This window comes from Kitasatospora sp. NPDC089509, assembly GCF_044749365.1.
In the GTDB taxonomy this organism is placed as follows: domain Bacteria; phylum Actinomycetota; class Actinomycetes; order Streptomycetales; family Streptomycetaceae; genus Kitasatospora.
Map to the genome: position 1 here is coordinate 153,542 of NZ_JBIVHS010000011.1, position 85,978 is coordinate 239,519.

73 protein-coding genes and 7 pseudogenes (1 of these 80 only partly in view) are annotated in these 85,978 nt (G+C 70.2%); 35 read left to right on the top strand and 45 right to left on the bottom strand.

Features of this window, described 5'->3' with window-relative positions:
• Together ACIP4P_RS23735 and ACIP4P_RS23740 are read left to right on the top strand one after the other, a co-directional pair.
• Positions 1-127, top strand: partial view of a hypothetical protein gene (locus tag ACIP4P_RS23735; RefSeq protein ID WP_400921401.1) — the final stretch only. It extends 131 nt beyond the left edge of the window; only the last 127 of its 258 coding nucleotides appear in the window; its start codon lies off the left edge, out of view; the stop codon is at positions 125-127.
• Positions 128-470: 343 nt separating this feature from the next.
• On the top strand, positions 471-1,382 hold the full coding sequence (locus tag ACIP4P_RS23740; RefSeq protein WP_400921403.1) for an aminoglycoside phosphotransferase family protein: 912 nt from the start codon (positions 471-473) through the stop codon (positions 1,380-1,382).
• A gap of 329 nt (positions 1,383-1,711) precedes the next feature.
• Here ACIP4P_RS23740 and ACIP4P_RS23745 read toward each other — a convergent pair whose 3' ends face one another.
• Both ACIP4P_RS23745 and ACIP4P_RS23750 read right to left on the bottom strand, forming a co-directional pair.
• A complete protein-coding gene (locus tag ACIP4P_RS23745; RefSeq protein ID WP_400921405.1) occupies positions 1,712-2,272 on the bottom strand; it encodes a uridine kinase in 561 nt (186 codons plus the stop codon).
• 205 nt (positions 2,273-2,477) lie between these two features.
• Entirely contained in the window at positions 2,478-3,287 is an 810-nt protein-coding gene (locus tag ACIP4P_RS23750) for a LysR family transcriptional regulator (RefSeq protein ID WP_400921408.1), read from the bottom strand.
• Between the two features lie 69 nt (positions 3,288-3,356).
• On the opposite strand from ACIP4P_RS23750, the gene ACIP4P_RS23755 reads away from it, so the two are divergent.
• Positions 3,357-4,259 (top strand): NAD(P)H-binding protein, encoded by a 903-nt coding sequence (locus tag ACIP4P_RS23755; protein WP_400921410.1) that lies wholly within the window; start codon positions 3,357-3,359, stop codon positions 4,257-4,259.
• Complete coding sequence (locus tag ACIP4P_RS23760) at positions 4,256-4,945, top strand: SDR family oxidoreductase (protein WP_400921412.1); 690 nt, start codon at positions 4,256-4,258, stop codon at positions 4,943-4,945. The genes ACIP4P_RS23755 and ACIP4P_RS23760 overlap by 4 nt, the downstream gene beginning before the upstream one ends.
• Before the next feature lie 555 nt (positions 4,946-5,500).
• Here the strand turns inward: ACIP4P_RS23760 and ACIP4P_RS23765 are convergent.
• The 3 genes from ACIP4P_RS23765 to ACIP4P_RS23775 all read right to left on the bottom strand — a co-directional run bounded on the left by ACIP4P_RS23765 (position 5,501) and on the right by ACIP4P_RS23775 (position 7,239).
• Positions 5,501-5,812 carry a hypothetical protein gene (locus ACIP4P_RS23765; protein WP_400921556.1) on the bottom strand — a complete coding sequence of 104 codons (312 nt, stop codon included), beginning with the start codon at positions 5,810-5,812 and terminating at the stop codon, positions 5,501-5,503.
• A 726-nt stretch (positions 5,813-6,538) separates the two neighbouring features.
• A complete protein-coding gene (locus ACIP4P_RS23770; RefSeq protein ID WP_400921414.1) occupies positions 6,539-7,069 on the bottom strand; it encodes an SMI1/KNR4 family protein in 531 nt (176 codons plus the stop codon).
• Between the two features lie 44 nt (positions 7,070-7,113).
• Entirely contained in the window at positions 7,114-7,239 is a 126-nt protein-coding gene (locus ACIP4P_RS23775; protein WP_400921416.1) for a hypothetical protein, read from the bottom strand.
• Between the two features lie 210 nt (positions 7,240-7,449).
• Here ACIP4P_RS23775 and ACIP4P_RS23780 point away from each other — a divergent pair, with 210 nt between their 5' ends.
• The 5 genes from ACIP4P_RS23780 (at position 7,450) to ACIP4P_RS23800 (ending at position 10,603) form a co-directional block, all read left to right on the top strand.
• Positions 7,450-7,824 (top strand): CPCC family cysteine-rich protein, encoded by a 375-nt coding sequence (locus ACIP4P_RS23780; RefSeq protein ID WP_400921418.1) that lies wholly within the window; start codon positions 7,450-7,452, stop codon positions 7,822-7,824.
• A 585-nt stretch (positions 7,825-8,409) separates the two neighbouring features.
• The gene (locus tag ACIP4P_RS23785; protein ID WP_400921420.1) at positions 8,410-8,559 is read left to right on the top strand and encodes a hypothetical protein; all 150 of its coding nucleotides are present in this window, start codon (positions 8,410-8,412) and stop codon (positions 8,557-8,559) included.
• A 75-nt stretch (positions 8,560-8,634) separates the two neighbouring features.
• On the top strand, positions 8,635-9,333 hold the full coding sequence (locus ACIP4P_RS23790) for a hypothetical protein (protein ID WP_400921558.1): 699 nt from the start codon (positions 8,635-8,637) through the stop codon (positions 9,331-9,333).
• A 623-nt stretch (positions 9,334-9,956) separates the two neighbouring features.
• Positions 9,957-10,289: a hypothetical protein gene (locus ACIP4P_RS23795; RefSeq protein WP_400921422.1), complete on the top strand. Its 333-nt coding sequence runs from the start codon at positions 9,957-9,959 to the stop codon at positions 10,287-10,289.
• Positions 10,286-10,603, top strand: a complete 318-nt coding sequence (locus tag ACIP4P_RS23800; protein WP_400921425.1) for a CPCC family cysteine-rich protein — start codon at positions 10,286-10,288, stop codon at positions 10,601-10,603. Before ACIP4P_RS23795 ends, ACIP4P_RS23800 begins: the two co-directional genes overlap by 4 nt.
• 84 nt (positions 10,604-10,687) lie before the next feature.
• Here the strand turns inward: ACIP4P_RS23800 and ACIP4P_RS23805 are convergent, their stop codons facing one another.
• The 4 genes from ACIP4P_RS23805 to ACIP4P_RS23820 form a co-directional block, all read right to left on the bottom strand.
• Entirely contained in the window at positions 10,688-11,050 is a 363-nt protein-coding gene (locus tag ACIP4P_RS23805; RefSeq protein WP_400921427.1) for a peptidoglycan-binding protein, read from the bottom strand.
• A gap of 868 nt (positions 11,051-11,918) precedes the next feature.
• Positions 11,919-13,916, bottom strand: a complete 1,998-nt coding sequence (locus ACIP4P_RS23810) for an IPT/TIG domain-containing protein (protein ID WP_400921429.1) — start codon at positions 13,914-13,916, stop codon at positions 11,919-11,921.
• Positions 13,917-14,041: 125 nt separating this feature from the next.
• Positions 14,042-14,431 carry a hypothetical protein gene (locus tag ACIP4P_RS23815; RefSeq protein WP_400921431.1) on the bottom strand — a complete coding sequence of 130 codons (390 nt, stop codon included), beginning with the start codon at positions 14,429-14,431 and terminating at the stop codon, positions 14,042-14,044.
• A gap of 165 nt (positions 14,432-14,596) precedes the next feature.
• A complete protein-coding gene (locus ACIP4P_RS23820) occupies positions 14,597-15,130 on the bottom strand; it encodes a hypothetical protein (protein WP_400921434.1) in 534 nt (177 codons plus the stop codon).
• Between the two features lie 658 nt (positions 15,131-15,788).
• On the opposite strand from ACIP4P_RS23820, the gene ACIP4P_RS23825 reads away from it, so the two are divergent.
• The gene (locus ACIP4P_RS23825; RefSeq protein WP_400921436.1) at positions 15,789-16,127 is read left to right on the top strand and encodes a hypothetical protein; all 339 of its coding nucleotides are present in this window, start codon (positions 15,789-15,791) and stop codon (positions 16,125-16,127) included.
• Between the two features lie 459 nt (positions 16,128-16,586).
• Here ACIP4P_RS23825 and ACIP4P_RS23830 read toward each other — a convergent pair whose 3' ends face one another.
• Entirely contained in the window at positions 16,587-17,102 is a 516-nt protein-coding gene (locus ACIP4P_RS23830; RefSeq protein WP_400921438.1) for a MarR family winged helix-turn-helix transcriptional regulator, read from the bottom strand.
• A gap of 58 nt (positions 17,103-17,160) precedes the next feature.
• Between ACIP4P_RS23830 and ACIP4P_RS23835 the strand changes: the two genes are divergently transcribed.
• A complete protein-coding gene (locus ACIP4P_RS23835; protein WP_400921440.1) occupies positions 17,161-18,105 on the top strand; it encodes an amidohydrolase family protein in 945 nt (314 codons plus the stop codon).
• 166 nt (positions 18,106-18,271) lie between these two features.
• On the opposite strand, the gene ACIP4P_RS23840 is transcribed toward ACIP4P_RS23835, so the two are convergent.
• The 3 genes and pseudogenes from ACIP4P_RS23840 to ACIP4P_RS23850 form a co-directional block, all read right to left on the bottom strand.
• Positions 18,272-19,498 carry a sensor histidine kinase gene (locus ACIP4P_RS23840; RefSeq protein WP_400921442.1) on the bottom strand — a complete coding sequence of 409 codons (1,227 nt, stop codon included), beginning with the start codon at positions 19,496-19,498 and terminating at the stop codon, positions 18,272-18,274.
• Positions 19,495-20,175 carry a response regulator gene (locus tag ACIP4P_RS23845; protein WP_400921444.1) on the bottom strand — a complete coding sequence of 227 codons (681 nt, stop codon included), beginning with the start codon at positions 20,173-20,175 and terminating at the stop codon, positions 19,495-19,497. The genes ACIP4P_RS23840 and ACIP4P_RS23845 overlap by 4 nt, the downstream gene beginning before the upstream one ends.
• Before the next feature lie 220 nt (positions 20,176-20,395).
• Positions 20,396-20,713 (bottom strand): annotated as a pseudogene (locus ACIP4P_RS23850) (substrate-binding domain-containing protein); the annotation flags it as partial.
• Between the two features lie 398 nt (positions 20,714-21,111).
• Between ACIP4P_RS23850 and ACIP4P_RS23855 the strand changes: the two are divergent.
• Both ACIP4P_RS23855 and ACIP4P_RS23860 read left to right on the top strand, forming a co-directional pair.
• Positions 21,112-21,975 (top strand): hypothetical protein, encoded by an 864-nt coding sequence (locus ACIP4P_RS23855; RefSeq protein ID WP_400921446.1) that lies wholly within the window; start codon positions 21,112-21,114, stop codon positions 21,973-21,975.
• Between the two features lie 344 nt (positions 21,976-22,319).
• The gene (locus ACIP4P_RS23860; RefSeq protein WP_400921448.1) at positions 22,320-22,610 is read left to right on the top strand and encodes a hypothetical protein; all 291 of its coding nucleotides are present in this window, start codon (positions 22,320-22,322) and stop codon (positions 22,608-22,610) included.
• 285 nt (positions 22,611-22,895) lie between these two features.
• Here the strand turns inward: ACIP4P_RS23860 and ACIP4P_RS23865 are convergent, their stop codons facing one another.
• On the bottom strand, positions 22,896-23,624 hold the full coding sequence (locus ACIP4P_RS23865) for an MBL fold metallo-hydrolase (protein WP_400921450.1): 729 nt from the start codon (positions 23,622-23,624) through the stop codon (positions 22,896-22,898).
• A 306-nt stretch (positions 23,625-23,930) separates the two neighbouring features.
• Positions 23,931-25,173, bottom strand: a pseudogene (gene fabV, locus ACIP4P_RS23870) (enoyl-[acyl-carrier-protein] reductase FabV).
• A gap of 540 nt (positions 25,174-25,713) precedes the next feature.
• Here fabV and ACIP4P_RS23875 point away from each other — a divergent pair.
• The 3 genes from ACIP4P_RS23875 (at position 25,714) to ACIP4P_RS23885 (ending at position 27,490) form a co-directional block, all read left to right on the top strand.
• Positions 25,714-25,902, top strand: a complete 189-nt coding sequence (locus ACIP4P_RS23875) for a hypothetical protein (RefSeq protein WP_400921452.1) — start codon at positions 25,714-25,716, stop codon at positions 25,900-25,902.
• Positions 25,903-26,051: 149 nt separating this feature from the next.
• Positions 26,052-26,933 carry a Bax inhibitor-1/YccA family protein gene (locus tag ACIP4P_RS23880; RefSeq protein ID WP_400921455.1) on the top strand — a complete coding sequence of 294 codons (882 nt, stop codon included), beginning with the start codon at positions 26,052-26,054 and terminating at the stop codon, positions 26,931-26,933.
• A gap of 218 nt (positions 26,934-27,151) precedes the next feature.
• Positions 27,152-27,490, top strand: a complete 339-nt coding sequence (locus ACIP4P_RS23885; RefSeq protein WP_400921458.1) for an esterase/lipase family protein — start codon at positions 27,152-27,154, stop codon at positions 27,488-27,490.
• Positions 27,491-27,516: 26 nt separating this feature from the next.
• On the opposite strand, the gene ACIP4P_RS23890 is transcribed toward ACIP4P_RS23885, so the two are convergent.
• Complete coding sequence (locus tag ACIP4P_RS23890; protein WP_400921460.1) at positions 27,517-28,761, bottom strand: RNA-guided endonuclease InsQ/TnpB family protein; 1,245 nt, start codon at positions 28,759-28,761, stop codon at positions 27,517-27,519.
• 17 nt (positions 28,762-28,778) lie between these two features.
• Here ACIP4P_RS23890 and ACIP4P_RS23895 point away from each other — a divergent pair, with 17 nt between their 5' ends.
• Positions 28,779-29,183, top strand: coding sequence for an alpha/beta fold hydrolase (locus ACIP4P_RS23895; protein ID WP_400921462.1), 405 nt, complete (start codon positions 28,779-28,781; stop codon positions 29,181-29,183).
• Positions 29,184-29,289: 106 nt separating this feature from the next.
• Here the strand turns inward: ACIP4P_RS23895 and ACIP4P_RS23900 are convergent, their stop codons facing one another.
• The 4 genes and pseudogenes from ACIP4P_RS23900 to ACIP4P_RS23915 form a co-directional block, all read right to left on the bottom strand.
• Positions 29,290-30,732, bottom strand: a complete 1,443-nt coding sequence (locus ACIP4P_RS23900; protein ID WP_400921464.1) for an aldehyde dehydrogenase — start codon at positions 30,730-30,732, stop codon at positions 29,290-29,292.
• A 349-nt stretch (positions 30,733-31,081) separates the two neighbouring features.
• A pseudogene (locus ACIP4P_RS23905) lies at positions 31,082-31,773 on the bottom strand (response regulator).
• A gap of 468 nt (positions 31,774-32,241) precedes the next feature.
• Positions 32,242-32,400 (bottom strand): annotated as a pseudogene (locus ACIP4P_RS23910) (ABC transporter permease); the annotation flags it as partial.
• A 589-nt stretch (positions 32,401-32,989) separates the two neighbouring features.
• Positions 32,990-33,395 (bottom strand): annotated as a pseudogene (locus tag ACIP4P_RS23915) (transposase); the annotation flags it as partial.
• A gap of 660 nt (positions 33,396-34,055) precedes the next feature.
• Between ACIP4P_RS23915 and ACIP4P_RS23920 the strand changes: the two are divergent.
• Positions 34,056-34,754: a LuxR C-terminal-related transcriptional regulator gene (locus tag ACIP4P_RS23920; protein WP_400921466.1), complete on the top strand. Its 699-nt coding sequence runs from the start codon at positions 34,056-34,058 to the stop codon at positions 34,752-34,754.
• Between the two features lie 378 nt (positions 34,755-35,132).
• On the opposite strand, the pseudogene ACIP4P_RS23925 reads toward ACIP4P_RS23920, so the two are convergent.
• Positions 35,133-35,216: pseudogene (locus ACIP4P_RS23925) on the bottom strand (IS5/IS1182 family transposase); the annotation flags it as partial.
• A gap of 393 nt (positions 35,217-35,609) precedes the next feature.
• On the opposite strand from ACIP4P_RS23925, the gene ACIP4P_RS23930 reads away from it, so the two are divergent.
• Complete coding sequence (locus tag ACIP4P_RS23930; RefSeq protein ID WP_400921468.1) at positions 35,610-36,311, top strand: LuxR C-terminal-related transcriptional regulator; 702 nt, start codon at positions 35,610-35,612, stop codon at positions 36,309-36,311.
• A 485-nt stretch (positions 36,312-36,796) separates the two neighbouring features.
• Here the strand turns inward: ACIP4P_RS23930 and ACIP4P_RS23935 are convergent, their stop codons facing one another.
• From ACIP4P_RS23935 to ACIP4P_RS23950, 4 genes are all read right to left on the bottom strand, one after another.
• Positions 36,797-38,005 (bottom strand): ABC transporter permease, encoded by a 1,209-nt coding sequence (locus ACIP4P_RS23935; protein WP_400921470.1) that lies wholly within the window; start codon positions 38,003-38,005, stop codon positions 36,797-36,799.
• A 44-nt stretch (positions 38,006-38,049) separates the two neighbouring features.
• Complete coding sequence (locus ACIP4P_RS23940; protein ID WP_400921472.1) at positions 38,050-39,372, bottom strand: ABC transporter permease; 1,323 nt, start codon at positions 39,370-39,372, stop codon at positions 38,050-38,052.
• A gap of 60 nt (positions 39,373-39,432) precedes the next feature.
• Positions 39,433-40,206, bottom strand: a complete 774-nt coding sequence (locus tag ACIP4P_RS23945; RefSeq protein WP_400921474.1) for an ABC transporter ATP-binding protein — start codon at positions 40,204-40,206, stop codon at positions 39,433-39,435.
• A gap of 72 nt (positions 40,207-40,278) precedes the next feature.
• Positions 40,279-40,686 carry a transglycosylase SLT domain-containing protein gene (locus ACIP4P_RS23950; RefSeq protein ID WP_400921476.1) on the bottom strand — a complete coding sequence of 136 codons (408 nt, stop codon included), beginning with the start codon at positions 40,684-40,686 and terminating at the stop codon, positions 40,279-40,281.
• A gap of 516 nt (positions 40,687-41,202) precedes the next feature.
• On the opposite strand from ACIP4P_RS23950, the gene ACIP4P_RS23955 reads away from it, so the two are divergent.
• The 3 genes from ACIP4P_RS23955 (at position 41,203) to ACIP4P_RS23965 (ending at position 44,055) form a co-directional block, all read left to right on the top strand.
• Positions 41,203-42,009, top strand: coding sequence for a D-alanyl-D-alanine carboxypeptidase family protein (locus tag ACIP4P_RS23955; RefSeq protein ID WP_400921478.1), 807 nt, complete (start codon positions 41,203-41,205; stop codon positions 42,007-42,009).
• Between the two features lie 604 nt (positions 42,010-42,613).
• Complete coding sequence (locus ACIP4P_RS23960) at positions 42,614-43,591, top strand: LysR family transcriptional regulator (RefSeq protein ID WP_400921480.1); 978 nt, start codon at positions 42,614-42,616, stop codon at positions 43,589-43,591.
• Positions 43,592-43,773: 182 nt separating this feature from the next.
• Positions 43,774-44,055: a transposase gene (locus tag ACIP4P_RS23965; protein ID WP_400921484.1), complete on the top strand. Its 282-nt coding sequence runs from the start codon at positions 43,774-43,776 to the stop codon at positions 44,053-44,055.
• A 170-nt stretch (positions 44,056-44,225) separates the two neighbouring features.
• Here ACIP4P_RS23965 and ACIP4P_RS23970 read toward each other — a convergent pair whose 3' ends face one another.
• From ACIP4P_RS23970 to ACIP4P_RS23980, 3 genes are all read right to left on the bottom strand, one after another.
• Positions 44,226-44,840, bottom strand: a complete 615-nt coding sequence (locus ACIP4P_RS23970) for an ATP-binding protein (RefSeq protein ID WP_400921486.1) — start codon at positions 44,838-44,840, stop codon at positions 44,226-44,228.
• Between the two features lie 651 nt (positions 44,841-45,491).
• Complete coding sequence (locus ACIP4P_RS23975) at positions 45,492-46,664, bottom strand: alpha/beta hydrolase (protein WP_400921489.1); 1,173 nt, start codon at positions 46,662-46,664, stop codon at positions 45,492-45,494.
• A gap of 206 nt (positions 46,665-46,870) precedes the next feature.
• Positions 46,871-47,929 (bottom strand): alpha/beta hydrolase, encoded by a 1,059-nt coding sequence (locus ACIP4P_RS23980; RefSeq protein ID WP_400921491.1) that lies wholly within the window; start codon positions 47,927-47,929, stop codon positions 46,871-46,873.
• A gap of 2,375 nt (positions 47,930-50,304) precedes the next feature.
• Here ACIP4P_RS23980 and ACIP4P_RS23985 point away from each other — a divergent pair.
• Positions 50,305-50,547 (top strand): GNAT family N-acetyltransferase, encoded by a 243-nt coding sequence (locus tag ACIP4P_RS23985; RefSeq protein ID WP_400921560.1) that lies wholly within the window; start codon positions 50,305-50,307, stop codon positions 50,545-50,547.
• Here ACIP4P_RS23985 and ACIP4P_RS23990 read toward each other — a convergent pair.
• Complete coding sequence (locus tag ACIP4P_RS23990) at positions 50,510-50,659, bottom strand: hypothetical protein (RefSeq protein ID WP_400921493.1); 150 nt, start codon at positions 50,657-50,659, stop codon at positions 50,510-50,512. The genes ACIP4P_RS23985 and ACIP4P_RS23990 overlap by 38 nt on opposite strands.
• A gap of 375 nt (positions 50,660-51,034) precedes the next feature.
• On the opposite strand from ACIP4P_RS23990, the gene ACIP4P_RS23995 reads away from it, so the two are divergent.
• Positions 51,035-51,532, top strand: a complete 498-nt coding sequence (locus tag ACIP4P_RS23995) for an ATP-binding protein (RefSeq protein WP_400921495.1) — start codon at positions 51,035-51,037, stop codon at positions 51,530-51,532.
• Positions 51,533-51,609: 77 nt separating this feature from the next.
• Here ACIP4P_RS23995 and ACIP4P_RS24000 read toward each other — a convergent pair whose 3' ends face one another.
• The 3 genes from ACIP4P_RS24000 to ACIP4P_RS24010 are packed head-to-tail and all read right to left on the bottom strand — an operon-like array spanning position 51,610 to position 54,276.
• A complete protein-coding gene (locus ACIP4P_RS24000; protein WP_400921497.1) occupies positions 51,610-52,131 on the bottom strand; it encodes a LysR substrate-binding domain-containing protein in 522 nt (173 codons plus the stop codon).
• Between the two features lie 42 nt (positions 52,132-52,173).
• Positions 52,174-53,100: a D-alanyl-D-alanine carboxypeptidase family protein gene (locus tag ACIP4P_RS24005; RefSeq protein ID WP_400921499.1), complete on the bottom strand. Its 927-nt coding sequence runs from the start codon at positions 53,098-53,100 to the stop codon at positions 52,174-52,176.
• A 57-nt stretch (positions 53,101-53,157) separates the two neighbouring features.
• A complete protein-coding gene (locus ACIP4P_RS24010) occupies positions 53,158-54,276 on the bottom strand; it encodes a glycoside hydrolase family 3 N-terminal domain-containing protein (RefSeq protein WP_400921500.1) in 1,119 nt (372 codons plus the stop codon).
• A 468-nt stretch (positions 54,277-54,744) separates the two neighbouring features.
• Here ACIP4P_RS24010 and ACIP4P_RS24015 point away from each other — a divergent pair, with 468 nt between their 5' ends.
• Positions 54,745-55,269, top strand: coding sequence for a lytic transglycosylase domain-containing protein (locus ACIP4P_RS24015; RefSeq protein ID WP_400921502.1), 525 nt, complete (start codon positions 54,745-54,747; stop codon positions 55,267-55,269).
• 452 nt (positions 55,270-55,721) lie between these two features.
• Here ACIP4P_RS24015 and ACIP4P_RS24020 read toward each other — a convergent pair whose 3' ends face one another.
• Positions 55,722-58,502 carry a SpoIIE family protein phosphatase gene (locus ACIP4P_RS24020; protein ID WP_400921505.1) on the bottom strand — a complete coding sequence of 927 codons (2,781 nt, stop codon included), beginning with the start codon at positions 58,500-58,502 and terminating at the stop codon, positions 55,722-55,724.
• A 195-nt stretch (positions 58,503-58,697) separates the two neighbouring features.
• Here ACIP4P_RS24020 and ACIP4P_RS24025 point away from each other — a divergent pair, with 195 nt between their 5' ends.
• From ACIP4P_RS24025 to ACIP4P_RS24035, 3 genes are all read left to right on the top strand, one after another.
• Complete coding sequence (locus tag ACIP4P_RS24025) at positions 58,698-59,225, top strand: transposase (protein ID WP_400921507.1); 528 nt, start codon at positions 58,698-58,700, stop codon at positions 59,223-59,225.
• 1,020 nt (positions 59,226-60,245) lie between these two features.
• Positions 60,246-60,569, top strand: a complete 324-nt coding sequence (locus tag ACIP4P_RS24030; protein WP_400921509.1) for a hypothetical protein — start codon at positions 60,246-60,248, stop codon at positions 60,567-60,569.
• Between the two features lie 555 nt (positions 60,570-61,124).
• A complete protein-coding gene (locus ACIP4P_RS24035; protein WP_400921562.1) occupies positions 61,125-61,613 on the top strand; it encodes a TetR/AcrR family transcriptional regulator in 489 nt (162 codons plus the stop codon).
• Positions 61,614-61,666: 53 nt separating this feature from the next.
• Here ACIP4P_RS24035 and ACIP4P_RS24040 read toward each other — a convergent pair whose 3' ends face one another.
• Both ACIP4P_RS24040 and ACIP4P_RS24045 read right to left on the bottom strand, forming a co-directional pair.
• Complete coding sequence (locus tag ACIP4P_RS24040) at positions 61,667-62,497, bottom strand: alpha/beta hydrolase (RefSeq protein ID WP_400921511.1); 831 nt, start codon at positions 62,495-62,497, stop codon at positions 61,667-61,669.
• A 198-nt stretch (positions 62,498-62,695) separates the two neighbouring features.
• Complete coding sequence (locus ACIP4P_RS24045; protein ID WP_400921513.1) at positions 62,696-64,309, bottom strand: tannase/feruloyl esterase family alpha/beta hydrolase; 1,614 nt, start codon at positions 64,307-64,309, stop codon at positions 62,696-62,698.
• Between the two features lie 460 nt (positions 64,310-64,769).
• Between ACIP4P_RS24045 and ACIP4P_RS24050 the strand changes: the two genes are divergently transcribed.
• A complete protein-coding gene (locus tag ACIP4P_RS24050; protein WP_400921515.1) occupies positions 64,770-67,529 on the top strand; it encodes an AAA family ATPase in 2,760 nt (919 codons plus the stop codon).
• A gap of 63 nt (positions 67,530-67,592) precedes the next feature.
• Here the strand turns inward: ACIP4P_RS24050 and ACIP4P_RS24055 are convergent, their stop codons facing one another.
• Together ACIP4P_RS24055 and ACIP4P_RS24060 are read right to left on the bottom strand one after the other, a co-directional pair.
• Positions 67,593-70,307 (bottom strand): ATP-binding protein, encoded by a 2,715-nt coding sequence (locus ACIP4P_RS24055; RefSeq protein ID WP_400921517.1) that lies wholly within the window; start codon positions 70,305-70,307, stop codon positions 67,593-67,595.
• Between the two features lie 163 nt (positions 70,308-70,470).
• Positions 70,471-71,390: pseudogene (locus ACIP4P_RS24060) on the bottom strand (NAD(P)-dependent oxidoreductase).
• 84 nt (positions 71,391-71,474) lie between these two features.
• Between ACIP4P_RS24060 and ACIP4P_RS24065 the strand changes: the two are divergent.
• Together ACIP4P_RS24065 and ACIP4P_RS24070 are read left to right on the top strand one after the other, a co-directional pair.
• On the top strand, positions 71,475-71,876 hold the full coding sequence (locus ACIP4P_RS24065) for a winged helix-turn-helix transcriptional regulator (RefSeq protein WP_400921519.1): 402 nt from the start codon (positions 71,475-71,477) through the stop codon (positions 71,874-71,876).
• A gap of 40 nt (positions 71,877-71,916) precedes the next feature.
• Positions 71,917-72,204, top strand: a complete 288-nt coding sequence (locus tag ACIP4P_RS24070; RefSeq protein WP_400921521.1) for a hypothetical protein — start codon at positions 71,917-71,919, stop codon at positions 72,202-72,204.
• A gap of 177 nt (positions 72,205-72,381) precedes the next feature.
• Here the strand turns inward: ACIP4P_RS24070 and ACIP4P_RS24075 are convergent, their stop codons facing one another.
• Together ACIP4P_RS24075 and ACIP4P_RS24080 are read right to left on the bottom strand one after the other, a co-directional pair.
• Entirely contained in the window at positions 72,382-73,881 is a 1,500-nt protein-coding gene (locus ACIP4P_RS24075) for an Ig-like domain-containing protein (RefSeq protein ID WP_400921523.1), read from the bottom strand.
• A 260-nt stretch (positions 73,882-74,141) separates the two neighbouring features.
• Positions 74,142-74,897 (bottom strand): AIM24 family protein, encoded by a 756-nt coding sequence (locus ACIP4P_RS24080; RefSeq protein WP_400921525.1) that lies wholly within the window; start codon positions 74,895-74,897, stop codon positions 74,142-74,144.
• 204 nt (positions 74,898-75,101) lie between these two features.
• On the opposite strand from ACIP4P_RS24080, the gene ACIP4P_RS24085 reads away from it, so the two are divergent.
• A complete protein-coding gene (locus ACIP4P_RS24085) occupies positions 75,102-76,031 on the top strand; it encodes a helix-turn-helix transcriptional regulator (protein ID WP_400921527.1) in 930 nt (309 codons plus the stop codon).
• A gap of 43 nt (positions 76,032-76,074) precedes the next feature.
• Here ACIP4P_RS24085 and ACIP4P_RS24090 read toward each other — a convergent pair whose 3' ends face one another.
• The 3 genes from ACIP4P_RS24090 to ACIP4P_RS24100 form a co-directional block, all read right to left on the bottom strand.
• The gene (locus ACIP4P_RS24090; RefSeq protein WP_400921529.1) at positions 76,075-76,794 is read right to left on the bottom strand and encodes an SDR family oxidoreductase; all 720 of its coding nucleotides are present in this window, start codon (positions 76,792-76,794) and stop codon (positions 76,075-76,077) included.
• Between the two features lie 255 nt (positions 76,795-77,049).
• A complete protein-coding gene (locus tag ACIP4P_RS24095; RefSeq protein ID WP_400921531.1) occupies positions 77,050-77,793 on the bottom strand; it encodes a response regulator in 744 nt (247 codons plus the stop codon).
• Positions 77,790-78,959 (bottom strand): histidine kinase, encoded by a 1,170-nt coding sequence (locus tag ACIP4P_RS24100; protein WP_400921533.1) that lies wholly within the window; start codon positions 78,957-78,959, stop codon positions 77,790-77,792. Before ACIP4P_RS24100 ends, ACIP4P_RS24095 begins: the two co-directional genes overlap by 4 nt.
• A gap of 174 nt (positions 78,960-79,133) precedes the next feature.
• On the opposite strand from ACIP4P_RS24100, the gene ACIP4P_RS24105 reads away from it, so the two are divergent.
• A complete protein-coding gene (locus tag ACIP4P_RS24105; protein ID WP_400921535.1) occupies positions 79,134-80,324 on the top strand; it encodes an alpha/beta hydrolase family protein in 1,191 nt (396 codons plus the stop codon).
• A 404-nt stretch (positions 80,325-80,728) separates the two neighbouring features.
• Here the strand turns inward: ACIP4P_RS24105 and ACIP4P_RS24110 are convergent, their stop codons facing one another.
• Positions 80,729-81,550: an SDR family oxidoreductase gene (locus ACIP4P_RS24110; protein WP_400921537.1), complete on the bottom strand. Its 822-nt coding sequence runs from the start codon at positions 81,548-81,550 to the stop codon at positions 80,729-80,731.
• A 116-nt stretch (positions 81,551-81,666) separates the two neighbouring features.
• On the opposite strand from ACIP4P_RS24110, the gene ACIP4P_RS24115 reads away from it, so the two are divergent.
• Positions 81,667-82,686, top strand: coding sequence for an AraC family transcriptional regulator (locus ACIP4P_RS24115; protein WP_400921539.1), 1,020 nt, complete (start codon positions 81,667-81,669; stop codon positions 82,684-82,686).
• Positions 82,687-82,790: 104 nt separating this feature from the next.
• On the opposite strand, the gene ACIP4P_RS24120 is transcribed toward ACIP4P_RS24115, so the two are convergent.
• On the bottom strand, positions 82,791-83,186 hold the full coding sequence (locus ACIP4P_RS24120; RefSeq protein ID WP_400921541.1) for a DUF2267 domain-containing protein: 396 nt from the start codon (positions 83,184-83,186) through the stop codon (positions 82,791-82,793).
• A gap of 831 nt (positions 83,187-84,017) precedes the next feature.
• Between ACIP4P_RS24120 and ACIP4P_RS24125 the strand changes: the two genes are divergently transcribed.
• The gene (locus ACIP4P_RS24125) at positions 84,018-85,259 is read left to right on the top strand and encodes an MFS transporter (protein ID WP_400921543.1); all 1,242 of its coding nucleotides are present in this window, start codon (positions 84,018-84,020) and stop codon (positions 85,257-85,259) included.
• Between the two features lie 106 nt (positions 85,260-85,365).
• On the opposite strand, the gene ACIP4P_RS24130 is transcribed toward ACIP4P_RS24125, so the two are convergent.
• Entirely contained in the window at positions 85,366-85,806 is a 441-nt protein-coding gene (locus tag ACIP4P_RS24130) for a hypothetical protein (RefSeq protein WP_400921545.1), read from the bottom strand.
• Between the last annotated feature and the right edge of the window lie 172 nt (positions 85,807-85,978).

Sequence of the window (85,978 nt, forward strand, 5' to 3'; positions counted from 1 at the left end):
CGACGGCCGGTGGACGATCGATGCCTGGGAACGCGGTAAGCACTGGATCATTGCGAGTTTCGACAACGAGCCGGAGGCCTGCGCGTACCTCTACGCCTATCTCGTTCCGACGCCTCGTCACAGCTGATTGCTCAGCCTGCCCGCTCCGGCTGGCACAGCCGGCAGCTCCGGACCTTTGACAGGTGAGCCCACGCCAGGACACACGGCGAGGCGGCGGGGCCACGCGCCTGTCGGTGCGGGGCCACACGATCGCCGGTCACCGGACTGGGGGCCGGTAGCTGTCCTCTTGCATGATCACGGCGTCGAGCAGATGCTCACGCCTGGTCCCGTGACCAGGTGGCCGCGCTGCCGCCGGGTGCCGCCGCACCACTAGTGCTGTGACCGCATAGGTTCGCCGGGTTGGCGGTGATGGTGCCTGGACCGGTTGGATGTCGCGAGACGTCACTGGAGCCTGGACAAGGGGGTATCTGTTGAACGATGTTCCAGACCTGGGGCCCATGCCCCAGCGGGTCACCGCCAGCGCCGAACAGGCAGGGCGGCTCGTTGCCGAACAGTTCCCGCGGTGGGCCGCACTACCTGTGACGGCCGTGGAGAACGGCGGCTGGGACAACCGGACCTTCCGCTTGGGCGACGACATGCTGCTCCGCCTGCCCAGCGCGGAGGAGTACGCCCTGGCCGTGGAGAAGGAACACCGTTGGCTGCCCGAGCTGGCACCCGCTCTCCCGCTGCCGATCCCGGTGCCGCTGGCGAAGGGGAGTCCTGGTGCGACCTACCCGTTCGCATGGTCGGTCTACGGGTGGATCGACGGCACGCCCGCGACGTTCGAGTCGGTCGTCGATCCGATCCGCTTCGCCGAGGGCCTGGCCGAGTTCGTCGCCGCGTTGCAGGGCATCGACGCCTCGGAAGGGCCGCAGCCCGGCAAGCACAACTGGTTCCGTGGAGCGACGCTGCGGACCTACGAGGCGCAGGCGCTCCGTGCGCTGGACGAGCTGCGTGGCCACATCGACGTCGCGCCGGCACATCAGTTGTGGACTCAGGCACTCGAAGCGCGGTGGGACGGGACCGACGTCTGGTTCCACGGCGACCTCGCCAAGGGAAACCTGCTCCTGGAGGACGGACAGCTCGCCGCCGTCATCGACTTCGGCACGTGTGGCGTGGGGGACCCCGCTTGCGACCTCGCGATCGCGTGGACCTTGCTCTCGGCCGACGGCCGCGACCTGTTCCGGAAGCGGCTGGGCATCGACGATGCGACGTGGGCGCGGGGACGCGGCTGGGCGCTGTGGAAGACGCTCGTCTCGTGCGCCAACAGCGTGGGCGAGGACGGCGCTGACGCCCGTGACGCGCGACGCGTGCTCTCGGTGATCCTCACTGATCGGGGCTGAGGGGCCGTAGGGGCGCGTGGACCCACCGGTTCCACGCGATTACGCCCATGGGCTATGGAGCTGCCAATGACTTCTACGATCCCCCGGTAACCGATGACGAGATCATTGAGGCCGCCCTGGGGAACCTCACGGCTGGCAGCACTTGGCGGCCATCTCACTGAGCACGTTCGTCTGTACTTGGTTGGACACTTCAACGAGTACGCGGGCACTCGCCCGTCATCGGGGATGGGCCGCCGCGGTGAGGGTGAGCCGTGTGGATGTACTTCACGGCTGAGGTGACGGAGATTCCGAAGACGCGGACGAGGCGGACGGGTCTTCGGGAGCAATCGTCAAGAGTTGTGGCTGAGTCCCCGGTCGGCGACTGCTGACCAGATCTGCTCGGCCAAGATCCCAGGGGTCAGCGCGCCGTCGACGATCATGTCGCACTCGTCTCGTAGCGGCTCGATGTGACGCTCGTGGGCGGCTCGCCGGTGGTCCACGTAGTTTCGCAGGAGAACCTCAAGCGGGAAGCCGCCTCTGACGCACTTTCGTTCGATCTTGCGGGCCAGCCGGAGGTCCGCCGCGAGGTCGATGAAGACGTCGAGGCGGAGGCAAGGCTGTTGTGGGGTGACCCGGCGGGCGAAGAGGCCGTCGACGATCACGATGGGCGCGGTGGCGAGCGCGGCGTCGGTGTCGGCATCGAGCCGCTCGATGTCCACCGAGCGGGGATCCCCGACGTCCAGGCGCGGGATCCCGGCCTCGTCGAGTGTCCAGATTCCCCGCCCCGGGGCGGTGAAGTAGTAGTCGTCGCCGTGCAGCACGCTTGCCGGGCCTTCGACCGCAGACGACAGGAGCGCATCGGCCAGTGTCGTCTTGCCCGCCCCTGCACCACCGGTCAGCGTCAGCAGCACGTATCCCCCTCTTCTCGATCGACGGACCGAGGATCGCACGGCGGAGCCGCGTTCATGCCGCAGTCCGTGTCCGTTCCACGAGCTGACCACGTTCGAAGCGGGCGCCGGCGTGGACGAGCGGGACGCGGTGGGCGCAGTTGACGGCCCCGCCGATGCCGCCATCCACTCCGGCGCGGTGTCGTCCGCGATCTTGCCCGCTGATCGCTCAGGTGTGCAGCAGCGTGGCGGTGGCGATCTCCAGGAAGTCGCGCAGTAGCTTCTCGTGCCGGTCGGCGAGGACGGCAAGGCACGTCTCGGTCCCGGGGGCGTCCGTGACGGGGAGGTGGGCGAGGTCGGGGCGGGAGTAGGAGCGCGCGACGCTCAGCGGGACGAGCGCGATACCCTGCCCGGAGGCGATGAGTTCGAACTTCTCTTCGAGTGAAGATGTCCGCCGGGTCGGCGTGTCGAGCATCCGCTGGTCGGCGAGGTCTGCGGAGGTGAGTTCGGCACGGCACGCCAGCGGGTGCGCCGCGGGCATGCAGGCGACCGTGGGCTCGTGGCCGATGGAGATGGTGCGGAGCCCCGAGTCGTCGAACGGCCGCCGCAGATACCCGACCTCAGCCCGACCATCCCGCAGCGGCACGTCCTGCTCCCACCAGCGCGTCGGGACGACGTCGGTTTCGACGGCCGGGTGGCGCGCGGTGAACGCCCGGATCACGTCCGATACGTGCAGTCCGGGAGAGAAGGCGATGGTGAGCCGCGGGATGCCCCGATCGACGTCGCGCACGCGCCGCACCGCCGTGTCGACGAACGCGAGGATCGCCTGTGCCTCCTCGTGGAGCTGCTTTCCGGCGGCGGTCAGCTCCACGCTGCGGGTGGTCCGTACAAGCAGAGTGCACTCCAACTCCTGCTCGAAAGCCTTGATCTGACGGCTGAGAACCGGCTGGGTGATGTAGAGCTGTTGCGCCGCCAGGCCGAAGTGCCGGTGCTCGGCCACCGCGACGAAGTAGCGGAGCTTGCGCAGATCTAGATCCATGCCTTGAGGGTATCGATTACCCAGAAAGGGTATTGGACGCCGCAGGCGGGCCGCCCCGAGACTCGAAACATGATCGTCATCACCGCCCCCACCGGCCGGATCGGCAGCCGGCTCCTGGACATACTGCTCGACGAGGCTCCCGCTCGTGGCGAAGAACTGCGCGTCATCGTGCGCGACCCCGGGAAACTCCCCGACACGGTCCGTGCCCGCGTCGACGTCGTCACCGGCTCGCACGACGACCCCGCGGTCGTCGACCGGGCCGTCGCCGGCGCGGACGCCGCCTTCTGGCTGGCTCCGCCGCACCCGCAGGCGCCGACTCTGGACGCCGCGTACTCCGGGTTCACCCGCGCCGCCGCAAAGGCGTTCACGGCCCACGCGGTGGGACACGTCGTCGGCGTCTCGGCGCTCGGCCGCGGCACACCCGTCGCCGGCCGCGCCGGACATGTCACGGCGTCGCTGGCCATGGACGACCTCATCGCGAGTACAGGCGTGGCCTACCGGGCGCTCGCGAACCCCACGTTCATGGACAACCTGCTACGGCAGGTGGCCTCGATCCGCGACGACGGCGTGTTCACCGACACCGTCGCCGCCGACCGCAAAGCACCGACGGCCGCCACCCGGGACATCGCCGCGGCCGCCGCCGGCCTTCTGCTCGACCGCTCATGGACGGGGACGGGCGAGGTCCCGGTGCTGGGCCCCGAGGACCTTTCGGCGAACGACATGGCGCGCATCATGACCGACGTGCTCCGCCGCCCGGTCCGCTACGAGCGGCAGTCGCTCGACGACTTCCGCGCCGCACTCACCGGACACGGCTTCGGGGACGCGCTCGTCGAAGGCTTCGTCGACATGATGCGCGCCAAGGACGACGGCCTCGACGACGGCGTGCGGCGCACCCCCGAGACCGCGAGTCCGACCACCTTCCGCACATGGTGCGAGAAGGTCCTGGAGCCCGCGGTCCGGGGCCAGGCATGAGCGCCAGGACCGCTCTCATCGTCGGGGCATCCCGCAACCTCGGCCTCGGCCTCGCCACCGAGTACGCGCACCGCGGCTGGAACGTCATCGGAACCGTCCGGGGCAGCCGCCGCACCGCTCTCCACGACCTGGCCGAGGCCTCCAGGGGCCGGGTCACGGTCGAGTCACTGGACACGACGAAGCCGGAACAGGTCACCGCGCTGCGCGAGCGCCTGGCGCAGCACACCCTCGACCTGCTGTTCGTCAACGCCGCCATCACGAGGGGCGACATTCCGATCGGCGACGTCCCGGAGGAGATGTTCGCCGAGGTCATGGTCACGAACGCGCTCAGCCCCATGCGCGTCGTCGAGTCCTTCCGTTCGCTGGTCGCGCCGACCGGGACCATCGGCGTCATGTCCTCGCGCCAGGGCAGTATCAGCTTGAACACCAACGGCGGCCAGGACGCCTACCGCGCCAGCAAGTCCGCCCTCAACCAGCTGATGCGCAGCTACGCCGCCCGCTACGCCGACGCGGCGCACACGCTCCTGCTCATCTGCCCCGGCCATGTCCGCACCGAACTCGGCGGGCCGGACGCACCGCTGACCATCGACCAGTCCGTCCCGGGCGTGGTGGGCACGATCGACCAGCACAACGGTGAACCGGGCCTGAGATTCGTCAATTACCAGGACCAGCCCGTGCCCTGGTAGCAGCCGTCGCAGTGACATCCCGATACCGCCGCCCTCGCGGCGACCTCACCCCGAGCGTCACGCAACGCTACATGTCCGCTCGCTGCAGCTGTACGGGAAAAGGCCGGACCCGACAGCGCACACGAAAAGCGGCGCCCGAAGCCATAAGAGCTGGCTTCGGGCGCCGCTTCGACTGTACGGGCACGGGTTCACACCGTGTCCTCCACGGCGGATCGCCGCTCGGCCTGGTCGACCGGGACCCGAGTGCCCGGCACGGAGGCCGCAGCGCCAACTCGCGGACGTCGTTCCCGCCGCTCCGCCGGGTCGTGACGCTGCTCACCGCTACCCCTCGTCCCCGAACCCGCCAGGTCCGGACGGCGGGGTGCCGTGATGCGCGGCGCGGCCGCCCGGCCGGACCCGACCACCAGACCGGAGAAGGGTAAGCGGTCCTACCGAAATTCCTGCCTGAGAAATCCGACACCGCGGCCACCAGGTCGAGCTTCAGCACCTTCACGTCCACCTGTCCCGCGTCTTGAAACCGGCCAGCATGTGAATCGGTTCCCGCTCATGCCGCCTTCAGGAATCCAGACCCTGGGCAGGGCAATGCCAGTCGGCAGCGTCGATCGCATTGCCCGCCATGTCACTGAGGTGGAAGCAATTGCCGTAGGCCCACACCGTGACCGACTCCCTCCGATGGTCGACCTGGAAGGGCTCGTCCCCACGCAACGTTCCGGACCAAGAACCGTCCTCTGCCTGCGAGTGGGTGACAACGACACAGGTCTGTCCCCGCAGGATCCGGTAGGTATCTGCCCACGGCTCCACGGTCAGCTCCAGCGGCGCTTCACCGTCGTTTCTGACCAGCAGCCGCGCGGTTCCCCCAGCGAACATCTCCAGCACCTCTCAGTGGACTACGCGTCGCGGCATGCATCAGTGGCACAGCCAACCTCGAAGTGCCACCACCCGTCCCCCGACCGCAGACGAGCAACGCCTTGCGCATCATTCCGGCTGCCCAGAAGGCCCGCCGGGCTGCCCGCGAAGCGACCGCCCGGGCCGCCGCTTCGCGTCGATGACCGAGGCGATCGACGCACCCGCGACCTGCCGAGCCGTGCCGCAGAGGCCCGGATCGGCGTCGGCACCAGCACCGTGAAGCGCTGGCGTCAACGGCCCGATCAGGTGATCAGGGCCGGGGTCCAGCAGGGTCTACCCAGGACGCCGATCGTGCGTCACGCGTACGGCTACCGCCTGCACCGCCTCTTACTCTTACTCCTGCTGGTTCGGTCCGCGTTCGGACCTCGGGCGTCCCGGCGACGCCTGTTGAAGCGATCTGGCGAGTCTTCCACACACGGACCGGCGCAGACCATGCCGATCGCCGCACCAAGACCGACCACATGGAGTGACTTACCGTCACCACGTCACGGAGGCTTGAGTCAGAACCACTTCATGTGAACGAAGCCATGCGTGGCCGGTACGTGACCGTCGTCTACCTCGCCGAAGTGCCGAACGAAACCCCAGCCGCGGCCGCCAGGTCGAAGTCGAGCACCTCCACGTCGACCTGCCCCGCGTGCTCGGGCCGGCCGGCTCGTGATCACACCCTCGGCTCCGAAGGCACTGCGATCACCCAGCCGATTCCGGATTCCTGGCCGAACCGTCCTCATAGGAGCTGCTGGAAGTGAGGCCTTCGACGAACAAGCGGAAGTCGTCAGCCAGGACGACCTCTGCATTGAGGTCGGTCTCGAACCAGGTGACCGACGGCTCGCCGTCCCGTCCGCACATGCGGTAATCGAGCCCGATCCAGCAATGCCCGTCGCCAGAGAGCAGCACGAGCGGCGTCGGCAGGCCCCACTCCTCAACCAGGTACGGAGTGTCGAGCAGCGAGGTAGCCCCCTCGTCGCGCCCGATGCCCATCAGGTGGTCGAAGGGCACGTGGTCTTCGCTCCACGAGGTCGGCTGGTTGGAGGGAAACGCGTCGTGATCATCCGCCACGACGCCGCCGTTCTGAACCCGAAGGAGGTCAAGCAGCGCCAGCGGCAGTGTCACACCGAGCTCACGCTCGGCCTCCTGCACCATCTCGTCCGTCAGAGGCTCTTGGACGCCGAAGTCGCCGCTGTTCCAGAACGTCGCCACGACCTCATCGAATCGGTTCACGAAGCGCAGCCTACGGCTCGGCCGCAGGGACCTCAGCTACAAGATCACTTCTTGGTCCGGAAGGCGCCGGCTACCTCGCCGAACGACTCGGCCACCGCCTCATCGCCCTCGGCCACGACGTGCACCTGACCCACCGCGACATCGACAAGCCCGTCGTGGAGCACTGACACGCGCCTCCCACCGCCCGAACCACCCAAGCCCGGGCGGCGGCACGACCGGGAACCGACCAGGCACACCACCACACCCGCCCACGGAGCCGCCCAGGCCCGGTGGGCAGAGCGCGGTGGTACGCCCGGCCGCCGCGCCCGCTTCGCCGCCTCCTACGCCCTGCTCCGCACCTCGGGGGTGAGAGGCCGTGCCGTTTTAACCTCTGGCTTCTCGTGACACGTCAGCTGTCGGTGGCTGCTGCTATCTCTGACGGCGTGACCAACGACGACAAAAGCGCCAGCCTGCAGAGGTTCAACATCGTTCTTGGACCAGAGAATGGGCCATACGCGTGCCCGTGCTGTGGCTATCTGACGATGGAAACACGCGGCGCGAACGAGACGTGCATGGTGTGTTACTGGGAGGACGACGGACAGGACGAGCACGATCAAGACGAGGTGCGCGGTGGCCCGAACGGAGCGCTGAGCCTCACCAAGGCCCAACGCAACTACGAGACGATTGGCGCATGCGCCCCCCAGTGGGTCAAGTACGTGCGGACACCTTTCCCCGAGGAACGGAAGTACAGGGACCCGGAGTATCGGCGGCTCTAGGTGTTCTGACCTCTGAGGTTGTGATCAGTCCTCGGGTTCTGTCCTCATCCTGGGGCGGAATCCGGTACGGGTGAGGGATGGACAATGGCACAACATGGGCAAGGCCGTCTCGATGCGATGGGAGCCGTAGCGTGGGTGACGATCAGTCCTCCGCAATCGCCGCCATGGCGAGTATCGGAGAAGTGCTGTCATGCATCGGGCCCACCTGTGGGGACACTGTCGACTGGAGTGCGGCGGCGAGGGTCTACGGCACGTCATTCCCAGCCGACTACCGGGCCTTCGTCGCAGCTTTCGGCAGCGGTTCGATCGAGGAGATGGTCTGCGTCCACATCCCCGCCGTCGCTTCGACCGAGCCGCAGGTAGTCACGGTCTCAAGGCTCTCGGAGGCAGCGATCGCCGACTTTGCGGTGAACCAGTGGGCTCCTGCCGACAGAGGCCGGCACCGGCTGGAGGACCTGCTCATCTGGGGGGGAGACAGCCGCAGCCGACACCCTGTGCTGGATCACGACGGATCCGGACCCGGACCGATGGCCGGTCGCGGTGTACTCGCGCGGGAACCTCGAATGGTCGGTGTATCCGTGCGGCATGGCCGAGTTCCTGCTCAAGCTGCTGCGCGACAAGTGGCAGCCATGGCCGATCAGCGACTGCTCGCTCCAGGGCATGGCGGACCCGCGGTTCCTGCACAGCAAGGACGAGGCGGCGGGATGGGAGTCGGACAACAACCCCTGGGAGTAGCTGATCCGTTCGGAGACATCCCCCTCGGGGGATGCTGCCGGACATGATCGACCGTGACTTCCAGGTGTCAGGGGCATCCGGTTGGATGAGCACGTGACTGTCTATGACGTAGCTCGCCAGCTCCCTTCCATCGCTGACCTGCGGAACCTGTGCTGCTCACTGGCGATGCTCGATGCGATCTTGAGCCCGGATTGGGAAAGCCGGTACTACTCCTTCAACGTCGGCTGGGCCGACGACGAGGAGATGGCGTCGATGCGCAACGGGTCGGGCGACGAGTACTCCATCGTGTTCTCGGCGGCCGGGGCTTATGTCCGTGGCTTTGACCACGAAGCACCGATGAGCCCGTACGGCAACGACGGCGAGCCCTGGCCGGGAGTGATCGACGAGGTTCCGGAAGCCTTCAAGCCTTTCGTTGCGGAGCCCGCGTTCACCGATGAGGACGACGTGCCCGTCGTGACGGCCTGTCTGTGGCGGGAGGCGACGGACGATCGGTGGCGGCACGGCGTGATCGACTTCCCCACCGGGTGGTCCGACCCCGATGGGGCGACGGGCCTGTTCGAGCTCCTGGTCGACCGTTCGCCGGAGGCGTTCCAGCGCTTCGCCGAGGACTACTACGAGGTCTCTGTGAACCTGGAAGCGGTGCGCGATGTGTATGCCTTGCGACCGCTGAGCCATGAGCTCGTGTCATCGCTGAACCCGGAGGTCACTCTCGTGGACCTGGCCGAGGACATCGCCGAGATCGGCTACCCGCGGCCGCTCCGGGACGCGACTTGAGCTTCAACCGTCGGTGAGTCGATGGGGAGCCCAGCCCGCCGGTGACCGGGTGTGGTCGCCTGCGGCGTATCGGCTCCAGGTTCCGCCGTTCTCTCGGAGGAGTCGGCTGGTGGTCTTGTCCGTACCTGTGTACGCCGACAGTGAACGGGCTTCACCCGCAGGAACCCGCGCGACGTCGCACCGGCCCTCCGGATACTGTCGCGCTGAGAGAAGGAGGAGGTCATGGCACTCGCCAGCAGGGGCTCTCGGCACATCAGCGTCGACGGCGTCACCTACCGATGGACAGTCCGCAGGCGGGCGACCTACTCGCGCGGCCTGGCCTGGCGGCCACTGACATACGCGGTCGAACAGGACAACACTCCGGGCAGCACGCTGGTGGTCACCACGAACCGGCCCCATCCCGGCAACTGGCTCGGGTTCCCTGCCCGCGCCGTCCTACCTGGAGAGGTGGCCACGGCTATCCGGACCGCCCGAGCCGAGGGCTGGACACCGGAGGCTCCCGGTCCACCCTTCCAGCTCGACCAATCCGATGGATTCACCCCAGCAAGCTGACCACGATCGAATAAGCCGCATCACAACAGCTCCTTCGGAATGCAACACACACAGATCTCGCCGTCACGAACATGGTGACGGAATTCGACCTGCCCAACGACCATACGGTTCAAGCGCACACGGCTTCTGCTGGTACAAGCAACAGTTGCGCGCTGTCGCTGCTGCAGGCCGGCGTCGACACCACAGTCATCGCGTTCTGGCTCGGCCACGCCGGCGTCCGCTCCACCGACGCCTACGTCCACGCCGACATGACCATCAAGGAACAGGCCCTCGCCCTGACTACCCCGGTCACCTCCCGGCCGGGCCGATGCCGACCTAGTGACAAGATCCTCGCCTTTCTTGACCGACCTCTGATACGGCCGGATCAGAGCTTCCTTCCACGCCATGCAACACTCAACGCGTGACAACGTCCGGAGAAGCGTCCGAAGCAGATCCGCCCGAAGGCGGCGGTCTCTACGCCTGTCCCTGCTGCGAGCTCTTGACGCTAGAAGCCCGCGGACACTTCCAGATTTGTGACGAGTGCGGGTGGGAGGACGACGGCCAAGACGACCCGAACGCCGACGAAGTCTGGGGCGGTCCGAACGGATCGGAGAGTCTGACAGATTCGCGTCGTCGCTACGCGCGATACGTCGCCACAACAAGGGCAACAGATCCGAGATCGGCAGCCAACGGTGGCCCAGGCAGGTGGCGTTCGCGCCCGAACCGTCGTCGCAGCTGAGCACGGGGCGGGGCGGGGTTTGACGGCGCCGGGGCTGGGCAGCGGCCGCTGCCCAGCCCCGGGTTCGGTTTCCTACCGGCTACCTCAGCAGTTGGGGTAGATGTCCTTGGAGCTCCACCAGTCCAGCGCGCCCCAGGTCTGCGGGCCGACCTGGCCGTCGACCTGCAGGTACCCCATGCACGTCTGGAAGTCGCGGACGCGCTTGAGGGTGTCGTCGCCGAAGACCCCGTCGACGGTGGTCTTGCCGTGGGTGTCGGGGTTGAGCGAGTAGTTGAGCTCACACTGGAGCTCCCTGACGGCGTCGCCGGTGGCGCCGTACTTGAGCAGCGGCTCGGCGGTACTCCAGTCGCCGCAGCGCGTCCCCGCCGCGCTGGCGGTGCCGGCGGTGGCGACGGTGCCTGCGAGGAGCAGACCGGTGGCGGCCAGCCCGATGATGATCTTGCGCATGGGTTCCCTCCCGTTGGCGTGCGCCGTCCTGACGGCGCAGCGTGTGCCTCGACCCTGCCAGGCCAGTTGGCCCCCAGAGGCATCCAATTGACTGCCGTTTCCGTGGGCCAATCGAGCCGGGGCGGAGTCGGCGAGGCCCCACTTCCGGCCGGCCAGGCCGTTGCAGTCCCAGATGCCCAGCTGGGCGCGGTCGGAGGAGGCGAAGCCGAGCTCGTCCAGGCACCTGCCGGTCAGCACGTTCTCCAGCGACCCGTCGGGCCGGTGGGGAACCACGGCGGATTCAACTGAACTGCCCCACGGTTCACGCTGGATGACCCGACCCCAGGCCCGCATCGCGGCCTTCTCATGGATGGCCCGGTACAACCGCAGACGACGCCACTCCGCCGTCGGTCACCAAAGCCCGGTCGACCACGAACGACAACACGCCACCAGCACGGACAGCCTGAATCTGGTGGCACAGCAGGCAAGTGTCCATGAATTAGGGCAAAGCCCGGGCCATCACCCTCGCCGAGGCCTACGCGCGGCATCCCGAACGCTTCGGCCGCCGCCCCGGACCACCCGAGATCCCGCAGACAACGTGGATCAACGACCCAGCCAAGCGAAGGGAACCCGCACCACAAACCTCATAGCATCACGACCGTCTCACTGGACTTGGAATCTTCCGCACCCGCCCGAACAACGAGCCCGTCCGGCCGGCCCGCGCAGCCGCGTAGCTGTCTCCAGGCGTGCTGGACAGCCTTCGGCGCCGGACGCACCAGGGACTCCGCCCCTGCCATCGTCATCCTCCTCCGGGCGGGAGGAGGTCGAGCCCGGGGGCGGCGTACGCCTCTGGAGGCCGCTCCCGTCTGCCGCCCAGGGCGGCCCGGCGTCACGACTTCTCGTACGTGAACTCGGCTGCCGGGCCGGGTGGGGAGGAGTAGCCGTTCGACAGCACGGTGACGTCCACGGTGGCGGGTTTGCCGACGCCGGTGCTCGGGTCGGGCACGATGGCGACGAGTGCGCTGGGCTCGCCGGTGAGGTTGATCTGGACGGAGGGTGAGGGGTTGTCGCCGAAGTAGACCTGGGCGTCGGAATCGAAGTCGATGCCGGTGATCACGATGGGGTCGCCCTTGGCACCGCTGGGCGGGGTGAGGCCGGTGAGCGTCACCGGGGCGGGGCCGTCGTAGGCGAACTGGCCGAAGGGGACGGCCGGCGAGGTGCCCAGGGTGGTGGTGACCCGGACGGCGACCACGCCGACCCCGGCGGGGGCGCGGACGGTGACCGAGTTGCCGTCGCTGCTGATGACCGGGTTCTGGCAGGGAACCGTGCCGAAGTCGACCGTCGCGCCCGGGTCGAAGCCGCTGCCGGCGATCACGACCACGCTGCCGGCGTTGCCGACGTCGCCGACGATGCCCCGCACCACCGGGCCGGACGGCACGTCGGCTGCGCCGAGCAGGCCGAGGTAGGTGGAGTTGGCGTGCTGGTAGGCGACCTGGCCCATGAAGTCCTGGACGGTGCTTTTGATCAGAACATGGTCGTAGTCACTCTGGTAGTCCGGGTGCAGCTGATCGGCGTTGCCCGGCTGGGCGTAGCCGTGCGGGCCCGGCAGGGCGGCGAGCGCTGTGATGACGGCGTTGACCTGGTCGTTGGCGGCCGGGCCGGGGGCGGGGTACCACTTCTTGGCGTTGTCGAGGCTGGTCCAGGCCTGCGGGACCAGGTCCCAGGTGTTGAAGTGGCGCACGTTGGCGACCCAGTTCAGGGAGTCCACGTAGGCCGCGAAGTCCGTGCCTCCGGCGGTGGGGGCGGCGAAGGTGTGGAGGCCGAACTGCACGGTGGACTGCGGCCAGGCCTGTGTCTGGAGGTAGGGGGCGACCATGGTGGCGATGCAGCCGCCCAGGCTGTGGCCGATCACGTGCACGGTGGGGTTCGGGGAAGCGTCGGCGAGGGCGGCGGCGAGCGCCTGCACCAGGGTGATGCCCGCCGTGCTCATGGTGACGACCTGGCTGAACGCCTCCATCGCGCCCTTGGAGACGAACACCGGTGCGGAGGGCGTGCCGACGGCGGTGAACGGCACCACCGTGCCCACGTCGAGATCCTCCAGCAGGTCGGTGACCTCGGCGACGGTGCCGCGCAGGACCACCGCGAACGCGTTGGCCGACCGGTTCGCGGCCAGGTAGGCCATGTTCGCGTTGCCCGGGCTGAGTGCCAGCCACAGCAGGTTCCAGTCGGTCCCGGTCGCGAGGGAGGGGTTCGCCAACTGCTGGCCGACACCGAGGAACATCCGCTTCTGCTGCTCGGCGAGCGTCTCGCCCGACGGTCGTGGGGTGGCCGCGGTCGCCGCGATCGCGGCCAGTGTCATGGCCACCTGGGCCGTGGTCGGTGTGCTCTGCTCGGTCGTCATACGTACTCCCTGGGATCGGACCGCCCCGCCGGACCGGCGGGTGCGCTCCCTCTGGATCCCGCCCGGGACGTCCGGGAATGTGCCCGGAGGCGGTACGTCATGCCAAAGGGCGCACGGCTGACGCCGCAGGCCGAGTCCGCGTCGACACAGCCGCTCCCCCAGGGAGGCCGCCTGGCTGATCCGGTTGCGGGCGTACCCGACCCGGGACTGGCCGAGCGGTTCCCTGGCGGCCTTGGTGCGGAGCCGGCGGGAGACGTGCCAGGTGTCGAACCGCTGCAGGAGCTGCCGGAGCTGCCGGTGCTCGCAGTTGCGGACCACGGCGAGCCGATCGGCCACCCACCGCTGGTAGAGAAGGAGTTGACGGCCGCCGTCGACGTCGCCACCCGCTCCATCCTGGCCGCCGTCCTGCGCCGCCACAGCGCCAAGATCGTCGATGCCGCCCTGCTGCTCGCCGAGATGGCCGTCCCCGGCCAGCTCGCGGCGCAACTGCTGTTCACCGGCCTGCGGCTGCTGGCGGACATCGGCCGCCCGGGGCCCGGGCGAGGTGCGGCGTCGCGCCGGCCTCCCCCACGGTCGACCAGGGCCCGCAGGCGGCCGGCGAGACGGAGCGGCTATGCGTCCGGGGCTTTGAGGTGGATCTCCTGGGATGCGGCGTCTGCGGGTTCCTCGCCCTCACGCAACGCCGCCGCTGCCTGGGTGAGTTGTTGCTGGAGCAGCTGGGCCTGGGCCTGGATCTGCTGCTTCTTCTGCGGATTGTTGGCGATCGTCGAGTTGGCCAACGCGCTCGCCAGCGCGCTCTTGACGTCGTCGATCAACTGCTGCGGGTCCTGGCGGAGGATCGAGACGAAGGACGAGGCGGTACCGATGCCGGCCAGCAACGCCTGCTGGTCAACACCGAGGGAGTCCTCGTTCTCCGCCAGGAGGCTCCTGAGGTTGGTCCAGGCGCCCTCCCAGAGAACAGGCGGTTGGGGCACGGGGGTGGTGGTATCCGTATCGCTCATCGAAGAGCTCCTGTCGGGTCGGTGCAGCGGACACCGGCCTATGACGGTCGGCGCATGCGCTGGGCTGGTTTCATGATCATAATGTGCGTGAAGTCACTGTCCGGTTACGCTGTGACATCAGGCGGCGGGCCGGTGGGTCGGGTGGTCCGGCCCGGTCCTGTGCGGTCAGGCGATGTTCTTGTACCGGTAGGCGGCGTAGTCGGCCTTGTGGTCCCAGTACGGGTACGGGACCTTGTGGTGCTTCACACGGGGAGGCGTCTGCTCGTACGCGACGTAGTGGGTGCGCTTCTTGTCCGCCCAGCCGGCGAAGATCAGTACGTTGCCGCTCTTGGCGTCGGCCAGCGCGTCGCCGGGCCTGAGCTGGTCCGCCGTGATCCGCTCCGTCACCGCGGGATCGGTGAGCTGCTCGACGGTCAGGCTCGTGGGCAGGCGCCAGGCCATCGAGACGTACCCGGCCGCGTCGGTGCGGTACTTCTTGCCGTCGGGGTCCGGGTAGTAGCGCTGCGTGCTGTAGGGGACGCCGCGCTTGAACCAGAAGTCGGCGCGCTTCAGGATGTCCGCACGGGTGACGCCCTGAGCGGCGGGCGCGGTGACAGCGGCCTGCGCCGGCCCGGGGGCGGCCGCTTGTGCGGATGCCGGCAACGCGAGGGTGGTGGCCGCGATGATGCCCGCGGCCATGAACAAGGACCTGAATCGCACGGTGGACTCCTTCGTGGTCGGCGGCGTCCCAGAGAAGGGTGTCCCCGTGACCCCGGATTGAGAGGCCCGCCGCTGTCCTGCCGACCGGCCACGGGGCCGACCGCCCCGACTCCGGGCGGACCCGCCTCGCGACGAGACTGCAGCGCAGGGGAAATCCGCGGGGACGATCATGCGCATGATCACCTGATCGGGTGAACACCACCCACCAGGCAGGCCATGGGGCTCCAGGTGGGCCCGGACCGGGTGACGGGGCCGCGGCACCGCCGAACACGACCCCCACCAAAGCCGCAGCTCACCAACGACCGCCTTTGCCTGGCCGAGACCACGATCGCCACCCTGGCCCACGGTGACGCTCCCCCGACTCCGGACGTGGTCGCCGGCTTCGCGCGCACCCTCGGCATCCCCGAGGGCGACCTGGCAGCCGTCGTGGGAGTCGAACTCCCCGAACCACGCTGGCCCGATGACCCGTTGGCCGCCGAGATGGCAGGGCTGCTCCGGAACTGCCGCCTGCCGACCTCCGCTCAGGTCGACCGGGCTAGGTACGGCCGAATCCGACACCGGAGACCCGGCCGGTCCGAGCGCGGAGGCCGGGCCGCGCACAGGCCCCGCCCAGCAGCGAACCGTTGACGTTCGAACGGTCCGCCCGGACACTGGGGCGATGATCGCTACTGCGCGGCGTGGCCCGCTGCGTCTCTGGGGCAAGATCCGGGCCGACTTCCACGCCGGGGACGTCGTCGAGCGGTGGACCGCCCGGGCGGCGTGGGCGATGGCGACGGTGTTCGCCTGGATGGTCTCCGTCATCGCCCTGGTATGGGCGCCGATGGTCGCCGGCGTCCCCGAAGGGGTGGCGGGCCTCCTGTTCCTCCTGGTGTCCGTCGCGCTGCCCATCGCCTCCGCGTGTGCGGTCACCGCGGCGCCCACGGGCCGCACTGGGCGCCCCGTACTGGTCGCGGTCATCCTGATCTGCTGCACATTGGCCGGCCTGCTGCTCCACTAGGCGAGGAAGTCCGCGACCTCGGCGGTCACCTCGCGCTGCCAGGCCTGCGACTGGGGACGCGCGTATGTCGGGTCGTCGTGGGCAGCGAAGCCGCTCCGGCGGCCGCCGAACCGACGGCGCCGCCCTGATCTGCCGCCTGGAAGACGTCATGGTCACCCGGCGCTCGTGGACGGTGCAGGAGTTCGAGCAGCAGCTCGCCGGGGCGCAGCGTCGCGAGGGCCGGCTCGGCGGCGCCGGAGAGGAAGACGTGCAGCGGGGCCGGCGGCTGTTCGGGCCGGTGACACGGCGAGGCCTGCGGGCGCTGGAGAGGGGACGGAACAACGGCGAGCGCTTAGGGGCCGGGGAAGGCGCGTCGCCCCCGTTCCCGGTGGCGGTCGTGGGGGCGACGGGACGACCGACCTGCGGGTGGCCCGCGATGGCCCGCGAATGCCGGTCAGGATCGGGGCGATGCCGTGCGGGCTACTCCTCGACCGGCTGGGGGACGGTGTCGCCGATGACTTCGGTGAGGCGCTGTAGCTGGGTGGCGAGTTCGCGGCGTTCCCGGGGGGTGAAGTGCGACAGGGCCTCTGACTGACGTGCCCGCAGTTCCGCACGCATCGCCGCGAGCTGGTCGGCGCCGTCGCCGGTCAGGCGGACGAGGACCTGGCGCTCGTCGCGCGGGGAACGTTGACGCGTGACCACGCCTGCCGCTTCGAGCTGCTTGAGCATGCGGGTCGCGGTGGGGACGCTGACCTCGGCGGCGACGGCAAGCCTGCCGACCGGCAGCCCCTCGCCCCGTGTGTCGGCGGCCAGAGGCTCCAGCATCGTGGACTGCGCCATGGACAATCCGGTGCCGGAGCGGCCCATGGTGGCCGCCCGAGCGCGGCGCATGGCATAGAACAGCCGGTCCGCGGCCTCCGCCAGCTCCCGCACACCGACCTCGTCCCCGGATGTGTCCTGGGGGTCGCCCTCTTCGTGCTTGCTCGTCTCTCGCATGACTGTTAGCTTACTAAATGAATTCACTAGCAAGCTAACCTTTAGGAGGCTTTGAATCATGGACTTCCCCGCACGTATCGACGTCCACAACCACATCGTCCCGCCGGTCTGGGCCGACACCCTGGCCGCGCGCGGCCTGAACTCCGGCGGCTGGGCCATCCCCGCCTGGAGCCCCGAGAGCGCGATCGCGATGATGGACCAGCAGGGCATAGCCACCGCCGTCATGTCCGTCACCTCGCCCGGTGTCCACCTCGGCGACGACGGCGACGCCCGCGACCTGGCCCGCGCCGTCAACGAGTACGGGGCCGAGGTCGTCAAGGACAACCCCGACCGCTTCGGCCACTTCGCCAGCATCCCGCTGCCCGACGTGGACGCCGCCCTCGCCGAGGCCGTCCACGCACTCGACATCCTCGGGGCCGACGGCGTGGTCCTCATGTCCAACGCCCACGGCAAGTACCTCGGCGACGCGGACTTCGAGCCCCTGTGGGCCGAGCTGGACCGCCGCGCCGCGAACGTCTTCATCCACCCCGCGCAGCCCCCGATGACGCTGCTGCCCGGCACCCCCGCCCCGCTCGCGGACTACGTCTTCGACACCACCCGCACCGCCCTGAACATGGTGCTGAACGGCGTCATGGACCGCTACCGCAACGTCCGCGTCATCCTGTCCCACGGCGGCGGCTTCCTTCCCTACGCCGCCTACCGCTTCTCAGGCCTCACCTCCACCGTCGTGGACCGCGGGCGCAGGGCCGAGGACATCCTGCGCGACCTGAAGCGGTTCTACTTCGACACCGCCCTGTCCGCCAGCCCCTCCGCCCTGCCCGCCCTGCTCGCCTTCGCCGAGCCCGGCCACGTCCTCTACGGCAGCGACTGGCCCTTCGCCCCGCAGGAGGCCGGCAGTTACTACAACCACTTCCTGGAGACCTACCCGGGCTTCACCCCCGGCCAGGCCGAAGCCATCAACCGCGGCAACGCCGAGGCGCTCCTCCCCCGCCTCGCCCGCTGACCTGACCCTCCGGGCGACGGGCGTCACCGCCGTGCCACGATGCCCCGCACCGACGTGCGGGGCATCGGCGCTGGTCGGCGGCGCTGCCGGTCGGGTGCCTGCTGGAATCCGGTAGCGGGGACCTGCCCGCGCAGGGCTGCCGGTGACGGGGTTCAGGGGGCGGGGTTCAGGGGGCGGGGAGGGTGGCGGTCAGGCGGTGGCCGCCGTGGCTGGGACCGTGGCGAAGGCTGCCGCCGAGCTTGTCGGCGAGGACCGTGAGGCCGGCCAGTCCCAGGCCACTGCCGGGCAGGGGGGCCGAGGGCGCTCCCGTGGGGCTGCCGTTGGCGACGGTGAGCTCGACCTCACCGGGGCGGTAGGCGAGGACGAGTTCGATCGGGGCTCCCGGGGCGTGCTTGACCGCGTTGACCATGCCCTCCCGTGCGATCCGCAGCAGGGCCTGGCGCAGTTCCTCCGGCAGCGGGCGGCGGTGCCCCTCCACCCGGTGGGTGGCGGTCACACCCACGGAGGCGAGGTTGGCCACGAGGGTGTCGAGGAAGGGCAGGACGGACTCCTGCCCGCCGCCGGTGTCCGGTGCGGCGGCCGTCGGGTGCCCGGCGTCGCCGTCGGGGGGTCGGCGCAGCAGGTGGAGGATGTGGTGGAGGTCGGCCATGACGGTGCGGGCGGTGTCGTGGACGATGCCCGCGCTGTCGCGGACCTTGCCGGGCTGATCCGCGTTGAGGCGGATGGCGTCGGCGTGCAGGGCGACGACGGCGATGTGGTGGCCCAGGCCGTCGTGCATCTGGTAGGCGATGCGCCCGCGTTCTTCGAGGACGGCGTTGCGGATGGCCTGGTCGACCGATGCCTGCAGGTGGGTGACCTGGCGGGCGGCGAGGGCGTGCAGGCGGGCGTGGCGGCTCAGGACGGCGCCGGTGATGCCGGGCAGGACGATGCCGGTGGCCAGGTGGTAGAGGGCGTCGGCGGACATGACGGCCGTGCCGACCATGGGGCGGGTGACCAGGTAGGCGGCGGACACGGTGGCGATGGCGAGGGCCTGGGGGTGGCGGCCGCAGCGGGTCAGGGCCCAGGTGCCGAAGATCAGCAGGGTGGGCTCGTCGGTGGCGATCGATGCCAACAGGCCGGCAAGGACCGGCAGTTCGCTGTGGCGGCGGCGCACAAGCAGGGTGACGGAGCACAACGCGGCCACGACGATGGATGCGACGAAGCCGTGCACCACGCCGGTGCGGTACTTGTGCGCGGCGTCCAGCATGGCCAGCAGCGCGCACGACAGGGTCACCAGCGCATCGGCCACCCGGGGGTCGAGCCCGCGCAGCCGCTCGACCACGCGCCGCCAAGGGGCGCGCCGGCCGGCGGGCGTGCCGGTGGTGAACGTCTCACGGGTGACGGCGGGGTTCACTGCGGCTGCAGGGGATCGTGCCGGCGGGCGAACAGTCCGGCCTGGTGGGCCAGGACCGCCGCCTGGGTGCGGTTCTCCAGCCCCAGGGCGGTCAGGATCCGGGAGACATAGGTCTTCACGCTCGCCACCGACAGCTGCCGCGCCTGGGCGATCTGCTGGTTGGTCATGCCTTCCCCGATCAGTCGGAGCACCTCGACCTCGCTGGGAGCGAGGCTGGCCGCGATCCGGGCCCGGCCGGTGCGCCCCGCGGTCGCTTGTCGGGCGGTCTCGTCGACGAGGCGGACCATCGCCTTCGGCGACATCACGCTGCCGCCTGCGGCGACCGCGCGCACGGCGGCGATCAGTTCCTCGGCTGCGCTGTCCTTGAGCAGGAAGCCGCACGCACCGGCCTGGAGCGCGTCCAGGACGAGGTCGGTGGTGTTGAAGGTGGTCAGTACGAGGACCTTGGGGCCGTCGCCGGCACGTGCCAGCGCCGCCGTCGTCTGCACACCGTCCATGCGGGGCATCCGCAGGTCCATCAGCACCACGTCCGGGCGGTGCGCGCGTACCTCGGCGAGCGCTTCCGCCCCGTCTCCGGCCTCGGCCACCACGGTGACGTCCGGGCACGTCTCCAGGATCGACCGCAGTCCCGCCCGAACCAGAGGCTGGTCGTCGACCAGCAGCACCCGCACCGTCACCACAGAACTCCCGCATCACTTCCGCCGCAGCTTGCAGCGCAACCCGACCACAGAACGGACCGTTTTATTCCGATTAGCATCCTAATGGGAACCCTCGCGACAGAGGTCTCTACCAATGTCATCTTTCGGCGACACCCTCCGCCACCGGGCCGCCAGGATCGACACCCGGCGGCCGCCGGCCATTCGCCGGGGACACTGCACCGCCGAAGGCGAACAGCGGCCGGTCGACGGCGATGACCGGGATCTTCGCCTTGTTCGCGGCCGCCACGGAGTTGCCCGCCGCGTCGGAGTCCACCGGATTGACGACGATCGCGCCGAGCTTCGAACTGGTGAAGTTCTGCAGCTGGTTGGCCTGCTGCGAGGCGTCGTTCTGCGCGTCGGTGACCGTCAGGTCCACCCCCGGCTTCTTCGCCTCGTCCTGTGCACCGGAGCGGATCTGCACGAAGAACGGGTTGTTGAGCGTGGAGAGCGAGAGGCCGACCTTCTGGGTGGCGGACTTCGGATCGCCGTGCAGGAACGAGGTCGCCCCCACACCCTGGGCGGTGATCGCGTTGGCTCGCCGACGCGTGAACGTGCTGTTCGCCCCCGTTCGAGATCGGCGCAGACATCACGTCACCCCATATGTCCCGACCGCTGCCCGGCCGGGTGCCGTCACTCGACGGGATTCGTCCCGTCGCGAGAACCCCCGCCACGCCCTCGGAATTGCCGAAGGATAACTCCACCTACGTCCTTTGATGACATGGGGCCTTGAATTGGAGGGACTTGAGTCCTGATTATGAATCGGGCGCGAGGAATCTCTTGCAGAGCCCGATATGGCAGGCAAAGATCACATCCGCAACCGCAGGACCACCGCCACAAGACCCGGCACAAGCAACCAGCTCGGCACATTCATGGGCTACTTGGCGCGGTGGCGACCACGAAGGATATTGACCTTTCATGAACCGTCGCACACTCCGCAGCACCGTCTTCGCCGCTGTCGCGCTCACCATGTCCAGCGCCATCGCGGCCACCACCGCCCCGCCGGCCACCGCGGCCACCACCAGCAGCACCACGGAGGCGGCGTCCGTCGCGGCCGCGGTCGAGAAGGCCACCGGCACCATCGCCACCAGCGACACCACGGTGTCCGTACCGACCACCGCCGACGGCACCATCACTGCGAGAACAGCCGCCGGATCGAGCATCACCATCACCCTGCCCGGAACCGGCAGCAGCTCCGCGCACACGGTGAACGGCACGACGGTCTACCCCGACAGCAACACCAGCGCCGACCTCGCGGTCCAGCCCACCGGCGACGGCAGCGTCCGCTCCCTGATCACCATCAACAACAACTCCGCCGCCCACGAATACCGCTTCGACCTCGGCCTGCCCGCCGGGGCCACCCTCACCCAGCTCGACGACGGCAGCGTCCTCGTCCTGGACGGCGACACGCCGCTCGGCATCTTCAACGCTCCTTGGGCCAAGGACCGGAACGCCAAGTCCGTCCCCACCGGCTTCCGTGTCGACGGCACTGCCCTCGTCCAGACCGTCGAGTTCAACCGGAACACCGCCTTCCCCGTCATCGCCGACCCCTGGTACAACCCCCTCTCCTGGGACTGGGGCACGATCTTCGACAAGTTCAAGAGCTGCGGATCCGGCACCCTTCAGTTCATCGGTGCTGACCAGGCTGCACGCGTGGGCGGAACCGCGGCGCTCGGTGCGAAGCTCGCCCAGGCCGGGCTGAGGGTCAAGAACGTGTCACCGGGTGGAGTTTTCGTGGCAGCCTCCGCCGGGTGCATCATCGGCGCCATCCGAAACTGGTGACGCGATGACGGACATATCCAGGCGAATCAATTGGCTACGACGGCTCGGGATCGTCGAGCCCATTCAGTCGGCCTCTACGCGGCGGCCTTGGCTGACCGCACTCGGCGCCGGCGGTCTGACCTTTCTCGTGGCTTCCCTCACACTCGGCAGCGCCAGCGCGATCAGCTGGCTAGCAGCTTTCGTGGTGGCTCTGGTCACTCTTGTCGTCACCATTCGCTGGTAGTCGCCGATGAGTTCGAAGGAGTGCGGCTCGATCGCGCACGCCCGGTTGCCGCTCGGCGCCCCGGGCGACGGATGCCGCACGTGATGAGGAAATCGGCTCACACGGGAAGTGAGGTCAGCCCATGGCAGTCCTGTTGCTGGTAGCCGGACTGACGACCGCCCTCGGCCTGCTGGCGGTCGTACTTCCGATCATCGCCGTGAGGGTCTCCCGGGCCAGGCTGCTCGCAACCGCCGGTGCCGCCACGGTGATCGGAGCGATGGGCCTGTGGGCGACCACGGTGCTGTCCAACGTCGGCCCGATCGACGGGACCGCCCACCCCGAGCAGTTGTACGACGCCGGAGCGCTGGTCGGCATCCCCGTCGCCATCGTCATGGGCCACCGCCGCAGGCGATCGCGGCGACGCAAGCCGTGACACCCCTGTGGGCACGGTCGTCGAAGCCGTGCCCACAGGTCTCACAGCCTTGCGCCTGTCCGCGGCCCGGGTGTCGGCGCCGACCGGGCGGGAGCGCCGTTCCGAGCACGCGATGTCTCGATGGCGGACTGCCTGGCCGGCGGCCCCTCCGTCATCCCCCGTTCACCCTCGTCCGGCACCACGCCGACACCGCCCGCCGCACCCTCCCCGGATCGGACTGCACCGAGCCGGCGATGGTGTCCCACCGGCGGAACTGCCCCGGCACGGCTTGATGATGCCGACACGTCAGAGCGGGAGGACCATCCCTTCGCTCGCGGCCACGATCTGCCCGTCGTACGCGGAGCCCGCCTCCGCGACGGACCGCTCGCGTTCGGCGTCGGGCCAGAAGTGCGTGAGCAGCAGGCGCTCCGCTCCCGCGCGAGCGGCCCATTGACCGGCCTGGACCGCGCTGAGCAGGTACGGGTCGGTGGCCGGACCCTGCAGGGTCGCTCCGGCGACCAGCAGGTCGGCCCCGGCCGCCAGCTCCCCGAGCACCCGGTCGGGGCCGGCGTCACCGCTGTAGGCCAGAGTCAGGCCGGGGGCCGTCAACCGCACTCCCGCGTGCGGCACGTGGTGCGGAAGGAGCCGCCCGTCCAAGCGGAAGGGACCGACCTCGTAGGTCCCCGGAAGCGGACGCGGGTCGAAGACCTCGCGGAGCTCCTCGCTCGGCTCCATGGCCTGAACCCGCCCCAGTACCCCCGGAGGGCAGTACAACGGCACCCGCCCCTGCCGTGCCCCGCCGAAGAGCAGCGCTCGGCAGAGCGCGCTCAGATCCGCGCAGTGATCAGGGTGTTCGTGCGTGATGACGACGGCGTCGAGCTCGCTCGCCCCGCACCGGCCCAGCAGCCGGGGCAACGTCGCGTAACCGAGATCCAGGACCAGACGGAAGCCGTCGGCCTCCAGCAGGAAGCCACTCGCCGCCCGCCCGGCCTCCGGCCAGGCACCACACGTCCCCAGGACAGTCAGCTCACGCACCGGCGCATGCTCCCACAACACCGGCCGGCAGTGCCATCAACCACTGACGGACATGAGCAGCGGGCTCTGCCCCGTCCGACTCTCGGCGCCGCATCGCGCCCGGCGAGCTCCGGGACGCCGAACAGATCCTCGGCGCCTGGGCGACCCTGCTGCCCGCTTCACCAACCCGGGGCCCGGCCTCGCGGAGCTGCTCCACGCCGGCGCGCGAGCGCTTCACGACGGTGGAGGTGTCCGCGGGCTGCATCCCTACCCCCGCCGTGCAGGGCGAGCTGGCACCCGCACCGATCAGGCCGTCCTGGCTGCCGGTCACATCCCGGTAGTGGCGCCGGCGGTCCGACAGGACATGTGCTCGGGCCAGGGGACGTCGATGGCCACCGCGGCGGTGTAGTCGACGCCCGGCACGGAGAATCCGTAGAGGCGTTGGACTTCGGCGCGGAACCAGTCGAGGTCGGCGAGGCTCCCGATGGTGTCGGTGGTGGCGGCTTCCCAGCGTTCGGCTACAGCCGCCTGGACGTCGTCGCCGAGTTCCCAGGTCCAGCCGGATCCGGCCTTCGTCGTCCAGGGCGAGCGGGGCGGCGCCGGTGAACTGGTCCCACAGGGAGGCGAGTTGGTGGATCGGCGGGACCAGGTCCGCTCCGAGGACACCGCGCAGCAGGCCGGTGTACAGGGCGATGCCCGGGATGGCGGTGGAGGACTGGGTGACGGCGGCGCCGTTGACGGAGGTCACGGCACGCCCACCGACCGTCCTGTCGAGCCGCTCGTTCAGAGCCCGGGCGGTGGCCTCCAGGTCGGCCTTGGCCGCACCGATGGTGCCCTGCCGGTAGATCGCCGCTGTCAGCGGCGATCCGATGTACGACAGTGCCGCGGTGGCGAAGCCGTCGGCCAGCAGGCCCCGGCCGGCGAGGTGGTCGATCCAGCGTTCCCAGTCCGCACCGCCCATCACGGCCACGGTCTGCTCGACGTCGTCTCCGTCGGCCGGCCCGGTCTCGACGTCGCGGACCTCGGGAACGCCCTGGTCGTTGAAGAGGAGCGTCTTGGTTCGGCTCGCCCGGCCGATCGGCTTGAGGACGGAGGCGTACGTGGCGCCGGTGGCGGGGTCGGTGCGGCGAGGCGCGGCCACCGAGTAGATCAAGTAGTCCAGTCTGCCGCCGAAGCGCTGCTCGATGAGGTCGGAGACCTGGTCCTTCAACGCGTCGGAGAACGCGTCGCCGTTGAGGAAGACCAGGTCCCGCTCGGCGGTGCGGGTGATGTCGGCAGTGGCCGCTGTGCGGTACCAGCCGGCCGTGGCGGTGCGCCGTTCAGTGGCGGCCTTCTCGAAGGACACCGCGATCCCGCGGATTCCGGCGCGCTTGAGTCCGGCGAGCGTGGCCGCGAGACCGTACCCCGCGGAGGAGCCGATGATCAGCGCCACCGGACCGGCGCCTGTCGGCAGGCTTTCGGGGGCGGGGCAGCTCTGCCACATGTCGGCAACCAGTTGCCGGCAGCCCGCCGGGTGGGAGTCGAGGAAGAGGAATCCTCGGTTGCGGGGAGTGAGAACGCGCTCGTGCATGATGGCAGTCCTTGGGTCGGCCGGGACAAGGACGCGGCGACCACCCGGGCCACCGCATCGAGATCAGTCTGCGACCGCACTGACGCGGGCAGGAGCGCCGTCGGGGACAACGATCACGAGCCGGTCTTGGAGTGTTGCCACACTGCCGGCCGGCATGGGCTCGGGCGTGGGATGTTGTCCGGTCGGCGGTGCCACCGTCGCCGACGCGTTGCATAGGCAACATCGGTCATTTGACTGCCGGTCAGCCATTGGGTCATCCCGCACCGGCCCGTCGCACCCGTCGGTGAGGCCCCGTCGGGGTCGCCGGATCGCGAAGCGATGCCCCGCCTCGGCGGCCGTTCCTGAGCCGCGCGACCGGGAGCGGCGGCGGCCGACGTACGGGAATGCGTCGAGGTGCACACACTTCTGACGGCCCATCGTCTGCCGCATCAGCTGACGGAAGATTTTCATCACCCCCTTGACCGGTGACGGATGAGGCGTGATGCTGTCAGCATCCGAACATGACGGAACCATTCGCCGCAGACCCAGCGGAGGTCGACGATGAGCACGGAGAACACGGCAGACGAAGCGACCGCGGCCCGCCGGGCCCGGTTCGGCCAACTGCCTGCGCGCATCCCCTACTCGGACACCGTTGCAGAGAGGCCGGTCGGTCCGCGGAATCCCGGGAACGACGACGCCTACCGGCCCGAGCTCTCCTTCCCCTGCCTCGCACTGGACTTCGCCCTGTAGCGGCCGAACGGCAGGAGGATCTGCACCGGCTTGCCGGACACCCCGCCAGGAGGAGCTTCCCAGCCTCACGCGTTACTGGTTAGAACGGTGACGATGGAGGCGGTTCCACAGCCACGTGTTCCCACGTGCAGCGTATGAGGAGGACCGATATGAGGACCAGCAATCCAATCCTGTCCCGCAGGGGCTTCACCCGCGGCGCCGTGCTCCCGGCGCCTGGCGCCCGGCAACCACAGCCGGTCGCCGTCGGCACGAACTCCCATGACGGCCACCCCTTCGACACCCACTGGGGCGGCGCCCACCCCGAGGACAACGATCCGCTCCTCTTCGAGGATGCTCCGGCCGGGCACGTCGCGATGACGCTGGACGACGTCGTCGTCCGGACGGCCGGGACCCTGGGGACGGTGGCGCTGACGGCGGTGCTCTCGTGGGTCCTGCTGCCCGTCGACGCCACCAGCATCGGCCGCTCCTACGGCATCGCCGTGGGCGCCGCCCTGATCGCCTTCGTCCTGGCCCTCGTCCAGACGTCCAGGCCCGGGCCCGCACCGGCTCTGATCCTGGGCTACGCGGCCTTCGAGGGTGTCTTCCTCGGCGTCGTCTCCAGCGCCGCCTCCACACACATCGCACCGGGCGTCGTGGTCCAGGCCGTGCTGGGCACGTTCGCGGTCTCCGCCGGCACGCTGCTCGCGTACCGGATGCGCTGGATCCGCGTCACCCGCCGGTTCCAGGGCTTCGTCCTGGCTTCGGCCACCGGCTTCCTGCTGCTGACAGCGGCCGACCTGCTGTTCTCCGCCTTCGGTTCCGGCAACGGCCTCGGCTTCGACAGCGGCGGCCTGGGCATCGCCTTCGGCATCGCGGGCATCATCCTGGGCGCGTGCTTCCTGGCCCTGGACTTCCGGCAGATCGAGGACGCGATCGCGGACGGGGCCCCGCGCGAGGAGTCGTGGCTGGCGGCATTCGGGCTCACCCTGACCCTGGTGTGGATCTACCTGGAAGCGCTACGCGTGCTGTCCATCCTGCGGGGCGACGACTGACACCGCCGGCGGCGGCCGACGGCGACGGCCACCTCGGCCCAGCCCGCGCCCAGGCGCGGACTTCGAGGGTGACAGTCATCTGACGGATTCCCGGCCGGTGGCCGTGACCCGAGAGTGAGGGCACCGACAGGCGTGCCGCCCCGCTCGGGCGGGCTCAGGAGCCGCTTGGCGTGTCGGTGTTGTTGTTGCTACTCGTTCATCAGCGAAGGGACTGTCCCATGGCAGAAGGCAAGAGCACCCGGAAGCGTCGCCTCGCGAGCGTGGCGGTGTGGACCGCGGCCACGAGTCTCGCGGTGGGCACGGCCGTGTTCGGCGGCATCGCGAACGCGACGACTCCGGAGTCCGTCACGGTCGGCGCCAAGCCGACGATCGTCCTGGAGCACGGCGCGTTCGCCGATGCGTCCAGCTGGGACGGCGTGATCGAGCGGCTGCGCGCGGACGGGTACCCGGTGGTGGCAGCTGCCGATCCGCTTCGCGGTCCTGCCTCCGACACGGCCGCGCTGCGCAGCGTGATCGACCACATCCCGGGGCCGCAGATCCTGGTGGGCCATTCCTAAGGGGGCTCGTTGACGTCCTCCAGGCCCTAAAGGACCTGGATTCCTACCACCGGAACGTGCCGGTCTGGGTGGGTTCCTGCTTCAACGCGCGGTGCCGGGACCGAAGCCCTGGTCTTACCTACGCTCTGCGAGGCGTTTAGCCTGTCCGCCCGTCCGGCGGCCAGGATGTTGCGTGCGGCGTTGACATCGCGGTCGTGGACAGTCCCACAGTCCCCGCAGGCCCACTCACGGACCGACAGCGGCTTGGGGCCGTCCTTGATCCCGCAGGCGGAGCAGACCTGAGAGGTGGGCTCGAAGCGGCCGAGGCGGCCGAAGTACCGGCCGTGCTTGATGGTCTTGTACTCCAGCATCGTAAGGAACTGCGACCATCCGGCGTCGTGCACGGACTTGGCGAGGCTGGTCCGCGCGAGGCCCTTCACCGCGAGGTCTTCCACGTACAGCGCTTGGTTGTCGCGCACGAGTCGCGTGGATTCCTTGTGGTGCCAGTCCCGGCGGCGGTCGGCCACGCGGGCGTGCTGACGCGCGACCTTCCTGCGGGCCTTGGCCCGGTTGTTGCTGCCCTTCGCGCAGCGGCTCAGGGCCTTCTGCATCCGCTTGAGCCTGCGCTCTGCTTGGCGGAGGAACTTCGGGGCGTCGATCTTCTTCCCGTCCGACAGGACGGCGAAGTGGGTGAGACCGAGGTCGATCCCGGTCTCGCTGTCCAGGCCGCCGCCGAGGTCCAGGTCTTCGATGATCTGCGGTTCGGTGTCCACGACGAAGGATGCCCAGTACCGATCGGCGGCGTCCTTGGCGACCGTGACCGAGGTCGGGGCGGCCGGGAGAGGACGCGACCAGCGCACCTCAAGGTCGCCGATCTTCGCCACGTACAGACGGCCGTTGTCCCGCAGGGAGAACCCGTTGGCGGTGAGCCGGACCGACTGCCGATTGTCCCGCTTCGACTTGAAGCGAGGGGGTGCGATCTTCGGACCCTTGCGCCTGCCGGTGACCGAGGAGAAGAAGTTCCGGTAGGCGGTGTGCAGATCCCGAAGGGACTGCACCAGCACCACCGACGACACATCCGCCAGCCACGCACGTTCCCCGGTGTGCTTCGCGGTGGTGATGACCTGCTTCTGCAAGTCGGTGTCCTTGACGTACGGCAGCCCCGCCGCATGGGCTTCCCGACGCACCCGGAGGCCGTCGTTGAAGACCACCCTCGCGCACCCGAACGCCTGAGCCAGCGATCGACGCTGACCGGGCGTGGGATGCACGCGGTAGTTGTACCGGAGCTGCACAACCCTGATCGTATCGTTTGGTCTATGTCCCCGGGTCCACGCTCGGGACCGCCCTGGACCCGGTCACCTATTCGCTCCCGGGCAGCACCGGCACGACGGACCTGTACATCCGCGCGGACGCGTTCCGCCACCAGTTCGCCGCCGACGTCCCCGCCGGCCAGGCGGCGCTCATGGCCGCCACGCAGCGTCCGATCGCCCAGCGCGCCCTGCAGGAGCCGGCGACCGTCGCCGCCTGGCGGGAGAAGCCGAGCTGGGACGTCGTCACGACCGAGGACCTGAACATCCCCGAGGCCGTCCAGCTCTTCATGGCCCAGCGGGCCCACGCCCACGTCACCGAGGTGGCGGCCTCGCACTCGGTCGCCGTGTCCCGTCCGGGGATCGTGTCCCACGTGATCGAGGAAGCAGCTCGGGCCACCCGCTGACGCGGCCGGAGCACGAGGTGCCGGGGCAGGCCGAACCGGCTCGCCCCGGCACCGGAACCGGCATGAGTGGCGGGTGGGGCCCACAGCGGGCGGCACGCGGCACGCGTCACAAGGTGATGGTCTTGTACTCCGTGTAGGAGCCGAGGCCGACCGCGCCGAACTCGCGGCCGATGCCGCTGGCCTTGAAGCCGCCGAAGGGGCCGTCGAAGCCGACGGCGGCGCCGTTGACGGTCACCGTGCCGGTACGGATGCGGCGGGCGATCGCGAGCGCGTGCCCCTCGTCGGAGGACCAGACACCGCCCGACAGGCCGTACTCGGAGTCGTTGGCGATGCGGACGGCCTCGTCCTCGTCGTCGTAGGCGATGACGACCAGGACCGGGCCGAAGATCTCCTCCTGGGCGATGCTCATGGAGTTGTCGACGTCGGCGAAGACCGTGGGGGTGACGTAGTTGCCCCGCTCCAGCCCTTCGGGGACCTGGGGGCCGCCGGTGACGAGGCGGGCGCCCTCCTCGATGCCGAGCGCGATGTAGCGGCGGACGCGTTCCTGCTGGTCGGGACGGATCATCGGCCCGATGAACGTGTCCGGGTCACTGGGGTCGCCGACCTTGAGGGACTCGACGAGCTCCTTGAGCGCGGCCACGACCTCCTCGTAACGGTCGCGCGGGGCCAGGATGCGGGTCTGGGCGATGCAGGACTCGCCGTTGTTGAGCAGGGAGGAGAACTTCAGCCCTTGAACGGCCACGCGGACGTCGGCGTCGGGCAGGATGACGGCCGCGGACTTGCCGCCCAGCTCCAAGCTGACCCGCTTGAGCTGCTCCCCGGCGATCGAGGCGATGCGCCGGCCGGCCCGGGTGGAGCCGGTGAAGGCGATCTTGTCCACCTCGGGGTGGGAGACCAGGTACTCACTCGTCTCGCGGTCGGCGGGCAGGACGCTGATCACCCCCTCGGGCAGCCCCACCTGCTCCAGGAGCTCGGCGAGCAGGCCCATGCTCAGCGAGTTCTCCGGGGAGACCTTCAGCACCACCGAGTTGCCCGCCAGCAGCGCCGGGATGATCTTCGAAGTCGCCGAGGAGAAGGGCGAGTTCCACGGGATCACCGCGGCCACGACACCCACCGCCTCGCGGCGCACCACGCTGCGCACCGGCGAAGCCGGGTCGGAGGGGATCAGTGTCCGCTCCCAGTCGAAGTCCTCGGCGGCCTTCAGATAGGCGTTGGCCTGGCGGGTCAGGCCCGGCTGGCCGGCCCGGGTGAACCAGGCCGCCGAACCGTTCTCGGCGGAGATCAGCTCGGCGATCCGCTCCGCGGCGGCCTCACGCAGCGCGTTGAAGCGCCGCAGCACTGCCACCCGCTCCAGCGGCGGGGTCTCGCGCCAGACGCCCTGTTCGAACGAGGCGCGGGCCGCGGCCACCGCGCGGTCCACGTCCGCCGGGCGGGCCTGCGCGGCCCGGCCGATCACCGTCCCGTCGTGCGGGGACCTGATGACCAGCGGTTCGGTGTCACTCGGCTCGGTCCAGCTGCCACCGATGAAGAGCCGGTCGTAAGTGATCATGTCTTTCTCCTTCAGCAATACGGCTATCTGTCACTCGACTGTAGCACTTAGATTCTCATCAGTCCCATGCCTGCCACTCAACAAGACGCGAGTGGAACGTCATGGATCCGTTCGACCGCCGCGCAGGACGAACCCCTGCGGTCCTCCTCCCGTCCACGGCGGGAAGGGCCGCGCGGCGCTCCCGCTGCACGGCGGCGGGTCACTGGCCATCGCCCATGCCCTGCGCGGCACCACCCGGTCCCGTCCGACGACGGTGTCGGGTGCCGAGGCCGTGGACGGGCCCGGGGGCGCCGGGACCGGTGACGTAGATCGACTCCCGGCCGACGCACGACACGGTTGCCGGTGGCACCTACCGTCGGGTCGCTCCGGCCTGCCGGTGGGTGCCGCCGGTCAGCAGGCCCGCGCGCTGGGCGAGCAGCGCGGCCTGGACCCTCCCGCTCACCCGCAGCCTCATCAGGATCGCGCTGACGTGATCCTTCACCGTGCCGGTTCCCAGGGTGATCCGCGCACCGATCTCGGTGGTGGAGAGCCCTTCGGCGATCAGGATCAGTACCTCCCGCTCCCGGGGTGTGAGCCGACCGACCTGCGCGACCTGCGGGTCGGCCGTGTCCGGCATGCTCCCGGGATGGCCGCGCATCAGGCTGCGCGAGGCCTTCGACGACAGGACGACGCCACCCGCCGCGAGGGTGCGCACCAGCGCGGCAAGTCGTGCGGGCTCGGTGTCCTTGAGCAGAAACCGGCGGGCCCGGAGTTCAGCGCGGTCAGGACGTACTCGTCCGCTTCGGAGGTGGTCAGCATCGCCACCACCGGCGATGACGGCAGAGCGACCAGCTCGCGCAGCGCACTGAGCCCGTCCACGTCCGGCATCCGGTCCACGTCCGGCATCTGGATGTCCAGCAGAACGACGTCCGGCCGGTGCTCGCGGACGGTGGCCACGGCCAGCCCGCCGACGGCGGTGGCGACCACCTCGATGTCGTCCGCCCGCACCGAATCCCTGCCGTACCGGCCCGTGATCTCCTGCCCGCCCGCGTCGGCGCGCACGTGGGTGACCCCCGTTTCGCCGAACGGTGGGGAAACGGGGGGTGTGGCACGGATACAGACGACGGTTCTCTCGTGCGGCCCCTCGCCGAAGGTGTGGGCCACCGCTCGCGGGCCGTGACCGTCACCTCCGACCGTTCGGGCCGGTGCCGCCTGAGCGCGACAGGCCGACTCCCGGCAAACGGCCGACCCGGACCCGAGTTGGCTGTTCGGGTCGGCAGGGACTCCGCCGGGTTGCGCAGGTGGCCGGGCATCGAGCAGCGGCGGGTCCTCCGCGCGGTGTGCGGCCAAGTGCCCGCTTCCCTCCGGCGGCTGGGGAGCGTGCACCTGCTCGGTGGGGCCAGCCGGTGGTGGAGCCCGAGCGGTCGACCGAGGAGCCGATGAGAGCGACGGCGGAACTGGGGACGGTGCCCCCAGCAGCAGGCCGGCAGAGGTGGCGGTGCCGACCAAGACGGCGGGCAAGGCGCCGGGGAGCATGTGGTGGCTGAGGATCCGTCGGCGGGGCAGGCCGTCGAGGACGGCGGCCCGGACGTGCGGCAGGGCCGACTGGTCGGCGAGCACGCCGCGCACGATGCGGGTGTTCCAGCCGATCTGGCGGACCGCCGGGGAGAGCAGCGGTAGCACGATCATGCTGCAGGACTCGGTCCGAACCGCGACTCGGTAGGGGAAGGGGGAAGGGGTGAGGCCGGGAAAGGTCCCCGCTGCGGCGGGGACCAGCGGAACGATGTCGGTCGGTAGGCGTGGAGCGGGATGCCCGCGTCCGCCGCCTGCCGTCAGGCTCTGGAACAGCACGGTGACCACCAGCTGAGAGGAAGCCACGGTTGCCGGACCGACGAGACACTGGCACCGTCCGATCGCCCTCAAGTTGTCCCCGGGTGATTGTCAGGCAAGTTCGGTCGTAGCCGGCCCGTCGTTCACGGCCGTAGCCAACCTGCGGAGCACCGGACCCTCCCTCGCACCTGCGGTGCGTCGTCCATCCAGCGTGGGCGAAACGGGGGATGCCCGAAGCTCTCCATGGTGCAGGAAACAGCGGGCTGGCCGTCAGACGGTCGTTGCCTGGGAGTGCGGGCCCGGAGGGCCGACGGCACTCGTAGTCCTCGACCAGGGCTTCAGCCATGGTGCGCGAGGCGGGGTAGGTAGGAGGGTTCGGGCACCACCAGTCGATCGTCTGTCACCGAGGATCGCCCTCTGTTGGCCATGGGGACTGTGGGGCGCCACAGATCAGGTGGATCTTCGACCCCTTCTTGCCGCGGTCGGTCGGATTCGGTCCGGTCAGTGGCCCCCTATGAAGGCGCGGATACTCACCGAGTCACTGGCGCACCGCGACCGGTCCAGCTCGCCCTGGGCACCGAGCTCGTCCAGGACAACTCAGTACATCCGGGCCCAGACCCGTTCCCGGCTCCATTGCGCGAAACGTCGGTACACCGTCTGCCAGCGGGCCCCGAAGACCGGCGGGAGCTGACGCCTGTTGCAGCCCGAGGTCGCCACAAGGAACATCGCGGCCAGCACTTCACGGTCGCCAGCCGGCCGCCACCCTGCGGACGCTGAACGACCGTCGGCGGCACCACGCGTCGAAACAAGTCCCACAACTCGTTGGGGACCAGACGCTCAACAAGGCTTTCCACGACCACTCAACGACCCCTGGCACCAAGAAACGACGTATAAAATGCGGCCTGGACAGGATCCGGTCTCCGGTACCACGCTCAATGTCAAGCTTCACCCGCGCCGGCGTGCCCCGAGAAGTGACTCTTTCCCCCGTACGGATGCCGATATCGCGGAAAGTCGGTGGCCCGAGCCGGGATCCCGTCCAGCTGCAGCAGATCGTGGGCTGAGCCGCGCCATTTCTCGTGCATGAGCACCGCGGTCGGGGCGGCGGCCCGAGAAAATGGTCACAACCCGCCGCGGCGGCGGCCAGATCGGCGGCGGGGGCTGCCCGTTCCCGGTTTCCCTGCCCCTCCGGGAGGGAACGGCGGCCGGAAAGCCCTGGTCCCACCGCACCCCCGTACGGGTGGGCCCAGGGCTTTCCGTATACGCCGGAGATCCACGGCCCGGCCGTGCCGGCCAAGTCCTCGGGCCCGGGCGAACAGCCGGTCAGCTTCGCCGCACTGCTTCCGGTCGCCCGGAAGCACGCTGATAACCGTCCGGTCACCCCGGCCCGCCACACAGACGAGGTACACCCCCGACTTCTTGCACGTTCCCGTCTTCACTCCGGACGCCCTTGCGACATCGAAGTTCCGGATTAAATCGGCCAAGCCAACCCGGAACAACAACCAGGAGAACTCCGCATGCCCATAAATGTCCTAATCTCGGCCGAATCACCTTTCGTTAGAGAATGTCTCCAGCTCGCCATTGATTCGACTCCGGATCTCTACTGCGTCGGCGCCTTCCCCGAAAGTGAGGCCTCGGCATACATCGCAAACCGGAACCCCCAGGTAGTCCTCCACCACCTGTCCGAACTTGAAAAATGCACGGATTGTCTTCCTTTCATCCGGAACGCATCCTCCCATCCAAATCCAGTCCCCGTCGCACTCATCACGAGCTGCGAGATTCCAGAACACCATCACGAAGCACTGCAGGCCGGCGCCGCCGGAATTCTAGCGAAGACGATCACCGTTAACGACCTAGTTCACTCCGTACACCTGCTGAGCAACGGCGGGGTAACCTTCTGGCCCGCCAGCGTATGGACCGCCCTGGAGGCGCGCATTCGCCACCCACAGCCGGACGACCACACTCCGCTGGCCGTCGAGACCCTCACTCCAAGAGAACTCGATGTCCTGCTCCTGATCGGAGAAGGCCACGGCAACGAGCAGATAGCGAATCTTCTCCACCTGGAGTTCAGCACCGTCAAGGACCATGTGAGCGCGATACTGGCCAAGCTGGGCGCTGCCAACCGCACTCAAGCTGCGATAATCGCCGCCAGGTCAGGATATTCGAGGCCAGACCTCCAGTCGCTCCATACCGGTATACCGCGGCAGCGCCGCTGAGCACGCCTAAAAAAATCAGGACCGCATGCCAGGACGCAGAGGAAGCAGATTCCCCGACCATCCCGCCATTGGCGAACGACTCGTCCACGGGCGTCGAATCCTCGTTTCGACTGCTTTCCGCACTCGTCTGTCGGATTCGGCATACGGGGTCTCGGCGATGTCCTCCAAGGCACGAGCGAACCTGTGGCCGGTGATGGTGCCCTCCAGGGCGCGGCGCACCGCGTGGTGCGGGCCATAGCCTTTCTGCCGACAGCCGCAGACGATCTTGTAATTCTTCATACGGGCGAAAGTGAACTCGACGCAGGCGCACACGTCGAACGACACCGCGACATCAATAGCTGCGTCGGACGCCGACGCCCGTCCCGGGACCCTCGTTGGCGTGTTGGTAACGATGTTCCGCGTCCTGCCCACGATCTTCTTCCCGGCATCGATGCCTTGGTCGGCGGCGGGAACGCTGGATGCCCTTGCCGACCGGTCCGCGAGTTGAGCCCACCCTCGAACCATGCCCTAAGCCTTCGCCGCACCACCGACGACTGTAAGTGCACAGTTCACCGCAAGTGTCGAGGCCGATTCTCTCCGCCGAGCAGCAGCCACCGGGCCGGGTCGTTGTTCGGAAGCCGAGGCCAGCCCTGAGTTCAGGATTTCATATCGCTCAGACGTGGTTTCCTTTCGCTCTTTCTCTGGCAATCGGAGCATCTGCCATGCAGGATGTGGAGTGGTCACGAATCTTCCTCCCATCAGCGGCCACCGAAAGAACAGCCGGCACTGGAACGGCCCGACTGTCACTGGAATCACCCCGCCAGGAGCGAATCATGGTGACCCAAGGATCCTGCCCAACCAATAGAGGAAATTACCGTGCCCCTCAAGGTCATGATTGTGGGCAGGGACACCGCCACATGGGAGCGCCTGCGGATTGCCATCGATCTGACCCCGGACCTCCACTGCGTCGGCGCCCACCCGTGGCGCGAGTTCGAGGCACAGGCCCGAGTCCTCCGCCCTCAGGTCGTCCTCATCGGCGCGGACGACCTCTCGTCGATTCGGTATGCCCACGATCTTCCGGATCCACCGGCCGTCGCAGTGCTCACCGCCCCCGACTGTCAGCCGGACTTCCCCGCCACGGCACTTCAGGCAGGCGCTAGAGGAATCCTGATGAAACCGACGCCTCAGGATTTGATCTGCGCGCTGCGCATATTGGGGCGTGGTGGCATGGTATTCCACCCTCCAGCCATATGGATCGCACTATTGAAACATCTACGATGCCCCTGTTCGGCTAATTCATCCCAGTCTCCACCCCACCTCACCCCGAGGGAGTACTCCGTTCTGACTCTGCTCTGTGCAGGCCTACGAAACGCACGGATCGCACGTCAGCTTGATCTCGACACCAGTACCGTCAAAAACCATGTCAACATGATCCTGGCCAAACTGGGAGCCGTCGACCGCACCCAGGCAGCGGTTCTCGCAGATCGGTTGGGACTGATCGTCGATCCCGCTCCGACCGAGCCACTGGCCCCACTTCCGACAGAATCCGCACGAAGCGCGGATCCACCTCACGCCTGAGCACTGGGCTCCTCCCAGAACCCTGCGTGGCCGCACGGTCCAGGGTGGTAGCTACCACCCTGGACCGTGTTTTCGCTCGGTCACCGGGGTGGTGTCCGACGGGTGTTGTCGGCAGATAGGGGAGCCCGTTGCGGCATGCGAGCCATCTCACCCCTCTCCGGTAGTGAGACATGACTCCACCGGAAAGCTGGGCACCATTCACCTCCGACCCATACCTGGCCGGCCCTGCCGATGCACTCGCCGTCCAGTCGGTCGCCACGGCCGGCCGACATGGCGACCAAAGCCATGGTCGTCACGGTATCCATGCCGAGCACACCCCGACTGCCCGCCTGCCGTCGCCGTGTCCCGAGGACATCGAGTATGAAGGCCGCGTCCAATACCTCGGCCACGGTGAACTCACCACCTCTGCCGGAGAACCACCGCCAAAGGACTGTGATGGCCCCGGCGGCTTGCCGCCGGGGCCATCACAGTCAACAAATCACCCCTTAAACGGTCTTGATGCTCGACAGGATGCCCAGCCCGGCCGCCCGGCGGGCCGGCCAGATCGCGGCCACCAGGCCGACCAGCCCGGCCAGGCCCAGGAACAGCGCCAGCTGGCCGTACGGCAGGACGGTGGTCAGCCCAGCCAGGCTGGACTTCAGCGTCCCGTTGATCGCCCAGGCGATGAAGCAGCCGAGCAGCAGGCCGATCCCGGCGCCGAAGAGCGAGATCAGCACCGATTCCAGCCGGACCATCCGCCTGATGCCGCCGCGGTCCAGGCCGATCGCCCGCAGCATCCCGATCTCGCGCTTGCGCTCGAAGACCGACATCGCCAGCGTGTTGACCACGCCCAGGACCGCGACCAGAACCGACACACCCAGCAGCGCGTACAGGATGTTGAGCGCCAGCGTGATCATGCTGCTGAACTCCTTCTGGAGATCTGCGTGGCTCTGGACCCTGATCAGTGGATTGGCACCACTCGCATCCTTGAGTGCCTGCTGCAACTGGCCCGAGGCACCGTGCGAGCCCTTGACCAGGATCTGGGTGTAATGAGGCTCGGCCTCGTGATTGCCCAGCACGGAGTGGCTCAACAGGGCAGCCCCGTCCAAGACGGTGGAGTCGTACACACCGCCGATGCTCAGCAGGGCCTTGGTTCCGTCCGGGTACTTCATGACCACAGTGCTGCCCGTGCTCAATTCACCCAGCGCCGCGGTGGACTTACCGATCAGCAACTGTCCTTGCTGGAGCGCCGCCATGGAGCCGCTGACCATCGACGGATTGATCAGCTCGTCGATCACCTTGTCGTCCACGCCGTAGATCGGCATCGGCCTGCCGCCGCTGCCATCCGATCCCGACTGCTCCATGAGCTGCGAATCCAGCGGCGAGGCGATGGCCACCCCTGACACCTGCCTGATGGCGGGCAGCACCGCCGGGGATATCGGCTGGGCCTGCTGCATCATGCTGATCCGGTAGTCGGCTTTTAGATCCTTCGTCACCCGATTGGCAAGCATCGTGTTCACCGAGGTGGCGATGACGGTCAGGAGGCTGATCAGCATCACCCCGACGGTGAGCGCCGACGCTGTTGCGGCGGTCCGGCGCGGGTTGCGTGCCGCGTTCTGTCGGGCCAGTCTGCCCGAGATCCCGAACAACCGCCGGTACACCGGACCGACCGCAGCTACCACCGGGCGGGATAGCAGCGGCATGAGAACGAGCATGCCCACCATGGTGACCAGCGCTCCCAAACCGACGATCGTGAGGGCTAGGAGGATGCTCCCCCCGTGGCCTTCGCTTGGGACACCATCGTCAGCAGGCCGATCGTGATCAGCACCGCGCCGATGCTGTTGCGCACGATCAAGCTCCTCTGGGTGACAGGGCTGTCGTTGGCACTCATCGCTGCGACGGGGGCAGCGGCCGAAGCCCGACGGGCGGGAAGCAGCGCGGAGACGACCGTCACCAAGGTGCCGGTGGCGAGGGTTGCCAGCACGCTGGTCGGGGAGATCACGGTGCGACCGGCCATGGCCGGGTCAACAGAGCTCATCACGGACTGCATCAGAAGCCCAATGCCGACCCCGACCAGCAGGCCGAACATCGAGCCGATGCCGCCGGTCAGCAATGCCTCTACCAGCACCAAGCGCCTGACCTGCTGCCGGCTCGCACCGACGGCTCGTAGCAGGGCGAGTTCACGGGTGCGTTGGGCGATGAGCATGGTGAAGGTGTTGGAGATCAGGAAGACACCGACGAGCAGCGCGATTCCGGTGAAACCCAGCAGGATTGCGCGCAGTTGGGAGGTTCCCTTTTCCATCAGCCTCATCTGACGGGACCGCAGCTCCGCAGCCGTCTCGACCTTGAGATTGCCGGCCTTCCACAGCATGCCCTCGATCTCGGTGGCCAGTTGGTAGTCGCTGACCCCCGGCGCCGCCTGGGCCGAGACCGCGCTGAAGCGGCCGGGCCTGAGGTAGAGACGCTGTGCCGTGATGGTGTCGAACAGGAGCTTGGTGCCACCCGACGCCACCTGTGGGTCGTCGGTGTTGAAAATGCCGGCCACGGTCGCCTGTATGACAGGTCCGTCGACAGCCGCCCAAACCGAGTCACCGATCTTGACGCCGCGGGAGTCCGCGCTCTTCCGGTCGATGGCCACCTCGGTCGGGCCGGCCGGCCCGCGGCCCTGTGTCATCGGGTAGAGCTGGTCCTGGCCGTCACTCCCGGGGAACCAGTTGGCGCCGTAGGTCTTCCCCGGACGGCCGACCAGGTTCCCGTGCCCGTCAGAGATCTCGGCGGGACCCGAGACGGATCCGCGCACACTCTCGGCATCCGGACGGGCCCTGATGGCCGTGAGTGTCTCATCGGTCAGCAGCGCGTCCGGCTCCTCGCCGGGCGTACCTCTCTTCCTGGCCGACTCGTCGGTGACCTGGACCGAGATGCCGGTGAAGCTCCTGGATGTACCGCTCATGATGGATTGTCGGACGGAGTCGGTGAAGACCATGGTGCCGGCGACGAAGGCGGTGCCGAGCATGACGGCCAGCATCGTCATCAGCAGTCGGCCCTTGTGGGCCAGTACGTTGCGCAAAGCGGTGCGGAACATGGGGGAGCGTCAGTCCTGGGAGTATCTCGGGGATCGGTGGCGTCGCGTGGCTGAACGGGCTCAGCTGGTGCGGCCCTTGGCGTCGAAGCGGCGCATGCGGTCCAGGACGGTGTCGGCGGTGGGGGTGTGGAGTTCGTCGACGATGCGGCCGTCGGCGAGGAAGACGACGCGGTCGGCGTAGGAGGCGGCGACCGGGTCGTGGGTGACCATGACGACGGTCTGGCCGAGTTCGCACACGGAGTTGCGCAGGAAGGAGAGGATCTCGGCGCCGGAGCGGGAGTCGAGGTTGCCGGTGGGCTCGTCGGCGAAGACGATGTCGGGCTTGCTCGCGAGGGCGCGGGCGCAGGCGACGCGCTGCTGCTGGCCGCCGGAGAGCTGGGAGGGGCGGTGGGAGAGGCGGCCGGAGAGGCCGACGGTGTCGACGACGCGGTCGAGCCAGGCCTGGTCGGCCTTGCGGCCGGCGATGTCCATCGGGAGGGTGATGTTCTCCAGGGCGGTCAGGGTGGGGAGGAGGTTGATGGCCTGGAATATGAAGCCGATGTGGTCGCGGCGCAGCTGGGTGAGCTGCTTGTCCTTCAGGCCGACGAGTTCGGTGTCGCCGATGGTGGTGGAGCCGGAGGTCACGGTGTCCAGGCCGGCCATGCAGTGCATGAGGGTGGACTTGCCGGAGCCGGAGGGGCCCATGATGGCGGTGAACTCGCCCTGGGGGAAGGTGACGCTGACGTTGTCGAGGGCGACGACCCGGGTCTCCCCCTCCCCGTAGACCTTGTTCAGGCCGGTGGCGCGGGCGGCCGCCAGGCCGGTACGGCCAGCAGTTACGGTCGACGAGGTCACGAAGACTCCTAAGTGAGGTGTCGGCAGGGAAGTACAGCGGCAGCCGGCTCCGCGGATGAGGCGGACGATGTGTCAGCTTTCAGGCGCCGGCGCCTGGGAAGTGGTGAGTACGTGGTCGGCTGGCGGTGTCGGTAGAGCCGTTTCGAGCGCAGCCTCGTCGAGATAGCGGAAGTCGGCGATGTGCCGCTGGACCTTGGCAACGTACTCGCGGGTCTCCGGGAAGGGCGGCACGCCGTTGGCGTATTCCACAGCGAATTCGTCCCACGTGGCGGGGGTGAACTGGGCGATGTCCTTCGCCCCCGCAGCAGAGACGGCGCTCGGGTCGAAATTCGACTCGACGTGAAGCTGGCTGGCGAGCAGGGACGGGGTGAGGGTGGAACAGGTCCTGGCCGCCGCCATGACCAGAGGGACGAGGTCAGTCGGCAGGCGCGGGGCGGGCCTGTGGTCGGCAACGCTCGAGTGCAGGTTCTGCATCACCATGGCGCCCGCCAAGGTTAAGAAGTGCAGCGGCTGTCACGACGATGATCCGCTTTCCCCCTCTGGTCATGCCCGGTCCGCTCCTTGCAGTCGGCACCAACTTCCGCAGCACAGAGCCCTCCTACGGCATCAGCGGCGAGTGTTCCGTCCATCGTGGGGGAACGGATCGACCCGCTGCCACCCTCGTGACTCAGGACTCACCAGGGTCACCAACAGCCCCTCTTCGTCTGGGTGTCACGGGACTGGAAGGCAAGAGTCACCCACCCTGGCCCGCAGGGTCGGTTGTCGCGCAGGTGCCCAACTCTTTGCTCTACAGCTCTGTCGACCACGCCGGTCGCACACCGAAGTCGAGTGCGTAGCACCGCTGCCGAGTGCCCTGCGAGTTGGGGCGTGACCGGCAAGTGGGCAAGCCAGGGCTCTGATAGATCCGGAAAGGAGACGTGATGGCCCGCAACCTCATGTCCCGGAGATCTGTCCGGTTCAGTACGCGTCCTCGCCCTGGCGGCCGCGATCGGTCCCGTGCCCGTCCTGCCGGATGTCGACCTGAAGGCCAAGGGCGCTATCCTGATCGACGCTACCGACGGTCGGACCTTGTGGGCCCAGGGCTCCGGAGCCGCCCGGCAGTTGGCGAGCATCACCAAGATCATGACTGCGGTGGTCGTGCTGGCGCGGCCCGGCGCCGACCTCGACCGCCAGGTTACCGTGGAACAAGCCCATGCCGACTGTGTCAACCGCGAACACGCGAGCAGCGCGGACCTGCGACCAGGCGACCGGCTCACCGTGCGCCAGTTGCTCTACACGATGCTCCTCCCATCGGGGCGCGACGCGGCGTTCGCACTGGCGGACACCTTCGGCACCGGTCTCACCACGATGGACCGGGTTCGTTCCTTCATCGGGGCAATGAACGACAAGGCCCGTCAACTCGGACTGTCGAGTGCGCAGTTCAGCTCCTTCGACGGCGTCCTCGGGGCAGGACACGACACGGCCACACCGCAGGACGTTGCCGCACTCGCCCGTCACGCGATGAGGGACGCCACGTTCCGGATGATCGTGGAAACAGCGAAGACGGAGCAGGAAGCGCCAGCTGGCAACGGCCGCACGCGCCGGTACGAGTGGAAGAACACCAACGTCCTGGTCGGCACCTACGAGGAGGTGCTGGGAGTGAAGACCGGGACGGGCCCGAGATCGGGCAAGTGCCTCGTCTTCGCGGCACACTGGGGCGATCGGACGGTGCTCGGCGTTCTCCTCGACGACCGGGACCGGTACGACGACGCTCGGAAGCTGCTCACCTGGGCAAAGGGCGAGAACGGTCCGGTCGGAAGGTAGGCCTTCGAGCCAGTGCACCATTTCCTGGAGAATTCCGTGTCGGCTGTTCCGGAAATCCAATTCAGGAAATCCTGGAGCGGGCCGCAAGGTTCGACTTCCATGCGGTGCGGCCGTACCAACCAGATCTGCTGTCGTTCCCGGCGGGAGAGACCGGGATCGTCGGGAACGACAGCAGAGGCGCCGGGCCAAGCGGATTCCCGGCGGTCAGAGCCAGCCGAACGCCCCACCGCGCCCGACCGGCCTCACTTCCTCGCCGACAGGGTTTCGCCCTCGGCGAGGTGTGACCATCTTCGCTGATGACCGCCGGTGGCCGCGGGGCCCATGCAGAAGAGGTCACGCACCTCAGCCAAAGGTCCGCTGTCCCCGGTGGGGAAGGTCGAAGCCTTGATCGACTACACGGGAGATCGGCGCGCCAACATGGGGCAAAGGTCACTTCTCGCGGAAAGCCGGCACGTGTGAGAATCAATCCAGCCGGCCATTTCCAGCGTTGCCCGCCGCCCGCAAATCGACGACTCCGGGCGGACCCGGGAGTTCTCCCGCGCGGGAGCCATGGACTCGGACGCAACGACCGAAGAACAGCATCGAGATTCATGGTGGTCTCAGAATGATCAATCCGATTCACGTCCGCACATTGAGCGAGGTGCTGGCCACCGGCTCGTTCGCAGAGGCGGCCGGCAAACTCGGATACACCGCGTCCGCGGTGTCCCAACAGATCGGTTCACTGGAACGCGCGAGCGGGCTCGTGCTGTTCGAGCGAGGCCCTCGCAGTGTGCGGCCGACCAGCGCGGCGCTCGCACTCGGACAACAGTGTTCCCGTTTGCTCAACGAACTGGCAGCGCTGGAGAACGAGGCGCGCGCGCTGGCCTCGGGCACGCGCGGAATGCTGCGCTTCGGAAGCTTCCCCACGGCCCTGGCCGTCCTCGCGGCGCCAGCGCTGGCCCGGTTCGCGCAGAAGTGCACCACTGCCGACGTCACGCTGGAGGAGGGTGAATCCCCCGAACTGGTACGGCTCGTGACCTCGGGCGAATTGGACGCGGCGCTGGTCTACGCCTATGACAGGGTCCACCATCAGTGGCCGCAAGGGGTAGTGGCGGTGGAACTGCTGCGGGAGTCCCTGTTCGCACTGATGCCTCCGGGAGACCCCGCTGCTCAGGCCGAGCGGCTGCGTGTCGCGGATCTGCGCGGCCGTGACTGGATCACCAGCAAGGATGACACCGCAGGCGCTCGGTCGATGGCCAACTTGTGTTTCTCGGCGGGGTTCGGCCCGCAGGTGGCCTTTCGCAGCAACGACTACAACGTCATCCGAGCGATGGTGCGGGCGGGGCTCGGCGTAGCACTGATTCCCGAACTCGCGGTCACCGACGAACTCCGGCCCTCCGTCCGCCTCCTACATGAGGCCTCGTGCGCGCGGCGGACCTACCTGATCCGACGCACGGCAAGCGCCAACCCGCTGGTGGCCACGATGGAGGACGCTCTCAGGAGGGCCTCCATCGCCTACCGGCGCCTCCGACCCTCACCGTGGGGAGCACCGGAGAACACGTCCGAGTCGGCCTCCAAGATCGACGTCCGGACCAGCGCCTGACGGTGTTCAGCGCGACATCGAGGCACCGGGCGCATTCGAGCAGTCTGACGCCCTGACCGAGCAGGCCGTGGACCTGCTGACACCGGCTGCGGGACTGGCACGAGGCGGTGGTGTGGGACCGGCTGCACCAGCTGCTCCCCACGGAGTCACACCGTGCCTACGAGTCGGCCTGGTCGTGGGCGGTGATCGACGACTCGCACCGCCAGGCCCGTCACAGCGGCCCACAACAGGACCGAGCCCGGTCGACCGCTCGACCGGGCTCGAAGCACCATGTGATCACCGACGGCCGCGGCACTCCGCCGGTCATCCCCCCGACAGGTGGCAACCGCCACTACGACACCCAGCTTCTGCCGCTACTCGACACTGTTCGCCGAGTCCCTGGCCGGACCGACCAGCCACGTCACCGGCCGCGACAGCCCTTCGCCGACCAGGGCTACGCTTCGACAAGTACCGCCGCCTGCTAAGGCCCTCCTCAAACCGGCCTGCTGCGCGACCACCTACCGCCGCATCCAAGCCATGTGTCACCTCCTCTTACTCGTTCGATTCTTGAGGTCCGTGCTACATCCCATCCGTTCCGTACGGCGGCGCTACACCGACTGCCTGCGCGTGGGGCGGCGGCCGCGCGGCCGCGGAGTCAGCCGCCACCACGCTTCACGTCATGCAAGGTGCGAATGAGTTCGCGCAACACAGCCCCGGTGAACCCACTCAACCGGGCGTCACCGAAGACGACCGGGACTTCGGCCGACAGGTCCAACGCGGACCGGACACCGACGATCGAGGGAACCACCGCTCCTGGGAACACATTGACGGCGACGACGAACGGCACCCCACGCTCCGCCAACACCACGACGGTCTCCCAGCCGGCGTTCACCCTGCAAGCGTCCACCAGCACGATCGCGCCCAGCGCGCATGCACACAGTTCGTCCCAGAAGGAGGTTGTACGGTCCCTTTCGCAGATGCCGAACAGCAGGAGCAGTATCTCCTCATCGATCGCCATCCTCCCGAAGTCCACAGCGACCGAGTACTGGGCCGGTCGAACGGATCCCACCGAGCGTCCGGGTCGCTCCCGCGCCCAGGGCAGCGTCTCCCGCAGCACCAGAGGGCGGATGTCACTCACCGAATCGATCAGGGCCGTCTTGCCGGCACCGGTTCCGCCCACGACGAGCACCGCCACAGCCTTGACGAATGAACCGGGCGATGGATCGCCGGCCTCCGAGCCGTACGTCGCTTTCCGATCGATGAAGTCCATGCACCATCTCCAGTCGGTGTGATCAGCGCCCCCTACCACAGCCCGGGTCCCATCCGGCGCTGTAGTTCACGCCGCCCGGTCCCCTGCCTCACCTGTGCGGCTTCCAGTGGCCACCGGGACCACGGAGGCCGCACAGGCGCCGGGCGGGCACGGAGCTGGCCCCGCGAACGGGGCTGTCGACGCGACCGTCGCATGATCGGACCAACAGCCCCGCCCTCCTCACCTGTGGTCGGGGTATCCACAAGGCGAGGTGTGATCATCTTCTCGGCTTGACACTGGCAAGCGCAGCATCAGATGGGCGCTATCCAGTACCCGTCAGGTACGGATCGTCTGTTGCTGGCGGAGAATGGACGGACCGGCACGGGAGACCGGAAGCACTTCGTCGCTCGCCGCCCCAGCCCTTGACAACCCATCACCTCTCGACTGCCGGTCACTTGAGAGTCCGGGAGTCGGCGCGGACGAAGTCCGGTTCGCACCCCGGGTGAGCCGAGCGCCTGTCCGAAGCCGGCCGGGTATGCCGGCCCAGTCCAAAGACCGGTGCTCGGCGTAGTCCGGACGCATGGGAAGGGCTCTTCGATCGATGTCATGCCCGACCGGAGAGAGCCCGGTTGAGGCCGTCGCGAGCGGTGCTCCGCCACATGGACTGGGACATCAACGAAGCGGGATGATGCCGGTCAACCACTTGAAGATTGGGACGACCTGCGCTCCCCAAGTCGCGGAGGTGTGCGGGCCAGGGGTCTCCACCGGGGTCACGGTGGTCGGACTCTTCGCTGCCCGCTTGAGGGCGATGCCGTCCTCCAAACCATCGCCGCGCTTGCCGGAGACATAGAGCGCGACGTTCGGCGGGGTCTCGGCATGGGTGAGGATGTACAGCGGGTTGGCGGTCTGCCGCATTGTCGGATCCGCTCCGGTCAGTGAACTCGGCTCACGGGCCGGATCGTTGTAGCCGGACATGCTGATTGCCGCCCGGTAGCGGTTGGGGTGGGTGAGCGCGAGGCGCAGAGCGCAGTGGGCGCCGGCGGAGTAACCCGCCACGGCCCAGCGGTCCGCAGCGGTGTCAGCCCGGAAGTTGTCGACGATCATCTGCGGAACGTCCCGGGAGAGCCAGGTATCGGCGTTGACCTTGTCGGGCACGTCGGCGCAGCCGGTATCGGCGTTGCTGAGGAGCTTGACCCGCGGCGCGACCAGAATGAACGGTGTCACCTCACCCGTCTTCATCAGTGGTTCGAGCCGCGCGATCGCGTTCATCGCGCCGCCGAACCAGGCGGTCGCGGATCCGGGGTACCCGGCGAAGAGCTCGACCACGGGGAATTTCTTGTCCGTGTAGGCCGGGTCGTTGTACTGCGGGGGCGTCCAGACCAGTACCTCGCCCTCGACCCCGGAGAGCCTGCCCTTGAGCTCGGTCTGCTTCACGCTTCTGGGCACGTCATTCGAGTCGGGCCCACGGAAGGACTGCGGCACCTTGGGTGTGGGCCTGCCGGACTGGCCTCCGGGGACGGCGCTAAGAGTGGCGGCAAGGCCCTCGTCCTTCGGAGGCACAGGTACAGAACGGACGTGGCTGGAGGTACCCAGCAGGTCGCCCCAGGAATCGTAGAGCTGGTTCTCGTCATTGACGATCACGAAGATCATCGCCACAGCAGTGGACTGGCAGAACAGCAACCTCCCGAGATGCGAGAGCGCGCGCGGCAGCGTGCGCTGCCTCTGGTGCAGCCGGGGTGACCTGAAGAGGAGCCCTCTGCCCGACCAGTGCGCCATCGCCAGCACCAGGGAAGCGGCAAACAGGACGCCTGAGAGAATGAGGACGGGAGTGCCGGTGAGGTTCATTGCGTTGGTGCCGGTTTCTGTGTCGGCTGGGCATGCTGCCCGGTCACATGGGGTTAACGTGGAACGGCTCGGTGGCCGGTTCCTGAGGAAGGCCTGGGAGGCGATGGCCGCCTTGGTGAGGCGGCCCGGGTCGGCCCGGTCCAGTTGGCCGACACGGCCGTCCTGACCGGAACCACCTCCGTCGGGACGTGTGGAACAACGGCTCGTCAGTCGGCCGTCGGGCCCGCCAGGTTGGCGGAGAGCCACTGCAGGGTGCCCGGGATCATCTTCTTGAAGTCCGAGGTGAGGTGCTTGCCACCGGGCTGCTCGTAGTACTGGATGGTCACCGGAGCGACGGCCTTGGCGACCCAGCTCTTGACCACATCCTTCTCGTAGCCGTTGGCCCCGCCCGCGGTGACGTACATCTTGACGTCGGCCTTGCCCTGGGTGATCAGCAGGTTGGGGTTGTTGGCCGCCTTCTCGGCGTCGTGGCCCTTCCACAGCCCGGAGTCCGGGATGAAGTACCCGTCGATCGGCACCGCGGCCTTGTAGACGTCCGGGTACTGCAGCGCCATCTTGGCGCTGCAGAAGCCGCCGGTGGAGGCGCCCATCACGCCCCAGCTGTCCCGGCCCTTCAAGGTGCGGAAGTTGGCGCGCACCCAGGCCGGGATGTCCTCGGCCATCCAGGTGCCCATCTTGGGCTGGCCCGGGATGTCGGAGCAGTCCAGCGCGTTCTTCTCGTCGCTGTTGAAGTTCTGCACCGGCATGATCATGATGAACGGGTGGGCCTTGCCCTGCTTGGCAAGCTGCTCGTCCACCTCCTGGATCGGCAGCTGGTTGTCGGTCCAGGTGTTGTAGCCGTTGCTCTGGCCGCCCGCGTAGAGGGTCAGCACCGGGAAACCGGTCTTGGCGAACTTGGGGTCGTTGTACTCGGGCGGCAGCCAGACCCAGACCTGACCGGTGACGCCGGACTTCGCGCCGGCCACCTTGGTCATCATGATCGGACCGGCACCGGTGCCCCGGACCTTCTTCAGGTCGGCGGCCGGGCCGGTCGGCATCATCACCTTGCCGTTGGCCGGGGTGGGCGGCTGCTCGGCGGAGGGCGTCCCGGCGGCGCCGCTGCCGCCCGCGGTCGGGCTGCCGGTGGTCACCACCGGGCTCCCGTCGGCCGAGGAGCCGTTCCCCTTCCCGCCGTCGGAGCCTCCGCAGGCCGCGAGCGAGGCGGCCAGGGTGAGCACGGCGGCGCCGGTCAGAACGGCACGGGAACGGGACGACTGCCTAAGCACGGTGAGGACTCTCTCTGACGATGTCGCACCCGGTCTGCCTGACCGAGCGGTGGCTCCTCGATGAGCCAGGGCACGACGGTGTGCCATCCCCGGAGCGGCCGCACGCCAACTTCCGCGAAGACCTGCTCCAGTGCCAAGGCGAACACCGCCTGCCGTCTTCCGGGGACTGCCGTGAGCGGCTGCGGCACCCCCGAAAGACGAACCGGCGCTTCGGCCCACACACTGTTCGGCACGAGCTCGCCTCGCCGGAAGGAGAAGAGAGTTCTCCGCCCGACAAGGCACACCACACCGGACGAGCCACAGCGACTGGCGAACCGGGCCGTAGCGTGGACAGCCCTTCCCTGAGTTCACGATCAAGAGGATGGTTCGCTGGTGAACGACACAATTTTCACCGCATGCCGCCGACGCTCCGCAGCCCTATGGCCAACAGCTGGCGACCCTCGGCGATGGATGATCGATGGCTGGGGCTGAGCCCTCCTGCCCCCACTACGTTCTGCACAGCAGTGGCTGGTACGACGGTCGAGGCCGGAGCCGAACAGCCGAGGCACCGGTCATCTCCAGGCCGCCTGCTGGCCCCCGGTGAGGGTGTCGCCTTTGCGCGGCCCGTAGCTCATGAGGTCCTTCGCGGCCGGCGGTAGCCGCCGGGAGCCGGGATACCGCGAGGCCCAGCGGCAATCGCCGGCCGGATCCAACGAGCGGCCGAGGAGCGCTCCCGACCTCACGCCCCGGTGCGGCTCCGGTGACCGCAGCTTTCTGCCCGCCTCCGGCAACAGCTCCTCGTAGAGTCCGGGGCAGAACCTGCTGGGCCTCTTCCCCTTCGACGACCGACGCGACCAGGCCGGCGACACCTTCGTACCGGACGCCTCCACGCACGCCGACGTGGCGTTCGCACAACCCGACCGAAGGCGGTCGCGGCGATCCACGCGAAGCTCGGGTTCAGTGCCCACCTCGACGCCATCGCCGACCTGCCCCGGCTCCCCGACGCCATCCGCGACCAGGCCCTGCTGAACCTGCAGGACCTCGTCCAGGGCGAACGCATCGCCAAGCACCCCGATGGTCGGTTGGAAGGCCGCACAAGGTCTACCTCGGCGTCGGCGACCAGCGGGCCAGCCACCGCCTGGGCCGTACCGGCCCCACCCGGCCGACCGGTCTTCTGCCCTGTGGACGGAGCCCGCGTCCGCGCCGCTCGCGCCCAACCCGTGCGCTCCGCACAGGCCGGTGGCTCCGGTCCCGCCTGCACCACCACTTCCCCCTGCGTCGCCCCCAGCGCCTCCGCCTGAAAGGCCCGAAGGTGACCCCCACGCACGCCGACCTCGCCGTCATCCAGTCTGCGGGGCTCCAGGTTGAACTGCTCACCGCCCTCAGGCGGCAACCTACGGGCAACTCGACAAAGTCACCATGTCGGCCTGCCGATACCCCCGAGACCCTGTGTACACCCCCTCGTGAGTGACAGCAGAACTTCGGCCGAGGTGCGCGAACCCTTGCGCATACGCGGTGCGACCAGCGGCGACAGTCGGGGACGATGGTCACACCTCGCCGGGACTACGGTCCGGTCGGCGGCGAGGACCGTGGGACCGGTGCGACGTGGTGGGTGTCGACCGGATCCGGCCGCCGGTGAACCTCCGCCCGGCGCGCCCGCCGTCGTTCCTGGTCTTCCCTTGCGTGTGACCGGGAACGGCGGCGGCCCCGGAGCGTGGACGGCCCGAACTCGTGAGCCTCTGAACACCCCCCCGCCCACCCGGGCCTTCGCCCAGGCGAGCAGCGTCCTGGCGTCGCCGTACCGGTTCCGGTCGTCGGGCAGCGCACCGGTCACCGTCCGGCCACCCCAGTGCGCCGCAGAGACAGGGCAGGCCCCGCCCCCTTGGTCGACACACAGTGAGCCGGTCGCCTGATCGCGGGTCCGCGCTGCTCGCGTGTCCGCGCTGCTCGCGTGTCCGCGGTTGACACAGTCGATGACTCCCGTGCGGTTCCGGATTCCTGGGCCCACATCGTCAGGCCGTCGGTTACGTCGATCAGGGCGACACCCTCGACCTTCAGGCCAACGAACGACTGCGGCAGCGCCCCCGTGGCAGTGGTTCTTGTGAATCGGGGACGATAGGACGGGTGTCCCTGGGTTGGTTGCGCTTTCGGTGTTGGCTGGAGGTGTCCCGGGGCCGACCCGACATCACCGGCCACAGTCCGACACCGTCAACCCCCGCGCGTCGGGTCGTCGAGCGCACGAACACCCGGATCCACGGCTTCCGACACCCGCGGATCCGCTGAGACATCCACGAAGCCCTCCTCAAACCAGCCTGCTGCGCGATCACCTACCACCGCGGCCAAGCCCTGCGTTGCCTCCATAAATAGACCGTTGAGACGGATGCCGGGCAGGGATGATGACGCCGACAGGGTCCGGTCCCACGGGCCGCGAGGCCTTGGACGGCGAGACGGTCTGGATCAACTCGATCACCGTCGATGACCCCGACCACCGGGGCCACGGCCACGCCACCCGCCTGCTGGAAGCCGTGCTCGCCCACTGCCACGGCGTCGAGGCCGGCCTGGTCCGGCGGCGCGGGGTGCGCCGAGCTCGGGGTCGGCCGCTCAGCACTGGGCAGGTGAGCCGACCCCGTCCATGTTGAGTTCGAGGCGCTCCTCGGCCTGCTGACCGTCCCGCTGGACGGTCACCTTGTACTCGCTCCGGAGCTCCCTGGGGATGACGGCGGTGCAGACGGTGTGCGCCACACCGTCCACCGGACCGAGTGCCCCTTCCTGGCCGGGAAATCCCGTCCCTGACAGGACAGATGATCAACCGACTCCCCGTTGGCCATCAGGATGACGGACCCGTCGTTCGCGAACAGGCTGCAGGTCGCCCCGCGGTGAGACGGCGGTGACGCCGGACAGCGCCCGGGCCCCGGCGGCGTCGGCCGGGAGCGCCGCAGTCGGCATCGACCCCAACAATGGAGTGGGCCATGGGCTTCGGACACGCGCCCTCGGGCAAGCGGTCCGGGGGCCTCGGCCCGGCATGCTGGGGTGAAAGCCATCTTCCCTCCACCCCCTTCTCTCGCAGAGGCACGGCTGACCACTGACGCCGTCCGCAGGTGGAGGCGATCTCATCGGAGTCCACCCATGACCGCAAACACCGGCCCGCTCCGGGTCCACCGGCTGTCCTTCGGGGCCGATCCCGAGAACCGAGTACGGCTCGCTGTCGAGGCTCGGAGGGAGGTACGGAGTACGGCGGCCCGGTGGGGAGTCGCAGGTGAGGCGCTGAACGACATGACCTCGATCGCGGGTGAGTTGCTCGCCAATGCCGCCGAGCACGGCGGACCAGGACAGCCTCGTGCGACGCTCAGCCTGGAGCCCGCTGAACACCGTCTGCACATCGAGGTTGCCGACGAGTGCACCAGGTGTCCCGCTGTCACCGCCCGGATCGGGGACGACCAGGCCGAGGAAGGCCGAGGCCTGCTGATGGTCGATGCCCTCGCCGACGAGTGGGGAGTCGACCGTTCCGCGACGGGAAAAGTCGTCTGGGCCGACCTCCTGGACGTTCCGGTCGCCGAGGAGGCCGTGACGGAGAGCGCCGGGCCGGAGGAATCGGTGGCACGATCCCGGGATGTCTCCGCCTGAAGCGACTCGTCGTGCCTCCCCTCGCCGAGGCGGTCGGCCGAGCTCTCCGCGGGTGCGGGGGGCTCGGCCGACGGTCACTACGGGCTGTTCGGTGCGCGGGTCGCTGGAGTGGGCCCAGACGGGTTCACCATGGTTGTCCAGCGTGAGGGCCGACGGCGCCGGTAGGAGCCGGTCGCTCGCACGAGGGCGTCTTCGAACCGGGTCACCAGCGGGTTGGTGCTCGAGGTGCGCCGGATCGTGTAAACCCGTCGTGCGCACGAGGGTTCGTGCAGGAGACGGGCAGCGGGGCGCAGTTCGTCCGTGCCCGCGAGTTCGGGGATCAGAGCCACGCCGAGTCCTGCCTGCACCATCGCGCGGATGACGTTGTAGTCGTTGCTGCGGAAGACCACCTGTGGGCCGAATCCCCCGGAGGAGCACAGGTTCGCCATCGAGCGCGCGCCCGCAGTGTCCTCGTGACTGGTGATCCAGTGGCGGCCGCGGAGATCTGCCATACGGACCTGATCGGCCTGCGCAGCGGGGTCTCCCGGCGGCAGCAGGACGAACAGTGACTCCCGCAGAATTTCCGCCGCCACCACCTCGGGAGGCCACTGCTGGTGCACTCTGTCGTAGGCGTAGACCAGTGCCTGCGCGGGGCCGTAGGTCTATATGCCACCCGGGCCTGTCCACACCTTCGCCCAGGAGAGCAGCTTCTCGGCGTCGCGGTACCGGTTCCGGTCGTCGAGCAGCACGCCGATCACCGTCCGGCCGCCCCAGCTCGCCGCGAAGACGAGGCACGGCCCCGCCCCCTTGCCCGTCCCGGTCTTCACACCGACCACACCCTCGTGCGTGCCGACCAGTCTGTTGGTGTTCTCCCAGGAGTAGTAGCGGATACGGCCGTTGCCGGCCGGCGCCTCCTGCTCGGTCTTCGCCGTTCCCACGATCGCACGGAACGTCGCGTTCTTCATTGCCTGGCGGGCGAGTTCGGCGAGGTTCCGTGGCGTGGTGAGGTTGCGGCCGGTTTCGGCGACGCCGTCGAAGGAGCTGAACTCCGTCTCCGACAGGCCGAGATCCCGGGCCTTCTCGTTCATCGCCCGGACGAAGGAGCGGGTGCGGTCCGTCACGGTGATACCGGTGCCGAAGGCGTCCGCGAGCGCGAACGCCGCGTCGCATCCCGACGGGAGCAGCAGTGCGTACAGCAGTTGACGTACCGTCAGTCGGTCGCCGGGCTGCAGGTCGGCGCTGCTCGCATGTTCGCGGTTGACGTAGTCGGCGTAGGCCTGTTCCACGGTGACCTCCCGGTCGAGGTCGGTGCCGGGCCGGTCGAGTACGATCAGGGCGGTCATGATCTTGGTGGCGCTGGCCGGCTGTCTTGCGGTTCCGGGGTCCTGGGCCCACATCGTTCGGCCGTCGGCTGCGTCGATCAGGACCGCGCCTTTGGCTTTCAGTCCGAAGAGGCCGACCAGCGACGGCGGCAACGCCCCTGCGGCAGCGGCGGCCGGTACTACCAGGAGGAGGGTGGTGGCTGCGGAAATGGACCTGGTGAAGCGGCGACGGAGAGGCACGGGTTTCCTCGGGTTGGTTTCCGGCATCGGGTCAAGGGTTCCGGGACCGGTCCGTCGGCGGTTGCCGTTGCCGGTCCGGGCGGTTCAGCTCAGTGACGTCCGCAGTTCGTTGATCCTGGCGAGGGACTCGTCGAACGACCGACGGTCCAGCTGTCCGGCTTCCATGGCTGCCGCGAGCGCTGCGCCGGCCTGCTCGGCCTGCCGCGGGTCCTGTGCCGAACACAGCAGCAGGTCCATTCCGGCGCCGGCGGCAGCCACGGCCCGGGCGCCGGTGTCACCGACCCGCGCGAGGGCGCGGGCTTCGAGCGCATCGGTGACGGTGACCCCTCGGAAGCCGAGGCGGTCCCGAAGTTCCGCGCCGACCACGGCGCGTGACAGACCCGCCGGCCGGTCGGGGTCGAGGGCCGGATAGACGGCCCAGGAGAGCATCACCAGGCGGACCCCGGCGGCGATGGCGGCGCGATACGGTTCCTCGCCGTGCTCGCGCAGCCGTTCCAGCGGAACGGCAAGTGTGACCGGGCGTTCATCGGTGTTGTCCTCGCGCTCTGCACTGCCCAGACCGGGGAAGTGCTTCGCCGTGGCGGCCACGCCTCGAGCCTGCTGGGCAACGACGAAAGCGCGACCCAACTCGGCAACCCTCAGCGGATCCTGGGCGAAGGAGCGCTCGAAGCGGTCGATGAAGTTGCCGGGGTGGTCGAAGACGTCCAGGACGGGTGCGAGGTTGACGTTCAGCCCCACGTCGCCGAGGGTGGCCGCCGCGGCGGTGCCCTGGTCGGCGCCGGACTCGGTGCGGCGGGCGGAGGTCTCGGGCCCGCCGGGCAGGCGGCGTACCGGCCCGCCTTCCTGGTCGGTCATCAGCAGCAGGGGGCGGGCGCCCGGCGCCTCGGCTGCGGCTTTCCTCAACCGGCGCAGGGAACGGATGAGTTGATCACGACTGCCCACGTTGTCCCGGAAGATGATCACGCCTGCGGCATGGCCGCGCCGAATCATCGTCAACACCGCCTCCGTCGGCGACAGTCCTCGGTAGGAGAGCACGACCCGGCCTCCGGCGAGCCTGCGGGACTCGGGGCTTGCCGTGGCGGTCCCCCCGGAGCCGGACAGGTCGGCATCCGGTACGACGGACACGGGGCCGATCACGGCTGCCACAACAACGAACACGGAGGCGAGGCGGGCACTCCTCCGGGCCATGGCGAAGCGGGCCAACACGGCTCCTCAGAGTTCGGGGGAAGGGTCGCCGGGCATCCGACAGCACCACGGCGCGCAGGGCACCCGACTCGGATGCTGCCCGCCCACCATGGTCCGCGGAGCGTCGGGGAGTACAGGGGCGGAGGGCAAGGAAGCGAGCACCTGAGCGCAAGCCGACGGCGCCGCCTCGGAGCACGTTCGGCGGGATCGGCCTCCGCGCGCACGAGGCAGGTCAAAGCAGTCTGATGGTCACGGCAATGAGCCCTGGGGCATGCGGGGGTGAGCGGGCCGTCCCGGCGCTCCACGATGGACGGGACACACACCGCCTACGCGAAGGAGGGCCCTGTGCGCTGGAGGTTGCTACCGGCTGCGAAGAGCAGGCCGAGCGCTACCGGACCCGCGGAGCAGCCATCTGCCGGCTCCCGGAGCACGACCGGATGCGGACGTCGCCAGGTTTGGGCGGCCTTCGCTGCAACCCTTGCACTGATGGCCGTCCTGGTGATGCAGTGCCTGAACCCGAGCGGTGCCGGACGCCACGTGCCCGTCCCGCGCCTGCCGGCCGATTTCGTGCCGCTGGTCCTCTCGGCCGCGAAGACCTGCCCCGATCTCACCCCCTCGCTGCTGGCCAGCCAGCTCTACACCGAGTCGCGGTTCGATCCGCTTGCCGTCTCCCCGGCAGGGGCCAAGGGCATCGCGCAGTTCACCCAGGACGCATGGAACGAGTTCGCTTCGGAGGACGGCAGCCCCGACCCCGGGAAGGACGTGTTCAACCCGGCGCACGCGATTCCGGCGCAGGCCCGGTACGACTGCCACCTTGCCCGCCTGATCAGGGCGATCCCGGGTGACCGCACCAAGAACATGCTCGCCGCCTACAATGCGGGACCGAGTGCCGTGAAACGCGCCAACGGTGTGCCACCCTTCCGGGAAACCGTCGCGTACGTCGCCAAGGTCCAGCGGCATACGGCGGACTTCAACTACCTCGACGAGGCCACCGAACCATCCCTCCCGTGACCGCGGCCGGCGCCGGACCGGCGGGCTTTCGATCACCACCTACTGATGACCCATCAGAATGGTCGTCAAGAAGTCAGTCGCAGGTCAGCACACCCGTCCACGCGCTTTCAGGGTGATGGTGGGAAGCTCTGGTTGCCCTCGGTCGAGCCCCGTCGTAGCCGTGGACTTCACCGAAGCGAATTCCCTTCTCCCATATGATCCGCCGCCACATCATCTGGCAGAACAAGAACGCGCCGCCGATGAGCACCTGCGCACGGTCTTGGCCACGGCACATGCCGCCTGAGGCTCAGTCGTCCACCTCGTCCTCGGCTGGCAGCTTGTCCACCTCCTGAGGTGGGACCGGGATACTACGGTCCACAAGAGTCGCCAGGCACCTGATCCCGGTCCTGATCCCAGAAGCCACAGTTCAGCCCACCGGTCCCAGTGCGCACAGAACGCCAGCGCTCCAAGAGTTACAGCGGCATCGCATCGAAGTGGAACTCGGGTACGGTCAGCGATTGCTCGGACCAGATGACCTTGCCCCGGGCCGTGTACCTGGTCCCCCAGCGCTCGGCCAGCTGGGCAACGAGGAACAGGCCCCGCCCGCCCTCATCCGTAGTGGCGGCGTACCGCAGGTGTGGAGCAGTGCTGCTGCCGTCGGAGACCTCGCAGACCAAACCGGTGTCGCACAGCATGCGAACGCGGATGGGGCCGGTGCCGTACCGGATGGCGTTGGTGATCAGTTCACTGAGGATCAGTTCGGTGGTGAAGGTCAGCTCTTCCAGACCCCAGGCGGTGAGCTGGTCGGCGCATTCCTTCCGGATGCGGGAGACGGCGGCGAAGTCGTCGGGTACGTCCCAGGCGGCCACGTGGGAGGGGTCGAGCAGCCGCGTGCGGGCGACGATGAGCGCGATGTCGTCGCTCGGGTGTGGTGGGACCAACGCGGCGAAGACGTCCTGGCAGGTGTCGTCCGGGGACCCGTCGGTGCGGACGCCGGCCAGGGTGGCACGGAGTGCGGCGAGTCCGCTGTCCAGGTCGCGGTCGCGGTCGGTGATGAGTCCGTCGGTGTAGAGGACCAGGACGGTGCCGGGCGCCAGCTGGCGCTCGGTGGTTTCGAAGGGCAGACCACCCACGCCGAGTGGTGGGCCGGCGGGCAGGTCGACGCTCTCCACGCTGCCGTCGGTGTGTAGCAGCGCGGGCGGTGGGTGACCTGCCCCTGCCATGGTGCAGTGCCCGGAGACCGGATCGTAGATCACGTACAGGCAGGTGGCTCCAGTGACAGTCGCTCGCTCGCCCTGGCCCTCGCCTTCGGAGTCGCCCCCTCCTGCGGCTGGCTCGCCCTGGTCAAGCCGGGCGACCAGGTCGTCAAGGCGTGCGAGCAACTCGTCCGGGGGCAGGTCGAGGGCGGCGAAGTTGAGCACGGCCGTGCGCAGTCGGCCCATGGTGGCGGCGGCGTGCAGACCGTGGCCGACGACATCGCCCACGACCAGCGCCACACGAAAACCCGGCAGCGGGACGACGTCGAACCAGTCCCCGCCGACCCCCTGCTGCGCCGGCAGGTAGCGGTAGGCCACCTGTAGGGCGTTTTGCTCGGGCACTCCGCGGGGCAGCAGGCTGCGCTGCAGCGCCTCGGCCATCTGGTGTTCACGGGTGTAGCGGCGGGCGTTGTCGATGCACATCGCCGCACGCGCGGCCAACTCCTCGGCGAAGGCGACGTCCTCCTGCCCGAATGGTTCGGACTCCGCACGCCAGAAGCTGACCGTGCCCAGGGTCAGGCCGCGCGCTCGCAGCGGCGCCGAGATCAGCGAGCGCACCCCGTACGCGAGCACCCGGTCGGCGGTCCGCGGGTCGCGCTCCCGCCAGGCCTGCGCCTGGTGCAGATCGGCGGCGAGCAGGGCGCGCCCGCTCCCCATGGCGGTCTCTTCCGGTGTGCCGGGCAGCGGACTGATCTGCGAACCCACCGGGTAGAACGGCCAATCCTCGCGGATGCCACCGGCGGCCACCCGGCGGATCTGCGGGGCCCGCGCCATCCCTGTCCCCAGCAGCGGCTCGTCCCCCTGGAGCACCGCCTCGGCCAGCTCGACCGTGACGAAGTCCGCGAACCGGGGAACCGCCACATCCACCAGCTCCTGCGCGGTGCACACCACGTCCAGGGTGGTGCCCACCCGAAGCCCCGCGTCGTACAGCAGCCTCAGCCGGGCCCGGGCCGCCTCCGCCTGCCCAGCCAGCGCCCGCAGCTCCGTGGTGTCCCGCAGTGTCGCAACACTGCCGGCACCGCCGCCGAACGGCGCGGTCGAACGGCAGTTCACGGCAAGCAGCCGGTCCTCGGCCAGGTGCACCTCGTCGGTGGCGGCCCGCCCAGACCCCAGCAACTCGGCCAACCCGGGATCGAGTCCCAGCTCGGTGACCGGCCGCCCCTCCACCTCGGGCGGCAGCGCCAGCAGCCGCCGGGCCTCGTCGTTGGCCAACAGCACCCGTCCGCCCTCACCGACGATAAGCACACCCTCGCGCACCGCGTGCAGCACCGCGTCGTGGTGCTCGTACATCCGCGTCATCTCGGCCGGGTCCAGGCCGTGCGTCTGGCGGCGCAATCGCCGCCGCACCAGCACCGCCCCACCCGTACCCGCAGCGAGCGCTGCCGCCGCGCCACCGAACAGCACCGGCAACTGCCCGCTCACCGCGCCGACCGTACTCTCGACAAAGTAGCCGACCTGGACCAGCCCGGCGACCGAACCGTCCGGCCTGAGGACCGGCGCGCTGGATTCGACATCGTGTGACAGCGGGTTGTTCATGATCACGGTGACGGGCCCCTTCAGCTCTCGCTGCAGCGGGCCGTAGATGTGCTGTCCGATCAGCTCGGGGTGGCCGCTGGAAGCGTAGCGGGTCCCATCGACACCGGCGAACACTACGTAGTCGAAGCCGCCGTTGTCCTTCACCTGCACGGCCAGCGGCTGCAGCACCGCCGTCGGGTCGGCGCTGTCCATGGCGCTCACCACCGTGGGAACCTGTGTCAACACGCTGGCTGCCGCGCGCGTGCGATGCTCCGCATCACGCGCGGCATAGCTCCGGGCCTGCAGAATGAGCGCCGCCAGCGCGGTGGCGACCAACAGCACCACCACGACCAGCAGCCACAGGAACACCTGCCCGGCGACACTGCGCACCCCCAGCCACGAGCCCGACTCGCCCCGGGCGGACCGCTGTTCCTCCGGTCCACCCGGTCCCGCGTCCCCACGGGTATGGCTCACTCCGTACATCCAGGCCGTCCCCACGCATCCGGATCATGACCCCTCTACGCTGCCACTCGGCCCGGGAACGCGCCCACATCCACGACCAGCACCCGATCAGCATCACCCTGGTGGCCGGACGGAACGTGTGACGTCGCCTAGTGCCCGGGGCAGAGCGGGCCGTCGACCCGGTCTGTTCGGCGGTGTTCATCAGACTGCGTGTACGTGAAGCTCCGTGACGGCCAGGTCGCGGACCGGCTCATCTACGTAGCGCCGGCAGTCACGGTCGAAGGCACCTGGGACATCCTCAGGTTGTGGGCTGCCGACGACGGCGAGGGCGCGACGTACTCGCTTCACGTGCTCACCGAGGTCAGGATCCGCGGCGTCGAGGATGTCCGCATGGTCGTCTGCGAAGGTCTCAGGGGACTGCCGGACGCCATCGGCGGGGTCTGGCCGACCGTCACCCAGAACTGCATCGTCCCCCCGATCCGGGCCTCGTTCCGCTACGCGGCCCGCCAGGCCTGGGACAAGATCTCCAAGGCCCGCAAGCCCGTCTACAGCGCGCTCACGAGGACACCGCCATGGAGCGGTTCACGAAGTTCACCGAGGCCTGGAGCGGGAGGTACTCCGCGATCGTGCGGTTCTGGGAAACGCCTGGGCCGAGTTCGTGCCCTTCCTCAGCTCCGACATAGAGGGCCGCCGGGTCATCTGCACCACGAACGCGATCAAGTCCGTCAACGCCCGTATCCGTAAGGCCGTCCTCCTCCCCGGCGAGGCGCACCGGACCGTTGACCCGACCCTTTGCCGACCCGCCTTCGCATCACGGTCAGTCACCGCCAGACGGACACCGCACTCACCGGGCACCCCCAGTTCCCCCGGAGCGTCGCCACCCTGCGCGAAGCCGGCGTCCAGGTACTGCTCGGCGAAGGAGGCTTCGTCCCGAATGCTCCCGGCCAGGGACGACCGGGGGCATACCCGTGGGACACCGCCCTCTCGGCCGTCGAAGGCGTCCACCCGCCCACGTTCGACAGGCTTGCGTAGTTCCGTCGTGAGAATGCCCGATGACCCTTCCGCCGCAATACCGGTCGGTGGGCCCAACCGAGCTCTCCCCCAAGAGACCTGCGGCACAACAGCGTTCGGGATTCTCGGAGCCGGACGGGGACAGCCACCACTACGTGGCAGATCCGACAGCGTCCTGTTCATCGACGCGCCGTGGGGGCTCGGGCGCCTGCGCAGCGACATCCCCGGCCACATCCGCCGCGCGCTCGCCGCCCACGTCAAGCCGCACGTCCTCGACGCCGGCCCCGCGCTCGCCCGCGCCACCCGCGTCCTCGTTCCCTCCACCGTCATACGCGACGAACTCGCCGACTGGGGCCCGCGCAACCCGTGCGTCGACGGCCCCCGCCCTCGCGTGATCGCCCAGAAACTGCCGGCGACGTCGCCCGCGCCGAGGGCGTCGGAGCGCAGTTCACCGGTCGGGCCGTTCGGGTTGGCAGCGCCCTCCCGGTGCCCGGTCCGTCCTGGCGGGGGCGGCTGCTCTGGGGTGATGGCGGCGGCCCGGTCGCCGTTGTCGTCGGGCGGGGCGACGAGGCGTGCGCACGAGTGTCTCCTGGCGGCCGTGATCCGCTCGGCATGAATGACCATCAGTTCCCTTTGGCCTCACCCGGCAGGGTTCTTGTTTATGACACGTAGTCAGGCCATCGGCTTCCCAAATAGATTTACCAGAGGAGTTGCTTTGCCAGCACTTCTGACGGTCCATCCGAAGGGATTGATATGCGAATCAAGGCTTTCTCGGTTGCCCTCACGGCAGCCATGGCAATAGGCGCTTCGGCGCCGCTGGCCTACGGGGTCGACGTTATCCAGGAGCACAACTCCATCAACTGTCGCTTCGGTGACGGCGAGGGCGAAAAGCAGAAGTACTGTGACGCCCTCGCAAACAAGCCGATGTCCGAAGTGGCCAAGAACTGCCTGGTCAAGGCGGGGATTGGCGGCGCGGTAGCGCTGGTCATCGGCAGGGTCAACGCTACAGAGGCCCGGAAGCTTGCCATTACTGTCGTCGCGACCGGGGCGGGCGCCTGCCTGAACTCTCTTAGCTGACCAAAGACAGGGAAAACCCATGCGACAAAATATCATTGCATTTGCAATGTTCGCCGCATTTATGCTCTCGGTCAATAAGATATTCAGTCCACCTTTCTGGGGTCAATTGGTTATTGTCGGCGCATCCTCGGCCGTAACTGCAGTCATCATCAACTTCATGGATCGAAGAAGCAAATAGAGATGCACCGTTCAAGGAATCCTCCCGGGGGCGTGGATTTCGAGGACGGCTTGGGCCGCCCGATCCGGGATCGTCGCCGCCAGCCGGTGACGATCCCGGTGTGCCGGTAGACGATGTCCAGGTGTGCGGCCGGTCGGTCGGTCGGCTTGACGGCCGGGTGCCTCATCCGAGTCGCCCGGCCGTCGCGGACCTGTCCGCTGACGGCCGGCGCGTCCGGCCTCCCCTTCTTCCACCACATGGCTGATGCAGTTAGCGATACTATTGCGACACTAATGCGATACTTATCGCATCAGACTGCACAGCTACCGGGTAGACTGCACCCCGTGAGAGCTGATGCTGCGCGAAACATCGAAGCGGTGCTGACGACGGGGGCGCGGATACTGGCCGCGGACCCTGGTGCGAGCATCGCCGCCATCGCCGCCGAGGCGGGCGTGGACCGGCGGACCGTCTACCGGCGCTTCCCCTCGCGGGAGGAGCTCCTCGCCGCGATCTACGCCGCCCGCCTGGACGCCGTCGAACAGGCCATCGCCGACGCCCGCCTGCGCGAGGCCCCCGTCACCGTGGCCCTGCACCGGTACGTGGAGAACATCATCGAGGTCAACCGCACCTGGCCGGTGGACCTCGCCCGCATGCTCGCCGACGAGGAGAGCCGCAGACGCCGCGACGCCTCCGTCGCCGAGGTCGACGCCTTCCTCCAACGCGCCACCGGCGAAGGCCTGCTCCGGTCGGACCTCCCCCAGGGCTGGGTGGCGGCCCTGCTCCCCGAGATCATGCGCCTGGTGGCCCGCCAGGTTCCGGACCTGGCGGCCGGGCCGGCAGCCGACCTGGTCGTCGACACCCTGCTACGGGGGATCGGATCGCCCTGACGCAATGCCGGCAGCACCCCGGGAGCCCGCCGAGCCGGGGCCCGTGGAGCTGATCAGCGGCCCGGGACGACGGGCCGGACGCCTCGTTCATCGAGCCAGCCGAGGACGTGGTCGGCGACGGACCGCCAACCGCTGTCGATGACCAGTGAGTGGCCCCGGTCGGCGAACTGCTTGAGGTCCGTCATCGCGGCGGAGTCACCGTACTGCTTGTACACCGCGCGGGTCACCCGGTCGGGCACCAGCAGGTCCTCCTGTCCCGACACCAACAGCAGCGGACCACGCGCCGCGTTGCCGGTGCCCGCCAGAGCACTCGGATGCCGAGGGCCGCCCCCGCATCCGAGGTCGTCGAGCAGACGGCGCGGGACCGGCACGACGTATCTGTCGTACAGCCGCTCGGCCTCCTCGTTGCTGACGGCGTTGCCGAAGCTCTCGCGGAAGCGCTCCGGGGAGAGCAGGACCGCAGCGCCAGCGGGCTCGTCGGCGCCAGCGGCGGACCAACAGCCGTGAAGCGCAACCTCGTTGACGGGCGTCGGTGCGATGGCTACCGCCGCCTGTCCGAGGCCGACTCCGACGAGGTGCTGTGCGATCAGCCCGCCGACCGAGTGCCCGACGATCACCGGTGGGACGTCGAAGGAGCGCACGAGCTCGGCATGGTGTTCGGTCAGGCCCTGCAGACCGAGGGCGGGGACCAGGTCCGGGCGCTCACGTGCCTCCCGCGCGGTGGCCGCTTCGCCCGGCCAACCCGGGGCGTGCGTGCGGTAGCCGTGGCTCGCGAAGCGCGCTGTCCAGGACTCCCATGACAGCGCGTGCAGCCACGCGCCATGGACGAAGACGACGGGAGTACGGATCACAGCGGTCCCTCCGAGCATGATGACGACCTTCACCGGTGTACGGCGACCACCTCAGCGTCGCGGAGGCGGCCTTCGGCGGGATCGGTCGAATGACTGAAGTGACCGGGTGCAGACGCCGGCCCGGCCTCGGTCCCGGGCACGCGTGCGGCCGACGCAACGCCCCGGCCCGCACCCCTCGGTGGGGTGCGGGCCGGGGCCGGTACGGGACGGGGCCGGTGCGGGGCGGTCGGGTCAGCGTCGAGCGGCGGGGGCGCAGCGGAAGCTGCTCGCGTCGGCGACGTCGCCGTGGCCCTTGTAGCGGGAGACCATCGGGTAGGCGCACAGGTCCCGGCCGACCGTCCTGCCGGAGGCCGTGGTCAGGGTGACGGGCAGCGTCTGCGGTGCATTGCCGTGCTCGACCCAGGCGGTCAGTGCGGCGAGGTCCTGGCCCTGGCTGTCGAGACCGCAGTGGGCGGTGCCCGGGGCGAGGAAGAGACGGTAGAAGCCGTCGACCTTCTTCGAGCCCCCCATCCGCCGGTCGACGCGCTCGCGGTACTGCACCGTGCCGTCGGCGGGGATGTACTGGTCGGCGGTTCCCTGCCAGGTGAGGAGCTTGCCGCCGGCCTTTCGGAAGGCGGACAGATCCGGGCTGTCGGTACCGATGATCTTGTCGTACTCGGCCTCGGACTGCCGGAACAGCTGGACGAACTGGGCGGAGGTGACGGTCGAGACGTCGAAGGCGGGCTGCTTCTTCACCCACGACGTCACCCACCCGGCCGGTACCGGGAACGGCGCGCCCACCCGCCCACCGGTGGCGGGGTCGACCCTGGTGCCCGCGAGGCCGCTCAGATCGGCGCCGATCGGAACGCCGGGCCAGAGCTTCTCGCCCGACGCGGTGCGCGGGCCGTCCCAGATCCGGCGCACCACCTCCGCGTCGGCCGCGGTGATCGTCACCTGCGTACCGTCGCACTCGACGGTGGTGCCGATCAGACGGCGGGGGTCGTAGCCGCACTCGTCGGGGTCGGTCAGCAAGCCGTCCTCGACGCCGTCCTGTCCGTCGCAGGCCTGGACGGCGGCGTCGGTGAAGGCCTTGAACTCGCACGCGGTCGGATAGGTCTTCGCCTCGTTCATCACCACCTGCGGCCACAGCGTGGCGACCTCGAACCGGGGCCAGTTGACGGCGGGGGCGTTGGCGAGGATGCCGTTGTAGTCGTCGGGGTACTTCTGGGCCTCCGCGTAGCCCTGGCGGCCACCGGTCGAGCAACCGGTGAAGTAGGCGTACGAAGCCGCGCGGTGGTAGTGGGCGGCGATGACCTCCTTGGCGACGACGGCTGCCTCGTGCTCGGAACGGGAGGCGAAGTTGTCGAGCAGGGCCGTGTCGACCTGGCCGTCACCCTGCAGTGCCCAGCTGGTGTCGACGTACGTCCCGACGCCCGCGTCGGTGGTGGCCGCGGCGTAGCCGTTCTTGACCGCGGCGGCAAGGGCGGAGCCGTAGTCGCCGGCCGCGTAGGCCAGGCCACCGACCGTCTCCAGTCGGCCGTTCCAGGTCTCCTGCGGCAGCCAGACCCGCACCTTGGCGTGGTCGCCCTGGCCGGGGTGGGTGAGGGTGACGGTGACGTCGCAGAACGCCGGGACGTCGGGGATCCGGACCGGACCCGCCGGGGTGAGGGGCACGTCGACGGTGCCCGCCGGGTGGGCGACCGCGGTGACGCTCTCGATCCGCGTACCGGCGGGCGCCTCGACCTCGGCGGAGGTGCAGCCGTGCACGGCGACGGCGGCGCCGGCCGCGGCCGGCGGGACACCGGGCCCGTACAACACGGCGGCCAGGGGCGCACCGGCGGCGAGGGCTGTCAGGAGTCGTTTCATCTGTCCCGTCCAAGGATGTGAGGTGGCTCCGGTCGGCATGGACACACTGCGGTCGCGTGCATGTGCCGATCGGAAGAGAGTCCACACACCGGCGGAGTGCCGGCGGTGGCCACGGCCGTGGCGAGCGTTCAAGGGCTGCGCCCGGGTGTTCCGTGGCCGACGGGATCCACAGTGCCCCGGCGCGCTGGGGCGGCACATCAGTCAGTCGACTGCTGACGGCAGCCGTCACCGGGGGGCGGCCCGCCGGTGCGGCCGGGTTCCGGAGGTGGCGGCGAGTCAAGGCGGCTGCGCGCAGCCCCCGGTCCCCCGCCGGAGCCCCGGTGGACCCGGGCCCGGGTTGCCACCAGGGTTCGCCCCTGGGGCGACGGACGGGCGGGCCCGGGATCGTTGTCGGCGGGTGCCGATCGGTACCCGCTGCGGCGAAGGATCTGATCGGTATCGGAAGAGAAGTGGGACGGGCATGGAATCCAACAGCACGCCGATGGTGGGGCGGGCAGGCGAGCAGGCCGAGCTCGCGGCTTTCGTGACGACCGCCGCGGGCCGGGCCCTCGTGCTACGGGGGGAAACGGGGGTCGGGAAGACGTCTCTGTTGGGCCACGCCGTCGCCCTGGCGGAGCGGGAAGGGTATGTCGTCATCCGCGCCGCCGGTGTCGAGGCGGAGTCCGAACTCCCCTACGCCGGACTGCACCAGTTCCTTCATCCGCTGCTCGGCGAGGTCGCGCGGTTGGACGACGGGACCCGGGCCGTGTTCGACGCCCTCTTCGGCCGCGCGGAGGGGGATCCTCCGTCGGTCATGCGGCTCGGCATCGCGGTTCTCGGCCTGCTGTCACTGGCGGCGCAGCAGCAGCCGCTGCTGGTGGTCCTGGACGACGGGCAGTGGCTGGACGACGCCAGCGCCGACGTCTGCGGGTTCGTGGGCCGGCGCCTGGTCGGCAGCCGGACGAAGCTGCTGATCGCGGTCCGCGCCGACATCGCGTCGCGCTTCGACACCGCCGCGCTGCCCGAGCTGTCCGTCGCCGCGCTCGCCGACGAGGACGCGGCGCTCCTGCTGGACCGGCGCCACCCGCGATTGGACCGGCGGATCCGCCGGACGGTGCTGGAGCAGGCCCGGGGAAACCCGCTGGCGCTGCTGGAACTTCCCACCCACCTCGGCGGTCCGGCCGGCGACCGGGCGAACGCTCTCGTCGGGCAGCACGGCCTGTCCCTGCCCCGACGCCTGCAACAGCTGTACGGCGCCCGGATCGCCGCCCTCGGCGACGGTGTGCGGGCTGAACTGCTGATGGGCGCGCTCGACGGCGTCGGGACGGGGCCCGGCCGCGGGCCGCTCGGCACGCGTTACCGCATGCGCGACGTCGACGAGGCCGTGGCCGCCGGGCTGGTCGACATCGAGCCGGGCACCGGCGACCTCACCTTCCGGCATCCGCTCGTACGCTCCACCGTCGTGCAGTTGGCCACCCCCAACCGTCGCCGCGCCGCTCACCAGGCGCTGTCACACGTCCACCGGGACGACCTCGAACGCCGGGCGACACATCTGGCCGCGGCCACCGTCGACCCCGACGAGGAGGTGGCCGGCCTCCTGGCGGCAGCGGCCGAGTCGGCGACCCGGCGCGGCGGCGCGCTGGCGGCGGTGACCTGGCTGACCCGCGCCGCAGAGCTCAGCGAGGACCGCACCGCCCGGTCCCGGCGCCTGGCGGAGGCGGCGTTCGTCGCGGGCCACGCCGCCCGGCTCGGCCAGGCGCACGGGCTGGTCCTGTCCGGTCTCACCCCCGGCCAGGCGCAGTCACCGGCCTCGGTCCTGGCCTTCGCCTACCAGACCCTCTACCAGGACGGAGACGTCCGTTCCGCCCAGCGCCAGGTCACGGCAGCGATCGAGCAGCTGCGGGACGGCGCGGACTCCGAGCCCGCCGAGGTCCTCACCCGGCTGGTGACCCTCCTGCTGGCGATCAGTCAGTACGCCGGGGAGCGCTCCGGCTGGGAGCGCACCCACGAGCTCCTCGCCTCCCTGGGCGACCTCGTCACCGGACGCACGCGCATCCACAGCGCCGCCTGGAGCGACGTGATCCGGTACGGCGCCGAATGCGCCGGAGTGGTGGAACGGTCCACCGCGGAGCTCCCGGCCCTCGAACCCTGGGAGGTGACGCGCCTGGCCGTGTCCGCGTACCACCTCGACCTGCTGAGCCGGTACCGCCCCTACCTGCAGCGCGTCGTGGACCGCGAGTTGGAGACCGGGGCCGCGGCCAGCGGCATGGTCATGCTGCACCTGATCATGCTCGACCAGATGGCGCTCGGCGAGTGGGACGAGGCCGAGGACACCGGTCGGCGGGTCCTGGACCTGGCGACCGGGCACGGACACGAGCTGTTCGCGGTCCAGAGCCGCGCCTACCTGGCCCAGCTCGCGGCGATGCGTGGACAGGCCGGTCGGGCGCGGGACCTGCAGGCCGAGGTGGACGCCTGGGCACGGCCCCGCGGGGTGGGGTTCCTCACCCAGCTCGCCGACTCCGCCGGCGCGACCGCCGCGTTGAGCGCCGGTGACTACGAGAGCGCGTACCTGTACGCCATCGGCATCACGCCGCCGGGCACCTTCCGGCCCTACACCTACCAGGCCCCGCGGACCCTGCTCGACCTCGTCGAGGCCGCCCGGCACACCGGTCGTCTCGGGCAGGCCAGGGCTCATGCCCTCGCCGCGCGCGACGCCGGACTGCCGGACCTGTCCCCCCGCCTGGCGCTGATCACCCATGGCGCGCTGGCGATGACCGCCGACAGCGAGCCGGAGGCCGCCGAGATGTTCGCGCGGGCCGAATCGCACCCGGACGCCGCCCGCTTCCCGTTCGAGCTGGCCCGGATCCGTCTGGCGCACGGCACCCGGGTGTGCCACGTCCGCGGCCGGGCGCCGGCACGGCGGTACCTCGTCGCGGCGGCCGAGGCGTTCGAGCGGCTCGGCGCCGTCGGATGGGCCGAGCGGGCCCGGACCGAACTGCGGACCACCGGGGCCCCGGCCCGCGCCTCCACGCCGGATCTCACCTCGTTGACCTGGCAGGAACGCCGGATCGCGGACCTGGCGGCCGGTGGGCTGACCAACAAGGAGATCGGCACCAGGATGCACCTGTCCCCACGCACCGTCAGCTCGCACCTCTACCGCATCTTCCCCAAGCTGGGCATCACCACCCGGGCGGCGTTGCGTGACGCCCTGAGCCGGGTCGAGGAGGTCTCACAGGTGTGACGCCCCTCGCCCCCCGCACACCGCTTCCCGTGCTCACCGCTTCCCCTCCCGCCCGCGGCCGCCTCATCGGCCGGACAGAGCACCCTCGACCTCGCGCCGGGAGGTGATCCCCAGCCGTCCGAAGATCTTGCGCAGGTGCCACTCGACCGTCCGCGGGCTGAGGAACAGCTGCGCGCCGATCTCCGCGTTCGAGTGTCCGGCGCCCACGAGCCGGGCGATCCGCGTCTCCTGCGGCGTCAGGACCGGTGCGTCGACGGTACGCCGACGCACCGTCTCGCCGGTGGCGAGCAGTTCCCGCCGGGCCCGCTCCGCGAACGCCTCCATGCCCATCGTCACGAACGCCTCGTGTGCGGTCCGCAGCTCGCCACGGGCCTCCGCCCGCCGGTTCCGGCGGCGCAGCCATTCGCCGAACAGCAGCCGGGCACGCGCCTCGAAGACCGCGAGGCCGCCCCGGCCGTAGTGCTCGATCGCCGCACGGTAACGGCCCTCGGCCCGCTCGTGCGCTCCGGTCAGCGCGTCGGCGACCGCCTTCGCCCCCAGCGCCCAGGGGGTGCCGGCCCGGCTCCAGTCGGCCAGCCGCTCGCGCGCCCGAGCCGCCACGGCCGGGTCGCCGACCCTGGTCGCCGCCTCGACCAGCTCGTTGCACGTCCAGTGGTGCACGACGAGGTCCTGGTGTTCCGCGCCCCGCAGCGCCGCTTCCATCGCGAGCGGATGGTTGCCGAGGCCGTTGTGGAGCACCGCCCGCGCACACGCCGCCATGGCGATCAACCGGCCCAGACCGCGCCGCTCGCCTTCCCGCTCCGTGGCCTCGAACAGTTCCAGGGCCGACCGCTCCCGCCCCCGGTACGCGCTCAGCAGGGCGGTCGTGGCCATGCTCGTCGCCCTGCCGGCGGCTTCCTCGACGTTCGCGGCCTCGGTCAACAGGTCCCAGGCCTCGGGGAAACGCCCCGCGTAGCCCAACGAGGCCGCTCGGTAGGGAAGCGCCGTCGACAGGATGGACAGGGCGCCCGTCGTCCGGGCGAACCGAACCGCCCGATCCGTGATGTCCAACCACGCCGCCAGGTCACCCAGTTCCACGGCCGCGTTCGCGGCCGGCCACAGGACGGCCAGCTCCTCGTCGTCGGTGACGAAACGCAACGCCCGCGCCAGCAGCGGAAAGGCCGCGACGGGCCCGTCGACGCTCCAGGTGACCAGAGCCTGGAGGAAGACCCCGGCCGTCTCGTCGCCGGACGGCAGGTCACGGGCCGCCTCGGCGACTCGCCGCAGCCCGCCCTCGTCGAGCCGGCCGGCCCAGGTGGCCGCACCGAACGCCGAGAGGTAGGTCTCACGTGCGGCGGCCGGGTCCAACTCCCTGAGCTCGCTCGCCGCCGCGAGCAGGGGCTGTACCGCACCGAGACCGGGATTGGCCATGGACGACGCCTTGGCCCGCAACCTGCTGGCGGTGGCCTGCTGCAACCGGTCCAGCGGTCCCAGTTCGGCGGCGGCGAGCAGGTCGGGCACCCGGGCCGACGCGCCCGCGCCGAGATGGGCCCCCGCCGCGGCCAGCGCCCGCCGTGCCCGCTCCCCCGGGTCGGAGCTGAGAGCCGCGGCGCGTTCCAGGAAGGAAGCGGCCGCGGCCCGGCCACCGCGGGCCAGGGCGCGGTCGGCCGAGCACTCCAGCGCGTCGGCCACCGACTCGTTCGGTCCGACCGCGGCATGCGCCAGATGCCAGGCCCGCCGGTCGGGATCGCGCTCGGCGTCGGTGGCCTCGGCGAGCGCGCCGTGCACCGCCCGCAGCGCGTCGGCGTCGGCGCCGCGCCAGGCCGCCGAGCGCACCAGCGGGTGCCGGAACCGCACCGGCGCACCCAACCGGAGCAGTCCGGCGGCCTCGGCCGGCGCCGCCGCGTCGGGCCCGATACCCAGCAGACGGAGGGCGCGCCACAGCAGCAACTCGTCACCGACCGGCTCGACGGCCGCGAGCAGCAACAGGGCGCGGGTGTCCCCGGGCAGCACGTCGATGCGTCGGCGAAAGCCCTCCTCGACCCGAGTCGCCACCGGGGCGACGCCGTGGCCACCGAAACCGAAGGCCAGCTCCGCCGCCGACAGCCCCTGGGGCAGTTCCAGCAGAGCGAGCGGGTTCCCACCGGTCTCGGCGACGATCCTGTCCCGCACACGCGGGTCGATCGGCCCGGGCAACGCCGAGTCGAGCAGGGCCCGGGCGTCCGGGTCGGCCAGCCCCGGCAGGGGAAGGCCCGGCAGGCCGGAGAGGTCCCCCTCCTCGTCGGTGACGCGCTCGGCGAAGACCAACGCCACCGATTCGGCGTCCAGCCGGCGGCCGACGAAGCCCAGGATGCGAAGCGACATCAGGTCCAACCACTGCGCGTCGTCGACCAGGCACACCAGCGGGGTCCGGGCCGCCGCCTCGGCGAACAGGCCGAGGACCGCCATCCCGACCAGCAGCAGTTCGGGAGCGGTCCCGGCGCTCAGGCCGAAAGCGACCCGCAACGCGTCCTGCTGCACCTGCGGCAGCCGGTCGAGATGCGACATGAGCGGGGCGCACAGGCGCTGTAGGCCCGAGTACACGAAGTCGGACTCGGCTTCGGTGCCCTCCGTGCGAACGATCCGCATCTGCGCCGCTCGCACGGCCACGTGGTCGAGCAGCGCGGATTTCCCGATGCCTGCTTCGCCGCGGAGCACCAGCACCCGGCTCCGCCCGTCGCGCACCTCGCGCAGCAGGCGGTCCAGCTCCTCCAACTCACGGTGCCGCCCGAGCAGTTGGTCCTTCGTGCCCTGCCCCATGTGCTTCCTCCGGCGCGTGCCCCCGTGCGGGGTCCCCCTCCTGGAGGAGCTTCGCCACCATTCTACGAACCTCGCACGATGACCAAGATCCATCCGGTGCCGACGGGGCACTCCCTACCGACCGGAGGGGCGGCCATCGGTACGCCGGCCCCGACGACGGTCGTCAGCGCGCCCCTCGGGGGCTCCGGATGCTGTCGATGATCCGGGTCCAGTGGTCGCCGCCGTGACCGTTCTCGATCGCGCGCCGGTAGTGGGCCCGCACGGCCAGGGGCAGCGCGAGGTCGAGGCCCAGCGACGTGCCGGTCTCCACGATGTGGTCGGCCGTCGCGCCCATCATGGTGACCGTGCTGAGGTCACCGGGGTGTTCGCCGGCGTCGAGCGCGGTTCCGGGCTCCTTCTCGCCCGCCCGCAGGATGGCTCCGATCGAGTCGGCCATGGAGAGCAGCTCCGGCAGGGCTTCCGCGGCCTTCATCCCCGCGGTGCCCAGCATCGCGGTGGCCTGCATCAGTGCGGACAAAGTCGTGAGGAACACGGCGAGTTGGGCCTGGTACATCATCTGGGCCAGGCCCGGCTCCGCCCCCAGGTACCTCGGCGCTCCCAGGAGCGTCAGCACCGCCCGGTGGCGCTCCATCACTTCGCCGCGGCCGCTGTAGTAGACGTGGGACGCCTGTGTGCCGACCATCGGCGCGGGGACCATGACGCCTCCGGTGAGGAAGTCGGCGCCGTGGCCCGCCGCCCAGGCCGCCGCCTCGCGTGAGCGGTCGGGGGTGTCGGAGCTGAGGTTGACCAGCGTCCGGCCGGCGAGCGACGCGGTGGCACCGTCGAGGATGTGTCGTACATCGCGCGGTAGTCGGTGAGGCTGAGGATCACGAGGTCGCTCGCCCCGACCGCTTCGCCGGGCGTCGCCGCGAGCGTCGCTCCGTCGGCGACGACGCCGTCGGCCCGACCGGCGGTGCGGTTCCAGACGGTGACGGGGTGGCCGGCGGTGAGGAGGGTGCGGGTCATCGCGCGGCCCATCGGGCCGAGGCCGATCACGGTGACGGCGCTGTTCGGTTCGGTGGTGCGGTTCTGTCGTTCGTTCACCCCTCCATGCTCGGAGAGCGCGACTACTCTCGGAAGTACGTACTAATTTCTGCGCTACTTACCATTTCGTAAGGGGGGTCAGTGATGGCCAAGGCACCGAGGCGAGGGCCTTACATCTGTGGCATCGACGCCGCGCTCGACGTGGTGAGCGGCAAGTGGAAGGGCCTGATCCTCTGGGAGCTCGATGTCCATGGCGTACGCCGCTTCGCCGAGCTCCGTCGCGGCCTGCCGGGCGTGAGCGAGAAGATGCTGACGCAGCACCTGCGCGAGATGGAGGAGGACGGCCTCGTGCACCGGGAGGCCTACGCCGAGGTGCCGCCACGGGTGGAGTACTCCCTGACCGGGCACGGGCGCACGCTCAATCAGGCGTTCGGGCCGCTCAGCGCCTGGGGCGACGAGCGGATGCGTCGTGAAGGCTTCGAAGCGGTCGACCACGCGGCCGGGACCTCACACCCCGGAAGCCCCGGCCCCCTTGACGCCGCATGATCGCGCACCGATCCTGGCCACCCGACACCGAAGGGATCACATGGACGTCGAAGTCATCATCAACGGTGAACTCCCTTCCTGCTTCCACTGCGACCGCACCGTCGCACTCCTCGCCCGCCTCACAACCCCCGACGGCTCCATCGACCTCCACCTGTGTTGGACCTGCGACACCGGACCGACCCCAGGCGGCCGCCTCCTCGCCGCCATGACCCTCCCCAACGACATACGGCCGGCGGACCTGTTCAAGGAATTCGCCCTGGACTGGGTGTCCACCGGACTCGACGCGCAGGGCTGGCAGTACGTACGCCGAGACGACCCACGGCACTGACCGTCCCGGCCGGTCCGAAGTGCGCCTGTCCCAGGGGTGATCCGCAGTGGGGCCGGGTCGTTGTCGCGGACCCTCATGCGGACGCGGAACAGCTCCTGGCGGGGGTGCGCCGCGCGGGAAGTCGGACGGGCCGACTTCCCGCGCGGGGACTTCGGGGTCTCCGGATGCCGGGTGGGGTCAGCCCGAGGTGCCGCGGGCGGCGACGGCGACGTTGGCGGTGCCGGTCGCGGTGCGGCCCAGGCCGTCGCGGACGGTGTAGGTGAAGGTGTCGCAGCCGGTGAAGCCCGCGGCGGCGGTGTAGCGGACCTTGCCGTCGACGATCGCGGCGGTGCCGTTGCCGGGGGCGGAGACGCCGGTGAGGGCCAGGCCCCGGCTGTCGGTGCGGCCGGTGCCGCTGGCGGTGGCGAGGACGTCGATGGTGGTCGTGCCGCCCTGGACGGTGGCCCCGGCGGCGGTGCGGGCGACCGGGGTCTGCGGGACCTGGGTGCTGCCGTAGTAGGCGAGGAGGGCGTAGGTGCCGTCGCCCAGGTCGATCAGTTCGAGGCTCTGGGGCTGGGTGCCGTCGTAGGGGCCGGTGCTGACGGCGCCGGAGGAGCGGTCCACGGTGAGCGCGGCGCCGGTGGCGGTGTTGCGGACGCCGGTGGAGCCGTCGTTCTGCGGGGTGAGGGAGAACCGCTGCGTGGCCAGGCCGAGCGAGGGGGTGGCACCGACGGTGAGGCCGTCGACGGTGGTGGTCATCACCAGCCCGGTCGCGGGGTTGCGGATCTCGGTGGAGCCGTCGCCCCGGGGTGCCAGGGTGAACTTCTGGGCCGCGCTGCCCTCCTGGAACGCCGAGCCGGTGACGAGGACCCCGGACACCGTCAGGGCGGTGCCGCTGACCGGTTGCGCGACGGCGTTGTCGACGTCGGCGACGGCCACCCGCGCGGTCGCGGTGGACTGCTGGCCGAAGATGTCCCGGATGGTGTAGGTGAAGGTGTCGCAGCCGGTGAAGCCCGCGGCCGGGGTGTAGCGGACCTTGCCGCCGACGAGCGCGGCGGTGCCGTTGGCGGGCTTGGAGCTACCGGTGATCGTCAGGCCGAGGGGCTGGGTGGTGCCGGTGCCCGAGGCGTTCGCGAGGACGTCGACGTCGACGGCCCGGCCCTGGCTCGTGGCGGCGGCCGAGTCCCGGGCCTGCGGTTCCTGCGGGACGGTGTGGTCGGGGTAGAACGCGCGGATGCCCCACGAGCCGTCGGCCTGCCGGACCAGTTCGAAGCTCTGCGGCTGGGTGCCGTTGTAGGCCTGGCCGGAGACGGTCGAGCCGTTCATGGTGAGGGCCAGCTTGTCGCCCTGGTAGAGGCTGCGGATGCCGAAGGAGCCGTCGGCCTGCTTGACGATCCGGAAGCTCTGCGGCTGGGTGCCCTTGTAGGCCTGGCCGGAGACGGTCGAGCCGTTCATGGTCAGGACGGAGCTGTTGCCCTGGTAGAAGCTGCGGATGCCCCAGGAGCCGTCGGCCTGCCCGACGAGCGCGAGGCTCTGCGGCTGGGTGCCGGCGTACGCCTGGCCGGAGACGCTGGAGCCGTTCATAGTCAGGACGTTGGCCGTGCTCGCTTGCGCCGGTCCGGCGGTGCTGCCGACACCGACGATCGCGGAGCAGATCAGGGCCGTCGCGGTACGCACGCGGCCGGTGGGAATGGACATGTTCCTCTTCCTCGCAGCAGGGGAGCGCCCGGAAAGCCCCCGGGCAGCGGCCAGCCTGCCGCCGGAAGATCGGCTCGGTTTGATCTTGCGCGGGAATGAACACGTTTGAGTGCGGATATTCACTCGCGAGTGCCGGGTTTCGATCGCTCGGTTGTCGGCCGCGTGACCACGGAAGCGCGTGCCTCGGGCGAGGAAACGGCGCGTCGTCCCGCAACAGGGCCGTGGCGGACGGTCGCGCGGTCGCCCGCGCCCCTGATGGTTCACCTCCGAAGGATGCCGCCGACGATGCCGCCGATCGCGCCGCCCTCTCCGGCGGCGACCGCGCCGTCACGGACGAGGTAGGGCTCAAGGGCGTGGGCGAGGCCGGAGACCGGCATGCTCTGCAGCGAGATCTGGCCGGGGCCCGTGAGGGCGACGAGGAAGATGCCGTCGCCACCGAAGATCTTGTTGGCGATGCCGGGGACCCGGGTGATGGCGAACTGCACCGACGCGTCGAACATCCCGACGTGGCCCGGGTGGACCAGCATGGTCTGGCCGGGTGCCAGGGTGTACTGGGTGATCTCGCCACCGAGTTCGACCCAGGCGCGGCCCTGGCCCTGCAGGCGCTGGAGGACGAAGCCCTCACCGCCCCACAACCCGCCGCGGAAGGACTGCTGGAGCGCGACCGTGGGGCTGACCCCGGGGGTGCCGCAGATCCAGCCGTGCCGATGCACGATGACATCGCGCCCGGGCGCGATGTCCACCGGCACGATGTGGCCGGGGACCTTCGCCGCAAAGGCGACCAGGCCGGAGCCGCTCTGCGCCTGGTACTGGGTGAGGAAGAGCCCTCCACCGCCGACGGCCCGCTTCAAAGTGTTCATCAGACCGCCCCGCCCGCCACCGGCGTTGGTGGTCTGCGACATCTGGATGTTCGGAGACATCCAGGACAGCTCTCCATGGGGCGTGATGACCGCTTCCCCCTGGTCGAGCCGGATCTCCAGCACCGGCATCGTGCTTCCGTTGACCACGGCCTGCATCGTCGTTCCTCCCCTGGACCTGCCGCACCTCGGCCCCGCCCCCCGCGCGGCAGGCTACCCCCCTCGTCCCGCCGCCAACCACGGGAGCGGGCCCGCGACTTCGTCTTCGGGCCTGCTGTGTCAGCCGCTGCTGTCGGGCCGGAGCGATACCCGGCCCGGTACCGCGGCCCGGAGGCGTGTCACGCGGCTTCGGATACCCTGACCGTGACTCAGCACGACCCCGGCGCCGCCCAGCCGACCGGGGCACGGGGGACGGGGAGCAAGGTCGTGGAGAGCACCGAGCAGCGGCGCGAGCTCGCCGCCTTCCTGCGCAGCCGGCGGGCCCGGATCGGCCCGGAGGCGGCGGGCGTGCTGTACCCCACCGGGCGCCGCCGGACGCCCGGGCTGCGCCGAGAGGAGCTGGCGGCCCTGGCCGGGGTGAGTGCCAGCTGGTACACCTGGCTGGAGCAGGGGCGCCGGATCAAGGTCTCCCGCCAGGTGCTGAACAGCCTGGCCCAGGTGCTGAAGCTGGACGGCGTCGAGACGCGGCACCTGTTCCGGCTGGCCGGCGAGGTGCCGCCGACCGGTCCGCGGCCGGCCGGGCGCGAGCAGGTCGCCGCCCAGTACCTCTCCTTCCTGGACCAGTTGGACCCGCTGCCGGCCTGCATCACCAACTACCGCTTCGACGTGCTGGCCTGGAACCAGGGCTACTGCGCGCTGCTGCCGGGGTTCGCCGACCTGGCGCCGGAGCGCCGCAACAACCTGCTGATCACCTTCGACCCGGACTTCCGCGACCTCTACCCGGACTGGCCGCAGGCCGCCGAGCACGTCGTGGCACTGTTCCGCGGGCAGTCGGCGGACCAGCTGGCCCGGCCGGAGTACGCCGAACTGGTCGAGCAACTGGCCGCGGAGAGCCGCGAGTTCCGCGAGCTGTGGGAGCGGATGGACCTGGTGGAGCACAGCCCGGCCACCCAGGTCTTCCGGCACCCGGCGCTCGGGCGGATCGAACTCGGTTACGTGAAGCTGCGGTTGGCCGACGCCGCGGCCACCCTGATCGCCTACCAGCCGATCGGGGACGACGGGCTGACCGGCCGGTTCGGCGCCCTGGTGACGGCGGGACGGCCGGCCCGGCCGGCGGCGGACCTGAACCGGTGAGACCGGCCCCGGCCCGCCGCCGGGCGGACGGTCAGGCGCGCGGTCAGAGTGTGCTGCCACCGTCCACGAAGCTCAGCGCGCCGGTGGTGAAGGTGTTCTCCAGCAGCTGCACCACGGTGTGCGCGACGTCGTCGGGCTGCCCGATCCGGCCGACCGGGGTGCTCGCCGCGGTCTGGGCGAACAGGCCCGCCCTGGCCTCGGCCGGGACGAAGTCCCACAGCGGGGTGTCGACCAGGCCGGCCACCACGACGTTCACCCGGATCGGCGCCAGTTCGACGGCCAGCGAGCGGCCCAGACCGCCGATGCCGGTGTTGGCGGCGGCCGTCGCGCTCAGGTCCGGGTACGGCTTGAAACCGCCGCTGCCGGCGAGCAGCACGATCGAGCCGGTGGGTGCGATCCTGCGCCCGGCGTGCCGGATGCAGAGCAGCGGGCCGATGATCTTCGTGTCGAAGGAGCGGCGCACCGCTTCGAGCGTCACCTCGTAGACCGAACCGGTCGCCATGTCGCCGGGGCAGAGCACCAGGTGGTCGATGGTGTCCAGGTCCGCGAAGAAGGATCGCACGCTCTCCTCGTCGGTGACGTCGATGACGCCGGTCGTGATGCCGTCGATCTCCTTGGCCGTGTCGGCGAGCTTCTCCTCGGAGCGCGAGCCGACCACGACCCGCGCGCCGGCCGCGGCGGCCCGGCGGGCCACCGCGCGGCCGATCCCGGAGCTGCCTCCGACCACGACGACTCGGGTGTTGGACAGGGGGTTTGAAGCCATGGGTCATCTCCTGGACAGTTGCTGCCGTGCTGGTCGGAGCGGCGGCGCAGGTGGCGCCCGGTCCCGCTCGGGAACGACGATGCCAGCTCGCCCAGGGGGTAGGCAGACTCGCTCTTATCCTAGGTATTTCACCACCAGGCAAGCCGCTCAGCTGCGGAAACACCGGACCGGACGGCCGGTCCGGCGGCCGGAGCGGGCGGGGCGGACAACCGGGAGCGCGGGCCCGGTAGTCGGCGAGAAGGCCGTGCTCGGGGTCTACGTGGCGCCGGGGGCGTCCCCTTCGGGTCCGCCGTCCCGGCCGGTGGGGCGTCGACGTGTGGGCAGGGGGTTCTGGCCTGCGGTGACGATGCCCGTCTCGTAGGCGATGACGACCATCTGGGCCCGGTCGTGGGCGTGGAGCTTGGCCAGCAGCCGCCGGACATGCGTCTTGACCGTCGCGATGCTCAGTCCCAGGTGCTCGGCGATCGCGGGGTTGGGCAGTCCCCGGGCCACCAGGCGCAGGACTTCCCGTTCCCGTGGGGTCACGTCCGCCGGTTCCCGGGCGAGCGGAAGGCCCGGCTCGTGGCGTGCGGCGAACTCGTGGATCAGACGGCGGGTGACCGCAGGAGCGAGCAGGGCGTCGCCGGAGGCGACCACCCGAAGGGCCGTCAGCAGGTCGGCGGGGAGGATGTCCTTCAGGAGGAATCCGCTGGCTCCGCCACGCAGTGCCGCGTACACGTACTCGTCCAGGTCGAACGTGGTGAGGACCAGCACGCGGGTGCCGACGGCGTCCGGGTCCGCGCAGATGCGCCGGGTGGCCTCCAGGCCGTCCATGCCCGGCATCCGGATGTCCATCAGTACGACGTCGGGCCGCAGCCGCAGGGCGAGTTCGACGGCCTGCTCACCGCCGGCGGCCTCGCCCGCGACGGTGAGATCCGGCACGCTCTCGATGAGCAGGCGGAAGCCCGCCCGCAGCAGCGCCTGGTTGTCGGCGATGAGAACCCGGACCGGCCGGTTCACCGTGCCGTCTCCGGTCCGCAGGGCAGTCGCGCGTGCACCCGGAATCCACCCGTCGCCAGGGGGCCGGCGGAGAGGGTCCCGCCGCACATGGCTGCCCGTTCCCGCATCCCGATGAGTCCGTGCCCGCCGCCGGGACGCCAGGACGGGGTCCGTGACGGGATCGGGAACGGGGACGGGAACGGGGAAGGGATCGGGGACGGCGCGTCGTTGACGACCTCGATCTCGACCGCCTCGGGACCCGTCCGGGACAGGTTCACCCGGCAGTCCGCCGATCCCGCGTGCCTGACGGCATTGGTGAGGGCCTCCTGAACGATCCGGTAGACCGCCAGTTCCACACCCGGGGGCAGTAGTGGACCCGGGTCGACGGACAGTTCCACGCGCGGGCCCGCACCGTCCGCGAGCGCGGGCAGGTCCGCCAGGCCGGGGGCGGACCCCAACTCGGCCCCGTCACCGGGTGATCGCAGGACGCCGAGCATGCGGCGCATCTCGGTGAGTGCCGTCCGGCTCGCCGTCCCCACCAGGGCGAGGGTGTCCACGGTCTCCTGCGGGTTGGCGGAGGCCACCGCACAGGCCACCTCGGCCCGTACCGCGATGACCGTCAGATGATGGGCCACCACGTCGTGGAGCTCGCGGGCGATCCGCAGGCGCTCGTCGGTCACGGCCTGTCGGGCGGCGAGTTCCGCGTACGACCGCTGCTCCCTCAGCGCGGTGCCGACCAGCCAGGGCAGGGTCATCATCAACGACGCGAAGACGACGCCCCCCGCGGCCCCGGAGGCCGGGACCGGTCGCGGTGCGAGGGCCGTGGCCACCGCGACGGCGCCCAGCGAGCAGCCGAGCGCCGTCGCGGACCGGTTCCGAGTCTCCCGCGCCGCCACCGTGTACAGGGCGGCCCCGACGGGGAGCCAGGACTCCTCCCAGCCGGTGAAGGCCAGGGCGAGGACCGCTCCGGCCAGGACCGTGTACAGGACCCGGACGGGACGTCTGCGCCGTACCGCGACCGGCAGCCAGACCAGCGCCGCCACCGCTCCCGCGATCCAGCCGCCGCGGTGCGTCTCGCTCGCGCCGAACGCCAGGGCGAGGAGCACGGCCGCGACCGTGTCCACACCGTGCCACTGCCCGTCCCGCAGACGCCCGGCCACCAGCGGCCGTGACTGCCCATCGCCCATGCCGGCCACGCTATCCAAGCGGGGCCCGGGGGCCTGTCAGCCCGGAGGACGTCATCTCACGGGCTGAGTCATCCGCGCGGCCGATGCCCGTCGTACCCTCCTGGGCTGACACCGGGTTCCTCCCCGGGGGCGAAGCCGTCGGGGTCGCCCGGCGGAACAGTGGAGCGCATGAACATGAATCGGAGAACTCTGCTGTCCTCGTGCACCGGACTGGCCGCCGCCATGGCCCTGGGTCCACTCGCGCCGGTGGCCGTCGCGCGCCCGGGGCAGGCGGAGCCCGTGCGGTTCCGACTGCCCGCCCCGAACGGGCCGTACCCGGTGGGTACGGTCGCGCTGCACCTGGCCGACACCGCGCGGCCGGACCCCTGGGTGCCCTCCCGCCCCTGCCGTGAGCTGATGATCAGCATCTGGTACCCCGCCCGCGGCGGCGCGGCCCGCCCCGCTGTTCCCTGGATGCCGCCGGCGGCGGCCGACCGGTACCTGGGCCTCGTCGGCGTGCCTCCCGGCCGGGTGCTCCTGGGAGACACCCACGGCCACGAAGGCGCTCCCGTCGGCGGCCCATCAGGCCCCTTGCCGGTCGTGCTCTACTCTCCCGGTGCCAATGCGTCTCGGTCGTTCGGCACCGGCGTCGTGGAGGACCTCGCCAGTCACGGCTTCCTGGTGGTCACCGTCGACCACACCTACGACGCGGCGGCGGTCGCCTTCCCCGGTGGACGCGTCGAGACGAATCCGCTGGGCGGGGTCAGCGACTACGCCAAGGCCCTCGCGGTCCGTACCGCCGACATCCGCTTCGTCCTGGACCGGCTCGCCGTCCTGCGCTCGGGCGGCCACCCCGGCGTCCGCCCCACCCCGCTGCCCACCGGCCTGCGCGGGGCGCTCGACCTGCGGCGCGTCGGAATGTTCGGCCACTCCCTGGGCGGCGCCACCACCGCCGCGACGATGCACACCGACGGGCGGATCATCGCGGGAACGAGCCTGGACGGAGGCGCGGCGGGCCCGGTGGTGGGCGCCGGACTCGACCGCCCGTTCCTGGTCGTGGACACCCCGGGCAAGGGCGGCATGGAGAACGACCCCGCCCTGCGCGCGTTCTGGTCGCACTTGCGCGGCTGGCGCCTGCACCTGACCGTACGGGGGGCCGCGCACCAGTCGTTCGGCGACGACGCGCTGATCCTGCCGCTGATCGCCCCTCTCCTGGGCATGTCACCGACCGATCTGGAGGACGAGGTCGGCACGATTCCCGGGCACCGGGCACAGGCGTTCCAACGCGCCTACCCGCGGGCCTTCTTCGACCTCCACCTCCGCGGCCGGGGGCGGCTGCTCGACGGCCCCTCCCCCGACTTCCCCGAGGTGGCATACGCCCGGTGAACGAATGATCTGCAGTGAAGCTTCGGTTCAGAGGGTCGACTGACCTGAGGCTCTTCGACGGCTCGTCAACTACAGGACCCTGAGCGACGGGGACGAGGGGCAACACGGCGTCGGACGGCTCAGCGCTTGTGCGCGTCGGTGTTGCGCCGGCGCAGGTCGGCATGCAGCGCGCGGGTCCGGACAGCTGATTCACCGGGGACTCGTCGCCGCCGTGGACGGGGCAGAAGGCGAGGGCCCCGTGCACGGGCGGCGAGCCCGCCTACTGTGGCCGAGCAGTGGCCCGGCTCGTGCACGGCGGGACTCACCGAGCCGGGCCGCCGGCCGCTGCCCGGCCGCTGCCCGGCCCTCACCGGATCGAGCGGCCGGCGGACGGGGGGACCCGGCTCGGGAGTCGCGGGCCGTGTTCAGCTCCAGTGGCCCGCGGCGGCGGCCTCGGTGGCGAAGGACTCGAAGGAGCGGGCCGGGCGGCCGAGGGCGCGTTCCACGCCGTCGGAGACGTCCGCGCCGTGGCCGTCGCGGATGTTCACCAGCAGGCCGGTGAGCACGGCGGCGACGGCGGGCGGCGTGCCGAGGGAGACCAGCTGGGCCGTGAAGTCCTCAGGGGTGACGTCGAGGTGGCGGACGGTGCGGCCGGTGGCGGAGGTGATCACCTCGGCCGCCTCGCCCAGGCTGAGCGCCCGGGGGCCGGTGAGCCGGTAGGTGCGGCCGCTGTGGCCGTCCTCGGTGAGGGCCGCGGCGGCGACCTCGGCGATGTCCTCGGCGTCGACGAAGGGGACGCGGCCGTCCCCGGTGGGCAGGGCGAGGGTGCCGGCGCGCACGCCCTCCCGCCAGAAGGACTCGGTGAAGTTCTGGGCGAACCACTCGGGCTGCAGGACGGTCCAGTCGACTCCGCTCTCACGCACGGCCCGCTCGGCGGCCTTGAGCGGGTGGCCGTCCTCGGCCCGGTCCACGCCGTGGGCGGAGAGCAGCACCAGGCGCCGCACGCCGGCGGCGACCGCCGCGTCGACCAGGCGCGGGGTGCGGGACTGCCCGCCGGGCTCCAGGAGGTAGAGGGCGGTGACGCCGTCGAGCGCGGGCGCCCAGGTGGTGGCGTCGTCGAGGTCGAGGCGGACGTCGGCGCCGGTGCGGGCGGCGGTGCGGACCGGCAGGCCCCGGTCGGTCAGGCGGCGGGCGATGCGGCGGCCGGTGGTGCCGGTGCCGCCGAGGATGAGGATGTTGTTCGTCATGCCCCCAGACAACCCCGGCGGAACCGGATGCTCCATGGGTGATCGTCGGCGATCCCTTTGTCATCGTCCAGACCGGGGCCCCGGTCCGGCCCGGGCCGTCGTCTAGCCTGGACGGCATGGACGTGCTGAGTGACCTGCTGCACCGGGCCCGGGCCAGCAGCGTGCTGGTCCGGCAGATGATCCAGCGCCCGCCGTGGTCGATGACCTTCGCGGACAATCCCGCGCTCACCGTCGTGGCAGCCCTCGACGGCCGGGCCTCGGTCCGCCTGGACGACGATCCGCGGGCCGCTCCGGTGCACCTCGCCGCCGGGGACATCGCGCTGATCAGCGGCACCCGCCGCTACACCATCGCCGACGACCCCACCACCCCGCCCCAGGTCGTGATCCGCACCAACGGCACACCCGCCTTCGAACCCGTCGGGCCGTGCCGGCAGAGCCTCGCCCCGCGCACCTACGGCGACGGGCTGCCCGGCGCCACCACCCTGCTCCGCGGCGCCTACGACCTGCGCGGTGACGTCGGCGAACGCCTGCTCGCCCTGCTCCCGCCGCTGGCCGTCGTCCCCGCCGGCCCCCGCACCCGACCCGCCCTGGACCTGCTCGCCACCGAGACCGCCCAGGAGGAACCCGGCCAGGACGCCGTCCTCAACCGCCTCCTGGACCTCGTCCTGGTACTCGCCCTGCGCGCCTGGTGCGCCCGCCCGCAGGCCACCGAACTCCCCTCCTGGTACGCGGCGTTGACCACCCCGGCGGTCGGCGACGCGTTGCGCCTGCTGCACGGGGACCCGGCCCGCCGCTGGACGGTCGCCGAACTGGCCGCCCGGGTCGGCCAGTCCCGGGCCACCTTCGCCGCCCACTTCACCACCGCCGTCGGCGAACCCCCGCTCGGCTACCTGACCTCCTGGCGGATGGTCCTCGCGGCGGACCTGCTGCGCGACACCGACGACACCGTCGCCGCCGTCGCCCGCGCGGTCGGCTACTCCGACGCCTTCGCCTTCAGCACGGCCTTCAAACGGGCCCGCGGCCTGAGCCCCTCGGACTGGCGGCAGCAGGCCGTCGAGCGCCCCGAACCGCCGCCGGGACCGGTGCCGGTAGCGGCGGGCGTCAGGTCGCCGTCCCGGGGGGCGGACGCTTCGTAGGTGCCCTTCCGGATGGTGCCGACCGTCCCGTCACCGGCCCCGCCCTCCTCCCAGCACTGATCCTCGGCGGCGCCGTGGACGGCGTGCTGTGGACGGCGCGGGTGTCAGGCGGCGGGCAGCAGGTCGGCGCGGCCGAACAGCAGGGCGTAACCGCGGGGCAGCTGGGCGAGGAGGCGGTCGGTGGCCTCGGGGCCGACGAGGTCGGCAAGGGCTGTGAGCACGCAGGAGGCGTCCCACCGGGCGCCCGTGCGAGAGGTGTCGAGGCTGCGGGCGACGGTGTCGACGAAGGCCGGGGCGGGGACCGGTTCGGTCCGGGGGACGGGGGCGACGAGGGCGGCACGGGCCCGGACGGGCAGGATCGCGGCGAGCTCGCAGCGTTCGGTGCCGGTGAGCTGGGAGCCGAGTACGCCGAGGACGGTGTCCAGGACGTGTCCGGCTTCCTCGTCGGTGGGGTAGCTGCCGAGGGTGCGGACGTCCTGGAGCAGGCTGTGCCGGGTCATCGCTGATGGCCTTCCGGGGCGGGGCCGACGCGGGAAGGGCGTCGGTGAGGTCGGGTTTGACGGGCGCCGGCCGAGGAACGGGCCAGCCGAGCGGAGGGGCCGTCGCCAGGTGGCGGCCGGTGCTGTGCAGCCGGTCTCGCCTCTGCCCGCACTGCTCGCGGGCAGGGGCGGCGCACGGCGCCCAGGGGGTGTCCCACGCGCCGCCGGCTCTGCCCCGACCTCCGGCTACCCCCTCGCGCCGACTTCATGCACCACCGATCCGGGCGGCCCTTCCGCCGTTCCCGTCGACGGCCGGTTCAACGCTCGCTGAGCAGCCGCACGACCTCACTCGGGTCACGAGTGCCGCTCGTCTGCCGAACGCACACCGCCGCAGCCCAGTGCGGCACTTCGGAGTCGGGGTAGTACGCGTAGTGGTGGCAGCCGTCGCACCACTCCCAGTACCGGCCGCTGCCGATGAACGTCAGCCCTCCCGACTCACGCGGCGCCCTCGGCCCGTCCAAGGAGAAGGCGATCCTCAACTCCGACTCCGAGCAGAGCGGACAGCGCACCCGGCCTTCCAGCCGTCGGGAGGCGAACTCGTTGGCGCGTGCCCTCCATTGTGATGTGTCTGCCGGCGAGACAGGAGTCCAAACGTCGTTCATCAGAGGTGTCCCCCGGTCCGGTCCTGCGAGCGGTTCCTGCACCGTGCGCGGCGCATGTCCTAACATCACCCCATGTTCCTCTCCCGTGACTAGGACCCCGAACAACGGCCGTACCCAGGCGGTGCGGTCGCCCTTCGGAGTCCCTGTTCACCCCGGCGCACCGTGTGCGTCGACCTTCCGAGGAACCTCCATGCCTTCGCCCTGTTCGTCCAATGCGTCCTATGCCACGGTCCTGCGCACCCCCGGTGCGGTCCGGGTCTTCGCCGCGGCCCTGGTCGGCCGTCTCTCCTACGGCACGGCCCCGTTCTCCCTGGTGCTCGCCGTCAGCGGCACCACCGGCGCGTACCCGCGGGCCGGCTGGGTGCTGGCCCTGTTCGCCACCTCCAGCGTGCTGCTCTCCCCCGTCCGGGCCGGGCTGGTCGACCGCCACGGCCCGCGCCGGGCGCTGCCGCCGATGGCGGTCGGGTACGCGCTGGTCCTGCTCGGCCTGGCCGCCGCCACCTGGCGGCCCGGCACCCCGTACCCCGTGCTGCTCGCCCTCGCCGTCGCGGCCGGCGTGTTCGCACCACCGCTCGGACCGGTCACCCGGGCCCGGTGGAGTGCCCTGCTGACCGACCCGGACCTCCGCCGACGGGCCTACAGCCTGGACACCGTGGCCGAGGAACTCCTGTACGTCACGGGCCCGTTGCTGGCCGGCCTGATCGCCGCGGCGGCCCGCCCGGCCCTCGGGCTGGTGCTCAGCGCCGTCCTCGTCCTCACCGGGACGCTCGCCCTGGCGGCCTCGGTGCACGGCGGGCCGGGCCCCGCCCGCGGCGGCTCCGCCACGGACCGTACGCGCCCCTGGCGGCTGCTGGCCCGTACCCGCCGGCCGCTCACCGCCGCTGCGGGCATCGGCGCCGGGCTCGGCGCTTTCAACCTGCTGGCGGTGGTCTTCGCGGGGCGGCACGGGCAGACGGCCGACGCCGCGTGGGTGGAGGCGGCACTGGCCACCGGCAGCGCCATCGGAGGTCTCGTCCTCGGCGCGGTCGACTGGCGGGCCCCGGCCGGTACCCGCCTCACCGTCCTCACCGCTGTCCTCGGTGGCGCGCTGGCGCTGGCCGCCCTCGCCCCGACGCTCCCGCTCCTGGCGGCCGTCGCCGCCCTGGCGGGTCTGGCCGTGTCACCGACCCTCACCACGGCCTACCTGCTCACCGACGAGCTCGCCGGGCCCGAGCAACGCACCCGGGCCGGAGCCTGGGTCAACGCAGCCTTCAACGGCGGTGGTTCGGCGGGCACCGCGCTGGTCGGCGTCCTCACCGACCGCCTCCCGCTGCCCCTGTGCCTCCTCCTCACCGCCACCCCGGTCCTCGCCGCCCTCGCAGCCGCCCGGCAGCAGGACAACGACCGGATCCACGACCGCGCCCGGACCGGGGCCGGGGAGCCTGCCGCCTGAGAGCGAGGAGGCGCAGGGCCGCTGCCGAAGCACTGCTGGGACTCGGCAACCGCACCGAGGCCATCACCCAACTCGACTGCGCCGCGCGGGAGGCGGAGTCCGCCGGCTACGACGACGGCGCGGTACGGGCACTCACCGCTCTGCCGCGCGCCACACCCGACCCGGAAGTCCGGGCGCGGTACGGCACGGAGAAGTCGGCGGACCGGCAGCCGGCCCTCCAGAACGAGGGAGCAGGACCTGTGCGGGGTTTGGGGCCGTTCAGCATCTGGTGGAGGGTCTCGGCCGGGCCGTTCTTCTGGTCGACGTGCCAGAACCACGGGACGTCGTCGAGGACGCGGGCCAGGTCGTCGGTGACAAGGGCACCGACGGTGGTACGCAGGTCGTCCGGGACGGGCCCGTCCGTGAGGCAGAACCAGGCGAGCGCGGCGGGCACCCTGACGTCCGCCGGGCGGGCGGGGTCCGACCACAGAGCGTCGAGCCAGGCGGTGGCGAGCGGGTCGGCGTCGTCGGTGACAGCGTGACGCGAGGCCTCGATGGCCCTGTTCATGGCATGGCCGCACAGTTGACTTCCTCACCCGCGTGAACGCGGGTGATTCCCCTCAGCCTCGCGGCTGAGCCGCTGCACGTAACGCAACGGTTGGGACTACTTCCTGCTTCACCGACGACCGCCCGCCCGGAGTGCTCCGTTGAGGTCTTACACCGTCTCCACAGGCTGCTGC

Coding starts and splice junctions, on each gene's coding strand:
- ACIP4P_RS23815 (WP_400921431.1), bottom strand. CDS start 14,431: ATGAGCGATACGGATACCACCACCCCCGTGCCCCAACCGCCTGTTCTC.
- ACIP4P_RS24020 (WP_400921505.1), bottom strand. CDS start 58,502: ATGTACGGAGTGAGCCATACCCGTGGGGACGCGGGACCGGGTGGACCG.
- ACIP4P_RS23855 (WP_400921446.1), top strand. CDS start 21,112: ATGAACCGTCGCACACTCCGCAGCACCGTCTTCGCCGCTGTCGCGCTC.
- ACIP4P_RS23765 (WP_400921556.1), bottom strand. CDS start 5,812: ATGTTCGCTGGGGGAACCGCGCGGCTGCTGGTCAGAAACGACGGTGAA.
- ACIP4P_RS23940 (WP_400921472.1), bottom strand. CDS start 39,372: ATGTTCCGCACCGCTTTGCGCAACGTACTGGCCCACAAGGGCCGACTG.
- ACIP4P_RS23995 (WP_400921495.1), top strand. CDS start 51,035: ATGACCGCAAACACCGGCCCGCTCCGGGTCCACCGGCTGTCCTTCGGG.
- ACIP4P_RS23805 (WP_400921427.1), bottom strand. CDS start 11,050: ATGCGCAAGATCATCATCGGGCTGGCCGCCACCGGTCTGCTCCTCGCA.
- ACIP4P_RS23885 (WP_400921458.1), top strand. CDS start 27,152: ATGGCAGAAGGCAAGAGCACCCGGAAGCGTCGCCTCGCGAGCGTGGCG.
- ACIP4P_RS23900 (WP_400921464.1), bottom strand. CDS start 30,732: ATGATCACTTACGACCGGCTCTTCATCGGTGGCAGCTGGACCGAGCCG.
- ACIP4P_RS23975 (WP_400921489.1), bottom strand. CDS start 46,664: ATGAACCTCACCGGCACTCCCGTCCTCATTCTCTCAGGCGTCCTGTTT.
- ACIP4P_RS23880 (WP_400921455.1), top strand. CDS start 26,052: ATGAGGACCAGCAATCCAATCCTGTCCCGCAGGGGCTTCACCCGCGGC.
- ACIP4P_RS23985 (WP_400921560.1), top strand. CDS start 50,305: ATGACGCCGACAGGGTCCGGTCCCACGGGCCGCGAGGCCTTGGACGGC.
- ACIP4P_RS24055 (WP_400921517.1), bottom strand. CDS start 70,307: ATGGGGCAGGGCACGAAGGACCAACTGCTCGGGCGGCACCGTGAGTTG.
- ACIP4P_RS24080 (WP_400921525.1), bottom strand. CDS start 74,897: ATGCAGGCCGTGGTCAACGGAAGCACGATGCCGGTGCTGGAGATCCGG.
- ACIP4P_RS24030 (WP_400921509.1), top strand. CDS start 60,246: ATGCGAATCAAGGCTTTCTCGGTTGCCCTCACGGCAGCCATGGCAATA.
- ACIP4P_RS24110 (WP_400921537.1), bottom strand. CDS start 81,550: ATGACGAACAACATCCTCATCCTCGGCGGCACCGGCACCACCGGCCGC.
- ACIP4P_RS23920 (WP_400921466.1), top strand. CDS start 34,056: ATGCCCATAAATGTCCTAATCTCGGCCGAATCACCTTTCGTTAGAGAA.
- ACIP4P_RS23825 (WP_400921436.1), top strand. CDS start 15,789: ATGATCGCTACTGCGCGGCGTGGCCCGCTGCGTCTCTGGGGCAAGATC.
- ACIP4P_RS24045 (WP_400921513.1), bottom strand. CDS start 64,309: ATGAAACGACTCCTGACAGCCCTCGCCGCCGGTGCGCCCCTGGCCGCC.
- ACIP4P_RS24015 (WP_400921502.1), top strand. CDS start 54,745: ATGGCCGTCCTGGTGATGCAGTGCCTGAACCCGAGCGGTGCCGGACGC.
- ACIP4P_RS23960 (WP_400921480.1), top strand. CDS start 42,614: ATGATCAATCCGATTCACGTCCGCACATTGAGCGAGGTGCTGGCCACC.
- ACIP4P_RS24105 (WP_400921535.1), top strand. CDS start 79,134: ATGAATCGGAGAACTCTGCTGTCCTCGTGCACCGGACTGGCCGCCGCC.
- ACIP4P_RS24115 (WP_400921539.1), top strand. CDS start 81,667: ATGGACGTGCTGAGTGACCTGCTGCACCGGGCCCGGGCCAGCAGCGTG.
- ACIP4P_RS24065 (WP_400921519.1), top strand. CDS start 71,475: ATGGCCAAGGCACCGAGGCGAGGGCCTTACATCTGTGGCATCGACGCC.
- ACIP4P_RS23830 (WP_400921438.1), bottom strand. CDS start 17,102: ATGCGAGAGACGAGCAAGCACGAAGAGGGCGACCCCCAGGACACATCC.
- ACIP4P_RS23860 (WP_400921448.1), top strand. CDS start 22,320: ATGGCAGTCCTGTTGCTGGTAGCCGGACTGACGACCGCCCTCGGCCTG.
- ACIP4P_RS23750 (WP_400921408.1), bottom strand. CDS start 3,287: ATGGATCTAGATCTGCGCAAGCTCCGCTACTTCGTCGCGGTGGCCGAG.
- ACIP4P_RS24075 (WP_400921523.1), bottom strand. CDS start 73,881: ATGTCCATTCCCACCGGCCGCGTGCGTACCGCGACGGCCCTGATCTGC.
- ACIP4P_RS24120 (WP_400921541.1), bottom strand. CDS start 83,186: ATGACCCGGCACAGCCTGCTCCAGGACGTCCGCACCCTCGGCAGCTAC.
- ACIP4P_RS24125 (WP_400921543.1), top strand. CDS start 84,018: ATGCCTTCGCCCTGTTCGTCCAATGCGTCCTATGCCACGGTCCTGCGC.
- ACIP4P_RS23755 (WP_400921410.1), top strand. CDS start 3,357: ATGATCGTCATCACCGCCCCCACCGGCCGGATCGGCAGCCGGCTCCTG.
- ACIP4P_RS23835 (WP_400921440.1), top strand. CDS start 17,161: ATGGACTTCCCCGCACGTATCGACGTCCACAACCACATCGTCCCGCCG.
- ACIP4P_RS24100 (WP_400921533.1), bottom strand. CDS start 78,959: ATGGGCGATGGGCAGTCACGGCCGCTGGTGGCCGGGCGTCTGCGGGAC.
- ACIP4P_RS23795 (WP_400921422.1), top strand. CDS start 9,957: ATGGTGACGGAATTCGACCTGCCCAACGACCATACGGTTCAAGCGCAC.
- ACIP4P_RS23935 (WP_400921470.1), bottom strand. CDS start 38,005: ATGCTCGTTCTCATGCCGCTGCTATCCCGCCCGGTGGTAGCTGCGGTC.
- ACIP4P_RS23785 (WP_400921420.1), top strand. CDS start 8,410: ATGGCCGAGTTCCTGCTCAAGCTGCTGCGCGACAAGTGGCAGCCATGG.
- ACIP4P_RS23760 (WP_400921412.1), top strand. CDS start 4,256: ATGAGCGCCAGGACCGCTCTCATCGTCGGGGCATCCCGCAACCTCGGC.
- ACIP4P_RS24090 (WP_400921529.1), bottom strand. CDS start 76,794: ATGGCTTCAAACCCCCTGTCCAACACCCGAGTCGTCGTGGTCGGAGGC.
- ACIP4P_RS24130 (WP_400921545.1), bottom strand. CDS start 85,806: ATGAACAGGGCCATCGAGGCCTCGCGTCACGCTGTCACCGACGACGCC.
- ACIP4P_RS24005 (WP_400921499.1), bottom strand. CDS start 53,100: ATGCCGGAAACCAACCCGAGGAAACCCGTGCCTCTCCGTCGCCGCTTC.
- ACIP4P_RS23950 (WP_400921476.1), bottom strand. CDS start 40,686: ATGGTGATGCAGAACCTGCACTCGAGCGTTGCCGACCACAGGCCCGCC.
- ACIP4P_RS23970 (WP_400921486.1), bottom strand. CDS start 44,840: ATGGACTTCATCGATCGGAAAGCGACGTACGGCTCGGAGGCCGGCGAT.
- ACIP4P_RS23875 (WP_400921452.1), top strand. CDS start 25,714: ATGAGCACGGAGAACACGGCAGACGAAGCGACCGCGGCCCGCCGGGCC.
- ACIP4P_RS24050 (WP_400921515.1), top strand. CDS start 64,770: ATGGAATCCAACAGCACGCCGATGGTGGGGCGGGCAGGCGAGCAGGCC.
- ACIP4P_RS24070 (WP_400921521.1), top strand. CDS start 71,917: ATGGACGTCGAAGTCATCATCAACGGTGAACTCCCTTCCTGCTTCCAC.